This window comes from Aeromonas sp. MR7 (assembly GCF_963899385.1).
Lineage (GTDB): Bacteria > Pseudomonadota > Gammaproteobacteria > Enterobacterales > Aeromonadaceae > Aeromonas > Aeromonas bestiarum.
The window spans coordinates 53,054-140,968 of the sequence record NZ_CAWQXH010000002.1 but is presented as its reverse complement, the minus strand read 5'-3'; the positions used below and the strand labels follow the sequence as shown (position 1 = coordinate 140,968).

The window sequence follows — 87,915 nt, the reverse complement described above, 5'->3', positions numbered from 1 at the left end:
ATTAAGATTTTGCCTGGCGGCCATAGCGCCGTGGAACCACCTGATCCCATGCCGAACTCAGAAGTGAAACGCGGTAGCGCCGATGGTAGTGTGGCATTCGCCATGCGAGAGTAGGACACTGCCAGGCTTCAATTAAGCAACTACAGCGATGTGGTTGGTCGCGATACAACGTCAGGTTGTGTTGGACAGAAGATTTAGATAACGCACGCAGTGCGGTCTTTACCGGTTAGTGTGCTGATATGGCTCAGTTGGTAGAGCGCATCCTTGGTAAGGATGAGGTCCCCAGTTCGACTCTGGGTATCAGCACCAGTTTTAAGTTAGTTTTAACGCTTTTTGCCTGACGGCAATAGCGCCGTGGAACCACCTGATCCCATGCCGAACTCAGAAGTGAAACGCGGTAGCGCCGATGGTAGTGTGGCATTCGCCATGCGAGAGTAGGACACTGTCAGGCTCCTATTTAGAAGAGGCCTCCCATTCGGGAGGCCTTTTTGCTTTGGAATTTTTCCTCTCACCCTGGGTTTCTTTTAGTAAAAATGCTGGGATGTCAGCACGTTGCCCGTTACTCTTGGTCTGGTATTGTCGGGAGTCATCGCCAGAGGAGTATGCATGGCCACGTTGAAGGAAATTGCGCAGGAGGCGGGGGTTTCCCAGGCGACTGTGTCACGGGTGCTCAATGAAGACCCGACGCTGAGCGTCAAGGAAGAGACCAGGCAGAAGATCTTCGAGATCGCCGAGCGGCTGGAATACAAGACCAGCACGGCTCGCAAAGGGGTGCACAAGAGCAAGCTGCACTTCCTGGCTGTCTATGCCTACCCGCAGAGCACCGAGGTCAACGATCCCTACTATCTCGCCATTCGCTATGGCATCGAGACCCAGTGTGCCCGCCTCAATATCGAGCTTACCCATTTTTACAACGGTGCCGAGGGGCGTGAGCTCTCCGCCGTCGACGGTATTCTGGTTATCGGCCATCTGCCACCTGAGCGGCTTGCGGCACTCTATTCCCTCTCTGCCCAGCTGGTGTTCGTGGACTGTCGCTCCCAGGGGGAGTTCGACTCGGTGGACGTGGATCTGGCGCTGATCAGCCAGCAGGTGGTGGATTTCTTCATTGCCCAGGGACACGGCCGCATCGGTTACATAGGTGGCCAGGATGAGGCGCCGGATCTGCGTGAGCTGGCCTTCCTCGACTACGGTCAGCGGCTGGGAGTGGTGCAGGAGAATGATCTCTATCGCGGGGACTTCTCCAGTGCCTCCGGCTACCGGCTGGCCAAAGAGATGCTGGCGGGGGATTGGCCCAAGGCCTTGTTTGTCGCCTCCGACTCCATCGCCATCGGTGTGCTGAGGGCCATCCACGAGAAGGGGTTGGCCATTCCCCAGCAGATCGAGCTGATCAGCGTCAACGATATTCCGACTGCCAAGTTTACCTTCCCGCCGCTCTCCACCGTACGGATCCACTCCGAGTTGATGGGCTCCCAGGGGGTCAATCTGCTGGTAGAGCGACTTCGCGACGAACGTGAGATCCCGTTGCGGGTACTGGTCCCCAGCCGACTGACTCTGCGTGGCACCACTCGGTAATTTTAGTAAAATTAATTGTTTTTTAGCCGCACCATCCTGGCATGGTGTGGCGACTCTCTTCATCCCTGATAGATATTTCCACTCGAAATAAATACTTAATATATTGTTATATAACGATATTGTTATTTATTTTCTTATGAAAATCAACATCCATGCCATTCGGGCAGACAAACCCCTCCTTTAGTTCCGGCTTCTGATCTCGCTCACAAAACCATCCAGCCATTGTGATCAGGTTAAAACTTTACCGATCCAAAACTGATATTTAGTAAATATTTATCTAAAGTTTACCCAGTCAAAGTTGCCTTGTTCCGGGAGGACATGTGAATAACTGGGAAAACGTTCAATTCGTTGGTGAAAACAGGCTGGCCCCGCGCGCCTACTTCTTCTCTTATGCCGACCACGCGCTGGCGGCCATCATGCAGCGCGAGCTGAGCCGCCGCTTTCTCTCCTTGAGCGGTCAGTGGCAGTTCAACTATTTTGCGCACCCCCTGCAGGTGCCGGAGGCCTTCTATCACAGCCCCATGAGTGAGTGGGGCCAGATCACAGTGCCCAACATGTGGCAGATGGAAGGGCATGGCAATCTGCAGTACACCGATGAAGGCTTTCCCTTCCCCATAGACGTGCCCTTTGTGCCGAGCAACAACCCCACCGGCGCCTATCAGCGCAGCTTCGTGCTGAGCCCGGCCTGGGATGGCGAGCAGGTGATCATCAAGTTTGACGGGGTGGAGACCTACTTCGAGGTCTATGTGAACGGCTACTATGTCGGTTTCAGCAAAGGGAGCCGCCTCACCGCCGAGTTCGATATCAGTGCCTACGCCAACATCGGCGAGAACCTGCTGTCGGTGCGGGTGATGCAGTGGGCGGATTCCACCTATATCGAAGATCAGGACATGTGGTGGATGGCGGGGATCTTCCGCGATGTCTATCTGGTGGGCAAACCGGCCGTCCATGTGCAGGACTTCTTCATCCGCACCGCGCTGGCCGATGACAACCAGAGCGCTACCCTGAGCTGCGATATCCAGCTGGAAAATCTGGGGGCGGCTGCCCGTGATCACCGTCTGGTCTGGTCGCTGCTGGATCAGGGCAGCGAGATCGCCAGCGGTTCGCTCGACAATCTCGCCATCGACGGCAAGCGTGACTGCCGTTTCACGCTGGATCTGGCCAACCCCCATCTGTGGAGCGCCGAAGATCCTTACCTCTATCAGCTGCAACTCTCCCTCTACAACGGTCAGGGCGAGCTGCTGGAAGTGATCCCGCAGCGGGTCGGGGTACGTGAAATCAAGGTCAAGGATGGCCTCTTCCATGTCAACGGCCACTACCTCAAGCTGCACGGGGTGAACCGTCACGACAACGACCACCTCAAGAGCCGTGCGGTCGGCATGGACCGTGTTGAACGCGATATCGTGCTGATGAAGCAGCACAACCTCAACTCGGTGCGCACCGCCCACTACCCGAATGACCCGCGCTTCTACGAGCTGTGCGACCAGTACGGCCTGTTCGTGATGGCGGAGACCGACGTGGAGACCCACGGCTTTGCCAACGTCGGCGATCTCAGCCGCATCACCGACGATCCCTTCTGGGAGCCGGTGTTCGTGGATCGTATCGAGCGCCACGTGCACGCCCAGAAGAACCACCCCTCCATCATCATCTGGTCGCTGGGGAACGAGTCCGGCTACGGCTGCAACATCAGAGCCATGTACCAGCGCTGCAAGGCGATCGACCCGACCCGGCTGGTGCACTACGAAGAGGATCGCGATGCCGAGGTGGTGGATTTGGTCAGCACCATGTACTCCCGCGTCTCCCAGATGAACTGCTTCGGCGAGTTCCCTATGGCCAAGCCGCGCATCCTCTGCGAATACGCCCACGCCATGGGCAACGGCCCGGGTGGCCTGAGCGAATACCAGCAGGTGTTCGACCGCCATCCCCACATTCAGGGCCACTACATCTGGGAGTGGTGCGATCATGGCATTCTGGATCAGGACGAGCAGGGCCGCCCCGTTTACAAATACGGCGGCGATTACGGCGACTACCCCAACAACTACAACTTCTGCATGGATGGCCTCATCTATCCGGATCAGACTCCTGGGCCGGGCCTGCGCGAATACAAGCAGGTGATCTGCCCGGTCAAGGTGCGGGCGCTGGATCTTGCCAGCGGCCGGCTTGAGCTGGAAAACCGCTACTGGTTCTCCAATCTCGACGACATTCGCCTGCTGGTCGAGGTGAAGGCCGAGGGCGAGCTGCTGGCCAGCCAGCAAATCCGGCTGGAAGGGGTTGCCCCCGGTGCCATCACAGATCTGCTGCTCGAACTGCCATCCCTCGATGGGCGGGAAACCTTCGTCCAGCTGCGGGTCATCAAGGCCACCGCCACTCGCTACAGCGCGGCGGAGCACGAGCTGGGCCAGTACCAGTTCCAGCTCAAAGAGTCGACTCGTCAGCTGCAGCCCTTTGCCAATCCCAACGCCACCCCGTTGCAGATTGCCGATGAGCGGCTTGCGCTGACCTTGAGCGGCAGCGGCTTCGCCCTGCGCTTCTCGCGCCTCGACGGCAAGCTGGTGAGCTGGCAGCAGGACGGCAATGAGCTCATTGAGCGGGCGCCGCGCCTCACCTTCTTCAAGCCGATGATTGACAACCACAAGCAGGAGTACGAGAGCCTGTGGCACCCGAACCACCTGCAGATCATGCAGGAGCACTTCCGTACCCTGAGCTGGCGCCAGCTGGGTGACTCGGTCGAGGTGACGGTGGAGAGCCTGATCGCGCCCCCCGTGTTCGACTTCGGCATGCGTTGCCGCTACGTCTACACCCTGAGCCCGAACGGCCAGCTGCACGTTGCCCTCTCCGGTCAGCCCTACGGCGGCTATGACGACATCATTCCCAAGATCGGCTTCGAGCTGGGTATTCGTCAGGATCTCGACCGGGTGCACTACCTTGGCATGGGTCCGGGCGAGAACTATCAGGACAGCCGCCAGAGCAACTGGATCGACAGCTTCAACAGCACTGTGGGCGAGATGTGGGAGCACTACCCCTTCCCGCAGGACAACGGCAACCGCCAGCAGGTGCGCTGGGCGACCCTGACCAACCGTCACGGCGCCGGTCTCTACGTGCGACCCGATGCTCCCATCAACCTGAGCGTCTGGCCCTACAGCTGGGAGCATATCCACGGGGCGCAGCACATCAACGAGCTGGAGCCGAGCGGCTATCTGACCCTCAATCTGGACTACAAGGTGCTGGGGCTGGGCTCCAACTCCTGGGGCTCCGAGGTGCTGGACTCCTGGCGGGTGCGCTTCGAGCCGTTCAGTTTCGGCCTGACCCTGCTGTCCATTGCCCGCGGCAACCTCAATCCGGCTGCGCTGGCCGGGATCGATCTCACCATCAACGGCGGGAGGAACCTCGCATGATCACCCTGGACAACCTGACCCTGTTCAAAAACATCTACCGGGAGGGCAAGAAGTGGGGCCGCTGCGTGGAGGCCATCAACAACCTGCCAAACCTCACGCCCGGCATCTGCCACTCCATCGGTGACTCTCTCACCTACCGCTTGCAGGAGGGGGCCAGCCCGGCCACCTCACTGTTCGAGGGGCAGCGCCGTTACTTCGACGTCCACTACTACCTGGAAGGGGAAGAGACGGTGGAGTGGGCTGCCAAGCGCGAGCTGGGAGTCGAGCAAGGCTATGACGACACCACGGATCGCGAGTGGCTGGCCGGCGAGGTGCGTGAGCGCCAGCAGGTGGGCAACGGGCAGGTGGTGATCTTCGAGAATGACGAGGCCTACCGCTTCGCAGGCGACAGCCCGGTGCGCAAGCTGATCATCAAGGTCACGGTCGAAGGCGGCTACTTCAAAAACAAATAACAAGCCGCTGTTTTTGCACTGATAAAGCCGGAAGGGCGGGGCTCACCCTACATCCAAGCCCCGCCCTTTCGCAGAAATATAACTACAGGTCTGGAGATGGAAAATGTCAGATGCCAAACGCAATACGATAGGCAAGTTTGGTCTGCTGTCGCTCACCTTCGCGGCGGTATTCAGCTTCAACAACGTCATCAACAACAACATCGAGCTCGGTCTGGCCTCGGCCCCGATGTTCTTTCTGGCCACCATTTTTTACTTCATTCCGTTCTGCCTGATCATTGCGGAATTTGTGTCACTGAACAAGAACTCCGAAGCGGGGGTGTATGCCTGGGTGAAGAGCTCCCTCGGCGGGCGCTGGGCCTTTATCTCCGCCTACACCTACTGGTTCGTGAACCTGTTTTTCTTCACCTCGCTGCTGCCGCGGGTCATCGCCTACGCCTCCTATGCCTTCCTCGGCTACGAATACATTTTCACCCCGCTGGCGACCACTTTCTTAAGCATGGTGCTGTTCGCCTTGGCCACCTATGTCTCCACCAACGGCGCCAAGATGCTCGGCCCCATCACCTCGGTGACCTCGTCCCTGATGCTGCTGCTGACTCTCTCCTACATTCTGCTGGCGGGTGTTGCGTTAATCGGTGGTGTACAACCGGCCGACCCCATCACGGTAGAGGCCATGATCCCCGATTTCAGCTGGGCCTTCCTCGGCATCACCACCTGGATCTTTATGGCGGCCGGTGGCGCCGAGTCGGTGGCTGTCTACGTCAATGACGTGAAAGGCGGCTCCAAGTCCTTCGTGAAGGTGATCATCATCGCCGGGCTCTTTATCGGGGTGCTCTACTCCATCGCCTCCCTGCTGATCAACGTCTTTGTTCCGAGCGATACCCTGCATTTCACTGGCGGCTCGGTACAGGTGTTCGAGGGGTTGGCTGCCCATTTTGGTCTGCCCGCTGTGTTTATGAACCGCTTCGTGGGTCTGGTCTCCTTCACTGCCATGTTCGGCTCCCTGCTGATGTGGACCGCGACCCCGGTGAAGATCTTCTTCTCCGAAATCCCGGCCGGCATCTTCGGCAAGAAGACCGTCGAGCTGAACGAGAACGGCGTACCTGCCCGTGCAGCCTGGATCCAGTACCTGATCGTATTTCCGCTGATGGTGATCCCGACCCTGGGCTCCAACACCGCGCAAGAGCTGATGAATACCGTCATCAACATGACCGCTGCCGCCTCCATGCTGCCGCCGCTGTTCATCATGCTGGCCTACCTCAATCTGCGCCTGAAGCTGGATCACCTGCCACGGGATTTCAAGATGGGCTCGCGCACCACGGGGATCGCCGTGGTCTCGGTGCTGATCGCCATCTTCTCGGTTGGCTTCTTGGCCTCCACCTTCCCGACCGGTGCCGACATCATGACCATCGTCTTCTACAACGTCGGCGGGATAGTGATCTTCCTCGGCTTCGCCTGGTGGAAATACAACAGATACGAAGCCTCCCTGAGTGAAGAAGCGCGCGCGAAAGAGGCCCTACCGGCCGCTCAGGTGTCCATCCAGGCCTCCTGATCCCCAGAGCAAGCCGGCCCGAGTGGCCAAGAGAGAACAAGCGGGTGGCGGCGGCCACCCGTGACCGGTTGAACCACAGAACAGAAGGAGAATGGAATGAGCGAGACAATCGAGTTTGCCGAGTTCAAACGGGTCGAGATGAAGGTGGGCAAGGTACTGGAGGTGGTGCGCCATCCAGGGGCCGACAAGCTCTACATAGTGCAGATCGACGTGGGTGGTGAGCGGCCGCTGCAGACCGTCACCAGTCTGGTGCCCCACTACAGCGAAGATGAGCTGATGGGCAGCCAGGTGGTGGTGCTGATCAACCTCAAGCCGACCAGGATGCGCGGCGAGCGTTCCGAGTGCATGTTGCTCTGCGCCGAGACCCCGGACGAGAGCCAGAGCGTGCTGCTGCAGCCTCGCGTGCCCATGGCGCCGGGTACCCCGATCGTCTGAGCGATCCCTGATTGAGTGCCGGTGCGGTTGGGCCGCAGCGGTTTGCCAGCGAGGTCGCTTGAGCGGCCCGACCATAACAAGAAAATCTCTGGCCGGGCCATTAGGCCTGTGCCGAACACATTCAGAGTCAAAGCGTCAGCTGGTGAAGCGGCGTTATTCCATTGGAGGACATATGTCTGATTCCGTACGCGGCACCATAGGCAAGTTTGCCCTGTTGTCGATGACCTTTGCCGCCGTGTTCAACGTGCGCAACATAGTCAACAACAACATAGAACTTGGGCTCAGCTCGGCGCCCATTTTCCTGCTGGCCACGCTCGTCTATTTCATCCCCTTCGTGTTCATCATTTCCGAGTTCGTCTCGGCCAACAAGAACTCCGAATCGGGCATGTATGACTGGCTCAAGAAGCCGCTCGGCACCCGAATGGCCTATCTGGGCTCCTTCCTCTACTGGTTCGTGAACCTGTTCTGGTTCGTCTCCCTGTTGCCCAACGTCATCGCCTACGCCTCCTACGCCATGCTGGGGTATGAATACAGCTTCTCCCCCATGGTGACCTCGATCATCTCCATAGCGCTGTTCGCGGCGGCAACCCACATATCCACCAAGGGGGCGACCTGGCTCGGCAAGATTGCCGAACTGGTGGCCTACGGGGTGTTCGCGCTGTTCGCCATCTATGTGCTGGGTGCCCTGATGGCACTGAGTGGAGATCATGTGGCGGCCCAGCCCATCACGCTGGAAGCCATGACCCCCACAGTCAACTGGGCGACCCTGGGCATCATGTGCTGGATCTTCCAGGCGGCCGGTGGCGCCGAGACGGCGGCGGCCTATCTCAATGACGTGAAAGGTGGTCAAAAGTCCTTCATCAGGGTGATCATCACGGCCGGTATCGTCATAGGGGCCATGTATGCGCTGGGTTCCCTGCTGGTTAACGTGTTCGTGCCGCGGGAAAGCCTCACCTATGCCGGCGGCATGGTGGAGATCTTCACCGGCATGGCCCAGTACTTCCATCTGTCCGAGGCGCTGGTCGGCCGTGCGGTCGGGGTTGTGCTCTTCATCGCCATGTTCGGCTCCATGATGATGTGGACCTCGGCCCCGGTGAAGATCCACTTCTCCGAGATCCCCCAGGGCGTCTATGGGGAGAAGACCACCCAGCTCAATGAGCACGGGGTGCCGGTGCGCGCCGCCTGGTGGCAATTTGCGTTCGTGTTCGTGATGCTGGTGGTGAACGGTTTCGGCTCCGAGTCGGTGCAGCAGATGATGAACACCGCCATCAACCTCACCGCCGGTACCGCCATGCTGCCGCCCATCTTCATCATGGTGGCTTACTTCGTGTTCCGCTGGAAACACGACGACACCCCGCGGGAGTTCCGCATGGGATCTCGCACCTTCGGCATGGCCGTGGTGTCCGTGCTCATCCTCATCTTCGTGGTGAGCATGAGCGCCTCCGCCTTCCCGAGCGGGGTGGATCTGGTACGCGCCTTCTTCATCAACGTCTTCATGACGGCGGTCTTCTCGGCGCTGGCCTACTGGTGGATCTCCCGCTTCGAGAAGCGCCAGGCCCGCAAGCTTGGTGGTAATGACAAGAAAACCGGCAACGGCACGCTGGCAGACGGCACCAAGCTGGCCAAGCAGCGCTGAATCACAGGGCTGGCCGCCAGCCCGGGTTGCTTAATTTCCTGCACGCTGCGAGGGGCCGCTCAACTTTGCGGCTCCCGCATATAGGGGTAAGCTGGGGATTCGTTTCAACGGGAGGTGCCAGACACCTCCTGTTGTGTTTCTTGTCGTCCCTGAACCCGGCCTCTTTGACGAGGGCGGGATCTGCTTCCGATGGAGACCGCTCGTGCGTCTGGATCCCTTTACCTGTGTGCTTATTCTGGTGGTCACCCTGGCCTCCCTCTTTCCCTGCGAGGGGCAGGTTGCCGTCTGGTTCGCGTTGCTGACCAAGCTGGCGGTGGCACTCTTGTTCTTCATGCATGGCGCCAAGCTGTCGCGCCAGAACCTGCTGGCGGGGCTGGGTCACTGGCGGCTGCATCTGGTGGTGATGGCCAGCACCTTCCTGCTGTTCCCGCTGCTGGGACTGCTGCTTACCCCGCTGGTGCCGCAATGGCTGAGCCCGGCCATCTATCTCGGTTTCCTCTATCTGTGCGCCTTGCCCGCCACAGTGCAGTCGGCCATCGCCTTCACTTCCATGGCGGGGGGCAATGTATCGGCGGCCGTGTGCAGCGCCTCTGCCTCCAGCATCCTCGGTATCTTCCTCTCCCCCGTGCTGGTGGGGCTGATGATCAATGTACAAGGGGAGGGGGTCGATACCTGGCACTCCATCCAGGCCATCATGGTGCAGCTGATGCTGCCCTTCGTGGTGGGTCATCTGTCGCGGCCCTTGATCGGCCGCTGGGTCGACAGCCATAGGCCGCTGATCGGCAAGCTGGATCAGAGCTCCATTCTGCTGGTGGTCTATGTGGCCTTCAGCGAGGCCGTGGTGCAGGGGATCTGGCATCAAGTAGGCTGGTACGATCTGGCCAGCATAGTGCTGCTCAGCTGCGTGCTGCTGGCGCTGGTGCTGGGCTGGAACGTCTGGATCAGCCGTCGCCTCGGCTTCAACAGGGCGGACGAGATCACCATAGTCTTCTGCGGCTCCAAGAAGAGTCTGGCCAACGGGGTGCCCATGGCCAACGTCATGTTCCCGGCCGCCAGCGTCGGTGTCATGGTGCTGCCGCTGATGATCTTCCACCAGATCCAGCTGATGGTCTGTGCCGTGCTGGCCCGCCGCTATCACGAGCAGGGGGCCTGAGCCCAGCCGGGTGCACGCCACAATGAAAAAAAGGAGGCCGACAGGCCTCCTTTTTTATTTTCACGGCCCGTGCCGTCGCCGCTCTCTAGCGCTTACGCCAGACGGTGAGCTGGGCCAGGGTGTGCTGATACTTGCGGGCGGTTTCGCGGATCACGAAGGGCACGTCCCTGGACGGGCAGTGCTCCTCGAACTCCTCCGCCAGCAGCCGTTGCAGCGCCTGATAGGTGCTGAGGGCCTCGCCGTTCTCCCGGATGCCACCGAGCCAGTTGGCCTTGGGGGTGTAGTCGGTCAACCAGGTGTAGGGGCTGGTGAGCACCAGCAGGCCACCGCTGCGCAGGCGCGGCGCCATGTCCCGCAGGAAGCGGGCCGGTTCGCGCAGCCGGTCGATCAGGTTGGCGGCGAGCACCAGATCGTAGTCGCCGTACTTGGGCTTGAGGTTGCAGGCATCCCCCTGGCTGAAGTGGACCCGCTCGCTCTGCTGGCGGCCGAGATCCTGGCTCGACAGCCGCGCCTCGCAATACTCCACCAGATCACCTTCCACCGGTACCGCGTAGCGGAAGCTGTCCTGACTCGCCAGTGCCAGCGCCACGTCGATGAAGCGGGCCGAGTAGTCCACTCCGTCCACATGCTGGAAGTGACGGGCCAGTTCGAAGCTGGCGCGACCTGTGGCGCAGCCTATGTCCAGTGCGCGCTGGTGGTTGCCGCACAGCTCGCTGGCCAGGTCTGCCAGGGTCTTGGCGTAGTTGGCCACGCCGAAGTGGGCCGGACCGTACTGGAAGTCGAGGTATTGTGCGACGAGCGTGTCGGTTTCATAAGGATTCACGATAACGGGTTCCTGATAGCGGGAGACCAGATAGCGGAAGCCCGCATGCTGGAAGAAGTGGCGGCGAAAGGCGTAACGGGATGACTTGAGGGCCTCGTTGCCCGTGCTTGCCCAGCTGCCGCCCTTGATGAGGGTGTGCTTGCCATCGAAGGTCGGGGTGGAGAAGTCATCGTAGAGCGGGTGTACCTTGAACCCCTCGAAGCCGTCGATGGCGGAGCTGGTCCACTGCCAGACGTTGCCCACCAGATCGAAAAAGCTGCCCTGGGGGAAGGCGTCCACCGGGCAGGAGGAGGCGAAGCGGGCCAGATTGAGGTTGCCGGGTGCCTCAACCCAGTCCGGCTGATCCCCCGCCAGCTGATCGCGCAGCAGCGCCCACTCCCCCTCGCTCGGCAGCTGGATGGGCAGCCCGGTCTGGGCCGCTTTCCAGCGGCAGAAGGCGGCGGCCTCCAGCTGATTGACCTCGGCGGGCCAATCCCAGGGCATGGCCACCCGCTCCGTCATCAGCCGCAGTTGCAGTTGCTCGGGTTCGCTGGGATCGCCGACCCAGAAGCTGGGCATGCGCGCCCTGGCATACTGGCACCAGCCCCAACCCTCCTCATCCCACCACTGCTGCCGGTCATACCCCCCCGCCTGCACGAAGGCGAAATACTCGGCATTGCTGACCAGCATGCGGCTGGCCTGAAAGGGGGTGACGTCGATGTGGCGCTCGCCATATTCGTTGTCCCAGCCATAGGTGGCATCCTGCTTGCCGAGGCGCACACGGCCCCCTGCCACCGGCAGCAGGCTGTTGGCAGGCACGTCCGCCATCTGATGGCGTACCTGGGGGCAGGCGGGCCAATAGGGGCGGGGCCGTACCCAGGCCAGTGGCAGCTGGCGGAGCAGCACGCTGGAGGTCTCGAGGTGGATGCGCTCATGCTCTATCCCCATCAATATGACCCAGGCCGGGCTCTGCCAGTCGATGGGTAGGGTCAGCGGCATCCGCTCGATGAAGTCGACCATCAGGGCGCGCACCTGTGCGCGGTAGTCGCGCAGCTCGGCGACGGCGGGCCAGTCGTAGTGGGTCTCGTCGAGATCGTCCCAGCTCATCTCGTCCACCCCGATGGCCACCATGGCCTCGATGCGGGCGTCGAGCCGGCTGTCGATGAGGCGGGCCGCCAGCAGCTTGTTGATGAAGAAGGCGGCCGTGTGGCCGTAGTAGAAGATCAGCGGGTGGCGCAGCGGGATCGCCTTGTTGAACCAGGCGCGCTCATCGGCCAGACAATCGAACAGCGAGTCGTAGAGATCGAAGGTCTGGCAGAAGTAGGCCAGCAGTTCACGGCGCTTCTGCTCGGGATCGCTGCCGGTCAGCAGCGGGGTGCGGGTCGGCTCAGGCAGGCCGACGGCGGTGTAAAACGAGGTGCTGACTTGGGTCACGCTCTGACTCCTTGTTGCAGTGAAGACTGACAAGACAGTGGTAAATGCATCGATGGAGAGCTCTATACGCACAAGGTATCACTATTGGCTCAACGGACTGGCGCCACAACAAAAAACTTCCACGGTTTGTCAGCATAGCGACCCTGCGGGAGGGCTGCCAACCGACCGGGATCTCCCCGTTTTGGGATGGTCATTTTTACCAAATTATGGTCTGAATGACTCTCTGTATAGTGGTGATGCTGACATGGGAAAGTTAAATAATGATGAAAATCATGCGGTTGATGATTTGGCATGGGGTTTGCCATCTATGAGGACCAAACGGTCTGAAGACGGCCAGAACACAACGAGGAGAGTGGCGATGAAATGGATGATGGGCATTATGCTGGTCGTGGGGCTCAGTGGTTGCAGCTGGCTGGATGATACCCGGGTGAGTGGGGCGGGGGCCGTGATCGAGCAGCAGCACGCCATGGGTCGGCAGGTGACCAGGATACTGGCCGGTGTGCCCGCCAGTATCCATCTGGTCGCGGGTGAGGCGAGCGGTATTCATATCAAGGGGCAGGAGAACCTCTTGCCCTATCTGGTGCTGACCGAGAAGGGAGACAAGCTGGAGATAGAGGTGAAGGATGGCTATCGGCTCGATCCCACAGAGCCGCTGGAGCTCACCATCACACTGCCGGAGCTCCATGAGCTGGCGCTGGCGGGCACGGGCAGCGGCGATCTGCATGGCTTCAAGGGTGACCAGCTGGTGCTGTCGGTGGCCGGCACGGGCGACATAGTCGCCAGCAAGCTGGATCTGAACCGGCTGGAGGGCAACATAGCCGGCTCGGGCAGTCTGGATCTGGGTGAAGGCTCGGCCAAAGCCGTGGAGCTGAACATAGCCGGCGCCGGCGATGTGCTGGGAGCGGGTCTCAGAAGCGAGCAGGTCGAGATCAATATCGCTGGCAGCGGGGATGTGGAGGTGCGGGCCCGGGATCGGCTCAAGGTCGGCATCGCCGGATCCGGTTCGGTCAGCTACTGGGGTGATCCCAAGCTGGAGAGCAAGATCGCGGGCTCGGGTGACGTGACCCGCCAGGGCAGCTGATGCCGCTGGCCTCAAGCCGCCAATCGAAAGCAGAAAAGAGACAGGCCCGTGACGGGCCTGTTTCGATCAGAGGTGGCGGGCGTGGAAGCGCAGGTGTGCTTCGATGAAGCTCGCCACAAAGTAGTAGCTGTGGTCATAGCCGGCATGGCGGTTGAGCTCCAACGGCCAGGCCTTGCTGGCGGCCGCATCGGCCAGGGCATCTATGTGCAGCTGCTCAGCGAGGAAGGGGTCGTCCAGCCCTACATCCACCAGAGTCGGCAGCGGCGTCACCTCATGGTGGCGCAGCAGCTGGCAGGCATCCCACTCCTGCCACAGCAGCGGATTGTTGCCGAGGTAGGCGCCGAGCGCCTTCTGGCCCCAGGGGCAGCGACTCGGGTGACTGATGGGGCTGAAGGCCGACACAGAGCGGTAGCGACCGGGCTCGCGCAAGGCGGCGATCAGGGCCCCGTGGCCGCCCATGGAGTGGCCGCTGATGGCGCGGCGGGTCGAGACCGGGAAGTGGGTCTCGATGAGCTCGGGCAGCTCGCGGGTGACGTAGTCATACATCTGGTAGTGATCGCGCCAGGGATGCTGGGTGGCATTGACGTAGAAGCCGGCCCCCATGCCGAGATCGTAAGCGGGGTCGTCCGCCACGTCTTCGCCGCGCGGGCTGGTGTCCGGTGCCACCAGGGCTATGCCGAGCTCGGCGGCGATGCGCTGTGCCCCCGCCTTCTGCATGAAGTTTTCATCGGTGCAGGTGAGGCCGGAGAGCCAGTAGAGCACGGGCACCTTCTGGCCGGTGAGGGCCTGAGGCGGCAGATAGATGGCGAAGCGCATCTCGCAGCCGAGCAGGCTGGAGTTGTGGCTGTAGCGCTTGTGCCAGCCATCGAAGCTCTTGTTGCTGCTGATAATGTCCAGATTCATCGAGGAACTCCTGCACCCCGCCCGCGGCGGCGGGGTGATCATGCTCAGTAGTGGATGACGGTACGGATGCTCTTGCCTTCGTGCATCAGCTCGAACGCCTCGTTGATCTGCTCCAGCGGCATGGTGTGGGTGATGAAGTCATCGAGACGGAACTCACCCTGCATGTAGCGCTGCACGTAACTCGGCAGTTCGCTGCGACCGCGCACCCCGCCGAAGGCGCTGCCGCGCCAGACCCGGCCTGTGACCAGCTGGAACGGACGTGTGCTGATCTCTTGGCCGGCGCCGGCAACGCCTATGATGACAGACTCGCCCCAGCCCTTGTGGCAGCACTCCAGCGCAGCGCGCATCACCTTGACGTTGCCGATGCACTCGAAGGAGAAGTCGACGCCGCCGTCGGTCAACTCGACGATCACTTCCTGGATGGGCTTGTCATAGTCGTTCGGGTTGATGCAGTCGGTGGCGCCCAGCTTGCGGGCCAGTTCGAACTTGCTCTCGTTGATGTCGATGGCGATGATGCGGCCGGCCTTGGCCAGACGGGCACCGATCACGGCGGAGAGACCAATGCCACCCAGCCCGAAGATGGCGACACTCTCACCCTCTTTGACCTTGGCGGTGTTCATCACGGCGCCTATGCCGGTGGTGACGCCGCAACCCAACAGGCAGACCTCTTCCAGCGGGGCGGCCGGGTCCACCTTGGCGATGGAGATCTCGGGCAGTACCGTGTATTCGCTGAAGGTGGAGGTGCCCATGTAGTGATAGATGGGCTGGCCGTCCTTGGAGAAGCGGGTGGTGCCGTCCGGCATCAGCCCCTTGCCCTGGGTGGCGCGGATCTTCTGGCACAGGTTGGTCTTGCCGGACTTGCAGAACTTGCACTCGCCACATTCGGGGGTGTAGAGCGGGATCACGTGATCCCCCACCTTGACGCTGGTGACGCCGGCGCCGACGGACTCGACTATGCCGCCGCCCTCATGGCCCAGGATGCAGGGGAAGACCCCTTCCGGATCCTCACCGGACAGGGTGAAGGCATCTGTGTGGCAGACGCCGGTGGCGACTATGCGTACCCGCACTTCACCGGCCTGGGGTGGCATGACCTCTACCTCTTCGATGGAGAGGGGCTGGCCCGGTCCCCAGGCGATGGCGGCTTTACACTTGATGCTTTGAACCTGTGCCATGAATGACATCCTTCTTGTTGCGGTAGGTGAACAGAGATGAACTCAGGTATGCAGTGTAGTTTCCCTTCGATTTGGTGATAATAAGGCTAAATATCAAATCACTTTTACACACAGGTAATAATGCTCGGCTGGGAAGGGATCTGTGAATTTGTCAGCGTGGCGGAGCAGGGGGGCTTTACCCCGGCGGCGCGCAAGCTGGGAGTGTCGGTGGCTCAGGTCAGCCGGCAGGTGGCGCAGCTGGAAGACAGGCTGCAGGCCAAGCTGCTGCTGCGCACCACCCGCCAGGTGCGGCTCACCGAGCTTGGCGAAATCTACTATCGCCACTGCCGCCAGCTGCTGGACAACCTCTACGAGGCGGAGCTGGCGGTGGGACGCCATCAGGCGGTGCCGCAAGGGTCTTTGCGGATCACGGCGCCCGTCTCCTATGGCGAGAGCCGCATAGCCCCCCTGGTGAACGACTTCATGGTGCGTTTCCCCCAGCTGGAGGTGACCCTCAACCTCACCAACCAGCTGCTGGATCTGGTGCACGAAGGCTACGATCTGGCGATCCGGCTCGGCCACCTCAAGGATTCGACGCTGGTGGCGCGCAAGCTGGCGCAGCGGGTGCCCTATGTGTGCGCCTCGCCGGCCTACACGGCCCGTCACGGCATCCCCAACAGCCTCTCCGAGCTGACCCGCCACCGCTGTCTGGTAGGCAACAGTGACGACTGGTACTTCACCCTGGATGCTCGCCCCCACAGCGTGCGGGTGCACGGTCTGCTGCAGTGCAACAGCGGCCATGCCCTGCTGGATGCGGCGCTCAAGGGGATCGGCATCATCCAGCTGCCGGACTACTACGTGAGCGACCATCTGGCCCGGGGCGAGCTTGTCGAGCTGCTGCCCGAGCTGCGGGCTCCGGAGGAGGGGATCTGGGCCCTCTATCCCCACAACCGCCATCTCTCCCCCAAGGTCCGGCTGCTGGTGGACTACCTGGCCGAGCGGCTCAGCGATCCCCATCAGCCCGCGCTGGTGCGACCGGTGGGCTGAGCGAGCGGCATGAAAATGGACATAAAAAAGCCCGCTTGCGCGGGCCTGTTTGCATGGCATGAAGGAGAGGGCTATTCCCGTTCCTTGACGTAGGGGGTGCCGAGCGCCTTGGGGGCCACCGCCTTGCCGATGAAACCGGCAAGCAGGAACACCGTCAGTATGTAGGGCAGCGCCTCTATGGCCTGCACCGGAATGGCGAAGCCACCTATGCTGACCCCTTGCAGCCGGATGGCGACCGCATCGAGGAAGCCGAACAGCAGGCAGGCCGCCATGGCATTCCAGGGGCGCCACTTGCCGAACACCAGCGCCGCCAGCGCCATGAAGCCCTTGCCCGCGCTCATGTTGGGGATGAACTGGGCCGTCTGGGCTACCGCCAGATAGGTGCCACCTATACCGGCCAGCAGGCCGCCTATGATGAGCGCGGTATAACGCATCCGCACCACGGAGATGCCGGCGGTGTCGACCGCCGCCGGCGCCTCGCCCACGGCGCGCAGACGCAGGCCGAAGCGGGTGCGGAACAACACCCACCAAGCCAGCGGCACGGCGGCAAACGCCACGTACTCCAGCAGGGAGTGGCCGCTCAGCAGCTCACTGTAGAGCTGGCCTATGACGGGCACGTCATACAGCTCCTTGGCGTAGGGCAGATCTATGGGGGCGAAGCGAGCCGCACCGGACAGCGCCGGGGTCTGGCCACCCTGATCGAACCAGTAACGGCCCAGGGTGACGGTCAGACCGGCCGCCAGTATGTTGATGGCCATGCCGCTCACCACCTGATCGCCCCTGTGGGTGATGGTGGCAAAGCCGTGCATCAGGGCAAACAGTATGGAGACGCCCACACCCGCACCCAGACCAATCCAGGCAGAGCCGGAGACGGCCGCCGCCGCGCCGCTGGCGAACGCCGCCGCCAGCAACTTGCCTTCCAGCGCTATGTTGACCACACCGGAGCGTTCACAAAACATGCCCGCCATGGCGGCCAGGATCAGCGGCGGTGCTGTCCGTATGGTGGCATCCAGCATCAGGATCAGAGTTTCGAACATGATCAGACTCCCTTGGCTTGCGCGGATGAGCGGTTGGCAAACGCCAGATAGAGCTGCTCGATGCGCGGACGCATCATGTGCTCAAGGGCGCCACAGAACAGGATCACCAGACCCTGCAGCACCACCACTATGTTGCGGTCCACCCCGAATTCGAAGCTGAGCTCGGCGCCCCCCTGATAGAGGAAGCCGAACAGCAGGCTGGCGATGATGACGCCGACCGGGTGGTTGCGTCCCATCAGGGCCACCGCGATACCGGTGAAGCCGAAGCCTTCCACGAAGTTGAGCTTGATCTGGTGCAGTTCACCCTGCAGCACGTTGAGGGCGAAGAAGCCCGACAGCATGCCGGAGATGACCATCGCCAGGATCACCACCTTGGGATAGGAGATGCCCGCATAGGCGGAGGCGCTCTGGCTGGCGCCGACCGAGCGGATCTCGTAGCCCCAGCGGGTATGCCAGATGAAGACCCAGACCAGGGCCGCACAGATCAGCGCCCAGAAGAAGCTGATGTTGAGCGGGCTGTTGGGCATCTCCATGCCGAAACCGCTCGCCAGCTCGCTGACCTTGGGCAACCAGCTCGCCTCGGCAAACACCTTGCTCTCGGTCGCCATGGAGCCCGCCGGCTTGAACACCTCGACCAGCAGGTAGGCCATCAGAGAGGCGGCGATGAAGTTGAACATTATGGTGGTGATGACGATGTGGCTGCCGCGTTTGGCTTGCAGCCAGGCCGGGATGAAGGCCCAGGCCGCACCGAACAGGCCGCCGGCTATGATGGCCAGCGGTAGCAGCAGGGCGAACGGCAGGGAGTCGCCGAGCAGCAGACAGACCAGGCCGACGCCGAGGCCGCCGATATAGGCCTGGCCTTCACCGCCTATGTTGAACAGGCCGGCATGGAAGGCCACCGCCACCGACAGGCCGGTGAAGATGAAACCGGTCGCGTAGTAGAGGGTGAAACCGACCCCTTCGCCGGTGCCGAAGGCGCCGTACCACATGATCTTGGCGGCATCGACCGGGTTGATGTCGAGGTAGTAGAACAGGATGGCCGACACCAGGAAGGCCAGCAATATGTTGACCGCGGGCAGCACGCCCACGGAGATCCAGGCAGGGATACGTGCTTGGCTCATGAGCGAGCCTCCTTGGCAATCTCGTCGGGGACTGGTGTGTTGACCATCATCAGGCCGAATCCGTTACAAGTGGCTGTGACCTTCATGATGTGGCTCCTTGCGATTGGCTTGCCGCCACCTCGTCGGGAACTATGTTCGCCATCATCAGCCCTATGGTGCGCTCATCCGCCTTGGCGCCGTCCAGCTCACCGACGATGCGACCGTCGGCGATGACCAGGATCCGGTCAGACAGGCTCATGATCTCGTCAAGCTCCACCGACACCAGCAACACGGCCTTGCCCTTGTCGCGCATGGCGATGATCTGCTGGTGGATGTACTCGATGGCGCCGATATCAACCCCGCGGGTCGGCTGGCCGATCAGCAGCACATCCGGGTTCTGTTCCACTTCGCGGGCGATCACCAGCTTCTGCTGGTTGCCACCGGAGAAGTTGGCGGTCTTGTGGTCGGGATGGGGCGGGCGCACGTCCCACTTGTCCATCTTGGCCTGGCAATCCTGCAGGATCGCCTCCTTGTTCTGCAGCCAGCCCTTGTTGTACTGGGGGCGGCGGTGATAACCCAGGATGAAGGCCTCTTGCGCCTCGAAGCGGTTGATCAGCCCCATCTTGTGCCTGTCTTCCGGCACATGACCGAGGCCATAGTTGCGCACCCGCTCGGGATCGGCCGGATGCGCCACGCTCACCTCGTGCGCCTGACCATTGCCTGTGATGGTGAAGCTGCCCTTGCTGGGCTTGATGATGCCGCCGAGCAGGCTGAGCAGCTCGGACTGGCCGTTGCCGGAGACGCCGGCGATGCCGACCACTTCACCGGCTCGCACCTCGAAGCTGACGGATTTGACCCGCTCCACCTTGGCATCGTCGAAGTAACTGAGCCCGTTGACCCTGAGCTTGGCCTCGCCCGGCTGGGTCGGGCCCTTGTCGACCTTGAGGCGCACCTTGCGGCCCACCATGAGTTCGGCCAGATGCTCCTTGTCGGTATCCTTGGTGGCGACGTGGGCCACCATCTCGCCACGGCGCATGATGGAGACCTGATCCGTGATGGCCAGGATCTCCCGCAGCTTGTGGGTGATGAGGATGATGGTCGCGCCCTGATCCCGCAGCTTTTTCAGCACCTCGAACAGGTGATCCGCCTCTTGCGGGGTCAGCACCCCGGTCGGCTCGTCGAGGATCAGGATGCGGGCACCGCGATAGAGCGCCTTGAGGATCTCGACCCGCTGTTGCAGGCCCACCGGCAGATCCTCGACCTTCTCGTGCAGCGGCACGTCGAGACCATAGTCCCGCGCCAGCTCGCCGAGCAGCTTCTCGGCCGCAGCCAGGCTCTGGCCCAGGTGCCAGCCGTTTTCCGCGCCGAGGATGACGTTCTCCAGCACGGTGAAATTGTTAACCAGCATGAAGTGCTGGTGCACCATGCCCACGCCTGCGGCGATCGCATCTTGTGAGCCATGGGGTTTGAAAGGGTTGCCGTCGATGAACATCTCGCCTCTGTCGGCGTGGTAGAAACCGTAGATGATGCTCATCAGAGTCGACTTGCCGGCGCCATTTTCGCCGACGATACCGTGAATACTGCCTTTTTGAACCTTAAGGTCGATCTGCTTGTTGGCGTACACTTCGCCGAACCGCTTATCGATACCCCTTAATTCGATGGCATAGCGATCTGTCTGGTCCATGATGCAGTCCTTGCGGGTCATGAAGAGAGACTAAAAACCGGCCCGTACGGGCCGGTCGTTGGGTTGAGAGTAGTAGCGGTTACTCAGTATTTGCAGCTGTTGTCGCTCATATAGTCATGAACTTTGACCTTGCCGGAGATGATGTCGGCCTTGATGACGTCAACCTTGGCTTTCATGTCTGCGCTGATCAGCTTCTCGTTGTCTTTGTCGAGTGCCCAATCCACACCGCCCTCGGCCAGGCCCAGGTTCTTGATACCCGGTTTCCAGGTGCCCTTGGCGGCGTCATCCCAGGTCTGATAAGCGGCCAGACCCACGGATTTGACCATGGAGGTCAGCATGGTGCCAGGTTGCAGGTGGTTCTGGTTGGAATCCACGCCGATGGCGAACTTGCCTTCGTCCTTGGCTGCCTGGTAAACACCGATACCGGTACCGCCGGCCGCGGCATAAACCACGTCGACGCCCTTGGCGAACTGGGACTTGGCCAGCTCTGCACCCTTGGCCGGGTCAGCAAACGCCGCCGGGGTGGAGCCTGTCATGTTCTGGAACACTTCGATCTTCGGATTGACGTACTTGGCACCCTGCTCGTAGCCGCACTCGAACTTGCGGATCAGCGGGATATCCATGCCGCCCACGAAGCCGACCTTGCCGGTCTTGGAGGCGATGGCTGCCAGCGCACCTACCAGGAAGGAGCCTTCATGCTCCTTGAAGATGAGGGACTGCACGTTCGGCTTGTCGACCACCATGTCGATGATGGTGAACTGGGTTTTCGGGAATTCGGTCGCGACTTTCTCGACGGCCGAGCCCATGTTGAAGCCGACGGCGACGATCGGGCCGTTGCCACGGCTGGCCAGACGACGCAGGCCCTGCTCACGCTGGGCTTCGTTCTGGGGTTCGAACTCCTTGACCTTGACGCCTTTGTCCTTGTTGTAGACTTCGACGCCGTTACGGAACACGGCTTCGTTGAATGACTTGTCGAATTTGCCGGCGGTGTCATAGATGACGGCGGGCTGGGAAGCTGCCTGAGCAGAAAGGGCAGCGAGAGTGAGGGTGGCAACGGTGGCCAGCTTGAGCACTTTAGTCACGATCGTATCCTTGATTGTTATGTGAGGGTCCACAACCTGCCGGAGCAGGCCATAAAGCACGCTGGCTAACTGTAAGTGAGCCACGGTGCGGGTCAAGGAGATCATAAAGGAAAAACGTTTGCGGTAACGGTTTGAAATATAAGCAAATCAATTTATAAGTGGTTGTTTTGATGCCTGTTTTCAGATTTAAATTCTGCAAAAACCGGGTTTCAAATGACATTTTTGTTTATATTCATATGGTTATAAGCAAGCGTTTTCGCCCGGCTGGCTAAAAAGTGGTTTCTATTGGTGCCTGTTTATGTTCTACGCCCGTTTTGGCCTCTCCCGACCCAGGCCCGACATACCCGATGGCGCCGGTCGTTCACGCCGATTTGGTCTGTGGCGCCACAGGTCGTATAATCCCCGCCTGTATAAATAAACAGGAGTGGTGATGGACGTTTCAACCCTGCTCGACGGGCTCAACGACAAGCAAAGAGATGCCGTTGCGGCGCCCCGCAGCAACCTGCTGGTGCTGGCCGGCGCCGGCTCGGGCAAGACCCGGGTACTGGTGCACCGTATTGCCTGGCTGATGCAGGTGGAGCGTTGCTCACCCTTCTCCATCATAGCCGTGACTTTCACCAACAAGGCTGCCGCCGAGATGCGCGGCCGGGTCGAGAAGGTGTTGGGCAGCATGCAACGCGGCATGTGGATAGGCACCTTCCACGGTATCGCCCACCGTCTGCTGCGGGCCCACCATCTGGATGCCGGTCTGCCGCAGGATTTCCAGATCCTCGATTCAGACGACCAGTACCGTCTCATCCGCCGCGTCATCAAGGCGCTCAACCTGGACGAGAAGCACTGGGCCCCGCGCGCCGTGATGGGCTACATCAACGGCAAGAAGGACGAGGGCTTGCGCCCCGGCGACATCGACCTCTACGGCGACCCCGTCACCCGCACCTATCAGCAGATCTACCAGACCTATCAGGAGACCTGCGATCGCTCCGGGCTGGTGGACTTTGCAGAGCTCTTGCTGCGCGCCCACGAGCTGTGGCTCAACAAGCCGCACATCCTCGAGCACTACCGCGACCGCTTCCAGAACATACTGGTGGACGAGTTCCAGGATACCAATGGCATCCAGTACGCCTGGCTGCGGATGCTGGCAGGGGATTCCGGCAAGGTGATGATAGTCGGCGACGATGACCAGTCCATCTACGGCTGGCGCGGCGCCAAGATAGAGAACATCCAGCGCTTCCTGACCGACTATCAGGGGGCCGAGACCATCCGCCTCGAGCAGAACTACCGCTCCACCGCCAACATCCTGAAAGCGGCCAACTGCGTCATCGCCAACAACGCCGAGCGCCTTGGCAAGGAGCTGTGGACCGAGGGGGCCGAGGGTGAGCCGATTTCGCTGTACGCCGCTTTCAACGAGGTGGACGAGGCCCGCTTCGTGGTCGGCCGCCTCAAGGACTGGAAAGAGAAGGGCGGTTTGCTCGCCGACTGCGCCATCCTCTATCGCTCCAACGCCCAGTCGCGGGTGCTGGAAGAGGCGCTGATGCAGGACGCCATGCCTTATCGCATCTACGGCGGCCTGCGCTTCTTCGAGCGCCAGGAGATCAAAGACGCCATGGCCTACCTGCGGCTCATCAACAACCGTGGCGACGACGCCAGCTTCGAGCGGGTGGTCAACACCCCGACCCGTGGCATTGGCGATCGCACCCTGGAGATCCTGCGCAATAACGCCCGCGATCAGGGTCAGAACCTGTGGCAATCGGCCAAGGCACTGCTCAATGACAAGGTGCTGACCGGTCGCGCCGGCAACGCGGTGCGCGGCTTTGTGGATCTCATCGACGCGCTGGAAGAGCAGGTCTCCCTGCTGCCATTGCACCAGCAGGCGGATATCGCCATCCAGAATTCCGGCCTCAAGGCGATGTATCTGGCGGAAAAAGGCGAGAAATCCCAGGCGCGGGTGGAGAACCTGGACGAACTGGTCACCGCCTGCCGCCAGTATCAGCGTCCGGACGAGCTGGAAGACATGAGCGATCTCTCCGCCTTCCTCGCCCACGCGGCGCTGGAATCCGGCGAGAATCAGGCGGACGAATATGCCGACGCGGTGCAACTGATGACCTTGCACAGCGCCAAGGGGCTGGAGTTCCCGCTGGTGCTGCTGGTCGGCGTCGAGGAAGGTATGTTCCCGAGCCAGCAATCCACCGAGGAGTCGGGCCGCCTCGAGGAGGAGCGGCGCCTCTGTTACGTCGGCATGACCCGCGCCATGGAGAAGCTCTACATCTGTTATGCCGAGAGCCGCCGCATCTACGGCCGCGAGATGTTCCACAAGCCGAGCCGTTTTATCCGCGAGATGCCCGCCGAGTGTCTGGAAGAGATCCGGCTGCGCACCCAGGTCAGCCGCCCCACCCAGTACGGCCGTTTCAGCCAGAACGAGGTGCAGCAAAGCTTTGACGCCAGCGGCATCAAGCTCGGCCAGCGGGTGCTCCATCCAAAATTCGGCGAAGGCATCGTGCTCAACTTCGAAGGGGTCGGCCAGCAGAGTCGGGTGCAGATCCAGTTCGACGACGTCGGCGCCAAGTGGCTGGTGACGGCGTATGCCCGCCTTGAGGCGCTGTAAGGCGCAGCGCACCCGCCATCAATAGAAAAAGGAGCCGTTGGCTCCTTTTGGGTCAGGACGGTAGGTTCGATTAGCGAAGCCTAATCGGACATTCGCGTCATGGGTATATGGTGTGCCTGGCTGTTGGTTGCACGGCTGGCGCCGTGCAGGACGCGAGGGCTGGGCCCTCGGCGGATTGGAGGAGGAAATATGGTGGTGCCCACCTTTGAGCTGAGAGCATCTTGTTCGCCAGCTTTCAGATCGAGGTGTGAGCGACCTTAAATACCTGCGGCACCAAGCTCAGTCAGCAGAGCCGGGGCAGATTTAGTCGACGACGCTAGATGGCAACCTCGATCGATACAGGCTGCCATAGTGTTATGGGGTTGTGTAATGGTGGCAGCAGTTATTCTCCCAGTTCGCTCACTTTAGGGTGGGAGTCCCCTTGACTAACCTCTCCACTATGCCTTTTTCTTTCAACCCGTTTTAGGTTTTTACTTCTAGGTCTGCCGTGACTGTAACGAATTTCCGTAAATTCGCCTTTTCGCTTCAAATAGCTAATGAATGTATCTAATACAAGTAATCTTTCTGGAGATGGAGTTAATACTGTACCATCTTGTGTAAGAAATTCTCGATCAATCAGGGTGTTTATTAACTCTTGAATTGTCTTCCTCTGTATACGGCCATGAACAAACACTTTACTTAATTCCACGTCTGAATAAACACTTGGGCTTTTCATTATGCTATAAATGGTGCTTAGTTCGTTTTGATTTTCTTTGATATATAAATTAAATATGTAATCATCACCTTCTTTTATTTGTACACTATCGTAATCCTTAAATGTGTTTACAATTTTCTTTCGTTTCTGTTTATTTTTAAACTCTCCGGCGCTAAATATCATGAACAATGTTGACATGATAAGAATAAGGAATAAAAAGCCATACACTAACGTTCTTAACGCAGAATGCATTAAGCCGCCTCCAAATGTAGTATTTAGAAATGAACGTTCGTCGGCTGGGTGTTCGTTAATGGTTACGTTTATGCTGTTAACACCTGCAATTTTCCCAATACTTTGAATCTCAGGATGTTCTTCTATAGAATGCAATATAAGAACTTTTACCTCAAAATACTCATTACTTTCTAAAATAACATTAGAGAACTCTATTGTGTTATTGTGCTGCTTTATAACAAGCTTTTCTTTTAGGTATTTGTTACTTGCATTAATTAGTGATGGTTTGTCGGCAATATCTCCATTTAAAACATTAAAACCGATCGGGTCATTAGGATCGTAAAAATTAGAGAGTATAGAGCTGTCACCTATATTTATCACCTTGAATGTAATAATTCTAAGGTCTTTCTTCTCCTGGTTGAGACTGCTCCCTCTATATAGTACATCAAGGTTACCAATTTTTTCTTTTATATCAAGAACGCTTGAGTTAGCCGTAATTATATAGTTTAGATTAGGTTTGTTATCTTTTATGAACTCTAAATAGACTGTGATAGAGCCAGATATAATTGCTAACATTACCCCTATAAAAGACCATGCAAATTTTTGGTCTATCGTCTTAAAGTCCCTGAAAATTGACATAAAAACCCCTGTTATCTGAAAATATGAAAAGAGATATCTGAAGCCATTTTTGTTAGTAAATGATATCTTGAAATGTTACCAGCCCGAATGAAGCCAGTCACCTGCTGGAACGCGCCACAGGTAACATTGCAAGCTGATGCCTAGGGCCGTAGGTTCGATTAGCGAAGCGTAATCGGACGTTCGCGAAATCGAACTCCTACTCTGATGTTCGAGGATTCGGACAATCGTCTCTTCGATCATTCACTAAGAAACAGCATTGAAAGGTCTACTCCAATCCCCCCATTCACCGACCCGCACCAATCCTGCGGATAGATGCCGCTCGTCACATAACGATGGAAGGTGGAATACGGCCAATCGGCCACCCGCGTGACATGACCATGTTTGAGCGGGTTGATATGGACGTAATCCATATGGCGGCGGTAATCCTGCTCATCCCGGATCAGGTGTTCCCAATAATGGCGCTGCCAGATGCCCCGCTCCCCTTCCGGCAAAGAGAGAATGCAGTGGAGATGGTCGGGTAGTACCACCCAGGCATGAATGGCGAAGGGGTGAGCCTGTTGCACCTTGGCAACGCTATGGCGCAGCAGGTCGATCTGCTCCACCAGCAACCGGTTGTTGCGCCGCTCCAGCAGGTTGACGGTAAAGAACCAGGTTCCGCCGGGCCACCATGCCCGCCGCCAATTGGCCATGCCTTCCCCTCGCTTCCTTTGATAAAGCCAAGCATAGCCTTGCCGCTATATAGCCAATCACGGATGAAAATCTGGGACACCCACCTTTCTGAGTAAGCCGTAGCCAGGCTGGTGATGGGGTGATGGATGGTTGGCTCGATGGAAAAATCTGGGACACCCACCTTTTTGAGTAAGCCGTAGCCAAGCTGGTGATGGGATGATTGGCTCGGTGGCCGGAGCGGGAGCGACAAGGTAACGGTTCTGGCCTTTAAAGCCTCTTGTTCAGGCATGCGTCATGCCCGGCATCGGATGACATGCCGGGGTGTGATATGAAGCGGGACTCGCGATTCAAAGAGGCGGCTGGTGACATCGCCGTTGGCCGCAGTGCTGCGCGAACAGCTGGCAATGTTCCCTGTCACCCACGGCTCTGATGCCTTGCCGCCGGAACATCGTCACTTGTCGCAACCATTGCGCAGTATCAAGGCCAAGTCGTTGCAGGATGGGGGCAAAGTTAGCCGAAATATGGCCCCGTTTGTCGGTTCTGATGGCTCGTCCTGTCCAGTCGACCAACGCCAGATAGTCGGTAAAGAGGTAGGGCAGGCCATCTGAGACATTTCTGCTGGAGAACGGCAGCAACAGAGGTGGCAATGGCACTGTGGGTTGTTGGTCAGCGAGCCGCTGTTTGATGCTGGTGTAATCGCTCTCTTCCGGTCTGTCGGCAATCGCTGCCCGTATCGGATTGAGGTCAACGTAGGCCATGCAGGCCAGCAGGGCTGACTCGGTGAGCAATGCCTGACTTTTGAAGCGCCCTTCCCAGAAATGGCCCTTGCAACCATCTTCCCGATTGGCCTGGCGGGCCAGGTTTTCATTGAGCAGCCGAACAAACCAGCTGATGGAATGCAGCCGCTCACGCCATTGGGCTATCAGCTGTTGTACGACCATGAGTTCCGGTTCAATCAGGGATTCCCCCTGATACCAGCGCCGCACCAGCAGGGGCCACTGAAACAGAGCTGCCCAACGCTCGGCTATCTCCCGCTCGTTCCAGTTGGTGGCCTTATCAGGCTCAACCTTGAGCACCAGGTGGTAGTGATTGTTCATCACCGCATAGGCGCAGACGCCGATGGCAAACAGTCGCGACAGCTGGCTCAGCTTGTCGACCACCCACTGGCGTCTGTGTTCGTAACTCTGGCCGGAATGGGCATCTTCACCACACAAGAAGGCCCGCCGAACGCAGCGACTGACCACATGGTAGTAAGGCGTATCTTGCAGACTGATTTGACGGGAACGGGCAATGGTCATGGCAACCTCCTGCGATATCCCTTTCAGTCAAGAACAGAGGTAAAGCGCTGTCAAAAAGGTGGGTGTCCCAAGATGGTGTAGGACACCCATCTTTCTGAGTAAGCCGTAGCCAAGTTGGTGATCAGTGAAAGATGGGTGTCCCAATATGCCTTTGTAAAAGATGGGTGCCCCAATATGCAGTTTCCTGTCGATGGCCATACCTTGTCGCGGCGGTTATGGGGTGGGGGTGATACTGCGGGGGGATGCGCTATAGTGGGGCGGCTCGTTTAACTGCCTTCAACCAACCGAGAATGCACCATGAACCGTGATATTGCTGCCCAGTTTATCAAGATGCTGACCAACCTCGACCTGTGCCTGGCCAAGGCTGCCGCCCATGCCGAGGCGAAGCAGTTCAATGTGGAGAACTTCTTTGGCGATCGGCTGATCGTCGACATGCTGCCGCTCAGCAAACAGGTGCTGATCTGCTGCGATTCGGCCCGCGCCTGTGTCGCCACCGCCAGCCATGGCGAGCAGCCCGTGATGGGGGATGAGCCCAGGACAATGGCGGATCTGCGTGCCCATATCACCAAGACCATCGCCTTTTTGCAGAGCAAGCTGGATGCCGATTTCAGCCAGTTCGAGAGCGGTCGCTATGTCCCCCACTGGGCGGGTGGCAAGGGGATGGATGGCCATACCTGCGTCCATGAGTACGCCATCCCCAACTTCTATTTCCACCTCACCATGACCTACGCCCTGCTGCGCCGGGCCGGGGTCGATCTCGGCAAGCGGGACTATCTGGGCGGGTTGAACCTGCAATAAGTCTCAGGGTTGCCGGAATGAAGAGAGCCTGCTAGGTGGCAGGCTCTCTTTTTTGGGCTGGCCGACGCGCGCAACCCGCTCGGGCCTGTACCCGGCTACTCCCCCGGGATCTCGGGTTCGACCAGGGCGGCCAGCTGGGTCAGGGACTCCTGCCAGCCGAGATAGCACATCTCCACCGGTATGATATCGGGGATCCCGGCCTGCTCTATGGCAAGCTCGGTGCCGCAGAGCACACCGGTCAGGCTGATGGTCACCCGCATCTCTCCCGGCAGGTTGGGGTCGTCGAAGCTGTCTGTGTAGCGAATGTGCTTGCCGGGTTCGAGCTCGAGGTACTCGCCGCCGAAGGCGTGGCTGTGGCCCGTGCCGAAGTTGGTGAACGCCATCCGGAAGTGGCCGCCGACCCTGGCCTCCAGCTGCGCCACCCGGCAGGTGAAGCCGTGGGGCGGCAGCCACTTGGCCAGCGCATCCGCCTCGATGAAGGCCCGATAGACCCGCATCGGCGGCGCCTTGAGCACCCTGTGCAGTCGTACTGTTCCCGTCGTCATGGTCAACTCCTCCTGATTGAGATCCGCATCAAGGATAGTCGCCAGCGCTGGGTCATTCCGGTATGAGCGCCGGATCAGAAGGGGCCGTTACTCTCGCGCAGCCGGTCGGGCAGGCCGTCGTGATCGCCCATGTCGCGGGCGGGCACCTCGTCCCAGTGGCGCTTGCCGATCTGGCGGTTGTACTCGGGGTGCCGGGCGTAGTGGATGCGGTTGTCGGCGCGATCCCTGTCCCCCACGCAGAGTAGCCGCACCGGCTCATCCGTGTTGTTGATAAAGGTGTGGGCCAGCCCGTCACCGGCCTTGAAACCCACCGAATCGCCCGGTTGCAGCCGATGGAGCACCCCATCGAGCCAGACATCCGGCGTCCCTTCCAGCACGTGGACGAACTCGTCCTCAGTCTCTTCGGCATGGGGCCAGCTGGTGCGATGGCCGGGCTCGACCAGCTCGTGGTGGATGCCGATGCGGCTGAAGCCAAAGTGCCTGCCGAGAGCGCTGCCGCGCGACATGCGCTCCTCACTGCCTGGGTAGGATCCCGGCTCCGGCTCTTGCAGCTCGCGCCAGTGTTTGATGCTGGGGTGACGGTTCATGACGACTCCTTGTCACTGAAAGGGGAAATAACCGGCCCCGTCCGCTGGGCGCACTGGGCCTGGATGTGGCAAGCCGGACTAGCGGCCCAGATTGTCGGCCAGCTGTTTGGCGCGGCTGGCGGCCCACTGATCGATCATTTTCTCCATCTCGTCGGCCGTGATGGGCGAATCCTTGTGAGTCGTGTTCGGGCTCTCGCGGGCATCCATCACCCGCACCAGCAGCTTGCCGCTTTGGGAGTCGAGCAACTGGGCCATGCTGCCCACCTTGAGCAGGTAGGGCTCCTTGCCGATCACTTCGCGGGTGACGTTGATGGCGATCTTGGCGGGCAGCAGATCCCGCAGTTTGGGGTCGGGGCGGGTCAGATCGAAGTTGGTGATGGCAGCCTGCACCCGCATCACGCCGGGGCCGGGGGTGGTGGCGATCTGCACGCCCTGGCTGACCAGTTCGCGCTGGAAGGTGGCGTGGTAGTAGCGGCCGATGTCGTTCTGCTCGTTGGCGGTCAGCAGATACCAGTGGCCGTTCTCCTGGCGGATGAACTGTAGCGGGTCGAGCAGCACCTGGTGGTACTGGCGCAGATCCACGCCGGGCTCCTTGTAGACGCGCTGGTTGGCGTTGCTTTCGCTTGGTTGAAAGGCCGCCAGCGGGATCGCCTGCAACCCCTGCGATACCTGATTCTTCACTGCGCAGCCACCCAACAGGATGGCCACCATGCCTGCGATTACGGCTCTCTTCATCTTTGCTCCTGATATGCATGACCTTTGCATCCGATGCGCAAGGCGTTGCAAGAGAAATAACCGATTCAAAGAGCGCCCACAAGAGGAGGCCGTGGCCCGTTCAGCCGTCATCCAAGTTATCGGGGAGGGGGCTTTGCTTGCCGCTGGCTGGGTGAGCTGGCCTGCCCCTGCGCCGGCAGGTGACGGGGCCATGGAACCCGGCGCTGCCGTCACTTCCTTTCGCTAACACTGTGATTTTTCAATGGATCGGCAAGGATTTGATCAAGATTGCGGTTATTGCGGCCATTCGCTCATATAATCGCCGCCATGAAAATGATTCGGAAGGATTCGATGGTCACGCTGATGGCGGCCCTGTGCGGGCTGCTCTGCACCTGCCTGGTATGGGCGGCGCCCGCCCCCTTTGTCGCCATCCCGACCGGCCCGTCAGCGGCCAGGGCGACGACGGCTCAGGTCAGCATGGAACCGCTGCTCTCCTGGTTTACCGGCGAGTTCTCCAGCCGGGAGCAGGCCAGTTATGACACCCGTTTCACCAGCGCCGAGCTGCGGCTGGTGGAGATCTGGCCCGGCTACAAGGGCTTTCGCTGGGTCTATGCCGAGCAGTTCCTGACCGAGCGGGCGGTGCGCCCGTTTCGCCAGCGTATCTACCGTTTCTCTCCCGTCCCCGATGGCCGCATCCTGATGGCTGAATTGACCATGCCCAGAGCCGTCGACTTCGCCGGGGCCTGGCGCGACCCCAGTCTGCTGAACTCCCTCACCCCGCAACAGCTCTCCCTGCGTCAGGGCTGCGAGATCTGGCTGACCCGCCAACCCTCGGGGGAGTACGCGGGCCACAGCAAGGTCGGCAGCTGCTCCACCAATTTCGGCGGCGCCAGTACCCTGGTGCAGTACCTCTGGATCGGCCCCGACAGCGTCAGGCTGCTGGACCGGGCCTATGACAACGAGGCCCATCAGCGCTGGGGCAGCCCGGGCGAGGGCTATGTCTATCTGCGCAAGGCGACGCTGCGCGGGGAGTAACCCGGTCTGGCCTGCCTCTCAGGCTGGCAGATCCAGCTCATGACGGTGGTCGCTGAGGTAGTCGATCAGCAGCCGCAGGCGCAGCGGCATGGGCTCCCTGGCCGGATAGAGCAGGTTGACCGGGCGCGGGGCGGGCAGGGCATCCGGCAGTATCTCCAGCAGGGCGCCGCTGGCCAGCTCCTGGTTCAGCAGAGCCCTGGGTTGCAGCACTATGCCCGCATGATTCAGGGCCGCCACCTTGAGGGCACTGCCATGGTTGCTGATGAACTGGCTGTCCCACAGGTGCAGATGTTCGAGGGGAAACTCCTCGGCCAGGCTCGACTGCGTCAGCCAGGGGGTGAAACCCAGGCAGCGGTGACGGGCCAGATCCGCAAGTTCGACCGGAGTGCCGTGGCGTTGCAGGTAGTGTGGCGAGGCACAGAAGACCGAGGCCGAACTGGTCAGTGGGCGGGCTATGTAGGCGGCATCCTTGGGAGTGCCGACCCGAAAGATGAGGTCGAAGCCGTCGCCGATCACATCGACCAGCCGATCGCAGAGATCCAGTTCGATGCGGATCTGCGGGTACTGCGCCATGAAGCGACACAGCAAGGGGGTCAGCCGATAGCTGCCGAAGGTGATGGGGGCATTGATGCGGATCTTGCCTGCCGCCTGACCCGTGTGGGCCCGGGTGTTCTGCTCCAGCTCCCGATAGTGTTGCAGCAGGTTCTGGCAACCGCCGAGGTACTCTCTGCCCGCCTCGGTCAGGCTCTGGCAGCGGGTGTTGCGGTTGAGCAGGCGGGAACCCACCCTGGCCTCCAGCCATTTGATGTATTTGCCGATCATGGCCGGCGTCATCTCGAATCGCTCCGCCACGGCACTGAAGCTGCCTGCGCGGGCGACCTCGACGAAGATCTCGATGGCGGTCAGACGATCCACTCTAAACTCCTGGTTTATAAAGCCGAGCGCCACTATGTCTGGCTGGCGAAGAGGCTGTCAATATACTGGGCGGCACTTGCACGACGATGGAATACCCTGTGATGAGCCTCGAATATTACGCCCTCTACCTGCTGCTCGCCGTGGGGACTGTGCTCAGTCCCGGCCCGGCGGTGATCTACACCATAGGCAACACCCTGACCCGGGGAACCCGCCACGCCATCGCCGGCTTTGTCGGAGTGGCGGTGGGGATATTGATGGTGGCGACCCTGGCCTCGCTGGCGGTGCTCTGGTTTACCCACTGGCTGGCCGAGGGGCAGCAGATCCTCACTCTGGGGGGCGCCCTCTACCTGCTCTATCTGGGGGTGAACTCCTGGCGTCAACGCGCGGTCAGCCCGGTCGTGGGTGCCAGTTCGGATCGGGATTGCGGCCGCAGTTTCGCCAAGGGGGCGCTCATCAGCCTGCTCAATCCCAAGGCGATCATCTTCTTCACCAGCCTGTTTCCCCAGTTCATCGATTTTCGTCAGGGGGCGCTGGGCCAGTGCATGCTGCTGGCGCTGACCTTCAGTGCCGTGGTGCTGGTGGTGCACGGCGGCTACTGTCTGGTGTTTCGCTGGGTGGGCATGCAGGGATATGGCGAGCGCTTCGCCAGGGGGATCAACCGGATGTCGGCCGTGATGTTCACCGGCTTCGCGATCCTGCTGCTGATCAGGGCGCTGGGTTGAGGTTCTGGCGGGATGAGGCCCGCTCGTGTCTTGCGTAAGCGTGGTATCGAGACGCTCGCAGTGAATTCAGGCACAGCCAGGAAAATAAGATTCCATTGACGCCGACAATGCAGCATGCTCCGTTCTTTCGGGGAATGGCGCCGTGATAGCCAGGATCCCAACTGGAATGGTCGAGGTGATGCAGGCTGCATCATCTTCCAACAAGGTCGACATCATGTCTTATTACGAACACAGCGTTGCCGGTCATCCCGATGTCGAATTGGGGCTATGCGGCGATCGCCTGGTGCGCTACCGGATCCACTGTGCCGAGCAGGCCGGTAGCGGCCTGGTGGTCTATATCCCTGGATTTGGTGGCGATCTGGGTGCTTATAGCGAGGTATTTTGCGAGAGAGTCGCCACGCAGCATGGTATGGCGGCGCTGTGCGTCGACTATTTCTGCATGCGATCGCGCCCTTCGGTAGGGGCTGGCATTTCATTGCTGCCGGGTGAGCGGGAGCGTGCGCTCTCTCTGCTGGCGTTGCCATTGGATACGCCAGATACCGCGCTATTGCGTGCGCTGGATAGTTTCCAGCCGGATGCGCCACTGCGTTTTCAGGGTTTACTCACGCCACCGGACGGTGCTTATCAGAACTTTGGCGTGATGGCGGCGCTCGATATTCTCAACGCCATCGAAGATGCCATGTGCCGCTACAGTGGCAATCGCGACAACCTGATACTGGTGGGATCCTCCTATGGCGGCTATCTGGCGCAGCTGGTCAACAAGTTCCGCCCGGGTTACGCCCGTGCGCTGTTTGACAACTCCTCTTGGGCTGAACCCAATCTGGCGTATGTGGTGGGGCGGGATATAGGGGCGGTGGAGTACCAGTGCACGCTGCAAGGCGGGGTGGAACTGGCATTGTGCGTGTGTTCTCCCTGGCGGATGGTGGCCGGGCACCCTCATGAGTTTGACGTGGATGCCTTCATCATCCGCTCCTTCAGTGCCTCCCAGCTCGATCAGATGGCGGAGCAAGGAGGGACGGCCACCTTCTGTCTTATGGTGCACGCCATCCATGATCCCATCGCTCCCACCGAGGCCAAACTGGCCATGGCGCGAGCCATGCTGGCACGGGGCTTCAACGCCGAGTTGGTCCTGTTCGATGAGTCCAGCATTGATGGTGACTTCATTCGCAACATGGAACACGGTATGGGACTCTCCATGCTGCAATTTTTCGAGCAGGGGCTGGCCCTGCTCGCCGAACGCTCGCCAGACTTTCAGGCCAGTCAGGCTACTGAAGTGACCCTGCAAGCGGGCCATTCCATCTATCACCTGGACTTTGGTTGTCCCCTGGTGCGATTGCATCGCCACCGTATCGAGAGCATGGTGCCAGCCTGACGTCCCATGCCGGGGTTGCCTTGAATGGGGCGTTTGCCAAAACAACAACGGGGGCCAGGCCCCCGTTGTTGTTGATATGAATGGAAAGTAGGTCAGAGCTTGAACAGCGGCCGCAGGCGGATGCCGATCAGGCTGCCGGCCAGGGCCATCAGCATCCAGACCCAGCCGTGCAGGCTGCCCGACGCAGTGCCATCGAAGAAGCCACCGAGGTTGCAGGCGCTGTACATGGCGCCCATCCCCATCAGCAGGCCGCCTAGGATGGATGCCAGACTGTTGCCGAGCCGCATCGGGGCGAAGGTGCCGCCACCGCTGATGCAGCGCGCCAGCATGGCCCCCAAAATGCCGAGCCAGAACATGCCGACCATGGGGTTGATGAAGAGTGGCTGGGCCAGTTTCGGGTTCCCCTCGAACAGGCCGAACAAAGAGGCGCCACGCAGCGCCATGTCATAGACGGCGCCCGTGATGGTCCAGGCCGAGCCGTGCAGGGCCACCACGCTGGAGTTGAGCAGGGCGATCAGGATGCCGCCGGTCAGCACGGTGAAGCGGCCGTCGCGCCAGAACAGGTTGCCACCACTGAAGAGGGGCTTGAGCTCGCCGGTGCGCTTGAGTTCGCTCTTGCGAAACAGCAGGAAGAGCACGGCGACCAGCGCCAGGTTGAGCAGCATGCCGCTCCAGAGATTGCCGGTCAGATCCTTGGCCAGCACCACATGGCTGGAGAAGGTGGCATCCAGCATGGGGCGGAACTGGTTGCTGATCAGGGTGCCTATGCCGTAGCAGAGCAGCACCAGCCAGAAGCGGGGTTGCCCCTCGCCGCAGCAGTAGAGGGTGCCGGTGGCGCAGACGCCCGCCAGCTGCATGCCGATGCCGAACAGGAAGGCGCCGACGATGAAGGGAATGCCGATGGCCATCACGTTGCCCACCATGGCATCGCCAAACAGGGCGTGACTAAAGGAGAGGAAGCAGGTGAACAGCAGGATTTCGATGGCGATGGTGAGCAGGTGAACCCGCACATAGTAGCTGTTGCGCTTGGTCAGCATCTCGCGCCAACCGAATACGATGCCGAAGCGGCTGAAGGAGAGGGTGAAGCCGAAGCCGAATCCGATCAGGGCCATCAGGGCCCATTTCATACCAAAGGTGTTGCCGAGCCAGAGTAACGCTCCCCCCGCGAGTGCCACGATGGGGAGCGACCATTTTCGATTCATGTTGTTGTTTCCTGTGCGTCATGAGTGAGTGAAGCCGTGCATCCTATTCCCACATTGAGTCCGATTCCAGCGCGGATCCGCGCCTGTGGCGGAAAATGAAAGCAAAACCCTATCCAGATCAATTCCTGGCAAGGACCCCTGGCGAAATGAGGATGAATCTATTTCAGGCTCTGAAAATAATGATGTGGCGAGTGTGAAACTAATTAAATTGAAAAAGATGAATTTAAATTTTGCGCCATCGAATGCTTTTGGGTAGAATCTCGGCGTGTTATCAACAGATGGAAGGATATTATGGAAAGCGACAGTTGTAGCCGATTGCAAATCGCGATGTGGGCTTACCAGAGCTGAGGTTGATATCCTGTCTTCCCCCTCACTCTGATCGCTCAGAGTGCAGCATCTATATGAGTCACCTTCGACTCTCACAACCGCTTAATCCCGGCCTTCATCAGGGATTGCCGTTGTAAATCTGGATTGTTCCGCTCACCTGCGAGCCATGCCGCCTCGCGACCCCTGCAATTGAACGCTTCATCATGCGCCCCGGGTGCTGCCCGTCAGGGCCGCCACAGCGTCGGATCCGTGCCGTGGCCGGGAAGTGATCGAGCGTAAAATAACAAGATGGACAATACCATATTGAAAACGGGTTCGTTTTCGATAGGACAGGTTGCGAAATAAAATAATCAACGTGATTGCTCAATATATTCCGGTCGTGACAAGGGTTGCGCCGTAATATTTCCATGGGGTGCGGTTTTCTCCGTTATCTTCACCCGCCCGGCATCACTGATATTATTCCCTGCCCAGCATCCAGTTATTTCAAGCTGTCGTTACCCTTATTTCCTTTATGGGTGTATGCCGCCCTGGTGGCGGGATCACCGGACTCATCCGCCGATAATGCAGACCCGCGGGTCATGCCCGCCAGCGACAGTGCATCTGGCTGTCAGTGGCCGCGCCCGACTCTCCCCACCCCACTCGGAGGATATCGTATGACCGAAGAGCCCAAGCCTCGACCCTCGGGGTCCACGCCTCCCCACGCCTGATCCCCCTGCGGGTAACAGGATGCGGAGTCCTGATCCCTGATAGCCCCTACCTGCTGGCAAGCTTGCCCGACAGACACGCCGTCTGGCGGCATGTCCTGCGGGCGGCGCCATGCCGCGCCTGCGCCAGCCGGGGGCCCATTGCCTGTCTCACATCAGTACTGACGCCTGGCCTGGCCCGCGACAGGGCCTTGCTGCAAGCGAAAATCAGGATAAAGAGTTATGAAGCAACAACATACCGCCAGCCGGCACAAGCAGCAGGGATTCGTTTCCCCGGGCCGTGCCAATGAGAAGCTCTCCTCCCGGGTGCTCGACGAGGCCGACAAGTCTCTCGAGTACACCCTCACCGCCGTGCGCGGCAATATCGATGGCCTGACCTCGACCGAGGCGGCCAACCGTCTGGTCCAGTTCGGCCCCAACGAGGTGACCCACGACAAGCCGCCCCATCCGCTGATCCAGCTGATGCAGGCGTTCAAGAACCCCTTCGTGATGGTGCTGATCGTGCTCGGACTGGTCAGCTACGTGATGGACGTGCTGATGGCCGAGCCGGGTGACGAGGATTGGGTCAAGGTGATCATCCTCGGCGTCATGGTCAGCCTGAGCGGCCTGCTCCGCTTCTGGCAGGAGTACCGCTCGGCCAAGGCGGCCGAAACCCTCAAGTCGCTGGTGCGCAACACCGCCACAGTGCAGCGCCGCCCTTCGCCGGGAGCCCCCTCCCTGCGCAAGGAGGTGGCGATGGTCGATCTGGTGGCCGGTGACATAGTACACCTGCAGGCGGGGGACATGATCCCGGCCGACATCAAGCTGATCGAATCCCGCGATCTCTTCATCAGTCAGGCGGTGCTGACCGGCGAGGCCCTGCCGGTGGAGAAATACGACACTCTGGGGGCCGTGGCCGAGAAGTCGGCGGACGGCAGCAGCACGGGGGAGGTGGGCCTGCTCGACCTGCCCAACATCTGCTTCATGGGCACCAACGTGGTGAGCGGCACCGCCAAGGCGGTGGTGGTGGCAACCGGCAGTGACACCTACTTCGGTTCGCTGGCCCGCAACGTGGTGAGCCACAAGCGCATCGAAACCAGCTTCGATCGCGGCGTGAACAGCGTCACCAGGCTGCTGATCCGCTTCATGCTGGTGATGGTGCCCGTGGTCTTCATGCTGAGCGGCGTCAGCAGCGGTGACTGGATGTCGGCGCTGACCTTCGCGCTGGCGGTGGCGGTGGGGCTGACCCCGGAGATGCTGCCCATGATAGTCTCCGCCAACCTGGCGCGGGGCGCCGTGGCCATGGCCAAGCGCAAGGTGGTGGTCAAGCGGCTCAACTCGGTGCAGAACTTTGGTGCCATGGACGTGCTCTGCACCGACAAGACAGGCACCCTGACCCAGGACAAGATCATCCTGGAGCACCACTACGACGTGCGCGGCAGCCGGGACGACAGGATACTGCAGCTGGCCTGGCTCAACAGCCATCACCAGAGCGGCATGAAGAACCTGATGGACATAGCCGTGATCGAGCACGCCGATGCGCTGGGGGCGGGCTGCAAGCCGGCTGGCTACAGCAAGGTGGATGAGCTGCCGTTCGACTTCGTGCGCCGCCGCCTGTCGGTGATAGTGCAGGATGAGAGTGGCCAGCAGCTGATGGTCTCCAAGGGGGCGGTCGAGGAGATGCTCTCCGTCTCCAGCCACATCGACGACGGCAAGCAGATCCGCGAGCTGGATGAGATTGAGCGCCGTGCCCTGCTGCGCCGCAGCGAGGAGTACAACGCCGACGGTTATCGGGTGCTGATAGTGGCGACCCGCGATATCCCGGCCACTGAGTGCAAGCAGAGCTACCGCACCAGTGACGAGGTCAAGCTGGTGGTGCGCGGCTTCCTCACCTTCTTCGATCCGCCCAAGGATTCGGCCGCTCCGGCCATACGTGCGCTGAACGACTACGGCGTGGCGGTCAAGGTGCTGACCGGCGACAACCCCATCATCACCAGCAAGGTGTGTCGCGATGTGGGGCTGAACCCTGGGGTGCCCCTGCTCGGCAAGGACATAGAGGTGATGGACGACGTGGCCCTGTGCACAGTCGTCAAGCACACCACCATCTTCGCCAAGCTCACCCCGCTGCAGAAGTCGCGGGTGGTGAAGGCGTTGCAGGCCAACGGCAACACGGTCGGTTTCCTCGGTGACGGCATCAACGACGCCCCGGCGCTGCGGGATGCGGACGTGGGGATCTCGGTGGACAGCGGCGCCGACATCGCCAAGGAGACGGCCGACATCATCCTGCTGGAGAAGAGCCTGATGGTGCTGGAAGAGGGGGTGGTCAAGGGACGCGAGACCTTCGGCAACATCCTCAAGTACCTCAACATGACCGCCAGCTCCAACTTCGGCAACGTCTTCTCGGTGTTGGTCGCCTCCGCCTGGCTGCCCTGGGCGCCCATGCTGGCGATGCAGATGCTGATCCAGAACCTGGTGTATGACGTCTCCCAGATGCTGCTGCCCTGGGACAAGATGGATCCCGAGTTCCTCAAGCGTCCGCGCAAGTGGGAAGCCAGCAACATCAAGCGCTTCATGCTGTGGCTCGGCCCGACCTCCTCGGTGTTCGACATCAGCACCTTCTGCCTGATGTGGTTCGTGTTCGGAGCCGGCGCCATGTATGCCACCGCCAACGGCAGCATGGATCCGCTGGTCAACGGCCAGGCCATCATGAACTCGGGCTGGTTCATCGAGGGGCTGGTCTCCCAGACTCTGGTGGTGCACATGCTGCGAACCCGCAAGATCCCCTTCCTGCAGAGTACGGCCACCCTGCCGGTGCTGTTGTCGACCTCCATCGCCATCGCCATCGGCTGCTACCTGCCGTTCTCGCCGCTGGCGGAGCACTTCGGCTTCATCACATTGGAAGCGCCCAAGTACTTCATGTGGCTGGTGATCACCATGCTGGCCTACATGGGGCTGACCCAGGCGATCAAGACCATCTACATCAAGCGCCACGGTCAGTGGTTCTGACGGGATAAGCCTGGCCATCAGGCACCACAGTCAGTGGTGCCCGGTGTGAACCAGACTGTCATGCGGGCCTTTATCCGTGTGAACGCAAAGAGGGATGGCTCAGGCCATCCCTCTTTTTCATGGGGTCGGGAGGAGATCAGTGCGGGACCAGGGCATAGGCCTCGCCGGCCATGCCGGTCAGGATGGAGAGGCTGACGGCGCCGAACAGCAGACCCGTGACCAGATTGAGCGGACGCTGGATCCGGCCAAGCAGGCGTTGGGCCCGCGGGGTGGAGAGGCTCCAGGCCAGCACGCCGAACCAGACCAGAGAGAGCAGGAACAGCTCCAGCACCAGCAGGCCGCGCGTCAGGCCGTCCACCTGCGGCGTCACCATGGCCGCCAGCAGTCCCATGAAGAACAGCAGCGCCTTGGGATTGAGCAGATTGGTGGCAAGCCCGCTCCATATCCCCTTGCGCCAGCCTTGCTGCTCACCGCCAGCCTTGAGCGCCAGTGTTGCCGAGCTGTGCCAGGCGGCCTTGAGCGCCCCCCAGCCGAGCCAGCCCAGATAGAGGGCGCCGACCACCTTCACCGCCATGAAGAGCCAGGGATGTTCGGCGATCAGCAGGCTGATGCCGGTCAGGCTGAGGGTGGCGTGCAGCAAGATGGCCAGTGCTATGCCGAGCGCCGCCCCCAGGGCCGTGGGCCTGTGCAGGCTGGTACGCAGGATCAGCGCGAAGTCCGGCCCAGGGCTCGCCAGGGCGATCAGATGGATGAGACCTATGGTCAGAAACAGGCTGGTGAACATGGCAAAACCTCGATGACGGTATGAGGTGACAGCATGGGGGATCAGGGCGGGGAGGCGATTGTAAAAGATTGCAGCTGTTGATGGTTATCGGCCGGACTGGCGTGTCATGGCCCCTGGCTAGCCGGGCTGGCTGGTAAAAGACTGCATCTGCTGGCGGTAATCGGCGGGGGTCAGCCCGAAGGCCTGCCGGAAACCGTGGTGGAAGTGGCTCTGATCGAAGAAGCCGACCGCCAGCGCCACCTCGCTCACCGGCAGGCCGCTGCCGAGCAGGCGCTTGCCCTGCTCCAGTCGCAACCGCTTGAGCCAGGCGTAGGGGGTCATGCCGGTCTTCTTCTTGAACTGGCGCAGGAAGGCGAAGCGATCCAGCCCGAACAGGGCGGCCAGATCCTCCAGGCTGTGGCGCTCATCCAGTCGGGCCAGCAGATAGTCGCGCAGGTATCTGAGCTGGGGATCCGCCAGGGCGTGGCGCTCCGGCGCTATGTGCAACAGCTCGCCGAGCAGGCCCAGCAGCTGGCTCTCCGCCAGCAGGCCGTCCGCCTGGGGGGTGTCCAGATACATGTGCAGCCGGGCGAAGCCCTGATAGAGGTCGGGACGGCTCTGCAAGCCCTTGTCGAAGAAGGGTTCGGGGCTGTCCGGTAGCCAGCGCGCCAGCTGCTCGGGGGCGATGGCGAACACCCGCACCTCGTACCCTTCCGGCAGCAGGCTGAGGCCGTCGTGCATCTCGTCCGGGTTGACGGTGGAGAGCTCGCCGCGCACCAGATTGTGGCTGCTGCCCTTGTGGATGAATTTCTGGCCGCCCTGCTGCACCAGACCTATGTGATAGTCCAGGTGAACGTGGCGGCCATAGCTGAACTCCCTGTGGTGGGAGTGGGAGAGTTCAACCCCCGGCAGCAGCCGGGATTGCCAGTAATGGATGCGGGATTGGGGAGCGCTCATCGACTATTGATAACCTGAAACCCGAATATTGGCTTGTAGATTATTGCAGTGCCGACGCGTCATGCCGTCAATCCTGACTGGCAGCCCGGCGACGCTTGCCGCTGCGCAGTCCGTCCAGGCTGAACAGCACAAGCGCACTCCAGATGCAGCCGAAGGTGATCAGCTTGTCCAGCGCCAGCTCTTCCCCGTAGAGGGTGACCGCCAGTATGAACATCAGGCTGGGGCCTATGTACTGGAAGAAACCCAGGGTGGAGAGCTTGAGCCGGGTGGCGGCGGCGGTGAAGCAGAGCAGGGGCGCCGTGGTGACGGCACCGGCGGCGATCAGCAGCAGGTTGAGGTGCCAGTTATTTTCGGTGAGATGGCTGGTGGGACTGTCGGCAAATCCCCACAGGTAGATGGCGGCTGGCGGCAGCATGATCATGGTCTCGATCAGCAGGCCCGTGAGGGCATCGAGGGCCAGCTTCTTGCGGATCAGGCCATAGATGGCAAAGCTCGACGCCAGTACCAGGGCTATCCAGGGCAGGGAGCCGAAGGCGATGAGCTGGACGGCGACCCCGATCACCGCCAGTCCCACCGCCCACCACTGCAGGCGGCGCAGCTGCTCGCTCAGGAACAGCATGCCGAGCAGCACGTTGAACAGCGGATTGATGTAATAGCCTAGGCTGGCATCCAGCATGTGACCGTTGTTGATGGCCCAGATGAACAGCAGCCAGTTGCCGCCGACCGTGATGGAGGTGAAGGCCAGGGTGAGCAGCACTTTTGGCTGGCGCAGCACCGCCTGCACCTTGTGCCACTGACGGCCGATCAGGGTCAGCACCAGCAGCAGGACGCAGGACCAGATCATGCGATGGGTCAGGATTTCGGCGGCCGGTACGGCCGAGATGGTCTTGAAGTAGATGGGGGCCAGACCCCAAAGGGTATAGGCGCACAAGGCATAGATGATGCCCTGACGCTGAGCTTGTTGCTGCATGTGGATAACCTTCACTGGAGAGTCGGATGCTGGAAAACATCGCAAAAAATCAGTGTAGCGATCCTTTTGGAGGGAAAGAAGTGAATAAATGGTGATCAGCGGATTTTAACGGCGGTTTGCTCTGCTCAGCGGCCCCCGCCGCGACGGATCTTCTCGACGTCCAGCAGCAACCACAGCATGAGTGCGATGGCGGAGATCCACGGACCCCAGGTCACATAGGCCTCACCTTGCCCCAGCATGTAGAACAGCAGCGGCAGTCCTATCACCAGAAACACTACACTTCCCAGAAAAAATAACATTTTTATCTTTATATTTAAGGGCTTGTCTATTTGATGATTATATCGATTGAGGCGGGCGATGAAAGGGTAAAAATGAAAAAGGGGGATTTCTCCCCCAATTCGCTAGATGAGCGTCATTTCTGATGCTATTCGAGCTGGATCCAGGTGCTTTTCAGCTCGGTGTACTTCTCCAGGGCGTGCAGCGACTTGTCGCGGCCGTTGCCGGACTGCTTGAAACCGCCGAACGGCATTGTCATGTCGCCGCCATCCCAGTTGTTGACGAACACGGTTCCGGCGCGCAGGGCGCGGGAGCCCTTGATCGCCTTGTTCAGATCCGCCGTCCAGATCGCGGCGGCCAGACCGTAGTCGCTGTCGTTGCCGAGGGCGATGGCTTCTTCCAGCGTGTCGAAGCCGGTTACCGCCAGCACTGGGCCGAAGATCTCCTCTCGGAAGATGCGCATCTCGGGCGTCACCTCGTCAAAAATCGTGGGCTCGACATAGAAGCCGCCGCTCTCGATATGGGTGCGCTTGCCCCCCAGCAGCAGCTTGGCCCCTTCCTGTTTGCCAATCTCGATATAGCGCAGCACCTGCTCCATCTGGACGCTATCGACCATGGCGCCGATGCGGGTGGCGGGATCGAGCGGGTTGGCGGAGATCCACTCGCGGGCATGGGCCAGCAGCCGTTCCATGAACTGCGGCTTGATGCTGTTTTGCACCAGCAGGCGGGAGGCGGCGGTACATACCTCGCCCTGGTTGTAGAAGATGGCGCCAGCGGCACTCTTGGCAGCGGCGTCCAGATCCGGCGCGTCCGCCAGTATGATGTTGGGGCTCTTGCCGCCACACTCCATAAAGGCGCGCTTGAGATTCGACTTGCCGGAGCACTCCACCAGATGTTTGCCGATGCGGGTGGAGCCGGTGAAGGTGATGCAATCCACGTCCATGTGCATGGCCAGCGCCTCGCCCACCGTATGGCCAAAGCCCGGCAGCACGTTGAATACCCCATCCGGAATGCCCGCCTCTTTCGCGATCCCGGCGATGCGCAGGGCGGTGAGGGGGGATTTCTCGGAGGGCTTGAGGATGACGGAGTTGCCGGTGGCCAGCGCCGGGCCCAGCTTCCAGCAGGCCATCACCAGCGGGAAGTTCCAGGGCACTATGGCGGCGACCACCCCGAGCGCCTCGCGGGTCACCAGCGCCAGCGCGGACTCTTCCACCGGGGCGACCTGATCGTAGATCTTGTCGATGGCCTCGGCGTTCCAGGCGATGCAGTTGGCGGCGGCGGGGGCGTCATATCCCATGGCATCGCCGATGGGCTTGCCCATGTCCAGCGACTCCAGCAGCGCCAGCTCCACCTTGTTGAGGCGCATCAGCTCGGCAAAGCGCTGCATGATCAGCTTGCGCTGTTTCGGGGCCAGCCCGCTCCAGCGTTTGTCACTGAAGGCGGCGCGGGCGGCTTGCACCGCCAGCTCGGCATCGGCGGCGTCGCAGGCGGCGACCTTGGTCAGCAGCTGGCCATTGGCCGGGTTGATGCAGTCGAAGGTGGCGCCATTGATGGCATCCCGGTAGCTGCCATCGATGAAGGCTTGCGAGGGCAGGGTCAGATGGGCGGCCTTGTGTTGCCACTGGGCCAGGGTCAGGTCACTCATGTTCACTCCTTGAACCGGCAAAGAATTGGTCTCCGCGTATCAATATGCTAAACATCTTGCCGCTTGTAAATCCATTCTGTAACAATTCATTAAACACTTGCCCCTTTGTCCCCGGCAATGGCGGCCATCCTTGTCACTCGCCATGAGCGAGAAACCGGCCGGGGCAAGGCGTCAGCGATCGGCGTGAACGCCGTTGAATGGCCTTAGAAACTGGCCGGGGTGTTGGCGGAGATCAGCACGCACTCCTGCTCGCCCACGTTGCGAAAACGGTGCGGGGTGCGGCTGTCAAAGTAGTAGCCATCACCCGCTGCCAGCTGGTGGATCTGCTCGCCGACTGTGACCTCGACCGTGCCCCGGATGATGATGCCGCACTCTTCTCCCTCGTGGCTCAGCATGTCGTCACCCGTGTCGGCACCCGGCGGCAGTATCTCCTGCATCATGCCGATGGCACGGTTGGCGCGGCTGTGGCCAACCAGCCGGTAGCTGATGGGATGGGTGCCGAGATCCGGCATGTCGCTGGCGCGGAAGATCACCTCGGTTCCCATCTCTGTCTCTTCGGTGAAGAAGCTGGCCAGGGACATGGGGATACCTTCCAGCACCTTGCGCAGTGAGGAGACCGAGGGGCTCACCTGATTTTTCTCGATCTGGGAGATAAAACCGTTGGTCACACCGGAGCGTTTCGCCAGCTCGCGCTGGGAGAGGGCCGCCTTGGTGCGAACCGCCTTGAGGCGGTGACCTATATCCATCAATAGACACTCCTTGACTGTTTACTATTATTAAAATTGTGTTAAATATCTTATACCACCCTGCTCATGTATCAGCTAGGGGTGGCACCAGATGGGGCGATAATGAGCCCCTTTTTAGGAATTCAGGTGTTTAATTTAATAGGCATAAGCCGATAGTTACTAAACACCTTAAGGATGAGGTGACCATGAAACCGATCAGCGACATCAATACGCCCTCCGACATGTCCGCCTTCTGGATGCCGTTTACCGCCAACCAGCAATTCAAGGCGGCGCCGCGCATCCTGAAGTCGGCAGAGGGGATGTATTATCACTCAGAGGATGGCCGCAAGATACTGGATGGCACAGCCGGGCTCTGGTGTTGCAACGCGGGCCATGGTCGCCGCGAGATAGCAGAGGCTGTCTCCCAGCAGATTTCTCACCTCGACTTTGCGCCGACGTTCCAGATGGGGCACCCCCTGCCGTTCGAGCTGGCCAACCGGCTGGTGGAGATAGCCCCCAAGGGGCTGGGCCATGTCTTCTATACCAACTCGGGCTCGGAAGCCGTGGACACGGCGCTCAAGATTGCGCTGGCCTGGCAGCGGGCGCGGGGGCAGGGCACCCGCACCCGGCTGATTGGTCGCGAGCGCGGCTATCACGGGGTTGGTTTCGGCGGCATCTCAGTGGGGGGGATTCCTGGCAACCGCAAGTGGTTCGGCTCCCTGCTGACCGGGGTGGATCATCTGCCCCACACCCTCAACATCGCCAAGCATGCCTTCACCAGGGGGCTGCCCGATGAAGATCTGACCCTGGCCGACGAGCTGGAGAAGTTAGTCTTCCTGCACGATGCCAGCAACATAGCGGCCGTCATTGTCGAACCCATAGCCGGCAGTACGGGTGTCATCATGCCGCCCAAGGGCTATCTCAAGCGGCTGAGGGAGATCTGTACCAAACACGGCATTCTGCTGATCTTCGACGAGGTGATCACCGGCTTCGGTCGCCTCGGTTCCCCCTTCGCCGCCCAGGAGTTCGATGTCATGCCCGACATGATCACCTGTGCCAAGGGGCTCACCAACGGCGCCATCCCCATGGGGGCCGTGCTGGTGAGCAACGGCATCTATGACGACATGATGGCCGCCGGCAAGGGCGCCATCGAGCTGTTCCACGGCTACACCTACTCGGGTCACCCTGTGGCCGCCGCCGCCGCGCTGGCGACCCTCGAGATCTATCGCAACGAGAACCTGCTGACCCGCGCCGCCGATCTGGCGGGCTACTGGGAGGAGGCGGCCCATTCCCTCAAGGGCTGCAAGCATGTGAAGGACGTGCGCAACTACGGACTGGTGGCGGGCATAGAGCTCGAATCCCTGCCGGATGCGCCGGGCAAGCGTGCCTACGAGGTGTTCGTGCGCTGCTTCGAGAAGGGGGCCCTGATCCGGGTCACCGGCGACATCATAGCCCTGTCGCCGCCCCTCATCATGGAGCGCAGCCAGATAGACGATCTCTTCACCCTGCTGCAGGACGTGTTGCAGACACAGGCGTAGCCCCTTTTCACCTTGCATTGCATGGCGCCCCGGATTCGGGCGCCATCTCCCTGTGCCCGGCTCGCGCGAGACGGCGCAGGGAGAGACGGATTAACCATCACGGAGGATTTATGACATACAGGGTCAGCAACTTTATCAACGGCGAGACGACAGAGAGTCGCAGCGAGCGCTTCGGTGCCATCTTCAACCCGGCCACCGGCCAGCAGCAGGGCCAGGTGGTGCTCAGCACGGCCGCCGAATGCGGCGAGGCCATTGCCGTGGCGGAGCGCGCCTTCGCCGACTGGTCGCAGACCCCGCCGCTGGTGCGGGCCAGGGTGCTATTTCGCTTCAAGGAGCTGATGGAGCAGCACAGGGATGATCTGGCCCGGCTCATCAGCCGCGAGCACGGCAAGGTCTTCTCCGACGCCCAGGGGGAGCTGACCCGCGGGCTGGAGGTGGTGGAGTTTGCCTGCGGCATCCCCCACCTGCTCAAGGGGGAGCACTCCCTCAACGTGGGCCGCGGGGTGGACAGCCACTCCATGATGCAGCCGGTGGGGGTGTGCGCCGGCATCACGCCGTTCAACTTCCCGGCCATGGTGCCGCTCTGGATGTTCCCGGTGGCCATCGCCTGCGGCAACACCTTCATTCTCAAGCCGTCCGAGAAGGATCCGTCCCTCTCCCTGCGCATGGCCGAGCTGCTCAAGCAGGCCGGCCTGCCGGACGGTGTACTCAACGTGGTCAACGGCGACAAGGAGGTGGTGGACGTGCTGCTGACCGACCCGCGGGTCGGCGCCGTGTCGTTTGTCGGCTCCACCCCCATAGCCCAGTACATCTATGCCACCGCCTCGGCCCACGGCAAGCGGGTGCAGGCGCTGGGCGGGGCCAAGAACCACATGCTGGTGATGCCGGATGCGGATCTCGATCAGGCAATTTCCGCCCTGATGGGGGCGGCCTATGGCGCCGCCGGTGAGCGCTGCATGGCGATCTCGGTGGCCGTGGTGGTGGGGGATGAGACAGCCGATGCGCTGGTAGCCAAGCTTTCGCCACTGGTGGCGCAACTCAGGGTCGGGCCGGGTCTGGGTCAGAGCCCGGAGAACGAGATGGGGCCCCTGATCAGTCGCGAGCATCTGGCCAAGGTGCGCGCTTACGTGGATCAGGGGGTGGCCGAGGGGGCCCAGTTGCGGGTCGATGGTCGCGGCGTGAGTCACGGGGAAGGTTACTTTATCGGTGGCAGCCTGTTCGACCGGGTGAGCCCCGAAATGCGCATCTACCGGGAGGAGATCTTCGGCCCCGTACTGGCCATAGTGCGGGCCCCGGATTACGAGACGGCGCTCAGGCTCATCAACGAACACGAGTACGGCAACGGCACCGCCATCTTTACTTGCGACGGCGATACCGCGCGGGACTTCACCGCCAGGGTTCAGGTCGGTATGGTAGGGGTGAACGTCCCCATCCCAGTGCCCATGGCGTTTCACAGCTTCGGTGGCTGGAAGCGGTCCATCTTCGGGCCGCTCAACATGCACGGGCCGGATGGGGTGCGTTTCTACACCCGGATGAAGACGGTGACGGCGCGCTGGCCACAGAGCCTGCGCGCCGGCGCCGAGTTCTCCATGCCGACCATGAAGTGACGCGCAGGCACGCTGCCATGGCCTAACTTGTTGCCCCCGCAGGCCATAGCTCTGCGGGGGCAATCTCTGTAAAGGAGTTACAGATGCGACTGGGAATTCTCGATTGTGACCGGCTGGACCCCGATTTGGCGGGTGATTTCGGCCCCGTTTACTCCGAGATGTTTATCAAGGGCTTTCGGGCCCTGGCCCCCGGGCTGGAGTTTCGGGTCTGGTCGGCGCTCGATGGCGAGCTGCCGGACGACCTGCACGGGTGCGATGCCTGGCTCATCACGGGTTCGCGCCACGATGCCTACAGCGATCTGCCCTGGATCCAGGCGCTGCGCGGCTGGATCCGTCAGGCCCACGATGCGGACGTCAAGCTGGCCGGAGTCTGCTTCGGCCATCAGGTGATCGCCCAGGCGCTGGGGGGCGAGGTAGTGAAATCCACCAAGGGCTGGGGGCTCGGCGTCTCAGTTCATCCCATGCTGGCGACCGGCGCCTGGATGCAGCCCGGGCTGGACACCATCCGGATCCTGGCCAGTCACCAGGATCAGGTCGAGCAGCTGCCGCCGGGCGCGATCCGGTTGGCGGGCAACGATTTTTGTCCCAACTTCATGTTCTTGCAGGGGGATCACATAGTCGCCATTCAGGGACATCCGGAGTTCTCGGTGGAGTACAACCGGGCGCTGATCGAGCGGCGGCGGGACTTTCTGTCCGACGATCGCTATCAGCGCAGCCTCTCCTCGCTGGAGGGGGAAGTGGACTCGGCCACCATGATGCAGTGGCTGTTGCAATTTTTGGGCATACTGCCCGGTGGCGAAGGAGCGACCGGCGGGATCACAGCAGGAGAGCGAGCATGATTATTGGCGTACCCAAGGAAATCAAAAACCATGAATACCGGGTCGGCATGACTCCCGCCGGAGTGCAGGAGCTGGCGGCCCGGGGACACAAGGTCCTGGTGCAACAGCAGGGAGGCGAGGCGATCGGACTGTCCGATGCCGAGTACCAGGCGGCCGGGGCCGAGCTGGTGGCCAGCGCGGCGGAGATCTTCGCCCGGTCCGAGATGATAGTGAAGGTGAAGGAGCCCCAGCCGGAGGAGTGTGAACTGCTCAGGCCGGATCAACTGCTGTTCACCTATCTGCACCTGGCGCCGGATCCGGTGCAGACCCAGCTGCTGGTGCACTCGGGGGCTGTGGCCATCGCCTACGAGACTGTGACTGACGAGCGCGGCGGTCTGCCGCTGCTGGCGCCCATGTCAGAGGTGGCGGGGCGGATGGCGATCCAGGCCGGGGCCCACAGCCTGGAGAAGGCGCAGGGGGGCAATGGCACCCTGCTCGGTGGCGTACCCGCGGTGGCGCCCGCCAAGGTGGTGGTGTTGGGGGGCGGTGTGGTTGGCGTCAACTCGGCGCGCATGGCGCTGGGACTGGGAGCCGATGTCACCATTCTGGATCGCTCCCTGCCGCGGCTGCGGGAGCTGGACAGCCTCTATGGCCCGGCCCTCAAGACGCTTTACTCCACTCGCACCAATATCGAGGCCTGCATCGCCCAGGCGGATCTGGTGATCGGCGCAGTGCTGATCCCGGGGGCGGCGGCGCCCAGGCTGGTGACCCGCGACATGCTCAAGCTGATGCGCAAGGGCTCGGTGCTGGTGGACGTGGCCATCGATCAGGGCGGCTGTTTCGAGACCTCCCACCCGACCACCCACGAGGAGCCCACCTATGTGGTGGACGGCATCATTCACTACTGCGTGGCCAACATGCCGGGCGGCGTGGCGCGTACCTCCACCTTCGCCCTGACCAATGCCACCCTGCCGTTCGTGCTGGCGCTGGCCGACAAGGGCTACGCCCAGGCGCTCAGGGATGACAAGCACCTGCGGGCCGGTCTCAACGTGTTCAAGGGCAAGATCACCCAGGCGGCGGTGGCCCAGGCGCTCGGCTACGAGTACGTCAGCGCCGAGTCCGTGCTGGGCTGACTGCAGCGTGAAGCTGGCCGGCAAACGTCGAGCGGGCTCACAAACCCCGCGATTTCAGGGAGGGCCGTCAGGGCCCTTTCTCATATACTGGGATCCCTTGTCAGTGAGGTCTCTCCATGTCCCGTATTCTGCTGCTCGCCAATCTCAACTGTGATCATGTGCTCTCCCTCTCCGAACCCCTGGTGGCCGGAGCCCGCCTGCAATATGTGGATCAGGGCCGCCGGCTGGGGGGCGGCGCCGCCAACACCGGCATAGGGCTGGTGTGGGCCGGCCACGAGGTGACCATAGCCTCCCGCATCGGGCTGGATGAGGCGGGCGACTGGCTGCTGGAGCAGGCGGCGAGCTATGGGCTGGACTGCTCCCACGTGGAGCGGTTCGGCGGCGAGACAGGCGAGCTGCTGATCCTGGTGGACTCCACCGGCGAGCGCACCATCCTCAGGCGACCGCATCGCCCCGATCTGCCCGGCGACTTGCCGCTGGAGGGGGTGGACTGCCTCTACGTGAACTATCCCGGCACCGCCATCATCGGCTACATGCGACAGATGCTCGGCAAGAGCTTCGTGGTGGCCCAGTATCCCAAGGGCGGGCAGGCGCGCCGCCCCTGCCACGTGTTGGTGGCCTCCCGCTCCGATCTCGGCGAGGTGAGCGACCCCTGGCAGCATGCCCGCCAGCTGGCGGGAGAGCAGCTGGAGTGGCTGGTGTTGACCGAAGGCAAGGCAGGGGCCGTGGCCATTCACGGCGAGGAGCAGATCCGGGTGGCGGCGCGGCCCGTGTCCGTGGTGGACACCACGGGGGCGGGGGATGCGTTCGCCGGCGGCCTCATTCACGGGCTGGCCCGCGGCATGGCGATCCAGGATGCCCTGCAGTGCGCTGTGGATTGGGGGGCCTTCGCGGTCGCCTCCGAGAGCTCGATTCCCTCCAGCGCCTTGAAAAACTGGCTCAGGCAGCCTCACTGAATCCTGAAAAATGGTTTCGTATGGAGCAGGTTAATCCACTCGGGTGTGTGGGGAAGACAGGCGAATTTAGCCGCCAAAAACACCCCAAACCTTGGACTAAGCCTGCAAGTTTGCGATCAATCAAAGAAAGTGTCGATTTATGTGCATCTTCATCGACACCCGCCTGAGCTGCTCTTAACCTTGTCACTCCACGACTCAGATTAAGATGCGTACTCCGTGCAAGCGCAAGCGCGGCCCCGCCTCTTAGCTTTAGGTTGTCGTCCTGATTTCTGGCTTGTAGTAAGAGGCAAGTGCGACCATGCAACTGACACGATTTACCGACTATGCCCTGCGTACCCTGACTTTTTTGGCGGTTCAGCCGGGAGATCGCCTGTCGACCATCACTGAGGTGGCCGATACCTTTGCCATCTCCCGCAACCACGTGGTCAAGATAGTGCACCAGCTCGGCATCAAGGGGTACATAGAGACGGTACGTGGCAAGCATGGCGGCATCCGCCTCGGCCGCTCCGCCGTCTCCATCAACCTGCGCGATGTGGTGATGGACATGGAACACGTGCTCTGCCCGGTGGATTGCAAGCGCGAGAACTGTCGTCTCTCCGGTGGCTGCCGCATCCAGGGCATACTGCGCCGCGCCATGAACGCCTTCCTCGAGGTGCTGGGGGAATACACCCTGGCCGATGCGGTGCGCGATCCGACCCGGCTCTGCCACCTGCTCGGCATCGAACAGGATTCCATCCTGGCCATGGCATAAACGCCGCGCCGGACATGACAAAGGGGCCCACGGGCCCCTTTTTGCTTTCTGGTATTTGAGACTAGGGTGGCGGCCCGGGTCAGAGCTGGGGGATCAGGGTGATGGCGCCATGGAAGCAGGCTAGGCCGCAGGCGCCACAGCCATCGCACGCCGCCATGTTGACGCTGACGCCGTCGGCGGTGGCCTTGATCGCCTGCTGGGGGCAGGCATCTTCACACAGCAGGCAGTAGAAGCCCTGTTTGGCCTGACAGCTCGCCTCTATCTGCACCCGGGTCTGCACCTGTCGCCCCCACTGCAGGTCGAGGGCGCCGGTCGGACAGGCCCTGGCGCAGCTGCCGCAGTAGCTGCACTGGCCGCAGGCGAGATCCAGCACTGGGGTGCCGGCGATGGCGGTCCCCTCGTATTCGGGCTGGCTTGCCGGCTTGAGCAGGCCGTTGGGACAGGCCTTGAAGCATTCACCGCAGCGGGTGCAGAGGGAGAGGTACTGGGACTCTTCGATGGCCCAGGGCGGGCGTGCCTCGTGACAAACCACGTCCGGTTTGCGGGAGCCCCCCAATGCGTGCGTCAGCCATCGACAGAAAAAATGAGTCATGCTCGCCCCTGATACCTATTAGGGGTTAATTTTATCCAAGTTTCGGCTGGCAAGCCAGAGAATAGCGCCGGCCAGGATCGCAAGCCGGGTTGCCCTTGTGTAAGCTAGGCGAGTCTTTTTGCGGGATTGAATGAACTCATGTGGTTATTTCTGTGGCGTGCGTCTCTGTTGTATATCTTCCCCCTGCTGATGTGGGGCTACTGCCGCATCAAGGATATCGAGTTCGCCGAGCTCGATACCGGGGTTAACAGTCACAAGTGGGTGGTGCTGGCCGCCTACCTCCTCTATGTGGTGATCTGGCTGTTGCTCAACCGCTACCTCGAGCTCTTCCTGCGTCAGCGGAGCCGCAAATGATCGAGCCCGGGCTCTGGGGGATCTTGTTGCCTGCCGCCGTGCTGGCTCTCGGGCTTGGCTGGCTGTTCGGGCGTCGGGCCGCCACGGCGCAGGCTCAGGAGCTGATGCTGGCACAAGAGCGCCATCAGGCGCTGCAGGATCGCTTCGACGAGTTGCAGGACGAGCGGATGCAGGGCCAGCAGAAGCTTGATCAGCAGCAGACCCTGCTGATCAAGCTCACCGCCCGCCTCAAGGATGCCGAAGCCACCCTGCGCAGCGAGCGGCTGGCCGCCGCCGAGAAATTGCAACTGCAGCAGGAGGCGGAGCAGCGTCTCAGCCAGCAGTTTGAAAACCTCGCCAACCGTATCTTCGAGAAAAACTCCGGCAACTTCCGCGAACTGAACCAGAACAGCCTGGATCTGCTGCTGACTCCGCTCAAAGAGCAGCTCGAGGGCTTTCGTCGTCAGGTGGGAGAGACCCACGCCCAGGAGACGGCCCAGCGCCACAGCCTCAAGTTCGAGCTGGAGCGTCTGGCCGAGCTCAATGCCCGCATGACCGAAGAGGCGGCAGCCCTGACCCGCGCCCTCAAGGGGGACAGCAAGCAGCAGGGCAACTGGGGTGAGGTGGTGCTGGCCCGCATCTTGAGCGAATGCGGTCTGCGCGAGGGCCACGAGTACCATACCCAGGTCAACATCGAGGTGGACAGGGGCAAGCGCTACCAGCCCGACGTCATAGTCCACCTGCCCCAGGAAAAAGACATCATCATAGACGCCAAGGTGTCGCTGACCGCCTACGAGCGCTGGTACAACAGCGATAACGAGCTGGAGAAGGCGGTGGCGCTCAAGGAGCACGTCGCCTCGGTGCGCAACCACATCCGCGAGCTGGGCCGCAAGGATTACCAGCAGCTGCCCGGGGTGCGCACCCTGGACTATGTGCTGATGTTCGTGGCGGTGGAGCCCGCCTTCCTCACCGCGGTGGAGGCCGATCCCTCCCTGGTGCGCTACGGCCTCGACAACAACATACTGCTGGTGAGCCCCACCAACCTGATGGTGGCGCTGCGCACCATAGAGAACCTGTGGCGCTACGAGCGGCAGAATCAGAATGCCCGCCAGATCGCCGAGCGGGCCGGTCGCCTCTACGAGAAGCTGCGGTTGTTCGTGGAGGAGATGCAGCAGATGGGGGGCAGCCTGCACAAGGCGCAGGAGAGCTACGACAAGGCGATGGGGCGGCTGGTCAACGGTCGTGGCAACCTGATCGCCCAGGCCGAGCGCTTCCGCGAGCTGGGGGTCGAGGTGACCAAGACGCTGCCCGAGCCGCTGGTCAACCGCGCGCTGGAGCGGGAAGAGTCCGCCGAGTGAGGTGGATGGTCATGCACGGCATGAGAGGAAGAAGGGCAGCCATTGGCTGCCCTTCTTGTTTTCGTTTGTCGGCGGACTCCGGAGTGCAACTTGATCACTGCTTCCAGAAGGAGGGGAAGAAGAGCACGGCCACGGTCAGGATCTCGAGCCGCCCCAGCAGCATGCCGAACGACAGTATCCACTTGGCAGAGTCCGGCAGGGTGGCGAAGTTGGTGCTGGGTCCTATGACGGGGCCCATGCCGGGACCCACGTTGGCCACGGCGGTGATGGAGCCCGAGATGGCGGTCAGGGGATCCAGCCCGATGGCGGCGAGCAGGGCGGCGATCAGCAGTATGACGGCGAAGTAGGCCAGCACGAACGAGATCATGGAGCGGATGATGGCGTCGTTGACCGGACGACCGTTGTACTTCTGCGGGAAGACGGCGGAGGGGTGCATCAGCTGGCGCATCTGTTTCTTGAACAGGGCGAACGCCACCTGTACCCGGAAGATCTTGAGCCCGCCGGCGGTGGAGCCGGAACAGGCGCCGAGCGCCAGCAAGATGATGAAGATGATGCTGGTGAGCGGCCCCCAGGTGCCGAAATCGCCGAGGCCGAAGCCTGTGGTGGTGAGCACTGAGACTATGTTGAAGCTGCTGATGCGCAAGGCATCCATGAAGCCGTAGATGTCCCTTATCCACAGATAGAAGGTGACGACGACCGTGACCCAGATCACCAGCCAGAAGAAGCCCTGGACCTGGGCATCCTTGAGCAGGCTGTTGTCACGGCGGGAGAGGGCTTGCACATAGAGCAGGAAGGGCAGGCCGCCGAGGAACATGAAGAGGGTGCCGATCCAGTGTGCCGAGTTGGAGAAGTGGGACATGGACTGATCCGAGGTGGAGTAGCCGCCGGTGCTGAGGGTGGTCATCGAGTGGTTGACCGCCTCGAACAGCGTCATGCCGCTCACCCAGTAGGCGAGGAAGCAGAGCATGGAGAGCACCAGATAGACCACCACTATGTTGTTGGCCACCGTCTTGGCGCGTGGCGCGCTCTTGTCCGACCAATCCGAGCTCTCGGTCTGGAACAGCTTCATGCCGCCCACGTTGAGGTAGGGCAGCACGGCCACCGCCATCACTATGAAGCCCACCCCCCCCAGCCACTGCAATATGGAGCGCCACAGCAGGATGCTGTGGGCCATGCCGTCGAGCCCCGACAGCACTGTGGAGCCTGTGGTGGTGACCCCTGACATGGTCTCGAAGTAGGCATCGGTGAAGTCGATGTGGTTGATGAAGAAGAAGGGCAGGGCGCCGAAGATGCAGGCCACCACCCAGACCGAGGTGGTGAGCAGGAACATCTCCCGCACGCCGAGGTGGAACACCGCCTTGCGGCCGTAATGAAGGCAGAGCAGGGCCGCGCCGTGGGTGATCAGCACGGATTTCAAGAACTCGACGAACCCCTCGGAGCCGGTGAGCAGCGCCAGCAGGGTGGGCAGCCACATGAAGAGTGCCAACTTGGAGAGCACCAGCCCTAGGGTGAAGATGATGGGGCGCAGCTTGATCATGCAAGATAACCTGGTCGTTGATTGACAAAAGACCCGGACAATCCCCTTGGGAGGCTGTGCCGGGTCTGGTTTGCGCTGCCTGGGTGCATGGGCAGGTTACAGGAAGAAAGGACTTGGCTGGAACAGCCGTTCCACTTCCGGTATGTACTTCTTGTCCACCAGGAACATCACCACGTGGTCATCCTGCTGGATCCGGGTGCGATCGTGGGCGATCAGCACCTCGTCGCCACGCACTATGGCACCGATTGTGGTGCCGGGCGGCAGTTTGAGTTCACCGACCGTCTTGCCGACCACCTTGGAGGTGTTCTCGTCACCGTGGGCTATGGCCTCGATGGCCTCGGCCGCACCACGGCGCAGGCTGTAGACGTTGGCGATGTCGGCCCGGCGCACGTGGGTCAGCAGGGCCGAGATGGTGGCCTGCTGGGGTGAGATGGCGATGTCGATGGAGCCGCCCTGCACCAGGTCCACGTAGGCGCTGCGCTGGATCAGCACCATTGTCTTCTTGGCGCCCATCTTCTTGGCGAGCAGGGCCGACATTATGTTGGCCTCGTCCTCGTTGGTCACGGCGATGAAGACGTCGATCTGGTCTATGTGCTCCTCGGCCAACAGTTCCTGATCCGCCGCGTCGCCGCAGAAGACTATGGTGTTCTCCAGCACCTCGGAGAGCTGCTCCGCCCGCTTCTGGTTGCGCTCGATAAGCTTGACGCTGTAGCGCTTCTCCAGCTGGCGGGCGAGGCCGGCGCCTATGTTGCCGCCGCCGACGATCATGATGCGTCGGTAGGGGCTCTCGAGGCGCTGCAGCTCCGACATCACGGCCCGGATATGGCCCGCCGCCGCCACGAAGAACACCTCGTCATCCGCCTCTATGATGGTGGTGCCTTGCGGGCGGATGGAGCGCCCCTGACGGAAGATGGCGGCGACCCGGGTCTCTATGTTGGGCATGTGATCCCGCAGGGTGGAGAGCGCATTGCCCACCAGGGGGCCACCGTAGTAGGCCTTGACCGCCACCAGACCCACCTTGCCACCGGCAAAGTCCACCACCTGCAGCGCACCCGGATACTCGATCAGCCGACGCACATAGTCGGTCACCAGCTGTTCGGGGGCGATCAGGTGATCTACCGGCACGGATTCCGGCAGGAACAGGCGATCCCGCTCCACCAGATAGGCGGGGGAGCGAATGCGCGCCACCTTGTTCGGGGTGTTGAACAGGGAGTAGGCCACCTGGCAGGCGATCATGTTGGTCTCGTCGCTGTTGGTGACCGCGACCAGCATGTCCGCATCCTGGGCGCCCGCTTCGCGCAGCACCTTGGGGTGGGCGCCGTGGCCGTTCACCACCCGCAGGTCGAACTTGTCCTGCAGCTCCCGCAGCCGGTCGCTGTCGGTATCAACTATGGTGATGTCGTTGTTCTCGCCGGCCAGGTTCTCTGCCAGGGTGCCACCGACCTGGCCAGCGCCCAGAATGATGATCTTCATAGGGACCCCTCAGGGAACGAGGATGCGTTGCAACGGATGGCAATCTGGTCAGGGTCAGTCGTCAACATGATGATTCTCATAGGGAAAGCTTGCTCGATGTTGCGCAATCATGGGTGCCGTCAAGCGGCACCCGTCATCTTCATGGCCATTGCTCTGCTTACCGCTTGATCAGCTTGGCATAGTAGAAGCCATCCATCTCGGCTTCGCCCGGCAGGAACTGGCGGCCCGGACACGCCGGCGTGTCCTGTTCGTGCAGCGGCACCAGGGTGGCATCCGGGGTAGCAGCCAGGAAGGCGCGGATCTGTTCGCGGTTCTCTTCCGGCAGCACTGAGCAGGTGGCGTAGAGCAGAGTACCGCCGCTTTTCAGTTTCGACCAGAGAGCGATCAGAATACGGCGCTGCAGCTCTGCCAGCTCGCGGATGTCCTGATCCCGGCGCAGCCACTTGATGTCGGGGTGGCGGCGGATGACGCCGGTGGCGGAGCAGGGGGCATCCAGCAGGATGCGATCGAACTGACCCTTGGGCCACCAGAGTTCCGGGGTGCTGGCATCACCGTGGATCACCTCGGCCTTGAGGCCGATGCGATCCAGGTTCTCCTGCACTCGCTTGAGGCGATGTTCGTCGGCATCGACGGCCACCACGCCGGCCAGCTTGGGCTGACGCTCAAGCAGGTGAGCCGTCTTGCCACCGGGGGCGGCGCAGGCATCCAGCACCCATTCGCCCGGTTGCGGGTCTAACAGTCGGGCTGCTTGCTGGGCAGCACCGTCTTGTACCGAGCAGTCGCCTGCCTCGAAGCCGGGCAGCTTGGTCACGTCGCAAGGGCGTTCCAGCAGGATGCAATCTTCCCCTTCCTCACCGGCCACCGCATTGATGCCCACTTCGGCCATGCGGGCCAGCATCTGCTCGCGGCTCTGGCGCTGGCTGTTGTTGCGGATCCACATGGGCGGGCGCTGGTTGTTGGCCTCCATGATGAATTCCCAATCTTCGGGATAGGCCTGGCGCAGGCGTTTGGTGAGCCACTCAGGATGACCGAGGCGAATGCTGGGAACGCGGTCGATGCGCAGCAAGATGACTTCGGCGCTGCGCTGGAAGTTGCGCAGTACGCCATTGATGAGGCCGCGCAAGGAGGTGCCCTTGAGCAGTTTGACGGCGTTGACTGTCTCGGCCACGGCGGCGTGGGCCGGAATGCGGGTGTAGATGAGCTGATAGAGACCGACCAGGATCAGATAATGGAAGATGCGGCTCTTGTTCTTGAGCGGCTTGTCCATCATCTCGTTGACTGCCGCATCGAGGCGGGGCAGCCAGCGCAGGGTGCCGTAGCAGAGTTCTTGCAGGAGGGCGCGATCGCGGGGCGCAACCTTCTCCTGGGCAGCAGGCAGAACAGCGGAGAGGGATTGACCCTGATCCAGCACCTGTTGAATAACGAGAGCGGCCTGTGCACGTGTTTTCATAATGTTACCTTAGATGCGCAAGTCGGGGCCTGGGCCCCGCTTGGTTCAATTCAATTGCGTGCCGGGTTCAAACCAGTCGCGGCGAGAGTTGAGCAGATCCGAGACGGACATGGCTTTCTTGCCGGGCGGTTGCAGAGTGAGCAGGCGCAGCACGCCCTTGCCGGTGGCGATGTCGATCCCCTGCTTGTCGGCCTTGAGCAGGGTGCCGGCGTTCTGGCCATGGTCACTGTCGATGACGGTGGCTTGCCATACCTTGATGGTCTGGTCAGCCACTTCAAACCAGCTGATGGGCCAGGGGTTGAACGAGCGGATGCAGCGTTCGATGGCGACGGCCTCCATGGCCCAGTCGATGCGGGCTTCTTCCTTGGAGAGCTTCTCGGCGTAGTTGGCCAGCGCATCATCTTGCGCCTCGGCAGCGGTTTCACCGGCGGCCATGGCATCGAGGGTCTCGACCAGTGCCTGCGGGCCCAGCTCGGCCAGCTTGTCATACAGGCTGGCGGAGGTCTCATCGGCGGCGATAGGGCAGCTCACCTTGCGGATCATGGCGCCGGTATCCAGCCCCACATCCATCTGCATTATGGTGACGCCGGTTTCGCTATCACCCGCCCAGATGGAGCGTTGGATAGGTGCGGCACCGCGCCAGCGGGGCAGCAGGGAGCCGTGCACGTTGATGCAGCCGAGGCGCGGGGTATCGAGCACCGCCTTGGGCAGGATCAGGCCGTAGGCCACTACCACCATGAGATCGGCGCCAAGGGCAGCCAGTTCGGCCTGCGCCTCTTCCTTGCGCAGGGAGGCGGGCTGGTAGATCGGCAGCTCATGGGCAAGGGCCAGCTCCTTGACCGGGCTGGCGGTGAGCTTCTGGCCACGACCGGCCGGTTTGTCTGGCTGGGTGTAAACGGCAACGACCTCGTGGTCGGAAGACAACAACGCCGCCAGGTGACGGGCGGCGAAGTCGGGAGTACCGGCAAAAATCAGTTTCAGCTTGTTCAATGGGGCAGATCCTCAGAGGATTTTGCGATCTTCACGGGCCATCTTTTCCAGCTTCTGGCGAATGCGCTGGCGCTTGAGCGGGGACAAGTAGTCCACAAACAGCTTGCCGACCAGATGATCCATCTCATGCTGTATGCAGATGGCGAGCAGATCGTCTGTTTCCAGCTCGAATGGCTTGCCGTTGCGATCCAGCGCGCGCACCTTGACCCACTCGGCGCGTGGCACCAGAGCGCGGTGCTCGGGCACCGAGAGGCAACCCTCTTCGATGCCGGTGCTGCCGGATTGCTCGAGGATCTCGGGGTTGATCAATACCAGAGGATCTTCACGGTTTTCAGAGACATCGATCACTATGATGCGCTGATGAATGTCGACCTGAGTGGCGGCAAGGCCTATGCCTTCCTCCGCATACATGGTTTCGAACATATCATCTACAATGTGTTGTAACTCGGGTGTAAAGGTCTCGACAGGGGCTGCGACAGTGCGCAGACGTTCATCGGGAAAACGCAATACATCTAGAATGGCCATAGTTTTTTCTTTAGTTTCGTATAAATGCAGTCAATATTGGCGTAATTCTAGTCATTTACGCCGACAAAAAACAGCAACACTTTGCGTGCAGAAGTAACAGGGAGTGTTATGTATCTGAAGCAAACCATCCTCGCCTGCCTGCTGGCCACTCTGAGCCAGGGTGCCTTGGCCGATCAGTTGAAATTGAAAGCGGGTTATCCCGAGCGTTATGTCGTGCAAAAAGGCGACACCCTCTGGGATATTTCGGGCCAGTATCTGGCAGAGCCCTGGCTCTGGCCCCGCCTGTGGAACATCAATCCCCAGATTGCCAATCCGCACTGGATCTACCCCGGTGACGTGCTGCATCTGAGCTGGGTCAACGGCGAGCCTCGGCTCGGCAAGGCGACACAGGGGGGCAAGCCGGTGGTCCATCTCTCGCCCAAGAGCCGCTACGAGAACAAGGCCAATCCGGTCCCGACGCTACCGCTCAGCGAAATAGGCCCCTTCCTGCAAACCGACCACATTCTGGCCGACAACCAGCAAGCGAAAAAGCTGCCCTATGTGCTCGGCAACAACGAGGCCCACATCGGTATGCTGGAGGGCGACACCCTCTATGTGCAGGGATCGCTGACGCCTGGTCAGGACTACGGCATCTATCATCCGGGCATGGTTTACAAGGACAAGCAAACCGGCGAGCTGCTGGGGCAGGAGGCGGTCTTTGTCGGCACGGCCAGAGCCGAGGAACGGCTGCCGGATGATCGCACCCGGGTCACCCTCAGTCACAATCAGCGAGAGGTGTATCAGGGGGACAAGGTGATGCCTTTCCCGCCGCAGGAAACGCTCTCCGCCGTGTTCACTCCGAAGGCGGCGCCCGTGATCTCATCAGGCTACATAGTCGATCTGCCGAGCAAGGCCCGTGGTGGTGGCAAGTTTGATGTCGTGCTCATCAACCGGGGGCTGCGGGATCAGCTTGCCCCCGGCGATGTGCTGGAGATCCGGCGCCCCGGTGCCAAGCTGGTGAGCAAGAACGGCAAGGTATCGTACAAGGAGTACTCTTCCGTCTACAACAAGGCCTTCTACTCGGCCGGCAAGCCCCCCTTGCCCTCGGAGGCGGTGGCCAGGGTCATGTTGTTCAAGGTGTACGACAAGCTGAGCTACGGCCTCATCATGCAGAGCCAGGACATGGTCAGCTCCGGCTATCAGGTCAGTAACTTCTAACGTGCCACCTCCACTCGGGCGGGTCTCGCTGTGGCTGACGCTGGATGCCGTCACCGGTATCGGCCCCGTCACCGCCGCCCGTCTGCTTGCCCACTTCGGTGGCGATATCGCCGCCCTGTTTGAGAGTGATGATGGTCGTTTGCGGGCGCTTGGTCTGCACTCGGCCCAGATCCGTCAACTAAGATGGCCACTGCCTTCGGTTGAGCAGGGGCTGAGCTGGGCCACCGAGCCTGGCAATCACCTGCTCTGCCCCGATGATCCCGCCTATCCTGACCTGTTGAAAGAGATCCCCGCCGCCCCCTTGCTGCTCTACTGTCGTGGCAATCTTGCCGCCTTGTCTGCTCCACAGCTGGCGATGGTCGGTACGCGTCACCCCACCTATGCCGGCAAGGACAATGCCGCACGCCTGTGTGCGGAACTGGTGGCGTGCGGTCTGGCGATCACCTCGGGACTCGCGCTCGGTATCGATGGTGTCTGTCATCAGCAGGCCCTAGCGACGGGCGGTATCACGCTCGCCGTGCTGGGCTCCGGCCTCGACTGCCTCTACCCCAAGCGTCATCAGGGGCTGGCTAGCCAGATCCTGGAGAATGCGGGCGTGCTCATCTCCGAGCTGGCGCCGGACAAGGGGCCGCTCGCCGAACATTTCCCTCGTCGCAATCGCATCATCAGTGGACTGGCGCTCGGAACCCTGGTGGTGGAGGCGGCCGAACAGAGTGGCTCACTCATCACGGCCCGCTACGCGCTGGAGCAGGGGCGTGAGGTATTTGCCGTTCCCGGTGCGCCGCAGAATGTGCAGGCGCTGGGCTGCAACAAATTAATCCAGCAGGGGGCCAAACTTGTATTGAGCGCGGCCGATATAGTGGAAGAGCTTCCCGGATTGGTCAGCCTGGCACGGAAACCGGATGGATTGCCTGAGCAACGGCATAATAGCGAATTGCCTTATGCCGATTTGTTGGATAACGTAGATTATGAGACCACGAGCGTGGATACCGTCGCCGAACGGGCCCAGCTTCCTGTCGAAGTGGCATTGGGCAGGTTGGTAGAGCTGGAGCTTTCCGGTGCAGTGATGGCGGTAGCCGGTGGATACGTCAGAGCGAGGAGGGCGAATCATGTTTGATGTATTGATGTACCTTTTCGAGACCTACATCCACAGCGATGCAGATGTAATGGTCGAGCAGGATGAACTCACCGACGAGCTGAGCCGGGCCGGTTTCGATAAAGACGAGATCGAGAAGGCGCTCGACTGGCTGGAGCGACTGGCCAACCTGCACGATAGCGAGCGGGAGGTGTACGTCACCGCCAGCGCGCAAGGCTCGATGCGTATCTATGCCCCGCAAGAGCTGGCTCGCCTCAGCACCGAATGCCGTGGCTTCCTGTTGTTCCTGGAACAGGCTCAGGTACTGAATGCCGAAACCCGCGAGATATGCATCGAGCGTCTGCTCGAGCTGGACAAGCCGGATATCGAGCTGGACGATTTGAAGTGGGTCGTCATGATGGTGCTGTTCAACGTACCGGGCAGTGAAAATGCCTACCAGCAGATGGAAGAGCTGGTGTTTGATGAGTCAGACGGCGTCATTCACTGACAGTCCGGTGCCGCGCTGGTAGAATTCAGGCCATCTGGATTTCAAGGCGCGGCCCATGTCAAAAATCGATCATCATCTCTTTTCTGCCCACGAACAGGCGTTCGAGCGAGAGCCGTGCCCGCAGTGTGGTGCCGAGCTGGTGATCCGACAGGGCAAGCATGGCCCCTTTCTGGGCTGCTCCGCCTATCCCACCTGTGACTATATCCGTTCTCTGACGCCATCCGGCCGCGACATCGAGAAAGTGCTCGAAGGTTCGACCTGCCCGGATTGCGGCCAGCCGCTGGCGATCAAGAAGGGGCGTTACGGTCTGTTTGTGGGTTGCACCCAGTATCCGGCCTGCCAGCACATCGAATCCCTGCAGGAAAGCGACGATACCCAGATCCTCTGTCCTGAGTGTGGCAAGGGTCATCTGGTGAGTCGCACCTCCCGCTATGGCAAGCAGTTTTACTCCTGCGATGGGTATCCCCATTGTAAATATGTGGTTAACGACAAGCCGATCCCTATGCCTTGTCCCGAATGTGGCTGGGGCATCATGGTAGAGAAGAAAGTGAGGGGAAATCTGAGGTGGATCTGCCCGCAAAAGAAATGCGGCCATCAAAGTGAGCAGGTATAATCCCGCCGCCGTAACCAAATTGAAACGTTTTCGGCGAACTTCAACCCCCCACTTGGAGTAAGGAAATTCCCACCATGAATAAACCCTTTGTTGCCGTATTGATGGGCTCTGATTCTGATTTTCCCGTGATGCAATCTACCCTTGAAGTCCTCAAGTCGTTTGATATCACAGTGGAAGTCAAGGTTACCTCTGCGCACCGTACCCCGGCTGCGACTCATCAGTATGTGACCGATGCCGAGGCCCGTGGCTGCAAGGTCTTTATCTGTGCTGCCGGTCTGGCGGCTCACCTGGCCGGTGCCGTTGCCGGCATCACCACCCGTCCCGTGATCGGGGTGCCCATCGATGGCGGCCCGCTCAAGGGACTGGATGCGCTGCTCTCTACCGTGCAGATGCCGGGCGGCGTGCCAGTAGCAACCGTGGCGATCGGCAAGGCCGGCGCCAAGAACGCGGGCTATCTGGCGGCTCAGATGCTGGCGGTCGGAAATGATGAGCTGGCGGCCAAGGTACGTGCCGAACGCCAGAAGAATGCCGAAGAGGTGATGGCCAAGGATGCCGCCCTGCAGGCTCAACTGCTCAAATAAGCAATAAGGCGGCAACCTGCCGGACATGTTCGCGCTTTATAACAGGACGCACGGATGTGTACCGGCGGTTGTCGCTCTAACAGGTTCAATCCAAATAAGTGATGAGGCGGCAGCCTAGCTGCCGCATTTTTTCTATGCCCAACGAATTTGAACAAGCGGTTGCCGCCCTCCACAGTGAAGGGGTGATCGCCTATGCCACCGAGGCCGTGTTTGGTCTGGGTTGTGATCCCGACTCAGAATTGGCGGTGCAGCGTCTGCTGGCCATCAAGCAGCGTCCGGTGGAGAAAGGCTTGATCCTGATCGCCGCCGATCTGGCGCAACTGCAGGAATATATCGATGTGAGCCAGCTCAGCGCCGAGCAGCTGGCCCGGGTCGAGGCCAGCTGGCCCGGCCCCTTCACCTGGATCATGCCCGCTCGAGCCGCGACGCCGACCTGGCTGACCGGTCAGTTCGACACCCTGGCTGTGCGGGTGACGGCCCATCCTCAGGTGCAGGCCCTGTGCCGCGCCTTCGGCAAGCCACTGGTCTCCACCAGTGCCAACCTGACCGGCGAGGAGCCTGCCCGTCGGCTAGCCGAGATCGGTGAGGCGCTGGCCAGCCAGCTGGCCTATGTCCTGCCCGGCGAGGTCGGGGGCCAGGCCAATCCTTCCGAGATCAAGGACGCCAGAACCGGCGCCATCATTCGCCCCTCCTGAGTGGGGCGGGCTGACCCTTTTTTACCGCAATGCACATGGGCCTTGAGCCCTGGGTGTGACATCACAATAAAATGGACAGGGCGTTCAAGATCCTGCCTGACTGGAGACAAGATGAGCAAACCGGACGTGGCCCAGGTCAAGGCCTTCCTGTTGCAGTTGCAGGACGAGATCTGCCGTGGCCTGGAGCAGGCCGATGGTGCCGGGCACTTTGTGGAAGATGCCTGGTGCCGCGAGGGTGGCGGCGGTGGTCGTACCCGAGTGTTGCGCCATGGCGCCGTGATCGAACAGGGAGGCGTCAACTTCTCCCACGTCTATGGCGATGCCATGCCTGCCTCGGCGACGGCCCACAGGCCCGAGCTGGCGGGCCGCAAGTTTGAGGCCATGGGGGTGTCGCTGGTGATCCACCCGCACAACCCCCATGTGCCGACCAGCCACGCCAACGTCCGCTTCTTCATCGCCGAGAAAGAGGGCGAAGCGCCCATCTGGTGGTTCGGCGGCGGTTTCGACCTGACCCCGTTTTACCCGTTTGCCGAGGATGTGCAGCACTGGCACCGGGTATCGCACGACCTCTGCCAACCCTTTGGCGAGCAGGTCTACCCCGAGTTCAAGTCCTGGTGCGATCGCTACTTCTTCCTCAAGCATCGCAACGAGACGCGCGGTGTGGGCGGCCTCTTCTTCGATGACCTGAATCGCTGGCCGTTTGCGGATTGTTTTGCCTTCATGCAGGCGGTCGGCAAGGGCTATCTCGATGCCTACCTGCCGATTGTCGAGCGGCGCAAGGCCCAGCCCTATGGCGAGCGGGAGCGGGAGTTCCAGCTCTATCGCCGTGGTCGTTATGTGGAGTTCAATCTGGTCTACGACAGGGGCACCCTGTTCGGCCTGCAGACCGGCGGACGTACCGAGTCGATCCTGATGTCCATGCCACCACTGGCCCGCTGGGAGTATGACTGGCAGCCGGAAGCGGGCAGTCCGGAGGCCTTGCTCTACACTGACTACCTCACGCCACGAGAGTGGCTGTGACCAGAGGGGCCATGATGGCCCCTTTTTACTGGCCGATATTCGGCTTGTTCCCGCGCGAGAAAACCCGTTAAATCGGAATATTGCCCTCTGATGGAACTCCTTGATGGATCGTTATCTGGTTTTTGGCCACCCGGTGCGCCACAGCAAATCCCCCTTTATCCACACCCTGTTTGCCAGGCAGACCCAGCAAGAGCTGGAATATGGTCTGGCCGAACCCGCCATCGATGAGTTTGCCACGGCCCTGCGCGCCTTCTTTGCGCAAGGGGGCAAGGGGTGCAATGTCACTGTCCCTTTCAAGGAACAGGCCTTCGCGCTGGTCGATACGCTGAGCCCGAGGGCTAAACGAGCGGGTGCCGTCAATACCATCAAGCTGACCGACGACGGCGTACTGCTGGGGGACAATACCGATGGTGCCGGTCTGGTGGCGGATCTCAAGGCCCACAGCGTGACCCTGACGGGCGGCCGGATCCTGCTGCTGGGCGCCGGAGGGGCTGCCCGTGGTGCCCTGGCGCCCTTGCTGGCCGAACATCCGGCCGAACTGGTGATTGCCAACCGCACCCACGCCAAGGCGGAGCAACTGGCGGCCGAGTTTCACGATCTGGGGGTCGTCACGGCCCAGCGCTATGAGCTGCTGGAGGGGGCGTTCGATCTCATCATCAATTCCACCTCCGCCAGCCTGCAAGGAGAGCTGCCGCCTCTCGCCCCTGCGCTGATCCACGCCGATATTGCCATCTACGACATGATGTATGGTGCCTCGGATACCCCCTTCATCGGCTGGGCCAGACAACAGGGAGCCCGCCAGATCATGGATGGGCTGGGCATGCTGGTCGAGCAGGCGGCGGAGGCCTTTACCGTGTGGCGCGGAATCCGGCCAGGGACTAAACAGGTATTGAGAGAACTGAAACGAAATCTGGGGACCCTATGAACCAAGGCATATTGTTTCCCGAGCTGGCGGACTGGCAGGCGCATGAACAGCGGATCCATTTCCCGGCCCAGCAGAGAGGGGCTCTGGTCGATTGTTACATCAGTCGCCGGCGTCTGGAAAAGATGACTGGTCTTTCCCTCGTCAGGGAGGAGGACATACTGCGCGCCTTCGAGAGTGTGCGCTTCGACATCGAAGACATGGCAGAGAAACTCATTGAAGAACAAGAGTTTGCAGAAGATGGTGCCATCTATCTCTGAATTTTTTTAGTTTTTTCTCAAAGCAGCGGAACTTGTGTGGAATGCCGCTGACTAACTAGATAGTTGAGGAAGTGCTAGCTAGTCACCTTTATAACTCCCCGGTATTCGTACTGGGGATTTTTTTATCTATATGAAAAGCAAAGTGTTTTATGTAATTCATTTTTCGTGAAACTAAATTACATAAATTACTTTCACTTTCTGCTGCTTTGCTATACAGTTAGCAACGTAGGGTACAGAGGTAAGATGTTCTATCTTTCAGACCTTTTATTTCACGTAATTGAATGTGGCTGAATAGCAGCCCCGATGAGTATTCGTCGGGGTGTTTTTTTATGTGCGGCGTTTAGAGTAAATGCTTTAATTCGGCCAAGTATTTGTTAGAATGAAGGGGCTTCTTGAGGAAAACCAGTTGTCTTTGTTCTCAAGATTTAGCTTCTTCCCAATTTTTGAACTGATTGTTTCAGGCCGATACTGCACCAGTGGTACCGGCCTCATTTTTGTCCCTCCTTGTCGCCTTCATGTAATAAAATTTCATTTCCGTACTTATTGACTGATGTGCCTTCAATTCGATGGCAGAAATCTGAAAACGTTGCCATGGGGATGAAAAGTTAATTAAAAATGGTAATTAACTTTTCATCCCATTGTTAAAAAAGGCTTTTATCAAATTTTCTTGAGGAAGAGTATAGGCGGGGATCGAGGGTTGGCGGGACGTCATCAAACTGAAAGTCTTTCAATCAGCGGAGGGTCAACTCCGCCAATTGCAAGGAGGGGATAGCAGTATGATGGAGGAATGCATTATTCCTCGATCTGCTCTTGCTCATCACCTTCGGCGATCTCGTCTGCCCCGGCCAGATACCAGCCAGACAGAGTCTGGGCCAGTTTTTCCACCCCGATATTGTTGAGGGAGGAGAAGGCTTCTACCTGGATCTGAGGGCCCAGGTCGGCAATGGCCTGACGAACCTTGATGACCTGATTGTTGCGGGGACCCGGGCTCAGCTTGTCCGCCTTGGTCAGCAGCAGCATGACCGGCAGTTCACGGTGGGAGCTCCACTCCAGCATGTTCATGTCGGTATCTTTGAGCGGGTGACGGATGTCCATCAGGATCACCAGGCCTTTCAATGACTCACGACGCTGCAGGTATTCTGCCAGTGACTTTTGCCACTTGAGCTTCATTTCCAGCGGTACTTGTGCATAACCATAGCCCGGCAGATCGACCAGACGCTTGCCCGGTTCCAGTTCAAACAGGTTGATCAGCTGGGTGCGGCCCGGGGTTTTACTGGTGCGAGCCAGGTTCTTGTGCTTGGTTAAGGTGTTCAATGCAGATGACTTACCGGCATTGGAACGGCCGGCAAACGCAATCTCGACACCCCCATCATTTGGCAGGTGACGGATGTCGGGTGCGCTGGTCACAAAATGCACCTTATTGAAATTCAGAGTTTGTGTATCCAACGTAAATTCCCCATAGAGATAGAGGGTTATAGAGTTACTTTTTTGTGAAATCGTGTAAAATGGCGTCGCTTAAACGCGTTTATTTTAACATGCCTTCAGCGGCATGGGATCTGGAAGCCTAATAACGAGAAGTTGGAACGCCATGAAGAACCTAGTCATTACTCTTGCTCTGATGGTTGGCGTAACGGGGATGGCACAAGCCAAGGGCGATGCCGCTGCGGGACAATCCAAGGCTGCCGTGTGTGCGGCTTGTCATGGACCGGACGGAAACAGCCTTGTCGATATGTATCCCAAGATTGCTGGTCAGCACGCATCATATATCAAAAAGCAATTAGTTGAACTGAAGGCTGCAGCTTCTGGCCAAATTGGTCGTGTTGCGCCCATCATGGGGCCTATGGCGCTTCCCCTGTCCGACCAGGACATGGAAGACCTTGCTGCCTACTTCTCCAGCCAGAAGGTAACACCGATTGCGGTGCCTGATGACGCTGTAGCAGCGGGTAAAGCGCTCTATATGGGTGGTGACATGAGCCGTGGTCTGGCTGCGTGTACCGCTTGTCACGGTCCGCGGGGCTCGGGTGTCGAGCAGGCCAAATATCCGAGCCTGTCCGGCCAGCATCCTGCTTATATCAAGGCCCAGCTCACCGCGTTTCGTGCGGCTGCCCGTGAGAATGACCCGAACAGCATGATGCGGGACGTTGCCAAGAAGCTGACCGATCAGGATATAGAAGCCTTGTCCAAATACGTGGCCGGTTTGCACTGAAAACGCATTATGATGTACCCCATTGATATTAACGAGGAGCCACTGGCTCCTCGTTTCTTTTTGGCCTTTAACTCCATTTGGCCAATTTTTTCTCGCATTGTTGTAAGAGATCCCCCATTCATTGGCCTGGTCAGGGCTTAAACATTTTTCAAAAAATTTTTAGTAATTCATTAATTTCAATATGTTAAATGACAATAAGCAATTTATATCCGTTTGAAAACATTCTTGGTGGATTGAGTTGTTTTATTAAGTTGATACAGTGGATGCATGGAGTGGCCCACGAGGCGATTCACGACCGGGATGTTGTGAAGACAGGATGTCGATGCGGCGGGATGCCACAGGACCACGCAAGTGACAGGCAAGGGATTGAAATACCAGGATGGTGACTGCTCAGGAAGAGCGGGGCTGCGGGATGCAACCACCCCAGAGTGATGGCCGGAGGCCGTCTCCATGGGTCAAGCAAGCACACGCACATTCAGGAACGACCATTAAGGTCAGGACGACCATATACAAAGATATGATGCGCAGAGGTATCACCACGGACAGGGTGATTTGCAGCCAGGGATGGGACTCGCATAAACATATCGAGGCAGCTTCGGCTGCCTTTTTTCTTTTGGGTCATTAACCCGATTAGCCATTCTGTGTCAAAATACCAGCAACATGCCCAGAGGATACCGATCCTGCGGTGTTCAGAGGCCAGAAATGGTCGGGTTGGTGCAGGATCCCGCTCTTGTTTCTGATCCACTGTCCCCCGTGTCAGTATCCTCCCCGGATGGTCTCATCCCGGGTGCGGCTTCAATCCAGTTATTTGTCGGAGTCAGTCATTCATGTCGGCTAAACAACCCAACCGCAAGCCTACCGGTAAGCGCAAAGAATCAGATGCCAGTGCCCTGGAAGGCCGTGAGCGCAAACGCGCCGCCAAGCGTAAGGGCTTGAAGGCGGGCTCCCGCCAGCAGGCAGAACAGTCCAGCAACAAGAATGGCAAGCAGGCCAAGGATCCGCGTATCGGTTCCCGCAAGCCCATCGCGCTGATCGTGGAAGAGAAGAGCGGCAAGCCGGTTGCGCCCAAGCCGGTGAAAGAGAAAAAGCTGGTGATGACGCCCGAGCAGGAGCTGGCGGCCATCGAGAATGATGATCGCCTGAACGATCTGCTGGATCGCCTCGATGCCGGCGAGACCCTGGAAGCGGCCGAGCAGACCTGGGTTGACCAGCGTGTCGATCGCTATCAGGAGCTGATGGATGAGCTTGGCATCATAGACAACGATGATGACGAAGATGACGATGGCTCCTTCGACGATGCCGGCTATGACGAGCCGAGCCAGCCCGCCTCCGAAGAGGAGCTGTGGGATCGCTTCACCCAGGTTGACTATCAGCCAGAGCCCAAGCCTGAGCCGAAGAAAAAGTGATGAGTGGATGGATGCTGGCCGCCCTGTTGGGCGGCCTGATTTTGCTGGGGCTGGCCTGGTATGCCGGTACCCTGCTGGCCCGTCTCAAGCGCCAGCGTGATATGCAGATGCAGGCCGTTGCGGCCCGCAATGAGCGTATCCTCGACAGCGTGCGGGTGATTGCCCATGCGGTGCGGGACGGTCAGTGCGACTACTCCGAAGGCGCCATCCGGCTGACCAATTTGCTGGATGCCTTGCAGATCCAGGGCGGTCGGGCCTTTGCCAGTGAATTTCCGGGTTTGTACAGTCTCTATGAGAAGGTGAAAGAGATGCCGACTCATGAGGCGAGACGGGCCCTCAAGCGCAATGAAGTAATGAAGATGGATCTCGAACGCAGTGGCTATGAGGCCGAGCTGGAGGCGCAGATCCTCAAGGATGTGGCCCAACTGAAGGATTTTCAGTTAAGCCGGTGAGCCGATAACAAAAAAAGAGGAAGCAAGCGTGCAAGCAGAACAGATTGTGTGGGATCAGGCCCTGATCGAAAAATATAACTACAGCGGCCCGCGCTACACCTCCTATCCCACTGCGCTGGAGTTCAACGAGCGCTTCGGCTATCCGGACTTCGTACACGCCGCAGGCCAGTATCCGGCGCGCAACCTGTCTCTCTACGTGCACATCCCTTTCTGTCACAAGCTCTGCTACTACTGCGGCTGCAACAAGGTGATCACCCGTCATCAGCACAAGGCCGATCAGTACCTCGACTATCTCGAGCAGGAGATCAAGGCCCAGGCCCCCCTGTTCAAACACCGGTTGGTGACCCAGCTGCACTGGGGCGGTGGCACGCCCACCTATCTTGACGAAGCCCAGACCCGCCGTCTGATGGCCATGTTGCGCGAGCACTTCCAGTTCGCGGACGAAGGCGAGATCAGCATCGAAGTGGATCCGCGGGAGATCGAGCTCACCATGCTGGATGTGCTGCGTGAAGTGGGGTTCAACCGCATCAGCCTCGGCGTGCAGGACTTCAACAAGGCAGTGCAGGTCGCGGTCAATCGCGAGCAGGATAACGATTTCATCCGCGCCATGCTGGAGCGTGCTCGCGAACTGGGCTTTCGCTCCACCAACCTGGATCTCATCTACGGCCTGCCGCACCAGAATCGCGACAGCTTCCACCATACCCTGGAAGAGGTACTCAAGACGGATCCGGCCCGCCTCTCCATCTTCAACTATGCCCATCTGCCGAGCCGTTTCGCCGCCCAGCACAAGCTGAAAGAGGAAGACATGCCGGCCCCCCGGGAGAAGCTGGCCATGCTGCAGGACACCATCGCCTTCCTCACCGGTCAGGGTTACCAGTTCATCGGCATGGATCACTTCGCCAAGCCCGATGACGAGCTGGCGGTGGCCCAGCGCGAGGGCAAGCTGCACCGCAACTTCCAGGGTTACACCACCCAGGGGGATTGTGATCTGCTGGGGCTGGGGGTCTCCTCCATCAGCATGATCGGCGACGCCTATTCCCAGAACCAGAAAGAGCTCAAGGCCTATTACGCTCAGGTAGAAACGCTGGGCCATGCCCAGTGGAAGGGGTGCTCCCTCAACCAGGACGACCTGATCCGCCGCGAGGTGATCAAGCGCCTCATCTGTGACTTCAGCCTGAACTTCGCCGCCGTCGAGCAGGCGCACGGCCTGGTCTTCAGTGAGTACTTCGCCGACGATCTCAAGCTGTTGCAGACCTTTGTCGACGACGGTCTGGTGCGCATGACCGAAGAGGGACTGGAGGTGGTCTCCACCGGCCAGCTGCTCATTCGCAACATCTGCATGTGTTTCGATGTCTATCTGCGCAACAAGGCGCGCCAGCAGCAGTTCTCCCGGGTGATCTGAACCGGCAGCCGGCGCTGAAGATAAAAAAACCGCTTCTCGGCGGTTTTTTTATTGGGTAAGCAAGCGGTTCAAGACTCAGCGGCTGGCGGCGCGGGCACTCAGCTCGGCTTTCTCGCCATCGCTCAGGAAGGCCAGTGTCAGGCCGTTTTGCTGGGCGGTGCGGATCTCGCTCGCCGTCATGCCGGCGGCCGGGGCGGCCACCTCGTATTCGTGGGGCAGGTCTATGCCTTCGACCGCAGGATCGTCCGTGTTGAGACAGGCCAGCACGCCGGCGGCCAGGAACTGGCGGATCGGATGTTCGGTCAGGCTCGCCACAGTGGTGGTCTGGAGGTTGGAGGTGAGGCAGGATTCGATGCCGATGCGGTGCTCCGCCAGATAGGCCATCAGACGGGGATCCTGGATCGCCTTGACGCCGTGGCCGATACGCTCGGCGCCCAGATCGCGGATGGCTTGCCACATGCTCTCGGGGCCGGCGGCTTCACCTGCGTGCACGGTCACGCGCATGCCCGCATCGCGCACCTTGCGAAAGTGCTCGGTGAACAGCTCGCCCGGGAAGCCCAGCTCGTCGCCGGCCAGATCGACGGCAACCAGCTTGTCGCGGTGGGCCAGACAGGCCTCCAGTTCGATGCGGCACTGCTCGGTGCCGAAGGTGCGGCTCATGATGCCGATCAGGTTGGTCTTGATGCCAAAGTCGCGGCTGCCGGCAGCCACGCCGTCTATGATGGCCTCCACCACACCTTGCGGGTGCAGCTTGTGGGCCATGGCCATGTAGGCCGGGCTGAAGCGCAGCTCGGCGTAGTCGATGCCGGCGCGCAGCAGATCTTCCACGTTTTCGTAGGCGACCCGGCGGCAGGCATCATAATCGGCCAGCACGGCCACGCCCCAGTCCAGTTTCTTCAGGAAGGCGACCAGACTCGGTTCGTTCTCGACGATCTGCACGTGGGGGCGCAGCGCCTCCAGTTCATCGGCGGGCAGCTGGATATTGTGCTGACGTCCCAGCTCGAGGATGGTCTGCGGACGAATGTTGCCGTCCAGATGGCGGTGCAGGTCGGTCAGGGGGAGAGATCTGTCAATCATGGTGACGCCTTCTTCGAGTCGGGTTTGAAAGCCTGCCATTCTAGGCAGGGCTCTCAAAAAAGATACCCCGTTTGAAATCAAACGGGGTCTTATTGGTCAGTGATTTGCGAAGGCGTGATGGGAATCGTTTTTCCCGAGGACTCAGGAGAGGTCGAGTTCCTTCAGCTTGCGAGTCAGGGTGTTGCGACCCCAGCCGAGCAGGCGGGCGGCCTCCTGTTTGTGGCCATGGGTGTGATCCAGTGCCGTCTCCAGCATGATCCGCTCGAACTGGGGCAGGGCATCGGCCAGGATGTCGGTCTCCCCCAGCGCCAGCTTGCTGGCGACCCAATCCTGCAACTGCTGCTGCCAGCCACCGGTCAGGGCCGACTGGCCCGGCTCCGCCGCGCTGGTGATGGGGGTCAGCAGCTCGGCGGGCAGATCCCCGACCAGCACCTCCTGGCCAGAGGCCATCACGGTCAGCCAGCGGCAGACGTTCTCCAGCTGGCGCACGTTGCCCGGCCAGGGCAGGCGGCTGATGTAGGCCTGGGTGTCCGGATGCAGGCTCTTGGCCTCCACGTTCAGCTCCTTGGCGGCGCGCAGCAGAAAGTGCTGGGCCAGCTGGGGTATGTCTTCACGGCGCTCCTTGAGGGCCGGAATGTGGATGCGGATGACGTTGAGGCGGTGGAACAGGTCTTCCCGGAATTCGCCGTCGGCGACCCGCCTCTCCAGATTCTGGTGAGTGGCGGCGATGATCCGCACGTCTACCTGCACCGGTTGATGGCCACCGACCCGGTAGAACTGGCCATCGGCCAGCACCCGCAGCAAGCGGGTCTGCACATCCAGCGGCATGTCGCCTATTTCGTCGAGAAACAGGGTGCCACCGTCGGCCTGTTCGAAGCGGCCGTGACGTATGTTGTTGGCGCCGGTGAAGGCGCCCTTCTCATGGCCAAACAGCTCGGATTCGATGAGATCTTTCGGGATGGCCGCCATGTTGAGGGCGATGAAGTTTTTGTGGGCGCGCGGGCTGTGCTTGTGCAGCGCGTGGGCGACCAGCTCCTTGCCGGTGCCGCTCTGGCCGTTGATCAGCACAGAGATGCTGGAGCGCGACAGCCGGCCTATGGCGCGGAACACCTCCTGCATCGCCGGCGCCTCGCCGATGATCTCGGGTGTGGCGGTGGCTTCTTGCTGACGAGACTTGCGCTTGGTGCGCTGCTCTTTCAGGTGATTCTCGGCGCGGCGCACCAGGGTCACAGCCTCGTCGATGTCGAACGGCTTGGGCAGGTACTCGAAGGCGCCGCGCTGGTAGGCGTTGACCGCGCTGTCCAGATCCGAGTGGGCCGTCATTATAATGATGGGCAGATCGGCCTGGCGGCGGTGGATCTGCTCCAGCAGGCTGAGGCCGTCTATGCCGGGCATGCGGATATCGGACAGGATCACATCCGGCGAGCGCATCTCGAGCGAGCTCAGCAAGGCCTCGCCGTCGGCGAAGCTCTCGCACTCGAAGCCTTCGCTGCCGAGGGTGCGTTCCAGCACCCAGCGGATAGAACTGTCGTCATCGACGATCCACACTTTTGCTGTCATGACGTTCCCTTATTTGCGAAGCGGTAGAAAGATGGTGAATTCGGTGTGGCCTGGCCAGCTGATGCAGTCGATGCGCCCCTTGTGCTGATCGATCAGGTTCTGGGCGATGGAGAGGCCGAGCCCGGTGCCTCCCTCCTTGCCGGTGATCATGGGGTAGAAGAGGGTATCGCGGATGGCATCGGGAATGCCGGGGCCGTTGTCGATGATCTTGATCTCGGCCGCCAGTCGGTAGCGCTGGCCGTGGATGGTGATCTGGAAGGCGGTGCGGGTCTTGATGCGGATGAGCCCGGTTTGCTCGCCTATGGCCTCGGCGGCGTTGCGTACTATGTTGAGAAAGGCCTGCTGCAGCTGATCCGGCTCCATCTCGAACTCCGGAATGCTGGGATCATAATCCCGTTCTATGCGGACCGTCGGCGGCAGCTCCAGCTCCACCAGGCGGCGTACCTGTTCCAGCACTGAGTGCACGTTGTGCATCTGGTGACGACCCGGGCGTTGTGGACCGAGCAGGCGATCGACCAGCACTCGCAGCCGGTCGGCCTGCTCTATGATGATGCCGGTGTATTCACGCAAGGCCGGATCCGGCAGCTCTTTTTGCAACAGTTGGGCCGCGCCGCGCAGGCCGCCCAGCGGGTTCTTGATTTCGTGGGCCAGACCGCGCACCAATTCCTTGGCAGCCTGCTGCTGGGCATGTTGTTGCAGCTCCTGGCTGATCTTCTTCTGCTGATCGATCTTGCGCAGCTCCACCACCATCAAGCGTTGTTCATGGTCGGCGAGCGGGCTCACGCTCATCTCCACCAGTCTGGGTTCTCCTTCCACCACCAGGGTCACTTCGCTGTCGGTGAAGCCCTGCCCCGAGGTGAGGCACTGCTTGAGACGTTGCAGATCGAGGGAGATGTGTTCCAGCAGATGGGGCAGCTCGATCCCGATCAGCCGGCGCTGGCTGAGGGAGAGCAGTTGTTCGGCCGCCGGGTTGACGAACTGGATGCAGAGCCGCTCATCCATCAGGATGACGGCGGTCAGCAAGTTATCGAGCAGTATCTTGGCTTGATCCGGGCGGGTTGGCACAGGTTTCTCCCTAAAACGGTGCTATACACCAGTAATGCACCAATGTGGTGCATTTAGTCTACCCGTATCGATGCACAGGATCACCCCTTGTTGGGGAGCGGGGTCACTTTTGGTGCCGGATTGAGGCTGGCTCGGTGCAGGTAGAAGGTGACTACCCTGGATTTAGCAAGGATCGTACCGTCTTTGGCCAGCAGCTCGAGTTGGGCCTCGTGCGCACCGCGATCCAGGTTCTCGACCCGAATGGCTAGGCCATTGTTGACTATGGGGGCTGCCTTGCCATCCAGCGTCAGGCGCACGTCGTACTGGGTCGGTGCTTTCGGGCTGATCTGGCCCTGGAACACCACGTTGCCCGTGTTGTCGCGCAGCGTGCTGCCCTGTTCTGGTGAGAGCAGTTCGATTACCAGCTTGGCCGCTTCCTTCTCCTTCTTGGCATCGACGCCGGTCAGGCTGTTGAAGTTCTCCACCTGTACCGAACGCGGCGAGCTGCCAACGAGAGGGGCAACCCGCAGATCCACTTCTTTGGCCTGCTGGCCGGGGGGAGGGGCATCCGTGTAGTGGACGACACCCTTGCTGTCTGTCCAGGAGTACACCTTGGCGGCCTGAGCCCCCATGCTCGCCAGCAGCAGACTCAGTGCCCATACGGGGTATGTGTTTCTCATCCATCTCTCCTTGACGGGATTTTGCTTAATCCTATCAGAGAAAAAACCCGCCTGTTGGCGGGTTTGGTCAAGTTCTGAGCTGTGGTCCGGATTAAACGGAGTAGTACAGTTCAAACTCCAGCGGGTGCGGGGTCATGCGCACGCGGTCAACATCCTGCTGTTTCAGTTCCAGGTAGGAGTTGATGAAGTCATCGCTGAACACGCCACCGCGGGTCAGGAACTCGCGATCGCTGTCCAGTGCGGCCAGCGCTTCGTCCAGAGAGCCGGCAACGGTCGGCACTTCGGCGGCTTCTTCCGGCGGCAGGTCATACAAGTTCTTGTCCATGGCATCGCCCGGATGGATCTTGTTGATGATGCCGTCCAGACCGGCCATCAGCTGGGCTGCGAACGCCAGGTACGGGTTGGCGGCCGGATCCGGGAAGCGTACTTCGATGCGACGGGCTTTCGGGCTCGGCACTACCGGGATACGGATGGAGGCAGAGCGGTTGCGGGCGGAGTAGGCCAGCATGACAGGTGCTTCATAACCCGGCACCAGACGCTTGTAGGAGTTGGTAGTCGGGTTGGCGAAGGCGTTGATGGCCTTGGCGTGCTTGATGATGCCGCCGATGTAGTGCAGCGCCATCTCGGACAGGCCGCCGTACAGGTCGCCGGCGAACAGGTTGACGCCGTTCTTGGCCAGGGACTGGTGGCAGTGCATGCCGGAGCCGTTGTCACCGAACATGGGTTTCGGCATGAAGGTGACAGTCTTGTTGTAGGCGTGGGCCACGTTGTGGATCACGTACTTCAGCACCTGCACTTCATCCGCTTTCAGGGTGAGGGTGTTGAAACGGGTCGCGATCTCGTTCTGACCGGCGGTCGCCACTTCGTGGTGGTGAGCTTCAACGACCTGGCCCATCTCTTCCAGCACCAGACACATGGCGGCGCGGATGTCCTGGGAGGAGTCGACCGGTGCAACCGGGAAGTAACCGCCTTTCACGAACGGACGGTGGCCCTTGTTGCCGTGCTCATACTCGGTACCCGAGTTCCAGGCGGCTTCTTCAGATTCGATTTTCACGAAGCTGTGGCCCATGGTGTTCGAGAAGGTGATGTTGTCGAACATGAAGAATTCCGGCTCCGGCCCGAACAGCACGGTGTCAGCGATGCCGCTGGCTTTCAGGAAATCTTCGGCACGCTTGGAGATGGAGCGCGGATCGCGGTCATAACCTTGCATGGTGGCCGGTTCCAGCACATCGCAGACGATGTTCAGGGTGGTCTCTTCGGTGAACGGATCCAGCTTGGCGGAGGCCGCATCCGGCATCAGCACCATGTCAGACTCGTTGATGCCCTTCCAGCCGCCGATGGAGGAGCCATCGAACATCTTGCCGTCTTCGAAGAAGTCTTCGTTGACCTGGTGGGAAGGGATGGATACGTGCTGCTCTTTACCCTTGGTGTCGGTAAAGCGCAGGTCAACAAACTTGACTTCGTGTTCCTGGATCAGGGCCAAAACGTTCTGGGCTGACATGCTAAGTAACCTCCGGTGTTAAAACTCTTAGGGTGAATGCGTCATCACATTCACATAAGCCAGTATCGTGCCAAGTTTGTGACAGCTTGATTTCAGGGCATTTGCGACTATAAGCCTGCCCCAAGACCCGCCATCTCAGCGCGTTACGCCTCAAAGTAGTGCAACAGTGGATCGTTTTGGTGCACTAAAATGGTGCGCAGTATACGGTCAGCCCCCATCTAAGCAGGCTTTGAACGGAAGGTCCATGATCCCGATCCCCTGTTATGCGTGAATGCACTGCAATTCTGCTAGGCAGATCACAAAGGCGAGAGTACAATTAGCGCCCAATTTTACCCGGTGATTGAGGCGAGAATGTTAGAGAATTTACGCAATATTGCGATTATTGCGCACGTAGACCACGGCAAAACTACCCTGGTTGATAAGCTGCTGCAGCAGTCTGGAACCCTGGACCGTACCACTGATGGTCAAGAGCGTCTGATGGATTCCAACGATCTGGAAAAGGAACGTGGTATTACCATTCTCGCCAAGAACACTGCGATCCGCTGGAACGACTACCGCATCAACATCGTTGATACCCCGGGTCACGCCGACTTCGGTGGTGAAGTAGAGCGCGTCATGTCCATGGTCGACTCCGTGCTGCTGCTGGTTGATGCTGTTGACGGCCCTATGCCGCAGACTCGTTTCGTGACCCAGAAAGCCTTCGCCCAGGGTCTGAAGCCGATCGTGGTCATCAACAAGATCGACCGTCCGGGTGCTCGTCCTGACTGGGTAATGGATCAGGTATTCGACCTGTTCGACAACCTGGGTGCCACCGATGAGCAACTGGACTTCAAAGTTGTCTACGCCTCTGCACTGAACGGTTGGGCTACCCTGGATCAGGGCGTTGAGTCCGACAACATGGAACCCCTGTTCCAGGCCATCGTCGACAACGTCGAGCAGCCGAAGGGTGACCCCGCCGGTGCCTTCCAGATGCAAATCTCCCAGCTGGACTACAACTCCTACGTGGGTGTTATCGGTATCGGCCGCATCAGCCGTGGTCGCGTCAAGACCAACCAGCAAGTCACCGTCGTCGGTGCCGATGGCAAGACCCGTACCGGCAAAGTCGGTCAGGTGCTTGGCTACCTGGGTCTGTCCCGTACCGAAGTGGTTGACGCGCAAGCGGGCGACATCATCGCCATCACTGGTCTGGGCGAGCTGAAGATCTCCGACACCATCTGTGACAACGGCGCTGTTCAAGCCCTGCCGCCGCTCTCCGTTGACGAGCCGACCGTGAACATGACCTTCCAGGTCAACACCTCACCGTTCGCCGGCAAAGAAGGCAAGTTCGTGACCTCCCGCAACATCCTGGAGCGTCTGAACCAGGAGCTGGTCCACAACGTGGCCTTGCGTGTGGAAGAGACCGAAGATCCGGACAAGTTCCGCGTATCCGGTCGTGGTGAACTGCACCTCTCCATCCTGATCGAAAACATGCGTCGCGAAGGCTACGAGCTGGCGGTATCCCGTCCGGAAGTTATCCTGCGCACCGTGGACGGCGTTTTGCACGAACCGTTCGAAACCGTGACTGTCGACGTGGAAGAGATCCACCAGGGTTCCGTGATGGAGCAACTCGGCCTGCGTAAGGGCGAGATGACCAACATGACCCCGGATGGCAAGGGTCGTGTCCGTCTTGACTTCATGATCCCGAGTCGTGGCCTGATCGGCTTCCAGACCGAGTTCCTGACCATGACCTCAGGTACCGGTCTGCTGTACCACACCTTCGACCATTACGGTCCGCACAAGGGTGGCAGCATCGGCGAGCGTCAGAACGGCGTGCTGATCTCCAACGCTACCGGCAAGGCTCTGACCTTCGCCCTGTTCGGTCTGCAAGACCGTGGTCGTCTGTTCATCGGTCACGCAACCGAAGTGTACGAAGGCCAGGTGATCGGTATTCACTCCCGTTCCAACGACCTGACAGTGAACTGCCTGAAGGGCAAGCAGCTGACCAACATGCGTGCCTCCGGTACCGATGAAGCCCAGGTGCTGACTCCGCCGATCCGCATGACTCTGGAACAGGCTCTCGAGTTCATCGACAACGATGAGCTGGTAGAGATCACGCCCAAGGCTATCCGTGTGCGTAAGAAACTGCTGACCGAGATGGATCGCAAGCGCGCCGGTCGTGCTTGATATCTGTTCCTCGACAGACAGAGAGAGGCCTTCGGGCCTCTTTTTTTATGGTCGCTCGGCGGGGTATCGCTGGCCAGCATGCCCGAACAGGTCGCATCGATCCGGCCCATGGGTGGCCAAATGGCCATGCAATCTGACACAATGCCGGCATGATGAAGACATTGGGAATCACGATGCAGCAGAAATTCGGTGGCCGTCTCGGCCATGCCCTCTCCTTTTTACGCCACGATGGTGGCCACTTCGCCCAGTTTGTCTGGGGTCGTTTCCAGCAGGACAGGCTGACGGTGACCGCCGGTTATCTGGCCTATGTCACCCTGCTCTCCCTGGTGCCCATGATTGCCGTGGTGTTCGGCATGATGTCCGCCTTTCCCGTATTCCAGACCCTGAAACAGGCGATGGAGCAGTTCGTCTATCACAACTTCGTGCCCACCGCGGGTGAGATGCTCAAGGAGTACATAGATGGCTTCGTGGCCAATGCCACCAATACCACTGCCGTCGGCATAGGTGCCCTGATAGTGGTGGCGCTGATGCTGATCTCGGCCATCGACAAGAACCTCAACTACATCTGGCGCTCTACCCAGGGCCGACCGCTGGCGCAGGCGTTTGCCATGTACTGGATGATACTGACCCTGGGCCCTGTGCTTATCGGTGCCAGCATTGCCATCTCCTCCTACATTTTCTCGCTGCGGCTGTTTGGGGCCGAGAGCCTGTTCGGCATCGGCTACCTGCTGCTGCGTGGCTTGCCGTTCCTCTTCTCCGTGCTCACCTTCCTGCTGGTCTATACGGTGGTGCCCAACTGCAAGGTGCGGCTGATACACGCCTTCATCGGCGCCCTGGTGGCCGCTACCCTGTTCGAGCTGGCCAAGCGTGGATTTGCCATCTACATCACCAACTTCCCCTCCTATCAGGCCATCTATGGCGCCCTGGCGACCATTCCGATCCTGTTCGTCTGGGTTTACCTGAGCTGGTTGGTGGTCTTGCTTGGCGCGGAAACCACTGCCTGCCTCGGCGAATATGAGCGACCGGGCGCTGATGAGTTGGCCTGATCCGGCCTCTTGCTGTTAGCATCGACGACCGCCCCTGTCAGCAAATGGGGGCGGTCATTTTGTTTCAAGAGGAGAGGGATGTGATTGCATTGATCCAGCGGGTTTCCGAGGCCAGCGTAACGGTAGAGGGGGAAGTGACCGGGGCCATAGGCCAGGGGCTGCTGGTGCTGCTCGGGGTGGAGCAGGGGGATGACGAGAGCAGGGCCGACAAGCTGCTGCACAAGGTGAGCGGCTACCGCATCTTCTCCGATGAAGAGGGCAAGATGAATCTGAACGTGAGTCAGGCTGGCGGCAGTCTGCTGGTCGTCTCCCAGTTCACCCTAGCTGCGGATACCAAGAAAGGCATGAGACCCGGCTTCTCTGGCGGCGCCCACCCGGTCGAGGCCGAGCGGCTATACGACTACTTCGTGGCGCAGGCAACCGCCAGCGGCATACCGACCGAGACGGGCCGCTTTGCCGCCGACATGAAGGTGGCGCTGCTCAACGATGGTCCTGTGACCTTCTGGCTGCAGGTCTGAGAGGATGCGTCAGCAGTGCCGGTGGCAATAACCGGGAGCATCGCGGCTAGGCGAGGTGGCGCGGGATTGCGTGCAGGATCACGTTGATGTAGCCGGGCACGGGATGCGCCTGGGTGGGGCCAATCCACTCCTCGGCCAGCATGAGTGCCTGCTCCAGCTCCCTGTGGGTGCGCGGCAGCAGGTTGATGATGAGGGGACCGCGCAGCCGGGCGGCCAGGGTCTGATAGAGGTGATGCTGGAACAGCAGCAGGGGGTTGCCATCCTGGCTGAACAGGTCGAGCAGCGCGAAGTCATAGGTGTCGTCGCGGGACAGCAGGAAGGCGAGGGCATCGGCGTGGTGCAGGTGCAGCGCCCGATCAGCGGGCTCCGCCGGGTGGCGGAAGAACGCCTGAAACAGGGTCAGTACCTCTTCGTCCAGATCCACGCAGTCGTGTCGTGCCTCGGGCCAGCGTTCCCCCAGGTGACGGGTGAGATCGCCGCCGCCCAGCCCCAGCTCCAGCACCCGGGTAGCCGTCACCGGCAACAGGCTGGCGATGCACTGCTGATGGGGCAGGCAGAGGCTGGCCGGTTGGGCGAGAGACATGGCCGACTGCACCACGCCGTCTATCTCCAGCCAGCGGTGATGGGCATTTTCCAGTATGGAGAGGCGCCGTTCCGGCTTGGCGCTCAGGTGCAATAAGTGGTCGGCTTGGTACGCTTGCAGATTGAAGTCCATGAATTTGCACGGCAAGATGGCTTTCGACCAGTGTAACTCAAGGATGGAACTATGTACCGGGTGGTCACTCCCCAGACGGCAGCCGAGCTGGACGCTTACTACCTGCTGCGCTGGGAGGCATTGGTGCGCAAGCGCTTCAATCTGTCCGTCGGCACTCACTCAAGGATCGCTTTATGTACCGGGTAGTCACCCCTCAAACGGCAGCCGAGCTGGACGCTTACTACCCGCTGCGTTGGGAGGCATTGGTGTGCAAGCGCTTCAATCTGTCCGTCGGCACTCACTCAAGGATCGCTTTATGTACCGGGTAGTCACCCCTCAAACGGCAGCCGAGCTGGATGCTTACTACCAGCTGCGCTGGGAGCTGCTGCGTAAACCCTTCAATCTGCCCGTCGGTTCCGAGCGGGACGAATACGATACCGTCGCCATCCACCGCCTGATGCTGGCGCCTGACGGCACGCCCATCGCCGTCGGCCGGTTGTTTGTTGGTGGCGATGAGGCCCAGATCCGCTTCATGGCGTTGCGCCCCGAGTTTCGCGGTCAGGGGCTGGGTGTCCGCATGGTGGAAGATCTCGAGCAGCTGGCCCGCAGCGAGAAGGTGAAGCGGCTGGTGATGAATGCCCGCCAGGAGGCGGTGGAGTTCTATCGCAAGTGCGGCTTCCTCGAGGTGGGGGAAGGCCCCGTCTCCTTCGGCCGCATTCCGCACCGCCAGATGATCAAGTCCCTCAGCCCCTTGCAGACCATCCAGTATCGCCCCGAGTGGTGTCAGGATCTGACCACCCGCTGGTCGCGGGGCATCCCCATCAGCGAGAAGATGGGGGTACACATCACCCACTACGACGGCCAGACCTTCCATCTCAAGGCCAATCTGGCGGCCAACCTCAACGTGCACGACACCATGTTTGCCGGCAGCATCTACAGCCAGTGCGTGCTGGCGGGCTGGGGCCTGATCTGGTTGCAGCTCAAAGAAGCGGGTCTGGTGGGGGATACAGTGCTGGCGGAGGGCAACATCAAGTATTACCGCCCGGTCAATGAGGAGCCGGAGGCGCGGGTGGCCCGCGAGGGCATGCCCGCCGTGCTGGCGCCGCTCAAGGCGGGAGAGTCGGCCAAGTTCAGCCTCAAGATCAAGCTGTTCAGTGGTGACAAGCTGGCGGCCGAGTTCCTCGGTCAGTACGTGGTGCAGCCCATCAAGCGGCCCGGTCAGCAGGCCTGACGCTTTTCACCTCGCAAGATTGCAACAAGGCCTCATGATGAGGCCTTGTTCGTTTTACTGCTCGCTGGCCGGCGCGGGCGCTTTGGCGGGCTGTGCCGGTCGCCAGAGCGGGCTGTTGCGCCCCTGGGCCGGGTAGCTCACCCCCACCTCCCAGCCACAGGAGGCCTGCTTGGCCGGGAACTCCCAGCTCAGCACGGGGGCATCAAGCGGGCCGCGCCAGTGGCTCAGCAGCTCGGCGCAGCGCTGGCCATTCAGGGCACCGAGATCCAGCTGCCACTGTTCGTTGACCAGATCCATGCCCCCCTGCAGGGCGAGCAGATGGGTGATGGTGGAGGCGCCAGCCTGCTCTATCTGCAACTGGCCCTGCTCCACCTTGCCCTGCAGCTTGATGCGGTAGAAGGGGGTGTCCCCCGCCTGCATGGCCTGCCACAGCTGATCCGGGCTGAGGGTGGGCGGGGTGGCGCCCTTGAACCACTGATCCAGCAGGGGATCTATCTGCACCTTGTCCCAGAAGGGCTCGTTGGCATCGAGGGCAAAGCTCCCCTGCAGGGTGCTGCGCCACTCGCCCGGCGTCTTGCCGTGCAGGGCCTGCAGGTCGGCGCTCAGATCGGCCTTGCCGGCGAAGGAGATGGGGGAGTGCAGCAGCTTGCTCCACTGCACCAGATCCAGCTTTTCCCCTTTCAACTGCAACCGGCTGGTCTGGCCCGGCTCCTTGCCCCACTGGCCGCTCAGGCTGAGGGAGCCCTGGTCGGGTAGCGAGCTGGTCAGCTTGTTGAGCAGCCAGGCACTGGGGGTCAGTTCGCCGTCCAGCGCGCCGTTGCGGGCGCTGAGGCCGTCCCACACCAGCTCGAACCACTGGCTCTCTATCCTGGCCCGGCCGAGCAGGGGGGCGGGCTGCTGGCCCCGCAGGCCGAGATCGGTCAGATAGAGCTGCCAGCCGGTCAGCGAGAGCGGCAGGGCATCGTCGAACGAGAGCACCTTGAGCTTGTCGAATGCCAGCTTGCGGATGTCGATCTGCTGTGGCCGCCAGCTCTGCCAATCCTGCCACCACCCCTGTGGCAGGCTGATGTCCATGCCGCTCAGGGCCATGTCTTTCAGGGTCAGCTTCTGCTGCTGGGTATCCAGCGCCAGCTCCAGATTGAATTCGCCTTCGTAGGCCTTGCCCTGCACCTCGGCGTCAATCTGCTGGGGCGAGAAGGCGACCTTGCCCTGGATGGCCTCCAGCTGGAACAGGCCGCGGCCGAGATCGCCGAGGGTCCCCGAGAAGTAGCCGGTCGGCGTGCTGCCGGCCTGCCAGCTGAAGGCGGTGAGCTGGCCGTTGAAGTTGTTGAGGGAGATCTCCTGTGCGATGGCGCTGATGCTCACATCATGCACCTGCCCCACGTCCAGGCTGATGTGGCGCAGCGGCAGCGCCTGGTGTCCCGTTTGTCCCCACTCGACCCGCATGCCCTGCGCCTTCAGATTGCTCAGCCGCAGGCTGCGGGCCGGCCAGTCCAGCTCCATGCCGGTTTCCAGCAGGCCGTCGAACAGGTTGGTGGTCAGCTTGTCGGTACTCAGCACCTGGCCTTCCAGTCGACCCTTGAGATTGAGGCGGGAGAGGGCAAAGGCGGGGGTTGTCAGCTGATTGATGTTGAGGCTCAGGTTGGCCTGGGGTGGCCGCACCGGATTGAGCAGCTGCCAGTCGTTGAGGGTGGCGTTGAGGCCGCTCAGGGTCAGCTCGTCACTCTGCAGGCTGAGCCGATCTATGGTGCTGTCGCTGATGGTGAGGGAGTGCACCGGCAGGTTCGGCAGCTGGTTGGGCAGCGGCAGCCTGATGACGGGGCGAATGAGATCGAGGTGGGCGATGCGCACGTCCCGGTTCAGCCAGTCGATGCTCTCTATCTCCAGATAGAGCTTGTCGAGGGTCACTGCGTCGCCATAGCTCACCTGCTCGGCCAGCAGGGTGTAGGGGTGGAGCGGGTTGAACACCAGCCGCCCTATGGTGACGGGCACCCCTGTCTGCTGGCTGATCCAGCCGGCGATGGGGCCCTTGGCCCGCTCCGCATCGAACAGGCCGAGGCCGACCCAGACAAACAGCAGCAGGAAGGCGAATGTATAGAGCAGGCCGCGTAGCCAGGAATTCATGGGTGCTTTCCTCCTGTTTCGGGATGGTTGTCAGGCGTTGGAGTAGTGATCTCGCAGACCCCGCCAGCGGCGGATCAAGGGGTCCACGTGGGAGCCGTGTCTGTCCATCAGGCAATGTGCCCATCTTCTGCATTTGCCTTGGTCAGGCATTGGAATAGTGATCCCGTAAACCGAGCCAGCGCCGTATCAAGGGATCGACATGGTTTGGATGACGGTCCATGAGGAAGCGCGCCATCTTCTGCACCTGCGGGATGAGCGACTGATCGCGTACCAGGTCGGCAATCTTGAGATCGGCCAGCCCGGTCTGACGGGTACCGAGCAGTTCCCCCGGGCCGCGCAGCTCGAGATCGCGCTGGGCGATCAGGAAACCGTCGTTGGTCTCCCGCAACACTCCGAGCCGGCTCTGGGCCGTCTTCGACAGGGGAGCATGATAAAGCAGCACGCAGTGGGAGGCCACAGAGCCGCGACCGACCCGGCCGCGCAACTGGTGCAGTTGGGCAAGCCCGAGCCGCTCCGGGTTTTCGATGATCATCAGGCTGGCGTTGGGCACGTCCACCCCGACCTCGATGACTGTGGTGGCGACCAGCAGCTGCAATATGCCCGCCTTGAACTCCTCCATCACCCGCTGCTTCTCGATGGGGCGCATCCGGCCGTGCACCAGCCCGATATGCAGGCCGGGCAGCTGGTTTTGCAGCTCGGCGGCGGTATCCTCGGCGGCCTGGCACTCCAGCACCTCGGACTCCTCGATCAGGGTGCAGACCCAGTAGGCCTGCTTGCCCTCTTCACAGGCCAGCTTGACCCGCTCTATCACATCCTGGCGACGGCTGTCCGGCAGCGCCACCGTGGTGATGGGGGTTCGGCCCGGCGGCAGCTCGTCGATGATGGAGGTGTCGAGATCGGCATAGGCGGTCATCGCCAGGGTGCGGGGAATGGGGGTGGCTGTCATGATGAGCTGATGGGGATGGACACCCTCCCGCTCCCCTTTTTCGCGCAGGGCGAGGCGCTGGTGCACCCCGAATCTGTGCTGTTCGTCGATGATCACCAGCGCCAGGCGCTGGAACACCACCTGCTCCTGGAAGATGGCGTGGGTGCCCACCACCATCTTGACGCTGCCGTCGGCGATGGCGGCGAGCTGAGCCTCCCGCGCCTTGCCCTTCTGCTTGCCCGCCAGCCAGCCGACCCCGATGCCGAGCGGAGCCAGCCAGTGGCCGAAGTTGATGGCGTGTTGCTCGGCCAGCAGCTCGGTCGGGGCCATCAGCCCCACCTGGCAGCCGTTGCCGATGGCTTGCAGTGCTGCCAATGCCGCGACCAGCGTCTTGCCTGAGCCCACGTCGCCCTGCACCAGCCGCATCATGGGGTAGCTGCGTTGCAGATCCTGGCCGATCTCCGCGACCACCCGGTTCTGGGCACCGGTGGGAGTGAATGGCAGGGCGCCGAGCAGTTGTTCGACCAGCGCGGGCGCCGGTTTGAGGACTCGGGCCAGCTGGGTTTGCGCCTGGGCACGGACTTTCAGTACCGAGAGGTTGTGGGCCAGCAGTTCCTCCAGCACCAGTCGCTGCTGGGCCGGGTGCTGGCCGCTCTCCAGCAGCGCCAGCGCTACCGAGGGGGGCGGGCGATGAAGCAGGCGCAGGGCGGCGGCCAGTTCGATCTGCTGGGGATAGAGGCCGGCGGGCAGCAGCTCCTCCACTCCGTACAGGTCGAGCTGGGCCAGCGCCTGATCGGTGAGGCTGCGCAGGGTGAGCTGGCGCAGCCCTTCCGTGGTGGGGTAGACGGGGGTGAGCGCCTCTTCGGTCTGGCCTGCCTGTTCTTCGCCGAGCAGCTTGTACTCGGGGTGGGCCATCTCCAGCCCGTATTTGCCGGGGCGCACCTCGCCGAAGCAGCGGATCAGGCGGCCCTGGCCCAGGCTGTTCTTCTGGGCGGCAGTGAAGTTGAAGAAGCGCAGGGTCAGGGTGCCCGTGCCGTCGCTGATGCGACAGACCAGCATGCGGCGG

General features: G+C 60.9%; 77 protein-coding genes, 1 tRNA gene, 2 rRNA genes and 1 pseudogene (1 of these 81 running past the window's edge). 45 read left to right on the top strand and 36 right to left on the bottom strand.

Annotated features, from left to right (window positions below; genetic code table 11):
- Positions 1–12: 12 nt before the first annotated feature.
- The 10 genes from rrf (AACW87_RS01560) to AACW87_RS01515 all read left to right on the top strand — a co-directional run bounded on the left by rrf (AACW87_RS01560) (position 13) and on the right by AACW87_RS01515 (position 10,192).
- Positions 13–127, top strand: a 5S ribosomal RNA gene (gene rrf, locus AACW87_RS01560).
- A gap of 106 nt (positions 128–233) precedes the next feature.
- Positions 234–309 (top strand) — tRNA-Thr (locus tag AACW87_RS01555).
- 27 nt (positions 310–336) lie between these two features.
- Positions 337–451, top strand: a 5S ribosomal RNA gene (gene rrf, locus AACW87_RS01550).
- Between the two features lie 155 nt (positions 452–606).
- Entirely contained in the window at positions 607–1,572 is a 966-nt protein-coding gene (ebgR, locus tag AACW87_RS01545; RefSeq protein WP_241326385.1) for a transcriptional regulator EbgR, read from the top strand.
- Between the two features lie 320 nt (positions 1,573–1,892).
- Complete coding sequence (gene ebgA, locus AACW87_RS01540) at positions 1,893–4,967, top strand: beta-galactosidase subunit alpha (protein WP_241326384.1); 3,075 nt, start codon at positions 1,893–1,895, stop codon at positions 4,965–4,967.
- Entirely contained in the window at positions 4,964–5,419 is a 456-nt protein-coding gene (locus AACW87_RS01535; RefSeq protein WP_241326383.1) for a beta-galactosidase subunit beta, read from the top strand. Before ebgA ends, AACW87_RS01535 begins: the two co-directional genes overlap by 4 nt.
- Before the next feature lie 103 nt (positions 5,420–5,522).
- A complete protein-coding gene (locus tag AACW87_RS01530) occupies positions 5,523–6,968 on the top strand; it encodes an amino acid permease (RefSeq protein ID WP_241326382.1) in 1,446 nt (481 codons plus the stop codon).
- A 96-nt stretch (positions 6,969–7,064) separates the two neighbouring features.
- Positions 7,065–7,403, top strand: a complete 339-nt coding sequence (locus tag AACW87_RS01525; protein ID WP_241326381.1) for a tRNA-binding protein — start codon at positions 7,065–7,067, stop codon at positions 7,401–7,403.
- A gap of 172 nt (positions 7,404–7,575) precedes the next feature.
- Positions 7,576–9,039, top strand: coding sequence for an amino acid permease (locus AACW87_RS01520; protein ID WP_241326380.1), 1,464 nt, complete (start codon positions 7,576–7,578; stop codon positions 9,037–9,039).
- Positions 9,040–9,241: 202 nt separating this feature from the next.
- Entirely contained in the window at positions 9,242–10,192 is a 951-nt protein-coding gene (locus AACW87_RS01515) for a bile acid:sodium symporter family protein (RefSeq protein WP_241326379.1), read from the top strand.
- An 85-nt stretch (positions 10,193–10,277) separates the two neighbouring features.
- Here AACW87_RS01515 and ovoA read toward each other — a convergent pair whose 3' ends face one another.
- Positions 10,278–12,428, bottom strand: coding sequence for a 5-histidylcysteine sulfoxide synthase (ovoA, locus tag AACW87_RS01510; RefSeq protein WP_241326378.1), 2,151 nt, complete (start codon positions 12,426–12,428; stop codon positions 10,278–10,280).
- 358 nt (positions 12,429–12,786) lie between these two features.
- Here ovoA and AACW87_RS01505 point away from each other — a divergent pair, with 358 nt between their 5' ends.
- The gene (locus AACW87_RS01505) at positions 12,787–13,509 is read left to right on the top strand and encodes a head GIN domain-containing protein (RefSeq protein WP_043139502.1); all 723 of its coding nucleotides are present in this window, start codon (positions 12,787–12,789) and stop codon (positions 13,507–13,509) included.
- A gap of 66 nt (positions 13,510–13,575) precedes the next feature.
- Here AACW87_RS01505 and fghA read toward each other — a convergent pair whose 3' ends face one another.
- Entirely contained in the window at positions 13,576–14,412 is an 837-nt protein-coding gene (fghA, locus tag AACW87_RS01500; protein ID WP_241326377.1) for an S-formylglutathione hydrolase, read from the bottom strand.
- Between the two features lie 44 nt (positions 14,413–14,456).
- Positions 14,457–15,584, bottom strand: coding sequence for an S-(hydroxymethyl)glutathione dehydrogenase/class III alcohol dehydrogenase (locus AACW87_RS01495; protein WP_098981066.1), 1,128 nt, complete (start codon positions 15,582–15,584; stop codon positions 14,457–14,459).
- A gap of 120 nt (positions 15,585–15,704) precedes the next feature.
- Here AACW87_RS01495 and AACW87_RS01490 point away from each other — a divergent pair, with 120 nt between their 5' ends.
- Positions 15,705–16,610, top strand: coding sequence for a LysR substrate-binding domain-containing protein (locus AACW87_RS01490; RefSeq protein ID WP_043554608.1), 906 nt, complete (start codon positions 15,705–15,707; stop codon positions 16,608–16,610).
- 71 nt (positions 16,611–16,681) lie between these two features.
- Here AACW87_RS01490 and AACW87_RS01485 read toward each other — a convergent pair whose 3' ends face one another.
- The 4 genes from AACW87_RS01485 to AACW87_RS01470 form a co-directional block, all read right to left on the bottom strand.
- Positions 16,682–17,647: an ABC transporter permease gene (locus AACW87_RS01485; protein ID WP_042866829.1), complete on the bottom strand. Its 966-nt coding sequence runs from the start codon at positions 17,645–17,647 to the stop codon at positions 16,682–16,684.
- A gap of 2 nt (positions 17,648–17,649) precedes the next feature.
- Positions 17,650–18,768 carry an ABC transporter permease gene (locus AACW87_RS01480; RefSeq protein ID WP_042866832.1) on the bottom strand — a complete coding sequence of 373 codons (1,119 nt, stop codon included), beginning with the start codon at positions 18,766–18,768 and terminating at the stop codon, positions 17,650–17,652.
- Between the two features lie 82 nt (positions 18,769–18,850).
- Entirely contained in the window at positions 18,851–20,431 is a 1,581-nt protein-coding gene (locus AACW87_RS01475) for an ABC transporter ATP-binding protein (RefSeq protein WP_241326376.1), read from the bottom strand.
- Positions 20,432–20,514: 83 nt separating this feature from the next.
- Positions 20,515–21,513 (bottom strand): BMP family lipoprotein, encoded by a 999-nt coding sequence (locus AACW87_RS01470; RefSeq protein ID WP_043139487.1) that lies wholly within the window; start codon positions 21,511–21,513, stop codon positions 20,515–20,517.
- 430 nt (positions 21,514–21,943) lie between these two features.
- On the opposite strand from AACW87_RS01470, the gene uvrD reads away from it, so the two are divergent.
- The gene (gene uvrD / locus AACW87_RS01465; protein ID WP_241326375.1) at positions 21,944–24,115 is read left to right on the top strand and encodes a DNA helicase II; all 2,172 of its coding nucleotides are present in this window, start codon (positions 21,944–21,946) and stop codon (positions 24,113–24,115) included.
- A 382-nt stretch (positions 24,116–24,497) separates the two neighbouring features.
- Here the strand turns inward: uvrD and AACW87_RS01460 are convergent, their stop codons facing one another.
- From AACW87_RS01460 to AACW87_RS01450, 3 genes are all read right to left on the bottom strand, one after another.
- Positions 24,498–25,679: a hypothetical protein gene (locus tag AACW87_RS01460; protein ID WP_241326374.1), complete on the bottom strand. Its 1,182-nt coding sequence runs from the start codon at positions 25,677–25,679 to the stop codon at positions 24,498–24,500.
- A gap of 236 nt (positions 25,680–25,915) precedes the next feature.
- Complete coding sequence (locus AACW87_RS01455; protein WP_241326373.1) at positions 25,916–26,368, bottom strand: transposase; 453 nt, start codon at positions 26,366–26,368, stop codon at positions 25,916–25,918.
- Positions 26,369–26,695: 327 nt separating this feature from the next.
- Positions 26,696–27,646: a transposase gene (locus tag AACW87_RS01450; protein WP_241326372.1), complete on the bottom strand. Its 951-nt coding sequence runs from the start codon at positions 27,644–27,646 to the stop codon at positions 26,696–26,698.
- A gap of 297 nt (positions 27,647–27,943) precedes the next feature.
- Between AACW87_RS01450 and AACW87_RS01445 the strand changes: the two genes are divergently transcribed.
- The gene (locus AACW87_RS01445; protein WP_098981061.1) at positions 27,944–28,444 is read left to right on the top strand and encodes a DUF1993 domain-containing protein; all 501 of its coding nucleotides are present in this window, start codon (positions 27,944–27,946) and stop codon (positions 28,442–28,444) included.
- 95 nt (positions 28,445–28,539) lie between these two features.
- On the opposite strand, the gene AACW87_RS01440 is transcribed toward AACW87_RS01445, so the two are convergent.
- The 3 genes from AACW87_RS01440 to AACW87_RS01430 all read right to left on the bottom strand — a co-directional run bounded on the left by AACW87_RS01440 (position 28,540) and on the right by AACW87_RS01430 (position 30,311).
- Positions 28,540–28,989, bottom strand: coding sequence for an SRPBCC family protein (locus AACW87_RS01440; protein ID WP_241326371.1), 450 nt, complete (start codon positions 28,987–28,989; stop codon positions 28,540–28,542).
- 74 nt (positions 28,990–29,063) lie between these two features.
- On the bottom strand, positions 29,064–29,576 hold the full coding sequence (locus AACW87_RS01435) for a cupin domain-containing protein (RefSeq protein ID WP_241326370.1): 513 nt from the start codon (positions 29,574–29,576) through the stop codon (positions 29,064–29,066).
- A gap of 78 nt (positions 29,577–29,654) precedes the next feature.
- Positions 29,655–30,311, bottom strand: a complete 657-nt coding sequence (locus AACW87_RS01430) for a DUF3313 domain-containing protein (RefSeq protein ID WP_241326369.1) — start codon at positions 30,309–30,311, stop codon at positions 29,655–29,657.
- A 330-nt stretch (positions 30,312–30,641) separates the two neighbouring features.
- Here AACW87_RS01430 and AACW87_RS01425 point away from each other — a divergent pair, with 330 nt between their 5' ends.
- A complete protein-coding gene (locus tag AACW87_RS01425; RefSeq protein WP_241326368.1) occupies positions 30,642–31,325 on the top strand; it encodes a chromophore lyase CpcT/CpeT in 684 nt (227 codons plus the stop codon).
- An 18-nt stretch (positions 31,326–31,343) separates the two neighbouring features.
- Here AACW87_RS01425 and AACW87_RS01420 read toward each other — a convergent pair whose 3' ends face one another.
- Positions 31,344–32,240 (bottom strand): LysR family transcriptional regulator, encoded by an 897-nt coding sequence (locus tag AACW87_RS01420; protein ID WP_098981056.1) that lies wholly within the window; start codon positions 32,238–32,240, stop codon positions 31,344–31,346.
- A gap of 101 nt (positions 32,241–32,341) precedes the next feature.
- Here AACW87_RS01420 and AACW87_RS01415 point away from each other — a divergent pair, with 101 nt between their 5' ends.
- The gene (locus tag AACW87_RS01415) at positions 32,342–32,962 is read left to right on the top strand and encodes a LysE family translocator (protein ID WP_043141598.1); all 621 of its coding nucleotides are present in this window, start codon (positions 32,342–32,344) and stop codon (positions 32,960–32,962) included.
- Positions 32,963–33,128: 166 nt separating this feature from the next.
- A complete protein-coding gene (locus AACW87_RS01410; protein ID WP_241326367.1) occupies positions 33,129–34,334 on the top strand; it encodes a DUF2920 family protein in 1,206 nt (401 codons plus the stop codon).
- 92 nt (positions 34,335–34,426) lie between these two features.
- On the opposite strand, the gene AACW87_RS01405 is transcribed toward AACW87_RS01410, so the two are convergent.
- Entirely contained in the window at positions 34,427–35,536 is a 1,110-nt protein-coding gene (locus tag AACW87_RS01405) for a YeeE/YedE thiosulfate transporter family protein (RefSeq protein ID WP_241326366.1), read from the bottom strand.
- Between the two features lie 1,253 nt (positions 35,537–36,789).
- Here AACW87_RS01405 and mgtA point away from each other — a divergent pair.
- Complete coding sequence (gene mgtA, locus AACW87_RS01400) at positions 36,790–39,552, top strand: magnesium-translocating P-type ATPase (RefSeq protein ID WP_241326365.1); 2,763 nt, start codon at positions 36,790–36,792, stop codon at positions 39,550–39,552.
- A 136-nt stretch (positions 39,553–39,688) separates the two neighbouring features.
- Here the strand turns inward: mgtA and AACW87_RS01395 are convergent, their stop codons facing one another.
- The 6 genes from AACW87_RS01395 to AACW87_RS01370 form a co-directional block, all read right to left on the bottom strand.
- Positions 39,689–40,336: a LysE family translocator gene (locus tag AACW87_RS01395; RefSeq protein WP_043141603.1), complete on the bottom strand. Its 648-nt coding sequence runs from the start codon at positions 40,334–40,336 to the stop codon at positions 39,689–39,691.
- A 117-nt stretch (positions 40,337–40,453) separates the two neighbouring features.
- A complete protein-coding gene (locus AACW87_RS01390; protein WP_098981052.1) occupies positions 40,454–41,272 on the bottom strand; it encodes an AraC family transcriptional regulator in 819 nt (272 codons plus the stop codon).
- A 67-nt stretch (positions 41,273–41,339) separates the two neighbouring features.
- Positions 41,340–42,242 (bottom strand): EamA family transporter RarD, encoded by a 903-nt coding sequence (gene rarD / locus AACW87_RS01385; protein ID WP_103472668.1) that lies wholly within the window; start codon positions 42,240–42,242, stop codon positions 41,340–41,342.
- Positions 42,243–42,367: 125 nt separating this feature from the next.
- Complete coding sequence (locus AACW87_RS01380; RefSeq protein ID WP_165576249.1) at positions 42,368–42,517, bottom strand: hypothetical protein; 150 nt, start codon at positions 42,515–42,517, stop codon at positions 42,368–42,370.
- A 149-nt stretch (positions 42,518–42,666) separates the two neighbouring features.
- Positions 42,667–44,163 carry an aldehyde dehydrogenase gene (locus AACW87_RS01375; protein ID WP_241326364.1) on the bottom strand — a complete coding sequence of 499 codons (1,497 nt, stop codon included), beginning with the start codon at positions 44,161–44,163 and terminating at the stop codon, positions 42,667–42,669.
- A gap of 203 nt (positions 44,164–44,366) precedes the next feature.
- The gene (locus AACW87_RS01370; RefSeq protein WP_043136526.1) at positions 44,367–44,909 is read right to left on the bottom strand and encodes a cupin domain-containing protein; all 543 of its coding nucleotides are present in this window, start codon (positions 44,907–44,909) and stop codon (positions 44,367–44,369) included.
- 185 nt (positions 44,910–45,094) lie between these two features.
- On the opposite strand from AACW87_RS01370, the gene AACW87_RS01365 reads away from it, so the two are divergent.
- From AACW87_RS01365 to AACW87_RS01340, 6 genes are all read left to right on the top strand, one after another.
- Positions 45,095–46,426: an aspartate aminotransferase family protein gene (locus AACW87_RS01365; protein ID WP_241326363.1), complete on the top strand. Its 1,332-nt coding sequence runs from the start codon at positions 45,095–45,097 to the stop codon at positions 46,424–46,426.
- A 110-nt stretch (positions 46,427–46,536) separates the two neighbouring features.
- Positions 46,537–48,033, top strand: a complete 1,497-nt coding sequence (locus AACW87_RS01360) for a CoA-acylating methylmalonate-semialdehyde dehydrogenase (protein WP_103472671.1) — start codon at positions 46,537–46,539, stop codon at positions 48,031–48,033.
- Between the two features lie 83 nt (positions 48,034–48,116).
- Positions 48,117–48,872: a glutamine amidotransferase-related protein gene (locus AACW87_RS01355; RefSeq protein WP_098981049.1), complete on the top strand. Its 756-nt coding sequence runs from the start codon at positions 48,117–48,119 to the stop codon at positions 48,870–48,872.
- Entirely contained in the window at positions 48,869–49,984 is a 1,116-nt protein-coding gene (gene ald, locus AACW87_RS01350) for an alanine dehydrogenase (protein WP_241326362.1), read from the top strand. Before AACW87_RS01355 ends, ald begins: the two co-directional genes overlap by 4 nt.
- Positions 49,985–50,100: 116 nt before the next feature.
- On the top strand, positions 50,101–50,940 hold the full coding sequence (locus AACW87_RS01345; protein WP_241326361.1) for a PfkB family carbohydrate kinase: 840 nt from the start codon (positions 50,101–50,103) through the stop codon (positions 50,938–50,940).
- Positions 50,941–51,238: 298 nt separating this feature from the next.
- Positions 51,239–51,691 (top strand): Rrf2 family transcriptional regulator, encoded by a 453-nt coding sequence (locus tag AACW87_RS01340; protein ID WP_011704258.1) that lies wholly within the window; start codon positions 51,239–51,241, stop codon positions 51,689–51,691.
- 79 nt (positions 51,692–51,770) lie between these two features.
- Here the strand turns inward: AACW87_RS01340 and AACW87_RS01335 are convergent, their stop codons facing one another.
- Positions 51,771–52,283 carry a ferredoxin-type protein NapF gene (locus AACW87_RS01335; RefSeq protein ID WP_098981048.1) on the bottom strand — a complete coding sequence of 171 codons (513 nt, stop codon included), beginning with the start codon at positions 52,281–52,283 and terminating at the stop codon, positions 51,771–51,773.
- 138 nt (positions 52,284–52,421) lie between these two features.
- Between AACW87_RS01335 and AACW87_RS01330 the strand changes: the two genes are divergently transcribed.
- Positions 52,422–52,637 carry a hypothetical protein gene (locus AACW87_RS01330; protein WP_043136509.1) on the top strand — a complete coding sequence of 72 codons (216 nt, stop codon included), beginning with the start codon at positions 52,422–52,424 and terminating at the stop codon, positions 52,635–52,637.
- Positions 52,634–53,974 carry a DNA recombination protein RmuC gene (rmuC, locus tag AACW87_RS01325; protein WP_241326360.1) on the top strand — a complete coding sequence of 447 codons (1,341 nt, stop codon included), beginning with the start codon at positions 52,634–52,636 and terminating at the stop codon, positions 53,972–53,974. The genes AACW87_RS01330 and rmuC overlap by 4 nt, the downstream gene beginning before the upstream one ends.
- Before the next feature lie 94 nt (positions 53,975–54,068).
- Here the strand turns inward: rmuC and AACW87_RS01320 are convergent, their stop codons facing one another.
- From AACW87_RS01320 to def, 5 genes are all read right to left on the bottom strand, one after another.
- Positions 54,069–55,511, bottom strand: a complete 1,443-nt coding sequence (locus tag AACW87_RS01320) for a TrkH family potassium uptake protein (RefSeq protein WP_043554587.1) — start codon at positions 55,509–55,511, stop codon at positions 54,069–54,071.
- Between the two features lie 96 nt (positions 55,512–55,607).
- Positions 55,608–56,984 (bottom strand): Trk system potassium transporter TrkA, encoded by a 1,377-nt coding sequence (gene trkA / locus AACW87_RS01315; RefSeq protein WP_043136504.1) that lies wholly within the window; start codon positions 56,982–56,984, stop codon positions 55,608–55,610.
- 157 nt (positions 56,985–57,141) lie between these two features.
- Positions 57,142–58,434, bottom strand: coding sequence for a 16S rRNA (cytosine(967)-C(5))-methyltransferase RsmB (gene rsmB / locus AACW87_RS01310; protein WP_241326359.1), 1,293 nt, complete (start codon positions 58,432–58,434; stop codon positions 57,142–57,144).
- 45 nt (positions 58,435–58,479) lie between these two features.
- Positions 58,480–59,424: a methionyl-tRNA formyltransferase gene (gene fmt / locus AACW87_RS01305; protein ID WP_241326358.1), complete on the bottom strand. Its 945-nt coding sequence runs from the start codon at positions 59,422–59,424 to the stop codon at positions 58,480–58,482.
- Positions 59,425–59,436: 12 nt separating this feature from the next.
- Positions 59,437–59,949, bottom strand: coding sequence for a peptide deformylase (gene def / locus AACW87_RS01300; protein WP_042866891.1), 513 nt, complete (start codon positions 59,947–59,949; stop codon positions 59,437–59,439).
- 108 nt (positions 59,950–60,057) lie between these two features.
- On the opposite strand from def, the gene AACW87_RS01295 reads away from it, so the two are divergent.
- The 9 genes from AACW87_RS01295 (at position 60,058) to AACW87_RS01255 (ending at position 66,820) form a co-directional block, all read left to right on the top strand.
- A complete protein-coding gene (locus tag AACW87_RS01295; protein WP_241326357.1) occupies positions 60,058–61,146 on the top strand; it encodes a LysM peptidoglycan-binding domain-containing protein in 1,089 nt (362 codons plus the stop codon).
- A 1-nt stretch (position 61,147) separates the two neighbouring features.
- Complete coding sequence (dprA, locus tag AACW87_RS01290) at positions 61,148–62,263, top strand: DNA-processing protein DprA (protein ID WP_241326356.1); 1,116 nt, start codon at positions 61,148–61,150, stop codon at positions 62,261–62,263.
- Positions 62,256–62,729: a DUF494 family protein gene (locus AACW87_RS01285; RefSeq protein WP_043136489.1), complete on the top strand. Its 474-nt coding sequence runs from the start codon at positions 62,256–62,258 to the stop codon at positions 62,727–62,729. Before dprA ends, AACW87_RS01285 begins: the two co-directional genes overlap by 8 nt.
- A gap of 55 nt (positions 62,730–62,784) precedes the next feature.
- Entirely contained in the window at positions 62,785–63,342 is a 558-nt protein-coding gene (locus AACW87_RS01280; RefSeq protein WP_241326355.1) for a DNA topoisomerase family protein, read from the top strand.
- Between the two features lie 74 nt (positions 63,343–63,416).
- Positions 63,417–63,923, top strand: coding sequence for a 5-(carboxyamino)imidazole ribonucleotide mutase (purE, locus tag AACW87_RS01275; protein WP_043136483.1), 507 nt, complete (start codon positions 63,417–63,419; stop codon positions 63,921–63,923).
- Between the two features lie 134 nt (positions 63,924–64,057).
- A complete protein-coding gene (locus AACW87_RS01270; RefSeq protein ID WP_241326354.1) occupies positions 64,058–64,618 on the top strand; it encodes a Sua5/YciO/YrdC/YwlC family protein in 561 nt (186 codons plus the stop codon).
- Positions 64,619–64,729: 111 nt separating this feature from the next.
- Positions 64,730–65,638, top strand: a complete 909-nt coding sequence (gene hemF / locus AACW87_RS01265; protein ID WP_043554580.1) for an oxygen-dependent coproporphyrinogen oxidase — start codon at positions 64,730–64,732, stop codon at positions 65,636–65,638.
- 103 nt (positions 65,639–65,741) lie between these two features.
- Positions 65,742–66,563 (top strand): shikimate dehydrogenase, encoded by an 822-nt coding sequence (aroE, locus tag AACW87_RS01260; RefSeq protein WP_241326353.1) that lies wholly within the window; start codon positions 65,742–65,744, stop codon positions 66,561–66,563.
- A complete protein-coding gene (locus AACW87_RS01255) occupies positions 66,560–66,820 on the top strand; it encodes a DUF1488 family protein (RefSeq protein WP_098981036.1) in 261 nt (86 codons plus the stop codon). The genes aroE and AACW87_RS01255 overlap by 4 nt, the downstream gene beginning before the upstream one ends.
- Positions 66,821–67,612: 792 nt before the next feature.
- Here the strand turns inward: AACW87_RS01255 and yihA are convergent.
- On the bottom strand, positions 67,613–68,266 hold the full coding sequence (yihA, locus tag AACW87_RS01250; RefSeq protein WP_042033919.1) for a ribosome biogenesis GTP-binding protein YihA/YsxC: 654 nt from the start codon (positions 68,264–68,266) through the stop codon (positions 67,613–67,615).
- A gap of 142 nt (positions 68,267–68,408) precedes the next feature.
- Here yihA and AACW87_RS01245 point away from each other — a divergent pair, with 142 nt between their 5' ends.
- The 4 genes from AACW87_RS01245 to hemN all read left to right on the top strand — a co-directional run bounded on the left by AACW87_RS01245 (position 68,409) and on the right by hemN (position 72,286).
- Positions 68,409–69,026: a c-type cytochrome gene (locus tag AACW87_RS01245; protein WP_043136470.1), complete on the top strand. Its 618-nt coding sequence runs from the start codon at positions 68,409–68,411 to the stop codon at positions 69,024–69,026.
- 827 nt (positions 69,027–69,853) lie between these two features.
- A complete protein-coding gene (gene yihI, locus AACW87_RS01240; protein WP_042866913.1) occupies positions 69,854–70,432 on the top strand; it encodes a Der GTPase-activating protein YihI in 579 nt (192 codons plus the stop codon).
- An 11-nt stretch (positions 70,433–70,443) separates the two neighbouring features.
- Positions 70,444–70,884 carry a DUF2489 domain-containing protein gene (locus tag AACW87_RS01235; RefSeq protein ID WP_043136466.1) on the top strand — a complete coding sequence of 147 codons (441 nt, stop codon included), beginning with the start codon at positions 70,444–70,446 and terminating at the stop codon, positions 70,882–70,884.
- Positions 70,885–70,912: 28 nt separating this feature from the next.
- Positions 70,913–72,286 carry an oxygen-independent coproporphyrinogen III oxidase gene (hemN, locus tag AACW87_RS01230; protein WP_043136463.1) on the top strand — a complete coding sequence of 458 codons (1,374 nt, stop codon included), beginning with the start codon at positions 70,913–70,915 and terminating at the stop codon, positions 72,284–72,286.
- Positions 72,287–72,361: 75 nt separating this feature from the next.
- Here the strand turns inward: hemN and add are convergent, their stop codons facing one another.
- The 5 genes from add to glnA all read right to left on the bottom strand — a co-directional run bounded on the left by add (position 72,362) and on the right by glnA (position 78,148).
- On the bottom strand, positions 72,362–73,363 hold the full coding sequence (add, locus tag AACW87_RS01225) for an adenosine deaminase (protein WP_043136461.1): 1,002 nt from the start codon (positions 73,361–73,363) through the stop codon (positions 72,362–72,364).
- A gap of 141 nt (positions 73,364–73,504) precedes the next feature.
- Entirely contained in the window at positions 73,505–74,923 is a 1,419-nt protein-coding gene (glnG, locus tag AACW87_RS01220) for a nitrogen regulation protein NR(I) (protein ID WP_241326352.1), read from the bottom strand.
- 9 nt (positions 74,924–74,932) lie between these two features.
- Positions 74,933–75,988 (bottom strand): nitrogen regulation protein NR(II), encoded by a 1,056-nt coding sequence (glnL, locus tag AACW87_RS01215; protein ID WP_043554573.1) that lies wholly within the window; start codon positions 75,986–75,988, stop codon positions 74,933–74,935.
- Between the two features lie 80 nt (positions 75,989–76,068).
- Positions 76,069–76,647, bottom strand: coding sequence for a DUF4124 domain-containing protein (locus tag AACW87_RS01210; RefSeq protein ID WP_043554572.1), 579 nt, complete (start codon positions 76,645–76,647; stop codon positions 76,069–76,071).
- A 91-nt stretch (positions 76,648–76,738) separates the two neighbouring features.
- Positions 76,739–78,148, bottom strand: coding sequence for a glutamate--ammonia ligase (gene glnA, locus AACW87_RS01205; RefSeq protein WP_042866924.1), 1,410 nt, complete (start codon positions 78,146–78,148; stop codon positions 76,739–76,741).
- A 351-nt stretch (positions 78,149–78,499) separates the two neighbouring features.
- On the opposite strand from glnA, the gene typA reads away from it, so the two are divergent.
- The 3 genes from typA to dtd all read left to right on the top strand — a co-directional run bounded on the left by typA (position 78,500) and on the right by dtd (position 81,875).
- Positions 78,500–80,311, top strand: a complete 1,812-nt coding sequence (gene typA / locus AACW87_RS01200; protein WP_043136450.1) for a translational GTPase TypA — start codon at positions 78,500–78,502, stop codon at positions 80,309–80,311.
- Between the two features lie 173 nt (positions 80,312–80,484).
- Positions 80,485–81,357 carry a virulence factor BrkB family protein gene (locus AACW87_RS01195; RefSeq protein ID WP_043136447.1) on the top strand — a complete coding sequence of 291 codons (873 nt, stop codon included), beginning with the start codon at positions 80,485–80,487 and terminating at the stop codon, positions 81,355–81,357.
- A gap of 80 nt (positions 81,358–81,437) precedes the next feature.
- On the top strand, positions 81,438–81,875 hold the full coding sequence (gene dtd, locus AACW87_RS01190; RefSeq protein WP_241326351.1) for a D-aminoacyl-tRNA deacylase: 438 nt from the start codon (positions 81,438–81,440) through the stop codon (positions 81,873–81,875).
- Positions 81,876–81,921: 46 nt separating this feature from the next.
- Here dtd and AACW87_RS01185 read toward each other — a convergent pair whose 3' ends face one another.
- Positions 81,922–82,590 carry a spermidine synthase gene (locus AACW87_RS01185; RefSeq protein WP_241326386.1) on the bottom strand — a complete coding sequence of 223 codons (669 nt, stop codon included), beginning with the start codon at positions 82,588–82,590 and terminating at the stop codon, positions 81,922–81,924.
- A gap of 51 nt (positions 82,591–82,641) precedes the next feature.
- Here AACW87_RS01185 and AACW87_RS01180 point away from each other — a divergent pair.
- From AACW87_RS01180 to AACW87_RS01170, 3 genes and pseudogenes are all read left to right on the top strand, one after another.
- Positions 82,642–82,746 (top strand): annotated as a pseudogene (locus tag AACW87_RS01180) (GNAT family N-acetyltransferase); the annotation flags it as partial.
- A gap of 17 nt (positions 82,747–82,763) precedes the next feature.
- Positions 82,764–82,898, top strand: coding sequence for a hypothetical protein (locus AACW87_RS01175; RefSeq protein WP_277606867.1), 135 nt, complete (start codon positions 82,764–82,766; stop codon positions 82,896–82,898).
- The gene (locus AACW87_RS01170; RefSeq protein ID WP_241326350.1) at positions 82,886–83,800 is read left to right on the top strand and encodes a bifunctional GNAT family N-acetyltransferase/hotdog fold thioesterase; all 915 of its coding nucleotides are present in this window, start codon (positions 82,886–82,888) and stop codon (positions 83,798–83,800) included. The genes AACW87_RS01175 and AACW87_RS01170 overlap by 13 nt, the downstream gene beginning before the upstream one ends.
- Positions 83,801–83,854: 54 nt before the next feature.
- Here AACW87_RS01170 and AACW87_RS01165 read toward each other — a convergent pair whose 3' ends face one another.
- Together AACW87_RS01165 and recG are read right to left on the bottom strand one after the other, a co-directional pair.
- The gene (locus tag AACW87_RS01165) at positions 83,855–85,924 is read right to left on the bottom strand and encodes an AsmA-like C-terminal region-containing protein (protein ID WP_241326349.1); all 2,070 of its coding nucleotides are present in this window, start codon (positions 85,922–85,924) and stop codon (positions 83,855–83,857) included.
- Positions 85,925–86,066: 142 nt separating this feature from the next.
- A protein-coding gene (recG, locus tag AACW87_RS01160) for an ATP-dependent DNA helicase RecG (protein ID WP_241326348.1) crosses the window boundary here: on the bottom strand, positions 86,067–87,915 show its 3' portion. It continues 221 nt past the right edge of the window; the window shows 1,849 of its 2,070 coding nt (coding positions 222–2,070); its start codon lies beyond the right edge, outside the window; the stop codon is at positions 86,067–86,069.

What these genes read in the sequence shown, in the direction of transcription:
- ebgR (WP_241326385.1), top strand. Translation starts at nt 607, where the DNA reads ATGGCCACGTTGAAGGAAATTGCGCAGGAGGCGGGGGTTTCCCAGGCG.
- AACW87_RS01535 (WP_241326383.1), top strand. Translation starts at nt 4,964, where the DNA reads ATGATCACCCTGGACAACCTGACCCTGTTCAAAAACATCTACCGGGAG.
- AACW87_RS01530 (WP_241326382.1), top strand. Translation starts at nt 5,523, where the DNA reads ATGTCAGATGCCAAACGCAATACGATAGGCAAGTTTGGTCTGCTGTCG.
- AACW87_RS01525 (WP_241326381.1), top strand. Translation starts at nt 7,065, where the DNA reads ATGAGCGAGACAATCGAGTTTGCCGAGTTCAAACGGGTCGAGATGAAG.
- AACW87_RS01520 (WP_241326380.1), top strand. Translation starts at nt 7,576, where the DNA reads ATGTCTGATTCCGTACGCGGCACCATAGGCAAGTTTGCCCTGTTGTCG.
- AACW87_RS01505 (WP_043139502.1), top strand. Translation starts at nt 12,787, where the DNA reads ATGAAATGGATGATGGGCATTATGCTGGTCGTGGGGCTCAGTGGTTGC.
- fghA (WP_241326377.1), bottom strand. Translation starts at nt 14,412, where the DNA reads ATGAATCTGGACATTATCAGCAGCAACAAGAGCTTCGATGGCTGGCAC.
- AACW87_RS01495 (WP_098981066.1), bottom strand. Translation starts at nt 15,584, where the DNA reads ATGGCACAGGTTCAAAGCATCAAGTGTAAAGCCGCCATCGCCTGGGGA.
- AACW87_RS01490 (WP_043554608.1), top strand. Translation starts at nt 15,705, where the DNA reads ATGCTCGGCTGGGAAGGGATCTGTGAATTTGTCAGCGTGGCGGAGCAG.
- AACW87_RS01485 (WP_042866829.1), bottom strand. Translation starts at nt 17,647, where the DNA reads ATGTTCGAAACTCTGATCCTGATGCTGGATGCCACCATACGGACAGCA.
- AACW87_RS01480 (WP_042866832.1), bottom strand. Translation starts at nt 18,768, where the DNA reads ATGAGCCAAGCACGTATCCCTGCCTGGATCTCCGTGGGCGTGCTGCCC.
- AACW87_RS01475 (WP_241326376.1), bottom strand. Translation starts at nt 20,431, where the DNA reads ATGGACCAGACAGATCGCTATGCCATCGAATTAAGGGGTATCGATAAG.
- uvrD (WP_241326375.1), top strand. Translation starts at nt 21,944, where the DNA reads ATGGACGTTTCAACCCTGCTCGACGGGCTCAACGACAAGCAAAGAGAT.
- AACW87_RS01460 (WP_241326374.1), bottom strand. Translation starts at nt 25,679, where the DNA reads ATGTCAATTTTCAGGGACTTTAAGACGATAGACCAAAAATTTGCATGG.
- AACW87_RS01455 (WP_241326373.1), bottom strand. Translation starts at nt 26,368, where the DNA reads ATGGCCAATTGGCGGCGGGCATGGTGGCCCGGCGGAACCTGGTTCTTT.
- AACW87_RS01450 (WP_241326372.1), bottom strand. Translation starts at nt 27,646, where the DNA reads ATGACCATTGCCCGTTCCCGTCAAATCAGTCTGCAAGATACGCCTTAC.
- AACW87_RS01445 (WP_098981061.1), top strand. Translation starts at nt 27,944, where the DNA reads ATGAACCGTGATATTGCTGCCCAGTTTATCAAGATGCTGACCAACCTC.
- AACW87_RS01440 (WP_241326371.1), bottom strand. Translation starts at nt 28,989, where the DNA reads ATGACGACGGGAACAGTACGACTGCACAGGGTGCTCAAGGCGCCGCCG.
- AACW87_RS01435 (WP_241326370.1), bottom strand. Translation starts at nt 29,576, where the DNA reads ATGAACCGTCACCCCAGCATCAAACACTGGCGCGAGCTGCAAGAGCCG.
- AACW87_RS01430 (WP_241326369.1), bottom strand. Translation starts at nt 30,311, where the DNA reads ATGAAGAGAGCCGTAATCGCAGGCATGGTGGCCATCCTGTTGGGTGGC.
- AACW87_RS01425 (WP_241326368.1), top strand. Translation starts at nt 30,642, where the DNA reads ATGGTCACGCTGATGGCGGCCCTGTGCGGGCTGCTCTGCACCTGCCTG.
- AACW87_RS01415 (WP_043141598.1), top strand. Translation starts at nt 32,342, where the DNA reads ATGAGCCTCGAATATTACGCCCTCTACCTGCTGCTCGCCGTGGGGACT.
- AACW87_RS01410 (WP_241326367.1), top strand. Translation starts at nt 33,129, where the DNA reads ATGGTCGAGGTGATGCAGGCTGCATCATCTTCCAACAAGGTCGACATC.
- AACW87_RS01405 (WP_241326366.1), bottom strand. Translation starts at nt 35,536, where the DNA reads ATGAATCGAAAATGGTCGCTCCCCATCGTGGCACTCGCGGGGGGAGCG.
- mgtA (WP_241326365.1), top strand. Translation starts at nt 36,790, where the DNA reads ATGAAGCAACAACATACCGCCAGCCGGCACAAGCAGCAGGGATTCGTT.
- AACW87_RS01395 (WP_043141603.1), bottom strand. Translation starts at nt 40,336, where the DNA reads ATGTTCACCAGCCTGTTTCTGACCATAGGTCTCATCCATCTGATCGCC.
- AACW87_RS01390 (WP_098981052.1), bottom strand. Translation starts at nt 41,272, where the DNA reads ATGAGCGCTCCCCAATCCCGCATCCATTACTGGCAATCCCGGCTGCTG.
- rarD (WP_103472668.1), bottom strand. Translation starts at nt 42,242, where the DNA reads ATGCAGCAACAAGCTCAGCGTCAGGGCATCATCTATGCCTTGTGCGCC.
- AACW87_RS01375 (WP_241326364.1), bottom strand. Translation starts at nt 44,163, where the DNA reads ATGAGTGACCTGACCCTGGCCCAGTGGCAACACAAGGCCGCCCATCTG.
- AACW87_RS01370 (WP_043136526.1), bottom strand. Translation starts at nt 44,909, where the DNA reads ATGGATATAGGTCACCGCCTCAAGGCGGTTCGCACCAAGGCGGCCCTC.
- AACW87_RS01365 (WP_241326363.1), top strand. Translation starts at nt 45,095, where the DNA reads ATGAAACCGATCAGCGACATCAATACGCCCTCCGACATGTCCGCCTTC.
- AACW87_RS01360 (WP_103472671.1), top strand. Translation starts at nt 46,537, where the DNA reads ATGACATACAGGGTCAGCAACTTTATCAACGGCGAGACGACAGAGAGT.
- AACW87_RS01355 (WP_098981049.1), top strand. Translation starts at nt 48,117, where the DNA reads ATGCGACTGGGAATTCTCGATTGTGACCGGCTGGACCCCGATTTGGCG.
- ald (WP_241326362.1), top strand. Translation starts at nt 48,869, where the DNA reads ATGATTATTGGCGTACCCAAGGAAATCAAAAACCATGAATACCGGGTC.
- AACW87_RS01345 (WP_241326361.1), top strand. Translation starts at nt 50,101, where the DNA reads ATGTCCCGTATTCTGCTGCTCGCCAATCTCAACTGTGATCATGTGCTC.
- AACW87_RS01340 (WP_011704258.1), top strand. Translation starts at nt 51,239, where the DNA reads ATGCAACTGACACGATTTACCGACTATGCCCTGCGTACCCTGACTTTT.
- AACW87_RS01335 (WP_098981048.1), bottom strand. Translation starts at nt 52,283, where the DNA reads ATGACTCATTTTTTCTGTCGATGGCTGACGCACGCATTGGGGGGCTCC.
- AACW87_RS01330 (WP_043136509.1), top strand. Translation starts at nt 52,422, where the DNA reads ATGTGGTTATTTCTGTGGCGTGCGTCTCTGTTGTATATCTTCCCCCTG.
- rmuC (WP_241326360.1), top strand. Translation starts at nt 52,634, where the DNA reads ATGATCGAGCCCGGGCTCTGGGGGATCTTGTTGCCTGCCGCCGTGCTG.
- AACW87_RS01320 (WP_043554587.1), bottom strand. Translation starts at nt 55,511, where the DNA reads ATGATCAAGCTGCGCCCCATCATCTTCACCCTAGGGCTGGTGCTCTCC.
- trkA (WP_043136504.1), bottom strand. Translation starts at nt 56,984, where the DNA reads ATGAAGATCATCATTCTGGGCGCTGGCCAGGTCGGTGGCACCCTGGCA.
- rsmB (WP_241326359.1), bottom strand. Translation starts at nt 58,434, where the DNA reads ATGAAAACACGTGCACAGGCCGCTCTCGTTATTCAACAGGTGCTGGAT.
- def (WP_042866891.1), bottom strand. Translation starts at nt 59,949, where the DNA reads ATGGCCATTCTAGATGTATTGCGTTTTCCCGATGAACGTCTGCGCACT.
- AACW87_RS01295 (WP_241326357.1), top strand. Translation starts at nt 60,058, where the DNA reads ATGTATCTGAAGCAAACCATCCTCGCCTGCCTGCTGGCCACTCTGAGC.
- AACW87_RS01285 (WP_043136489.1), top strand. Translation starts at nt 62,256, where the DNA reads ATGTTTGATGTATTGATGTACCTTTTCGAGACCTACATCCACAGCGAT.
- AACW87_RS01280 (WP_241326355.1), top strand. Translation starts at nt 62,785, where the DNA reads ATGTCAAAAATCGATCATCATCTCTTTTCTGCCCACGAACAGGCGTTC.
- purE (WP_043136483.1), top strand. Translation starts at nt 63,417, where the DNA reads ATGAATAAACCCTTTGTTGCCGTATTGATGGGCTCTGATTCTGATTTT.
- AACW87_RS01270 (WP_241326354.1), top strand. Translation starts at nt 64,058, where the DNA reads ATGCCCAACGAATTTGAACAAGCGGTTGCCGCCCTCCACAGTGAAGGG.
- hemF (WP_043554580.1), top strand. Translation starts at nt 64,730, where the DNA reads ATGAGCAAACCGGACGTGGCCCAGGTCAAGGCCTTCCTGTTGCAGTTG.
- aroE (WP_241326353.1), top strand. Translation starts at nt 65,742, where the DNA reads ATGGATCGTTATCTGGTTTTTGGCCACCCGGTGCGCCACAGCAAATCC.
- AACW87_RS01255 (WP_098981036.1), top strand. Translation starts at nt 66,560, where the DNA reads ATGAACCAAGGCATATTGTTTCCCGAGCTGGCGGACTGGCAGGCGCAT.
- AACW87_RS01245 (WP_043136470.1), top strand. Translation starts at nt 68,409, where the DNA reads ATGAAGAACCTAGTCATTACTCTTGCTCTGATGGTTGGCGTAACGGGG.
- yihI (WP_042866913.1), top strand. Translation starts at nt 69,854, where the DNA reads ATGTCGGCTAAACAACCCAACCGCAAGCCTACCGGTAAGCGCAAAGAA.
- AACW87_RS01235 (WP_043136466.1), top strand. Translation starts at nt 70,444, where the DNA reads ATGCTGGCCGCCCTGTTGGGCGGCCTGATTTTGCTGGGGCTGGCCTGG.
- add (WP_043136461.1), bottom strand. Translation starts at nt 73,363, where the DNA reads ATGATTGACAGATCTCTCCCCCTGACCGACCTGCACCGCCATCTGGAC.
- glnG (WP_241326352.1), bottom strand. Translation starts at nt 74,923, where the DNA reads ATGACAGCAAAAGTGTGGATCGTCGATGACGACAGTTCTATCCGCTGG.
- AACW87_RS01210 (WP_043554572.1), bottom strand. Translation starts at nt 76,647, where the DNA reads ATGAGAAACACATACCCCGTATGGGCACTGAGTCTGCTGCTGGCGAGC.
- glnA (WP_042866924.1), bottom strand. Translation starts at nt 78,148, where the DNA reads ATGTCAGCCCAGAACGTTTTGGCCCTGATCCAGGAACACGAAGTCAAG.
- typA (WP_043136450.1), top strand. Translation starts at nt 78,500, where the DNA reads ATGTTAGAGAATTTACGCAATATTGCGATTATTGCGCACGTAGACCAC.
- AACW87_RS01195 (WP_043136447.1), top strand. Translation starts at nt 80,485, where the DNA reads ATGCAGCAGAAATTCGGTGGCCGTCTCGGCCATGCCCTCTCCTTTTTA.
- AACW87_RS01185 (WP_241326386.1), bottom strand. Translation starts at nt 82,590, where the DNA reads ATGGACTTCAATCTGCAAGCGTACCAAGCCGACCACTTATTGCACCTG.
- AACW87_RS01175 (WP_277606867.1), top strand. Translation starts at nt 82,764, where the DNA reads ATGTACCGGGTAGTCACCCCTCAAACGGCAGCCGAGCTGGACGCTTAC.
- AACW87_RS01170 (WP_241326350.1), top strand. Translation starts at nt 82,886, where the DNA reads ATGTACCGGGTAGTCACCCCTCAAACGGCAGCCGAGCTGGATGCTTAC.
- AACW87_RS01165 (WP_241326349.1), bottom strand. Translation starts at nt 85,924, where the DNA reads ATGAATTCCTGGCTACGCGGCCTGCTCTATACATTCGCCTTCCTGCTG.